Annotated in this window: 86 protein-coding genes and 2 pseudogenes (1 of these 88 running past the window's edge); 41 read left to right on the forward strand and 47 right to left on the reverse strand. The window is 74.5% G+C overall.

Features of this window, described 5'->3' with window-relative positions; all coding sequences use genetic code 11:
- Nucleotides 1–85: 85 nt before the first annotated feature.
- Nucleotides 86–871 carry a class I SAM-dependent methyltransferase gene (locus ACZ7KX_RS22285; RefSeq protein ID WP_470327962.1) on the reverse strand — a complete coding sequence of 262 codons (786 nt, stop codon included), beginning with the start codon at nt 869–871 and terminating at the stop codon, nt 86–88.
- A gap of 204 nt (nt 872–1,075) precedes the next feature.
- Between ACZ7KX_RS22285 and ACZ7KX_RS22290 the strand changes: the two genes are divergently transcribed.
- Nucleotides 1,076–2,860, forward strand: a complete 1,785-nt coding sequence (locus ACZ7KX_RS22290) for an RNA ligase family protein (protein WP_470327963.1) — start codon at nt 1,076–1,078, stop codon at nt 2,858–2,860.
- A gap of 6 nt (nt 2,861–2,866) precedes the next feature.
- A complete protein-coding gene (locus tag ACZ7KX_RS22295; RefSeq protein WP_470327964.1) occupies nt 2,867–5,815 on the forward strand; it encodes an RNA repair domain-containing protein in 2,949 nt (982 codons plus the stop codon).
- Nucleotides 5,816–5,878: 63 nt separating this feature from the next.
- Here ACZ7KX_RS22295 and ACZ7KX_RS22300 read toward each other — a convergent pair whose 3' ends face one another.
- Nucleotides 5,879–6,055 carry a hypothetical protein gene (locus ACZ7KX_RS22300; protein WP_470327965.1) on the reverse strand — a complete coding sequence of 59 codons (177 nt, stop codon included), beginning with the start codon at nt 6,053–6,055 and terminating at the stop codon, nt 5,879–5,881.
- On the opposite strand from ACZ7KX_RS22300, the gene ACZ7KX_RS22305 reads away from it, so the two are divergent.
- Together ACZ7KX_RS22305 and ACZ7KX_RS22310 are read left to right on the forward strand one after the other, a co-directional pair.
- Nucleotides 6,054–7,271 (forward strand): MFS transporter, encoded by a 1,218-nt coding sequence (locus ACZ7KX_RS22305; RefSeq protein ID WP_470327966.1) that lies wholly within the window; start codon nt 6,054–6,056, stop codon nt 7,269–7,271. The two genes, ACZ7KX_RS22300 and ACZ7KX_RS22305, sit on opposite strands and share 2 nt — an antisense overlap.
- A 285-nt stretch (nt 7,272–7,556) precedes the next feature.
- Nucleotides 7,557–9,623, forward strand: coding sequence for a hypothetical protein (locus tag ACZ7KX_RS22310; RefSeq protein ID WP_470327967.1), 2,067 nt, complete (start codon nt 7,557–7,559; stop codon nt 9,621–9,623).
- On the opposite strand, the gene ACZ7KX_RS22315 is transcribed toward ACZ7KX_RS22310, so the two are convergent.
- On the reverse strand, nt 9,571–9,729 hold the full coding sequence (locus ACZ7KX_RS22315; RefSeq protein WP_470327968.1) for a hypothetical protein: 159 nt from the start codon (nt 9,727–9,729) through the stop codon (nt 9,571–9,573). The genes ACZ7KX_RS22310 and ACZ7KX_RS22315 overlap by 53 nt on opposite strands.
- A gap of 464 nt (nt 9,730–10,193) precedes the next feature.
- On the opposite strand from ACZ7KX_RS22315, the gene ACZ7KX_RS22320 reads away from it, so the two are divergent.
- A complete protein-coding gene (locus ACZ7KX_RS22320; RefSeq protein WP_470327969.1) occupies nt 10,194–11,612 on the forward strand; it encodes a pyridoxal phosphate-dependent decarboxylase family protein in 1,419 nt (472 codons plus the stop codon).
- Nucleotides 11,613–11,670: 58 nt separating this feature from the next.
- Here ACZ7KX_RS22320 and ACZ7KX_RS22325 read toward each other — a convergent pair whose 3' ends face one another.
- Nucleotides 11,671–12,174 carry a DinB family protein gene (locus ACZ7KX_RS22325; RefSeq protein ID WP_470327970.1) on the reverse strand — a complete coding sequence of 168 codons (504 nt, stop codon included), beginning with the start codon at nt 12,172–12,174 and terminating at the stop codon, nt 11,671–11,673.
- 90 nt (nt 12,175–12,264) lie between these two features.
- The gene (locus ACZ7KX_RS22330; RefSeq protein ID WP_350522877.1) at nt 12,265–12,711 is read right to left on the reverse strand and encodes a hypothetical protein; all 447 of its coding nucleotides are present in this window, start codon (nt 12,709–12,711) and stop codon (nt 12,265–12,267) included.
- A gap of 229 nt (nt 12,712–12,940) precedes the next feature.
- Between ACZ7KX_RS22330 and ACZ7KX_RS22335 the strand changes: the two genes are divergently transcribed.
- Nucleotides 12,941–13,369, forward strand: coding sequence for a PPOX class F420-dependent oxidoreductase (locus ACZ7KX_RS22335; RefSeq protein WP_470327971.1), 429 nt, complete (start codon nt 12,941–12,943; stop codon nt 13,367–13,369).
- A 60-nt stretch (nt 13,370–13,429) separates the two neighbouring features.
- On the opposite strand, the gene ACZ7KX_RS22340 is transcribed toward ACZ7KX_RS22335, so the two are convergent.
- From ACZ7KX_RS22340 to ACZ7KX_RS22355, 4 genes are all read right to left on the reverse strand, one after another.
- On the reverse strand, nt 13,430–14,233 hold the full coding sequence (locus tag ACZ7KX_RS22340) for a putative protein N(5)-glutamine methyltransferase (RefSeq protein ID WP_470327972.1): 804 nt from the start codon (nt 14,231–14,233) through the stop codon (nt 13,430–13,432).
- Between the two features lie 452 nt (nt 14,234–14,685).
- On the reverse strand, nt 14,686–15,474 hold the full coding sequence (locus ACZ7KX_RS22345; RefSeq protein WP_470327973.1) for a TetR family transcriptional regulator: 789 nt from the start codon (nt 15,472–15,474) through the stop codon (nt 14,686–14,688).
- A gap of 89 nt (nt 15,475–15,563) precedes the next feature.
- Nucleotides 15,564–16,433 carry an AfsR/SARP family transcriptional regulator gene (locus tag ACZ7KX_RS22350; protein WP_470327974.1) on the reverse strand — a complete coding sequence of 290 codons (870 nt, stop codon included), beginning with the start codon at nt 16,431–16,433 and terminating at the stop codon, nt 15,564–15,566.
- A gap of 300 nt (nt 16,434–16,733) precedes the next feature.
- Nucleotides 16,734–17,459: a ScbR family autoregulator-binding transcription factor gene (locus ACZ7KX_RS22355; protein ID WP_470327975.1), complete on the reverse strand. Its 726-nt coding sequence runs from the start codon at nt 17,457–17,459 to the stop codon at nt 16,734–16,736.
- A gap of 329 nt (nt 17,460–17,788) precedes the next feature.
- On the opposite strand from ACZ7KX_RS22355, the pseudogene ACZ7KX_RS22360 reads away from it, so the two are divergent.
- Nucleotides 17,789–17,956, forward strand: a pseudogene (locus ACZ7KX_RS22360) (IS5/IS1182 family transposase); the annotation flags it as partial.
- A 59-nt stretch (nt 17,957–18,015) separates the two neighbouring features.
- Here the strand turns inward: ACZ7KX_RS22360 and ACZ7KX_RS22365 are convergent.
- The 3 genes from ACZ7KX_RS22365 to ACZ7KX_RS22375 form a co-directional block, all read right to left on the reverse strand.
- Nucleotides 18,016–18,327 carry a hypothetical protein gene (locus ACZ7KX_RS22365; protein ID WP_470327976.1) on the reverse strand — a complete coding sequence of 104 codons (312 nt, stop codon included), beginning with the start codon at nt 18,325–18,327 and terminating at the stop codon, nt 18,016–18,018.
- A 153-nt stretch (nt 18,328–18,480) separates the two neighbouring features.
- Nucleotides 18,481–19,947 (reverse strand): Fic family protein, encoded by a 1,467-nt coding sequence (locus ACZ7KX_RS22370; protein ID WP_470327977.1) that lies wholly within the window; start codon nt 19,945–19,947, stop codon nt 18,481–18,483.
- A 60-nt stretch (nt 19,948–20,007) separates the two neighbouring features.
- Entirely contained in the window at nt 20,008–20,820 is an 813-nt protein-coding gene (locus ACZ7KX_RS22375) for a hypothetical protein (protein WP_470327978.1), read from the reverse strand.
- 157 nt (nt 20,821–20,977) lie between these two features.
- On the opposite strand from ACZ7KX_RS22375, the gene ACZ7KX_RS22380 reads away from it, so the two are divergent.
- Nucleotides 20,978–21,460 (forward strand): ArsR/SmtB family transcription factor, encoded by a 483-nt coding sequence (locus tag ACZ7KX_RS22380; protein ID WP_470327979.1) that lies wholly within the window; start codon nt 20,978–20,980, stop codon nt 21,458–21,460.
- Nucleotides 21,457–21,957 carry an SRPBCC family protein gene (locus ACZ7KX_RS22385; protein WP_470327980.1) on the forward strand — a complete coding sequence of 167 codons (501 nt, stop codon included), beginning with the start codon at nt 21,457–21,459 and terminating at the stop codon, nt 21,955–21,957. Before ACZ7KX_RS22380 ends, ACZ7KX_RS22385 begins: the two co-directional genes overlap by 4 nt.
- A gap of 101 nt (nt 21,958–22,058) precedes the next feature.
- On the opposite strand, the gene ACZ7KX_RS22390 is transcribed toward ACZ7KX_RS22385, so the two are convergent.
- The gene (locus tag ACZ7KX_RS22390) at nt 22,059–22,463 is read right to left on the reverse strand and encodes a RidA family protein (protein ID WP_470327981.1); all 405 of its coding nucleotides are present in this window, start codon (nt 22,461–22,463) and stop codon (nt 22,059–22,061) included.
- A gap of 253 nt (nt 22,464–22,716) precedes the next feature.
- Here ACZ7KX_RS22390 and ACZ7KX_RS22395 point away from each other — a divergent pair, with 253 nt between their 5' ends.
- Nucleotides 22,717–23,385, forward strand: coding sequence for a C40 family peptidase (locus tag ACZ7KX_RS22395; RefSeq protein WP_470327982.1), 669 nt, complete (start codon nt 22,717–22,719; stop codon nt 23,383–23,385).
- A gap of 28 nt (nt 23,386–23,413) precedes the next feature.
- Here ACZ7KX_RS22395 and ACZ7KX_RS22400 read toward each other — a convergent pair whose 3' ends face one another.
- Nucleotides 23,414–23,935, reverse strand: a complete 522-nt coding sequence (locus ACZ7KX_RS22400; RefSeq protein WP_470327983.1) for a MarR family winged helix-turn-helix transcriptional regulator — start codon at nt 23,933–23,935, stop codon at nt 23,414–23,416.
- A 143-nt stretch (nt 23,936–24,078) separates the two neighbouring features.
- Here ACZ7KX_RS22400 and ACZ7KX_RS22405 point away from each other — a divergent pair, with 143 nt between their 5' ends.
- Nucleotides 24,079–24,495, forward strand: coding sequence for a VOC family protein (locus ACZ7KX_RS22405; protein ID WP_470327984.1), 417 nt, complete (start codon nt 24,079–24,081; stop codon nt 24,493–24,495).
- 199 nt (nt 24,496–24,694) lie between these two features.
- On the opposite strand, the gene ACZ7KX_RS22410 is transcribed toward ACZ7KX_RS22405, so the two are convergent.
- Together ACZ7KX_RS22410 and ACZ7KX_RS22415 are read right to left on the reverse strand one after the other, a co-directional pair.
- Nucleotides 24,695–25,366 (reverse strand): DUF1707 SHOCT-like domain-containing protein, encoded by a 672-nt coding sequence (locus tag ACZ7KX_RS22410; protein WP_470327985.1) that lies wholly within the window; start codon nt 25,364–25,366, stop codon nt 24,695–24,697.
- Between the two features lie 78 nt (nt 25,367–25,444).
- Nucleotides 25,445–25,627: a hypothetical protein gene (locus ACZ7KX_RS22415; RefSeq protein WP_470327986.1), complete on the reverse strand. Its 183-nt coding sequence runs from the start codon at nt 25,625–25,627 to the stop codon at nt 25,445–25,447.
- Nucleotides 25,628–25,664: 37 nt separating this feature from the next.
- Here ACZ7KX_RS22415 and ACZ7KX_RS22420 point away from each other — a divergent pair, with 37 nt between their 5' ends.
- Both ACZ7KX_RS22420 and dmpI read left to right on the forward strand, forming a co-directional pair.
- Entirely contained in the window at nt 25,665–26,564 is a 900-nt protein-coding gene (locus ACZ7KX_RS22420) for a LysR family transcriptional regulator (protein WP_470327987.1), read from the forward strand.
- A gap of 125 nt (nt 26,565–26,689) precedes the next feature.
- The gene (gene dmpI / locus ACZ7KX_RS22425) at nt 26,690–26,872 is read left to right on the forward strand and encodes a 4-oxalocrotonate tautomerase DmpI (protein ID WP_350522894.1); all 183 of its coding nucleotides are present in this window, start codon (nt 26,690–26,692) and stop codon (nt 26,870–26,872) included.
- A gap of 125 nt (nt 26,873–26,997) precedes the next feature.
- On the opposite strand, the gene ACZ7KX_RS22430 is transcribed toward dmpI, so the two are convergent.
- The 5 genes from ACZ7KX_RS22430 to ACZ7KX_RS22450 form a co-directional block, all read right to left on the reverse strand.
- The gene (locus ACZ7KX_RS22430) at nt 26,998–27,288 is read right to left on the reverse strand and encodes a hypothetical protein (protein WP_470327988.1); all 291 of its coding nucleotides are present in this window, start codon (nt 27,286–27,288) and stop codon (nt 26,998–27,000) included.
- A gap of 172 nt (nt 27,289–27,460) precedes the next feature.
- On the reverse strand, nt 27,461–28,792 hold the full coding sequence (gene thrS, locus ACZ7KX_RS22435) for a threonine--tRNA ligase (RefSeq protein ID WP_470327989.1): 1,332 nt from the start codon (nt 28,790–28,792) through the stop codon (nt 27,461–27,463).
- 216 nt (nt 28,793–29,008) lie between these two features.
- On the reverse strand, nt 29,009–29,794 hold the full coding sequence (locus tag ACZ7KX_RS22440; RefSeq protein WP_470327990.1) for a leucine-rich repeat domain-containing protein: 786 nt from the start codon (nt 29,792–29,794) through the stop codon (nt 29,009–29,011).
- Between the two features lie 43 nt (nt 29,795–29,837).
- Nucleotides 29,838–31,100, reverse strand: a complete 1,263-nt coding sequence (locus ACZ7KX_RS22445) for a serine hydrolase domain-containing protein (RefSeq protein ID WP_470327991.1) — start codon at nt 31,098–31,100, stop codon at nt 29,838–29,840.
- Nucleotides 31,101–31,260: 160 nt separating this feature from the next.
- On the reverse strand, nt 31,261–31,749 hold the full coding sequence (locus tag ACZ7KX_RS22450; protein WP_470327992.1) for a carboxymuconolactone decarboxylase family protein: 489 nt from the start codon (nt 31,747–31,749) through the stop codon (nt 31,261–31,263).
- 92 nt (nt 31,750–31,841) lie between these two features.
- Between ACZ7KX_RS22450 and ACZ7KX_RS22455 the strand changes: the two genes are divergently transcribed.
- On the forward strand, nt 31,842–32,801 hold the full coding sequence (locus ACZ7KX_RS22455; RefSeq protein WP_470327993.1) for a pirin family protein: 960 nt from the start codon (nt 31,842–31,844) through the stop codon (nt 32,799–32,801).
- Nucleotides 32,802–33,023: 222 nt separating this feature from the next.
- On the opposite strand, the gene ACZ7KX_RS22460 is transcribed toward ACZ7KX_RS22455, so the two are convergent.
- The 3 genes from ACZ7KX_RS22460 to ACZ7KX_RS22470 form a co-directional block, all read right to left on the reverse strand.
- Nucleotides 33,024–33,977 carry an LLM class F420-dependent oxidoreductase gene (locus ACZ7KX_RS22460; protein ID WP_470327994.1) on the reverse strand — a complete coding sequence of 318 codons (954 nt, stop codon included), beginning with the start codon at nt 33,975–33,977 and terminating at the stop codon, nt 33,024–33,026.
- Between the two features lie 181 nt (nt 33,978–34,158).
- A complete protein-coding gene (ku, locus tag ACZ7KX_RS22465) occupies nt 34,159–35,235 on the reverse strand; it encodes a non-homologous end joining protein Ku (RefSeq protein WP_470327995.1) in 1,077 nt (358 codons plus the stop codon).
- Nucleotides 35,236–35,796: 561 nt separating this feature from the next.
- A complete protein-coding gene (locus ACZ7KX_RS22470) occupies nt 35,797–36,165 on the reverse strand; it encodes an STAS domain-containing protein (RefSeq protein WP_470327996.1) in 369 nt (122 codons plus the stop codon).
- 228 nt (nt 36,166–36,393) lie between these two features.
- Here ACZ7KX_RS22470 and ACZ7KX_RS22475 point away from each other — a divergent pair, with 228 nt between their 5' ends.
- From ACZ7KX_RS22475 to ACZ7KX_RS22485, 3 genes are all read left to right on the forward strand, one after another.
- Nucleotides 36,394–36,789, forward strand: a complete 396-nt coding sequence (locus ACZ7KX_RS22475) for an ATP-binding protein (protein WP_470328193.1) — start codon at nt 36,394–36,396, stop codon at nt 36,787–36,789.
- A 175-nt stretch (nt 36,790–36,964) separates the two neighbouring features.
- Complete coding sequence (locus ACZ7KX_RS22480; RefSeq protein ID WP_470327997.1) at nt 36,965–37,570, forward strand: hypothetical protein; 606 nt, start codon at nt 36,965–36,967, stop codon at nt 37,568–37,570.
- A gap of 378 nt (nt 37,571–37,948) precedes the next feature.
- Nucleotides 37,949–38,119 carry a hypothetical protein gene (locus ACZ7KX_RS22485; protein WP_470327998.1) on the forward strand — a complete coding sequence of 57 codons (171 nt, stop codon included), beginning with the start codon at nt 37,949–37,951 and terminating at the stop codon, nt 38,117–38,119.
- Between the two features lie 363 nt (nt 38,120–38,482).
- Here the strand turns inward: ACZ7KX_RS22485 and ACZ7KX_RS22490 are convergent, their stop codons facing one another.
- The 3 genes from ACZ7KX_RS22490 to ACZ7KX_RS22500 all read right to left on the reverse strand — a co-directional run bounded on the left by ACZ7KX_RS22490 (nt 38,483) and on the right by ACZ7KX_RS22500 (nt 41,654).
- The gene (locus ACZ7KX_RS22490) at nt 38,483–39,106 is read right to left on the reverse strand and encodes a hypothetical protein (protein ID WP_470327999.1); all 624 of its coding nucleotides are present in this window, start codon (nt 39,104–39,106) and stop codon (nt 38,483–38,485) included.
- A 482-nt stretch (nt 39,107–39,588) separates the two neighbouring features.
- Nucleotides 39,589–40,449 (reverse strand): DUF3592 domain-containing protein, encoded by an 861-nt coding sequence (locus ACZ7KX_RS22495; RefSeq protein WP_470328000.1) that lies wholly within the window; start codon nt 40,447–40,449, stop codon nt 39,589–39,591.
- A gap of 77 nt (nt 40,450–40,526) precedes the next feature.
- Complete coding sequence (locus tag ACZ7KX_RS22500; protein ID WP_470328001.1) at nt 40,527–41,654, reverse strand: hypothetical protein; 1,128 nt, start codon at nt 41,652–41,654, stop codon at nt 40,527–40,529.
- Between the two features lie 418 nt (nt 41,655–42,072).
- On the opposite strand from ACZ7KX_RS22500, the gene ACZ7KX_RS22505 reads away from it, so the two are divergent.
- Both ACZ7KX_RS22505 and ACZ7KX_RS22510 read left to right on the forward strand, forming a co-directional pair.
- Nucleotides 42,073–42,912, forward strand: coding sequence for an SAM-dependent methyltransferase (locus ACZ7KX_RS22505; protein ID WP_470328002.1), 840 nt, complete (start codon nt 42,073–42,075; stop codon nt 42,910–42,912).
- A gap of 301 nt (nt 42,913–43,213) precedes the next feature.
- The gene (locus tag ACZ7KX_RS22510; RefSeq protein ID WP_470328194.1) at nt 43,214–46,051 is read left to right on the forward strand and encodes a SpoIIE family protein phosphatase; all 2,838 of its coding nucleotides are present in this window, start codon (nt 43,214–43,216) and stop codon (nt 46,049–46,051) included.
- A gap of 159 nt (nt 46,052–46,210) precedes the next feature.
- On the opposite strand, the gene ACZ7KX_RS22515 is transcribed toward ACZ7KX_RS22510, so the two are convergent.
- The 8 genes from ACZ7KX_RS22515 to ACZ7KX_RS22550 all read right to left on the reverse strand — a co-directional run bounded on the left by ACZ7KX_RS22515 (nt 46,211) and on the right by ACZ7KX_RS22550 (nt 77,766).
- Nucleotides 46,211–46,411, reverse strand: coding sequence for a hypothetical protein (locus ACZ7KX_RS22515; protein WP_470328003.1), 201 nt, complete (start codon nt 46,409–46,411; stop codon nt 46,211–46,213).
- Between the two features lie 8 nt (nt 46,412–46,419).
- Entirely contained in the window at nt 46,420–47,163 is a 744-nt protein-coding gene (locus ACZ7KX_RS22520; protein ID WP_470328004.1) for an SRPBCC family protein, read from the reverse strand.
- A 31-nt stretch (nt 47,164–47,194) separates the two neighbouring features.
- Complete coding sequence (locus ACZ7KX_RS22525) at nt 47,195–48,490, reverse strand: cytochrome P450 family protein (protein WP_470328005.1); 1,296 nt, start codon at nt 48,488–48,490, stop codon at nt 47,195–47,197.
- Nucleotides 48,491–48,495: 5 nt separating this feature from the next.
- Nucleotides 48,496–48,711, reverse strand: coding sequence for an MbtH family protein (locus ACZ7KX_RS22530; RefSeq protein WP_350525056.1), 216 nt, complete (start codon nt 48,709–48,711; stop codon nt 48,496–48,498).
- Nucleotides 48,712–48,714: 3 nt separating this feature from the next.
- Nucleotides 48,715–72,792: a non-ribosomal peptide synthase/polyketide synthase gene (locus ACZ7KX_RS22535; RefSeq protein ID WP_470328006.1), complete on the reverse strand. Its 24,078-nt coding sequence runs from the start codon at nt 72,790–72,792 to the stop codon at nt 48,715–48,717.
- Nucleotides 72,793–72,899: 107 nt separating this feature from the next.
- The gene (locus ACZ7KX_RS22540; RefSeq protein WP_470328007.1) at nt 72,900–75,158 is read right to left on the reverse strand and encodes an ABC transporter ATP-binding protein; all 2,259 of its coding nucleotides are present in this window, start codon (nt 75,156–75,158) and stop codon (nt 72,900–72,902) included.
- 229 nt (nt 75,159–75,387) lie between these two features.
- A complete protein-coding gene (locus ACZ7KX_RS22545; protein ID WP_470328008.1) occupies nt 75,388–75,759 on the reverse strand; it encodes a DUF5132 domain-containing protein in 372 nt (123 codons plus the stop codon).
- Nucleotides 75,760–76,056: 297 nt separating this feature from the next.
- Nucleotides 76,057–77,766 carry a DUF885 domain-containing protein gene (locus ACZ7KX_RS22550; RefSeq protein ID WP_470328009.1) on the reverse strand — a complete coding sequence of 570 codons (1,710 nt, stop codon included), beginning with the start codon at nt 77,764–77,766 and terminating at the stop codon, nt 76,057–76,059.
- 210 nt (nt 77,767–77,976) lie between these two features.
- On the opposite strand from ACZ7KX_RS22550, the gene ACZ7KX_RS22555 reads away from it, so the two are divergent.
- From ACZ7KX_RS22555 to ACZ7KX_RS22575, 5 genes are read left to right on the forward strand one after another with little or no spacing between them, the layout of a single operon-like run.
- Complete coding sequence (locus ACZ7KX_RS22555) at nt 77,977–79,560, forward strand: ABC transporter substrate-binding protein (protein ID WP_470328010.1); 1,584 nt, start codon at nt 77,977–77,979, stop codon at nt 79,558–79,560.
- Nucleotides 79,557–80,546, forward strand: a complete 990-nt coding sequence (locus tag ACZ7KX_RS22560) for an ABC transporter permease (protein WP_470328011.1) — start codon at nt 79,557–79,559, stop codon at nt 80,544–80,546. The genes ACZ7KX_RS22555 and ACZ7KX_RS22560 overlap by 4 nt, the downstream gene beginning before the upstream one ends.
- A gap of 1 nt (nt 80,547) precedes the next feature.
- Complete coding sequence (locus ACZ7KX_RS22565) at nt 80,548–82,398, forward strand: dipeptide/oligopeptide/nickel ABC transporter permease/ATP-binding protein (RefSeq protein ID WP_470328012.1); 1,851 nt, start codon at nt 80,548–80,550, stop codon at nt 82,396–82,398.
- The gene (locus ACZ7KX_RS22570; RefSeq protein ID WP_470328013.1) at nt 82,395–83,186 is read left to right on the forward strand and encodes an ABC transporter ATP-binding protein; all 792 of its coding nucleotides are present in this window, start codon (nt 82,395–82,397) and stop codon (nt 83,184–83,186) included. Before ACZ7KX_RS22565 ends, ACZ7KX_RS22570 begins: the two co-directional genes overlap by 4 nt.
- Entirely contained in the window at nt 83,183–84,481 is a 1,299-nt protein-coding gene (locus ACZ7KX_RS22575) for an NAD(P)/FAD-dependent oxidoreductase (RefSeq protein WP_470328014.1), read from the forward strand. Before ACZ7KX_RS22570 ends, ACZ7KX_RS22575 begins: the two co-directional genes overlap by 4 nt.
- On the opposite strand, the gene ACZ7KX_RS22580 is transcribed toward ACZ7KX_RS22575, so the two are convergent.
- The gene (locus tag ACZ7KX_RS22580) at nt 84,471–85,553 is read right to left on the reverse strand and encodes an alpha/beta fold hydrolase (RefSeq protein ID WP_470328015.1); all 1,083 of its coding nucleotides are present in this window, start codon (nt 85,551–85,553) and stop codon (nt 84,471–84,473) included. The genes ACZ7KX_RS22575 and ACZ7KX_RS22580 overlap by 11 nt on opposite strands.
- 310 nt (nt 85,554–85,863) lie before the next feature.
- On the opposite strand from ACZ7KX_RS22580, the gene ACZ7KX_RS22585 reads away from it, so the two are divergent.
- The 5 genes from ACZ7KX_RS22585 to ACZ7KX_RS22605 all read left to right on the forward strand — a co-directional run bounded on the left by ACZ7KX_RS22585 (nt 85,864) and on the right by ACZ7KX_RS22605 (nt 90,717).
- Nucleotides 85,864–87,147 carry a metal-dependent hydrolase family protein gene (locus ACZ7KX_RS22585; protein WP_470328016.1) on the forward strand — a complete coding sequence of 428 codons (1,284 nt, stop codon included), beginning with the start codon at nt 85,864–85,866 and terminating at the stop codon, nt 87,145–87,147.
- 236 nt (nt 87,148–87,383) lie between these two features.
- Nucleotides 87,384–88,613, forward strand: coding sequence for a hypothetical protein (locus ACZ7KX_RS22590; protein WP_470328017.1), 1,230 nt, complete (start codon nt 87,384–87,386; stop codon nt 88,611–88,613).
- On the forward strand, nt 88,597–89,397 hold the full coding sequence (locus ACZ7KX_RS22595) for a 2OG-Fe(II) oxygenase family protein (protein WP_470328018.1): 801 nt from the start codon (nt 88,597–88,599) through the stop codon (nt 89,395–89,397). The genes ACZ7KX_RS22590 and ACZ7KX_RS22595 overlap by 17 nt, the downstream gene beginning before the upstream one ends.
- A gap of 131 nt (nt 89,398–89,528) precedes the next feature.
- On the forward strand, nt 89,529–89,669 hold the full coding sequence (locus tag ACZ7KX_RS22600) for a hypothetical protein (RefSeq protein WP_470328019.1): 141 nt from the start codon (nt 89,529–89,531) through the stop codon (nt 89,667–89,669).
- Between the two features lie 145 nt (nt 89,670–89,814).
- Nucleotides 89,815–90,717 carry an oxidoreductase gene (locus ACZ7KX_RS22605; RefSeq protein ID WP_470328020.1) on the forward strand — a complete coding sequence of 301 codons (903 nt, stop codon included), beginning with the start codon at nt 89,815–89,817 and terminating at the stop codon, nt 90,715–90,717.
- A gap of 61 nt (nt 90,718–90,778) precedes the next feature.
- On the opposite strand, the gene ACZ7KX_RS22610 is transcribed toward ACZ7KX_RS22605, so the two are convergent.
- Nucleotides 90,779–91,336, reverse strand: coding sequence for a hypothetical protein (locus tag ACZ7KX_RS22610; protein WP_470328021.1), 558 nt, complete (start codon nt 91,334–91,336; stop codon nt 90,779–90,781).
- Between the two features lie 77 nt (nt 91,337–91,413).
- Complete coding sequence (locus tag ACZ7KX_RS22615; RefSeq protein WP_470328022.1) at nt 91,414–93,147, reverse strand: serine/threonine-protein kinase; 1,734 nt, start codon at nt 93,145–93,147, stop codon at nt 91,414–91,416.
- Nucleotides 93,148–93,210: 63 nt separating this feature from the next.
- On the opposite strand from ACZ7KX_RS22615, the gene dacB reads away from it, so the two are divergent.
- Complete coding sequence (gene dacB, locus ACZ7KX_RS22620) at nt 93,211–94,824, forward strand: D-alanyl-D-alanine carboxypeptidase/D-alanyl-D-alanine endopeptidase (protein ID WP_470328023.1); 1,614 nt, start codon at nt 93,211–93,213, stop codon at nt 94,822–94,824.
- A gap of 133 nt (nt 94,825–94,957) precedes the next feature.
- Here the strand turns inward: dacB and ACZ7KX_RS22625 are convergent, their stop codons facing one another.
- Nucleotides 94,958–95,599, reverse strand: coding sequence for a DUF4360 domain-containing protein (locus ACZ7KX_RS22625; protein WP_350524640.1), 642 nt, complete (start codon nt 95,597–95,599; stop codon nt 94,958–94,960).
- 330 nt (nt 95,600–95,929) lie between these two features.
- Here ACZ7KX_RS22625 and ACZ7KX_RS22630 point away from each other — a divergent pair, with 330 nt between their 5' ends.
- Together ACZ7KX_RS22630 and ACZ7KX_RS22635 are read left to right on the forward strand one after the other, a co-directional pair.
- Nucleotides 95,930–97,270, forward strand: a complete 1,341-nt coding sequence (locus tag ACZ7KX_RS22630) for an aldehyde dehydrogenase family protein (protein ID WP_470328024.1) — start codon at nt 95,930–95,932, stop codon at nt 97,268–97,270.
- Between the two features lie 223 nt (nt 97,271–97,493).
- Nucleotides 97,494–98,438, forward strand: coding sequence for a hypothetical protein (locus tag ACZ7KX_RS22635; RefSeq protein WP_470328025.1), 945 nt, complete (start codon nt 97,494–97,496; stop codon nt 98,436–98,438).
- A gap of 78 nt (nt 98,439–98,516) precedes the next feature.
- Here ACZ7KX_RS22635 and ACZ7KX_RS22640 read toward each other — a convergent pair whose 3' ends face one another.
- Together ACZ7KX_RS22640 and ACZ7KX_RS22645 are read right to left on the reverse strand one after the other, a co-directional pair.
- A complete protein-coding gene (locus ACZ7KX_RS22640) occupies nt 98,517–99,347 on the reverse strand; it encodes a COG4705 family protein (protein ID WP_470328026.1) in 831 nt (276 codons plus the stop codon).
- A 91-nt stretch (nt 99,348–99,438) separates the two neighbouring features.
- Complete coding sequence (locus ACZ7KX_RS22645; RefSeq protein WP_470328027.1) at nt 99,439–100,041, reverse strand: hypothetical protein; 603 nt, start codon at nt 100,039–100,041, stop codon at nt 99,439–99,441.
- Between the two features lie 137 nt (nt 100,042–100,178).
- Here ACZ7KX_RS22645 and ACZ7KX_RS22650 point away from each other — a divergent pair, with 137 nt between their 5' ends.
- Together ACZ7KX_RS22650 and ACZ7KX_RS22655 are read left to right on the forward strand one after the other, a co-directional pair.
- The gene (locus ACZ7KX_RS22650; RefSeq protein WP_350524645.1) at nt 100,179–100,856 is read left to right on the forward strand and encodes a response regulator transcription factor; all 678 of its coding nucleotides are present in this window, start codon (nt 100,179–100,181) and stop codon (nt 100,854–100,856) included.
- Nucleotides 100,849–102,366, forward strand: a complete 1,518-nt coding sequence (locus ACZ7KX_RS22655) for an ATP-binding protein (RefSeq protein WP_470328028.1) — start codon at nt 100,849–100,851, stop codon at nt 102,364–102,366. Before ACZ7KX_RS22650 ends, ACZ7KX_RS22655 begins: the two co-directional genes overlap by 8 nt.
- 23 nt (nt 102,367–102,389) lie before the next feature.
- Here the strand turns inward: ACZ7KX_RS22655 and deoC are convergent, their stop codons facing one another.
- Nucleotides 102,390–103,100, reverse strand: coding sequence for a deoxyribose-phosphate aldolase (gene deoC / locus ACZ7KX_RS22660; protein ID WP_470328029.1), 711 nt, complete (start codon nt 103,098–103,100; stop codon nt 102,390–102,392).
- A gap of 253 nt (nt 103,101–103,353) precedes the next feature.
- On the opposite strand from deoC, the pseudogene ACZ7KX_RS22665 reads away from it, so the two are divergent.
- The 6 genes and pseudogenes from ACZ7KX_RS22665 to ACZ7KX_RS22690 all read left to right on the forward strand — a co-directional run.
- A pseudogene (locus ACZ7KX_RS22665) lies at nt 103,354–103,548 on the forward strand (GntR family transcriptional regulator); the annotation flags it as partial.
- Nucleotides 103,549–103,614: 66 nt separating this feature from the next.
- Nucleotides 103,615–104,067 (forward strand): GntR family transcriptional regulator, encoded by a 453-nt coding sequence (locus ACZ7KX_RS22670; RefSeq protein ID WP_350524724.1) that lies wholly within the window; start codon nt 103,615–103,617, stop codon nt 104,065–104,067.
- 127 nt (nt 104,068–104,194) lie between these two features.
- Nucleotides 104,195–105,424 (forward strand): zinc-dependent alcohol dehydrogenase, encoded by a 1,230-nt coding sequence (locus tag ACZ7KX_RS22675; protein WP_470328030.1) that lies wholly within the window; start codon nt 104,195–104,197, stop codon nt 105,422–105,424.
- The gene (locus ACZ7KX_RS22680; protein ID WP_470328031.1) at nt 105,421–106,743 is read left to right on the forward strand and encodes an MFS transporter; all 1,323 of its coding nucleotides are present in this window, start codon (nt 105,421–105,423) and stop codon (nt 106,741–106,743) included. The genes ACZ7KX_RS22675 and ACZ7KX_RS22680 overlap by 4 nt, the downstream gene beginning before the upstream one ends.
- The gene (locus ACZ7KX_RS22685) at nt 106,730–108,049 is read left to right on the forward strand and encodes an amylo-alpha-1,6-glucosidase (RefSeq protein ID WP_470328032.1); all 1,320 of its coding nucleotides are present in this window, start codon (nt 106,730–106,732) and stop codon (nt 108,047–108,049) included. Before ACZ7KX_RS22680 ends, ACZ7KX_RS22685 begins: the two co-directional genes overlap by 14 nt.
- 2 nt (nt 108,050–108,051) lie before the next feature.
- Nucleotides 108,052–109,029: a Gfo/Idh/MocA family protein gene (locus ACZ7KX_RS22690; RefSeq protein ID WP_470328033.1), complete on the forward strand. Its 978-nt coding sequence runs from the start codon at nt 108,052–108,054 to the stop codon at nt 109,027–109,029.
- Nucleotides 109,030–109,127: 98 nt separating this feature from the next.
- On the opposite strand, the gene ACZ7KX_RS22695 is transcribed toward ACZ7KX_RS22690, so the two are convergent.
- On the reverse strand, nt 109,128–109,853 hold the full coding sequence (locus tag ACZ7KX_RS22695) for a GPR1/FUN34/YaaH family transporter (protein WP_402798854.1): 726 nt from the start codon (nt 109,851–109,853) through the stop codon (nt 109,128–109,130).
- 351 nt (nt 109,854–110,204) lie between these two features.
- Between ACZ7KX_RS22695 and ACZ7KX_RS22700 the strand changes: the two genes are divergently transcribed.
- Nucleotides 110,205–111,515 carry an MFS transporter gene (locus ACZ7KX_RS22700; RefSeq protein ID WP_470328034.1) on the forward strand — a complete coding sequence of 437 codons (1,311 nt, stop codon included), beginning with the start codon at nt 110,205–110,207 and terminating at the stop codon, nt 111,513–111,515.
- A gap of 13 nt (nt 111,516–111,528) precedes the next feature.
- Here the strand turns inward: ACZ7KX_RS22700 and ACZ7KX_RS22705 are convergent, their stop codons facing one another.
- The 4 genes from ACZ7KX_RS22705 to ACZ7KX_RS22720 all read right to left on the reverse strand — a co-directional run.
- Nucleotides 111,529–112,404, reverse strand: a complete 876-nt coding sequence (locus ACZ7KX_RS22705; RefSeq protein WP_470328035.1) for a helix-turn-helix transcriptional regulator — start codon at nt 112,402–112,404, stop codon at nt 111,529–111,531.
- Nucleotides 112,405–112,518: 114 nt separating this feature from the next.
- Nucleotides 112,519–113,361 (reverse strand): class I SAM-dependent methyltransferase, encoded by an 843-nt coding sequence (locus ACZ7KX_RS22710; protein ID WP_470328036.1) that lies wholly within the window; start codon nt 113,359–113,361, stop codon nt 112,519–112,521.
- A complete protein-coding gene (locus tag ACZ7KX_RS22715) occupies nt 113,358–114,857 on the reverse strand; it encodes a 4-hydroxyphenylacetate 3-hydroxylase family protein (RefSeq protein WP_470328037.1) in 1,500 nt (499 codons plus the stop codon). The genes ACZ7KX_RS22710 and ACZ7KX_RS22715 overlap by 4 nt, the downstream gene beginning before the upstream one ends.
- Nucleotides 114,854–115,343 carry the 3' portion of a flavin reductase family protein gene (locus ACZ7KX_RS22720; protein WP_470328038.1) on the reverse strand. The gene runs 50 nt beyond the window's last position, so only the last 490 of its 540 coding nucleotides appear in the window; its start codon lies beyond the right edge, outside the window — the gene reads right to left on this strand; it ends in the stop codon at nt 114,854–114,856. Before ACZ7KX_RS22720 ends, ACZ7KX_RS22715 begins: the two co-directional genes overlap by 4 nt.

The following is a 115,343-nucleotide window of genomic DNA, read 5'->3' on the forward strand; positions in this document are numbered from 1 at the left end:
CGTCAACGTCCTCTGGGCCCTGATCCGTGACAGACGGTGCTACCACGTCACACCGCCAGCGACCGAGACGGCTTGACAAACAACATTAGGAAGCGGGGGTGCGGCGGGCGATCAGCATGTCCTGGGTGTGGCCGATGGCGTACGTGCCGTCGGGGCGGGCGAAGTGGTCCCGGACGTAGGCGGTCAGGGCGGCCCGGGAGGGGCGGGGGTCGAGGGTGGCGAGGTCGGCGACGTTGACCATGAACTCGGCGACGTCCACGGCCTCGGCGAGGTGGGGCGTGCGGTAGTGGAGGTCGAGGGTCTCCAGGGTGACGTCGTCCGCCGGGTGCCGTTCGCGCAGGAGGTCGACGAGGGGGCCCAGGTCGTAGCGGACGCCGGTGAAGTGGGCGGCCATCCGCATGCACGGGCTCTCGGGGTTCTGCAGGACGACCAGCAGGGTACCGCCGGGGGCCGTCCAGTCGAAGGCGCGGGTGACGGTGGCGGGCCAGTCCGGCTCGGGCACGTAGTAGAGCACGTGCGAGAGGTGGACGAGGTCGGCGGGCTCGGGCGGCCGGACCCGGTCGAGCCGGTCCGGGAGGACGAGGGCGTCGGGGCAGGTGGTGCGGAGCTTCTCGCGCATCGCGGCGCTGGGCTCGACGGCCACCGTCCGGTCGAAGGACCGGGCCAGGTGGGCGGTGGTGCGGCCGTCGCCCGCCCCGAGGTCCAGCAGGACCCGGCGGTGCGGCAGGGCGGCGACGAGTTCGCTCAGCCGGGCGTGGGTGAGGGGCTTCTCGTCCGTCCCGGCGAGGAACAGCTCGAACACCCGGCGGTAGTCGGCGCTCGCCACGTCCAGTACGCGGACCGGATCCGCGTCCCTCGTCCTCGTCTCCACCGGGCGGCCTCCCTCTGACGACGTGTGGGGCGCGCCCATTGCACCCCGGCCGACGGCCGCGCACCTGCAGGGACGTTCCTGCCCGCGTGTCGCCGCGGCGGCGCACAGGCGACGGCGCCGGGCGGCCGCTAATTCGGTGGCCCGCGCGCGACGGCCGCTCCTACAGTGTCCGCCGGATCAACCACCCTCACAGGAGCCCCGGCCATGCGCGTGCACTACCCCCGGACTCCGCACCTTCCCTGGTCACCCGGGGCGGCGGCGGACGACGTACGGACCGGGGACCTCACCGCGCTGACCGGTGCCGAGGTCGTCGTCACCGAGAAGCTCGACGGCGAGAACACCACCCTCTACTCCGACGGCCTGCACGCCCGCTCGCTGGACTCGGCCCACCACCCCTCCCGCGCCTGGGTGAAGGGCCTGCAGGGCCGGATCGGCGGGCGGATCCCGGACGGCTGGCGGATCTGCGGCGAGAACCTGTTCGCCCGGCACTCGATCCCGTACACCGACCTGGAGAGCTGGTTCTACGGCTTCTCGGTGTGGACGGACCGCGACCACTGCCTGGACTGGGACGACTCCGTCCGCTTCCTGCGCCGCCTCGGCGTCCCGGCGCCGCGGGTGCTGTGGCGCGGCCGCTACGACGAACGCGCCCTGCGCGCCCTGAGGTTGGACCTGGACCGGCAGGAGGGCTACGTCGTCCGGACCGTCCGGGGCTTCGACCGGGCGGAGTTCGGCGAGCGGGTCGCCAAGTGGGTCCGCCCGCACCACGTGCGCACCGACACGCACTGGATGCACGCCGCCGTGGTGGAGAACGGGCTCGGACCGGCTGCCGCGCTGTGGTCCGTACGGTCCGGTGCGCTGCCCGAACTGTCTGCCCTGGCAGCCGCGTTGGGGCTCACCGAACTGTCCTGCCGGCCCGAGGAGACGGCGGAGGTGTCGGCCCGGCTGGACGAGCTCGGCCGCGGCGGGGACGCCCGCCTGGCCGGGGTGCTCGCCACCGTGCTGCGCGCCGGGCCCCGGCAGTACCCGGCGGCGCGGCTGGCCGGGCCGCTCGGTCTGCCGCTGGCGCGGAGGGTCGCCGACCTGGTCGCGCTGTACCCCGGCCTGCACTGGCCGTACCCGGACGAGGACCGCCGCGCCGGGCTGGTCCGGCTGTCCTGCGCCGCCGATCTCGGCGTGCTGCACGCCGTCGCCGCGACCGCCGCCCCGGGGGCGGCGGAGCGCGAGCAGGTCGCCTGGTCGGCCCTGCACGCCGAGGACGCCGGGCTGCTCGACGACGACGGCGGGCCGCTCGCCCGGCTGCGCGGCGGCCTGCGCGAGGCCCTGGCCGGCCTCGACCGGGACGCCGCCGACCGCTGCTGGGCGCAGGCCCGCGAGGCGTACGCGCGGGGCCGGATCTCCACCGCGGAGGAGGCCGTCGCGGCCACCTGGCGCCTGCGGGACGGCCGCTTCCCCCGGCTGCTGCACCTGTGCGGCCCGTCCGGCAGCGGCAAGAGCACCTTCGCCGCCGGGCTGACCGGTGTCGGCACCCGGATCAGCCTGGACGACCTGCGCGCCGCCCGGGGCTCGCGCGCCGACCAGCGCGACAACGCCGTGGTGCTGCGCGAGGGCCTGGCGCGCCTGGACGCCGCCCTCGCCGCCCCGAGCGCACCGGGTGCGCCCGGTGAGCCCGGTACCTCTGCTGCCTCCGGTTCCTCCGGTGCCACCGTCGTCTGGGACGCCACCTCACTCAACCGGCAGCAGCGCTCCCACGTCCACGCCGTCGCGGAGCGCCGCGACGCCCTGGTCACCCAGGTGGTGCTGGTGGTCGACGAGGACGAACTGCTGCGCCGCAACGCCGTCCGGCCGCACCCGGTGCCGGCCGACGTGCTGACCGCACAGCTGCACCGCTTCAGCCCGCCGCACGCCGGCCAGGCGCACCGCACCTGGTACGTCGGCGCCGGTGGCACCGTGGAAGACACGGCGGGCATGCTCGACGCCGAGGAGGACTGAAGGCCGATGCGTCCCATCGAACAGATCTGCCAGCGCATCCGCTGGGACGCCCGGTTCGACCCGGCCCGGTTCACCCTGGGCGTGCGCCAGCGCGACGACCGCACCGAGCGCATCCCGCTGGAGGCGTTCGCCGCCTCCGGGGACATCCCCTGGCACCGGGTGCAGCGGGTCGAGGCCGACGGCGTGGTGGTCTGGGACCGCCCGTCCGGCGTGGACGTGCTCGACACCACCGAGGCCGGACGCCGCACCGCTCCGCGCCGCCTGCGCCCGCCCTTCTTCGCGGCCACGACCCCGTACGCGTGGCGGCCGGACGACGGCTGGCTGGCCGCCCACGCGGAGGCCGCCCACACCCCCGCCCCGGGCGCCGACCGCACCGCGGCCCCGGCGGTCACCGGCCTGCGCGTGGTCACCTGGAACACCCTGTGGGACCGCTACGACGCCGTCCGGATCGCCACCGCCCGCCGCCGTCCGCTGCTGCTCGCCGCGCTCGAAGCCGCCGACGCCGACGTCATCGCCCTGCAGGAGGTCGAACCGGCCCTGGTCGCCCTGCTGCTGGCGGCGCCCTGGGTCCGCGCCGGGTACACCCTGAACACCGACCCGCTCGGGCGGGACGTCGACGAGCACGGCCTGCTGCTGCTCAGCCGGCTGCCCGTCCTGGAGGCCGGGCGGCACCCCCTGGGCCCGCACAAGGCCGTCACCGCGATCACCGTACGGACCGCCGGCGAACCGCTGACGATCGCCGCCGTCCACCTCAGCAGCGACCACTCGTCGGACGGCGCGACCCGCCGCGAGACCGAACTCGCCGAACTGGCCGAGGGCCTGGGCGGCGTCGAGGGCGAACTGCTGCTGCTCGGGGACTTCAACGACGCCCGCTCCGGCGCCCTCGGCCCGGCCGCCGCCCTGGGCCTGCGGGACGCCTGGACCCAGGTGCACGGGCCGTCCGACGACACCCCCACCTTCGACCCGACGGTCAACCCGCTCGCCGCCGTCTCCTCGCTGACCGGCCGCCCCGGCCGGATCGACCGCGTCCTGCACCGCTCCGACAGCACCCGCGTCACCGCCGCCGGGCTGCTCGGCGACCGCCCGAACGCCGACGGCCTGCACCCCTCCGACCACTACGGCGTCGCCGTGGACCTCACCCTCGGCGGCGCGGGCGGGGCCGACGCCGGTACGGGCGGGGCCGACGCCGGGGCGCAGGACTTCCTCGCCGCCGCACCCACCGCCCGCACCGCCGTCGCCTGGCTGCCGCCCGAGGAGCTGTGGCCGCCGATCCAGCGGCTGCGCACCGCGCACGACCCGCAGGTGCACCGCTGGCCGCCGCACGTCAACCTGCTGTTCGGCTTCGTCCCGGAGGCAGAGTTCGACCGCGCCCTGCCGCTGCTGGGCGCGGCCGCCGCCGAGGTGGACCCGTTCACGGCGCGGCTGGAGGGCGTGCACACCTTCGGTCACCGCGAGGACACCACCGTCTGGCTCGACCCGGCCGCCGCCTCCGCCGAGCCGTGGGCGGCGCTGCGGCACGCGCTGGAACGCCGCTTCCCCCGCTGCCGCGGCCGGGCGGAGGGGTTCACGCCACACCTGACCCTCGGGCGCAGCGCCGCCCCACAGCGGGTGGCCGCCGACTGCGCGGCCGGGCTCGACGCGGTCGCGGCCCGGGTCGGCGAGCTGGTGGTGCTCTCCCGCCGGGGCGCCGAGCCGATGCGGCCACGCGCGGTGATCGCGCTGGGGACGGGCGAGGTGCGTCCGGTGCGCGAGGAGGCGACCGTCTCGCCACGGCCCGAGCCACCCCGACGGACGGCCGCCGCACGGGAGTTGGCCCGGCGCATCGCGGCGGCGCTGCCCGACGGCGCGGTCCACGTCGTCGGCTCGCGGCGGCTGGGCTGCCAGCTGGACGGGGCCGACCTGGACCTGGTGGCGGCCCTGCCCGGCCCGGCCGACCTGTCCGGCGTCCGCGCCCGGATCGCGGCCGCGCTGCCGGACGCCCGGCAGCTGCGCGAGGTGCGCGGCGCCCGGGTGCCGGGGCTGCGGCTGGCCGCGGACGGGCTGTCCGTCGATCTCGTCGTCGTCTTCACCGGCTCGCTCGATCCGGCCCGAGCCGTCGACCGGCGGGCCGAGTTGGGCGAGGCGGAGGCCGTCGCGCTGAGCGCGGTCACCGACGCCGAGGCGATCCTGACGGCACTCGGCGAACGGCAGGACCGCTTCGTCCGGCTGGCCCGCCAGGTCAAGGCGTGGGCCCGGGCCCGCGGCCTGGACTCGGCACCGTTCGGCCAACTCCCTTCGCTCGCCTGGTCGGTGCTCGCCGCACGCACCGTCCTGGACGACGAAGGCACCGCGAGCGAGTCCACCGAGGACACGGACGGCCGGGACACGGACGGCGGCCTCTTCCGGCGGTTCACCGAGACCTGGGCGGGCTGGGACTGGCGCCAGCCCGTCTCCCTCGACTACCTCGACCCCCTCGACTCCCTCGACGGCGATCCGACCGACCGCCTGCAGGGACCGCTGACCGTCCTCACCCCCTCCTCCCCCGTCCGCAGCTGCACCACCCAGGTCGGCGCGGACACCCGCGACCTGCTCGCCGAGGAGCTGTACCGCGCCTGGGAGCTCGTCACGGAGAGCACCGACCCCTGGCCCGCCCTGCTCGCCCCGCCCCCGCTCCACCGCCGGCACGCCGCCTGGGCCGTGGTCACCGCCGCGGAGGAGTCCGTCGGGCTGGTCCGCGGCCGCCTCCGTACGCTCCTGGCCGCGCTGGAGGAGGCCGGCGGCACCCACCTGCACGCCTGGCCGCAGCCCTACCGGACGTCCGACGGCCGCACCCACTTCCCCATCGGCCTCGGCCCCACCGGCACTCCGCTCACCGCCGACCGACTCGCCCCGCTCGCCGCCGCCTGGTGCCGCCACCTCCCCGGCGTCCGCATCGAGCACGTCGACGGCGGCGCGGTCCCCACTCTCACCCGCTGAACGCCCCTTCCCGCCGGACGTCCTCCCCGCCGGACGCCGTCCCGGCGGGGACCCGAACCGTCGTCAGCCCGCCTCCAGGGCCTCGGCCCGCTCGACCGGGCCGTCCGCGAGGCCGTCCCGGTCCAGTCCGGAGGGTGTCCGCGGGGGCGCTGTTAGCCTGTTCTCCATGATCGGGAACGGCAGCAGGTCGCAGGTGCCCGGCTTATCGACGGCGCGCGGTCCGCAGCGCGCCCTCATCATGGCGAGCTTCGTCAGCCGGGTGGGCAACGGGCTGTTCAACACCGCGTCGGTGCTCTACTTCACGCTGGTGGTGCACCTGCCCGCCGCCCGGGTCGGGGTCGGCCTCACGATCGCCGGGCTGGTCGGGCTGCTGGCCGGGGTCCCGGCCGGGAACCTGGCCGACCGGTACGGGCCGCGCACGGTCTGGCTGACGGCCCTCACCATGCAGGCCGCGACGATGGCCGCCTTCGTCCTCATCCACGACTGGGCCACCTTCACGGTCGTCGCCACCCTGGACCGGCTCGCGGCGACGGCGGCCGGCGCCGCGGGCGGCGCGCTCATCGCCCGCGCCGGCGGTGAGCGCCCGGCCGCCTTCCGGGCGCGACTCCGCACCTTCGTCAACCTCGGCGTGGTCCTGGGAACCGTCGGCGCCGCCTTCGCCGTCTCGGTCGGCACCCGCACGGCGTACACCGCGCTCATCCTCGCCAATGCCGCCAGCTTCGCCTGCGCCGCCCTGATCGCCGTGCGCGGCCTCCCGGACTACCGGCCGCTGCCCCGGCCCGAGGAGCACCACCGCGCCGCCGTCCTGTCCGACCGGCCGTTCGTGTCCTTCGTCGCGCTCTACGGCGCGTTGGGCCTGCAGTACCAGACCGTCTCCCTGCTGCTGCCGATCTGGCTCGCCGCCCACACCGACGCGCCCCGCTGGACGGTGGCGGCGGTCTACGCGGTCAACAGCGCGGTGTGCGTGCTGCTCCAGAGCCGGATCGGCTCCCGGGTGGAGACTCCGCACCAGGGCGGTCGGGCGCTCCGCCTCGCCGGACTGTGCTTCCTGGTCAGCTGCCCCTTGATGGCCCTGACCGCGGACGTCCCGGCCTGGGTCGTGCCGGCGCTCGTCGTCCTCGCCGTCGGCGTGCACAGCCTCGGGGAGGTGTGGGAATCCTCGGGCGGCTACGCGCTCGGCTTCGGCCTCGCCCCCGACCACGCCCAGGGGCAGTACCAGGGTCTCCTCGGCGTCGGCTTCAACACCGGTCAGGCCCTGGCCCCGGCGGTCCTCACGACGGTCGTCCTCGGCTTCGGACATTCGGGCTGGCTGCTGCTCGGCGTGTTCTTCGCAGCCCTCGGCGCGGCCGGCCCGCCGCTGGCCGCCTGGGCGGAACGCACCCGCCGCCCGAACGACGACCCGGCCCCCACGGCACCCGTCCACCCCGACGAGGCCCCGCTCCCCGACACCGTCTGAGGCGTATCACCGTGACGGGCTGAGCAGTTGATCGGGTCTCCGCCCGGTTGGTGATCGGTGATGCGATGTGCGACCGGATCGGGCCTGGCCATGCGCAGCGACAAGCCGGCCATCGCACACCAGGCCGCACTCCGCCTCGCGGCCGTCCTGGTCCGGGTCCCCAGGCAAGCGACCCCCCGGCGGTCCGGTGTACCGGCGTACCGAGCTGCCCCGGCAGTCTGCTGTCCGAAGCCCGAAGTCCGAAGTCCGAAGTCCGACGATCGGACCGCGCGATAGGGTCCGCCCATGTGGGAGGGACTGGAGAGCATCGACTGGGCCGGGCTGCAGCACAACTACGGCTCCGCGGCGGACGTGCCCGGGTTGCTGCGGCGCTGCGCCGGCCCCGACCGGGAGGACGCCTGGGAGGCCGCGGGCGAGCTGGACAACCTCCTGTTCCACCAGGGTGGTTGGGTCTGCTCCGCCGCCGCGGCCGCGCTGCCGTACCTGGTCCGGCTGACCGCCCGGCCGGACGTCGTGGCCCGGCGTGAGCGGCTGGAGCTGCTGGACCTGCTGACGAGGCTGAGCGGTGAGGCCGCGCTCGTCGCCGAGACACAGGTCGATCCGGCGTGGGGGGCGGCCTGGGAGCGGGCGCTGCCCGAGGTGCTGGGTCAGCTGTCCGATCCCGACCCCGCGATCCGCCGGACCGTCGCCGATCTGCTGGGAGCCTGCGGCAGCTCCGGGGCGCGGACGCTGCCCGCCCTCCTGACGCGGTGGGAGGCGGAGCAGGATCCCGCCACCCGTCTCGACCTGGTGATCGCCCTCGGCCACGCCGCCCGCCGGGAGCCGACCGCAGGACTGTCCACCCGGACCACCGCCCTGCTGCGCGGGCTGCTGGACGCGCCCGAACCGCAACTGCGGCTGGCGGCCGTGCACGCGCTGGCCCCGGACGATCCGGGGCTCGCGGACCGGCACCTCGGCCTCGTCCTGGACGCGGTCCGCGACCCGGGGGTGGAGCTCTGGCGGCAGACCAGCACGGCGGACTGCGGTGTCCAGGGCGTCCAGAGCTGGACGGCCGGCCTGATCCCCGGCGCCTCGCCCGCGTACGTCCTCGGCCTGCTCGCCGAGCACCCCGACCCGGAACAGCGCACCGGTGCACTGGGCCAGGCGGGCGGGCTGCTCTCCCGGTGGCGCTCGGCGGTGCCCGCCGTGCTGCCCGCCGTCGCGGCGCGCCTGGACGATCCGGACACCGAGGTCCGCTACCGCTCGGTCGAGTTGCTCGCCTGCCTCGGCAGCGCCGCGGCCGACCACGCCGACGCGGTGGCCGCACTGCTCGACGACACCGCCACCCGGAGCACCCGGGCGGGCGAAGCCGTCCGCGAGGCGGCGGTGTGGGCCCTGGCGCGGATCGGCGACCCGCGCTGCGTCCCCGCCGTCGTCGACCTGGTCACCGCGGGCGGCCGCGCCACCGCCTTCGGCGCCGCCGAGGTGCACCACGCCCGGTTCGGCACCCACCACTACCCGCAACTCCCCGGCATCCATGAGCTGCTGGCCCCGCTCCGGGAACACGCGGACGCCCTCCTGCCGTCGATCCGCGCCCACCTGCGCGGCTCCGCCCCCACGCTGACCCGCCCGCTCTGCGAGGTGCTGGCCGGCTGGGGGCCGGCTGCCGCGCCCGCCGTGCCGGAGCTGCTCGGCCTGCTCGCGGACGACGCGACCTGGGCCCCGGCGGCGACCGCGCTGGCCGGGATCCGGCAGCCAGCCGGCGAGGAGGCCCTCGCCCTCCTGCGCGCCCGCACCACTGCCGCCGCGGGCTCCAACGCCGCGGGCGCCATCGCCACCGGAGCGGACGCGGAACTCGCCGCCTGGGCCTACTGGCGGCTCGGCGGCGAGCCCGGACCCGCACTCGCCGTGCTGGGCCCGGCCGCGACCGACGGCCGCTTCGTGGGCCCCGCGCTGCGCAAGCTCGCCGACCTCGGCCCGCACGCCGCCCCGTACCGGGACCGCCTCCGCGCGCTGGTCGCCGACCCGTACGACTGGGTCAGCGTCGAGGCCGCCCACGCCCTGTGGGCCGCCACCGGCGACACCGACACCGCCGTGCCGGCCCTGCTCGACGCCTGCCGGAGTCTCCCCGCCGGCACCTACTACCCGGCCATGCTGCAGGCCGTCCGCCACCTGACCCGCATCGGCCCGGCCGCCCGCCCCGCCGCCGTCCTCCTGGCCGAGGCCCTGACCCGCGACGAACGCCTCAGCACGTCCGGCGCCTGGCGCGCCTTCGTGGACGACGAGACGATCCGCGCCGCCGTCACGCAGCTGTGCCGGGTCACAGCCGCAACGCCCCCGCCGGCGGCCGCATCCGACGCCCGTACGGGGTGAGTGCCAGCACGCCGGTGCCGCGGACCGGCGTGCCCGGCCCGAGCGACAGCGGGCCGAGGCTCAGCGCGCCCGCCAGGCGGGGCGCCAGCCCCAGGAGTGCCCACATCCACTCGTCCTCCGCCTCGTCCTCCTCGTCCGCGCGCCGCCGGGACCGTCCCGGCGCACCCGCTGCAGCAGTGGCACGACGCCCTCGCCCCACGAGCAGAACAGCCACACCGCCGCCTGCCGCACCTCGGCGTCCGGATCCCCCAGCAGCGGCAGCACGCTCGCCGCCTGCGAGCTGTCGGCGTCCCCGCGCGCGTGCAGGGCCCGCTCCGCCGCGCGACGCACCGCCGCGCGACGCACTGCCGCGTCCGCGGAGGCGAGGTCCGTTACCGCCTGTCGAACGTCCATGGTCCGCCACGCCAGCCCGCCGCACTGACAACTCCCCGGCCGGACCGGGCCACCCGTACCGGATTGGCCCGGGACGGCGGCCCGGCCGGCCACTACCCTCGGCCGCACAGCCCATCAGCCACACAGCCGGTCAACCACGCAGTCGATCAACCGCAGAGCCGATCAACGGAGAACCCGATGCACCCCGAACTCGCCGCCGACCTCGCGCGGTTGCCCGAACTCCTGGAGGAGACCCGGCAGCACGCCCTCGCCTTCCTCGACGGCCTCGACGAGCGGTCCGTGATCCCACTGGCGGGCGGTGACGGGTTGCGCACGGCCGGCGGCAGCGGGCTTCCGACGGCCGGCGGTGGACTGCCCGCGGCGCTCGCGGAGTTCGCCGAGCGGTGGGAGCCTCGGCTGTCGGCGAGCGCCGGGCCGCGGTACTTCGGGTTCGTGACCGGTGGTGCGACCCCTGCGGCGCTGGCGGGCGACTGGCTGACCGCCACCGCCGACCAGAACTCCAACTCCTCGCTGGACCCTGCCGGTCAGCAGCTGGAGCGCGAGACGGTCGGCTGGCTGCGCGAGCTGTTCGGGCTGTCCGCGGCGCACCACGGCACCTTCGTGAGCGGCGCGACCATGTCGAACACGGTCGGACTGGCCATCGCCCGTGAGTGGCTGGGCGAGCGGCTCGGCGTGGACGTCGCCGAGGACGGGGTCGGCGCGCTGGGCCCGGTCCGGGTGCTGTCGGGCGGCGCGCACTCCTCCGTCCCCAAGGCGCTGTCGGTGCTGGGCCTGGGCCGGACGGCGCTGCACGGCGTGCCCCTGCTGCCCGGCCGGGAGGCGGTGGACGTGGCCGCGCTGGAGCGGGCGCTGGCCGAGGCCGACGGGCCGTGCGTCGTGGTGGCCAACGCGGGCACGGTCAACACCGTCGACTTCGACGACCTGCCGGCGATCGCGGCCCTCCGCGAGCGGTACGGGTTCTGGCTGCACGTGGACGCCGCGTTCGGCGCCTTCGCCGCGCTGTCGCCGCAGCACGCGCACCTGGTGGCCGGCCTGGACCTCGCCGACTCGGTCTGCGTCGACCTGCACAAGTGGCTCAACGTGCCGTACGACAGTGCCGTCCAGTTCACCCGGCGCCCCGACCTGCAGGCCCGGGTGTTCCGGAACGCCGCCGCCTACCTCGGCCCCCTCGGCGAGCACCCCGACCTGGTCCACCTCACTCCGGAGAACTCGCACCGGCTGCGCGCCCTGGCCGCCTGGTTCACGCTGCGGGCGTACGGACGCTCCGGCCACCGGGAGATCGTGGAGCGCAACGTCGCGGGCGCCCGCGCACTCGGCGAGGCGGTCGAGCGGATCGACGGCCTGCGCCTGCTCGCGCCGGTCCGGCTGAACGTCGTCTGCTTCACCCTGGCGACGGATCCCACGCCCGAGCGCCTCGCCGACCTCGCCGCGGAGGTGGCCGACGAGGCCTTCCTCACCCCGACCCGCTACGCCGACCGGCCCGCCCTGCGCGCGGCGTTCAGCAACTGGCGCACCACCGAGGCGGACGTCCGGCGGACGGCGGAGGCGCTGGCCCGGGCCGTCGGGAAGCCGGCCCCCGACCGGAACGGGGTCTGACCGGACGCGGGCCTGACCGAATGGACCACGACCGGAGCAGGGCCCGACCGGCCCCGGCTCAGCTCCGGTCGTGGTCCCCCGTCCCGCCGTCGATCAGCTCCCGCAGGATGTCCACGTGCCCGGCGTGCCGCGCGACCTCCGTCGTCATGTGGATCAGCACCCAGCGCAGCGAGACGGTGTTGCCGGACCACGACGTCCCGAGGTCGTCCAGCGCGAGCTCCCGGATGGTCTCGTCCGCACCGGCCCGCGCCCGCGCGTAGAACTCCAGGATGTCCGCCGTCGACTCGTGCGGTTCCACCCGCATGTCGGACATCTCGTCGGCGTCGAGGTCGAACGGCAACGGCCCCGTCTCCCGGCCGAACGTCTCCCGGAACCAACCGAGTTCGGCACCACCGAGGTGCTTCACCAGCCCCAGCAGGTTCGTCCCGGACGGCGTCATCGGCCGGCGCAACTGCTCGTCGTCCAAGCCCTCCAGTTTCCACAGCACCGCATCGCGGTGCCGGTCCAGCGCGACGTGAAGGCTTTCCTTCTCCTCACCCGTGAAGGGCACTCGCTTCTCCATGATCGGACCGTACCAGCTGGCACCGACAACCCGGCTCCCCGATCACCGCCCCGGACCGGCCCGCCCCCACCCGTCCCTGCCCGGCGGGGATCACGGGTGCGCCCCGTCCCCGTACACGCCGCCCGCCCGGTCGGTCAGGCCCGCCATGAACTCCGCGTGCGCGAGGTTCATGAACGGAAGCGGCCGCCACCGGCTGCGGTGATCGGGGTGGTCGCGGAACCGCTCCGCCGTCCGGCACAGCCGTGCCCACCACAGGACGCCGTCCTGGCGCATCCGCTGCGTCCACCCGGGCTCGTCCCCGCGGCCCTCCATCAGCACGTCCTCCCAGGCCCCCAGGACGTCCGACAGGAAGATGCAGTCGGACTTCGTGACGTCCGCCAGGCGCTCGGCGGCGAACCGGGCGTCGGTGCCCTCGGGTTGGGCTTCGACCACCTCGCGCAGCCGGGCGTCGAGGAAGGCGCGCAGCGGCGTGACGTCCTCGTAGTGGAGGTCGTCGGAGAACTCCAGCAGTTCCACGGGCCTGCGTTCGCGTGCCATCGTGCGGTGTCCCCTCGGTCTCGGGCGGCGCGGTCGTCGACGGCCCGTCACGGGAATCCGACGGAACGTCACGTTCTCGCCCCGACCATAGCCCCGCCCCGACGGACGTCGCACCGGATTGCCGAACCTCCCCACCCGGTCCGCGGCGCGTGCCATCATGGGCGCCGCCCGCGCAACACGCCCGGCCCGCCTTGACCTTCACACCGGTGTGAAGGCCGATGATGCTCCCATGACCGCCACACCGTTCGACCCGTACGCGCTCCTCGCGCAGAGCCGCCTCGGCATCCTCGCCACCATCAAGGCGGACGGCCGGCCCCAACTCTCCCCCGTCCTGCCGTTCTACGACCGGGAGGCGAACGCCATCCTGGTCTCCACCCGGGACGGGCTGGCCAAGACCGCCAACCTGCGCCGCGACCCCCGGGTCAGCCTGGAGGTGACCGGGCCGGACGGGCGCTCCTGGGCCACCGCCGAGGGCGTCGCCACCCTCACCGGCCCGGGCACCCACCCCGACGGGCCCGAGGTCGAGGCCCTGGTCGACTACTACCGCCGCGCCGCCGGCGAGCACCCCGACTGGAAGGAGTACCGCGAGGTGATGGTCGCCGACCGGCGGGTGCTGCTCACCATCCCGGTCGACCACGTGTACGGCACCCACCTCTGAGCGGGCCGGACCGGACCGGCCACCGGCCCGGGGCGACCACCGTGCGCCCCGGGCCACGGCTCACCCCAGCGTCGCGGTGACCACCGTGGCGTCCAGGTCCTCGTGCCGGCTCTCCGCCGCCGCCAGCCCGGCCTCCCGCGCCACCGCGAGGGCCGCCGCCACCTGACGCTCACTGGTCTCGAACAGCAGCGCGCCGTCCGCCGCCAGCCACCGCGGCGCCTGCGCGACCACCCTGCGCAGCACGTCCAGGCCGTCCGCTCCCCCGTCGAGCGCCGGCCGGGCCTCGTGCAGCCGCGCCTCGGGCGGCAGCAGTGCGAGGTCGCCCGTCGGGACGTACGGAACGTTGGCGATCAGCACGTCCACCCGGCCGTGCAGGTCCGGGGGCAGGGCGGCGAACAGGTCGCCCCGGTGGACCAGCCCGCCCGTCCCCGCCAGGTTGCGGCGGGCGCACCGGACGGCGTCCGGGTCGATGTCCGCCGCGTGCAGCTCGACCGGGTGCGCGGCCCCGGCCGCCACGGCGGCGCCCAGCGCGCCGCTGCCGCAGCACAGGTCGAGCACCACCGCGCCCGGGCCCCGGGGCGGGCCGGTCAGCGCGGTGGCGGCGGCGGCCAGGAACTCGCTGCGCCGGCGCGGGACGAAGACGCCCGGGTCGACGGCGATCCGCAGACCGGCGAACTCGGCCCAGCCGACGACGTGTTCGAGCGGACGGCCTTCGGCGCGGGAACGGACCATGGCGGCGAGGTCGGCGGGCGAGGCGGCGGAGGAGAGCAGGACGCGCGCCTCGTCCTCGGCGAACACGCAACCGGCTGCGCGCAGTCGGGAGACCACCGAGGAACGGAGAGCGGCGGAGGAGAAGACCGGCAAGAGAACCCCTTAGGGGAAGACGGGAGGAGGAGGAACGGAGGAGAAGGACTCCGTCAGGGCTCCCGCCGGGGCCGACACCGTCGGCACGCCGCCCACGCTACGCGCGCGCGGCGCCCGCACGGCCGCACTCAGGGAGCACCCGCTCGGACATTCCGGTAATGGGTCTCACCTCCCTGGGTCGCGGTCACACTCGGCGCCAACCACCTTACCGCACGGCCCGCCGAGGATGATCAACCGTGCTGCGGCCCCCGGCCCTTGCCGCTCGGTCGGGCGGGCACGCGCGCTCCGTCGGGCGCCCCCGGGCAGTCGACCCGGGGGCCGCCCCGGGGGCGCGGTGGAGGCCGCCCACTCCCCGCTTCCGCTTCGCCCGCCGGGCGGGACCGCACTCCGCTCGTCCGGATCCGCGCTCCGGTCCGACGGTTACGCCGCCGGCCGGACGCCTGCGCCGCCGGTCAGACGGGCTGCGGCGCCGGTGTGATCGACTGGGGCGCCGGCGGCCTGGTGCGGTATCCGTCGGCCCTGCCGGGAGGCACCAGGCAGGGCAGCAACCAGTCCCAGAGGGCGCCGACCCGACGCGCACGCTCCTCGGCGGGGCAGCCGTCGGCGAACACCACCTCCAGACCGCAGGCGGCGGTCACGACCAGTGTCTCCGGGCCGAAACCGTCCGAGCGGTCGCGCAGTTCGCCGGCACGGTCGGCTCCGGCCAGCAGGTCCCGGACGACGCCGGCCCAGACGCCGTGGAAGCCGCGCACACCCGCGAAGGCCCGCCGGGGATCCACCGCCCCGGCTGTGCCCGACCCGAACCCGCCCGACCCGAACCCTCCCGCAGAGGGCCCGCCCGCGGACGGTCCACCTGCGGAAGGGCCACCCGCCCTGGACCCACCCGCCGCGTGGTCCGTCTGCCAGCCGCCCGCGCGGCCGAGGCGGAACGCCGCCCGGACCACCGGGTCCGTCCCCAGGGCGTCGACCAGCCAGTACCCGGCATCGATCAGCGCCTGGAGCGGCGAGTCGACGGCACGGTGGTCGCCGCAGGCCGACCGCAGCGAGCGCTCGGCCTGCTCGAAGACCGCTCTGGCCAGCTCCTCCTTGGAGGCGAAGTGGAAGTAGAGCGCCCCCTTCGTCACCCCTGCGGCTGCGGCGATCTCGCCGAGGGTGGCACCGGCGTAGCCGCAGCGGTCGAACAGCCCCGCCCCCGCCTCCACCAGCCGCCCGCGCGTCCGTTCCGACCTCTCCTGGACCACTCGTCCCACAACCCCTCACGACGACAAGCACGTTCCGACCAGACCCCGGCGAACTCCCGGGCGGGCGCCGGGTCCTGCGACCGACCTGCTCAGCCGACCCGGCTGAGTCGGGCCGCCCCCTCCGACAACCCGGCTCCGGCGACGACGGGTTCGCGCCCGGGCCGCTCCGACGCGGCGGGCCGCTCCGGCGCGGCGAGCAGGATGGAGCGCTGCAGGCGGCGCAGTCCGGCCGAGGGTTCCATGCCCAACTCCCGTACCAGGGTGTTCCGCAGGCGCTGGTAGGCCTCCAGGGCCTCGCCGCGCCGCCCGGAGCGGTGCAGGGCGACCATGTACTGGCCGTGCAGGCTCTCGTGGGTGCGGTAGCGGTCGACCAGGACGGTGAGTTCGGCGAGCAGCACGCGGTGCCGCCCGAGCCGCAGGTCGGCGTCGATCCGCTGGTCCAGCGCGCAGAGCCGGGTCTCCTCCAACCGCTTGGCCTCGACGGCGAGTTGGCCGCCGACCGGGACGTCCGCGAAGGCCGGTCCGCGCCACAGTGCGAGCGCCTCGCCGAGCATCCGGGCGGCCAGCGGATGGTCCTCGCCGTCCATCGCCCGGTAGCCCGTGCCGGCCAGTCGCTCGAACTCGCGGACGTCCGTCAGCCCGCCGCCGCTGTTCAGCATGTAGCCGCCGGGCGAGGTGACCAGGACGTCCTTGGCGCAGGACGCCCCCGGACCGCCATCCCCCTGGGCGAGCGCTCGGTCGATGAGGTCGCGCAGTTGGAGGACGTACGTCTGCACGGTGGTGCGCGCACTGCGCGGCGGACGGCCGGACCACAGCTCGTCGGCCAGCACCCCCGCCGGAACCACCTGGTCGGCACGAAGTGCCAACAGCCCCAGCACCTGGCGCGGCTTCGGCGCCGACGGCACCACCGACACCCCGCACACCCGGACGTCCAACGCCCCGAGCACCCGAATTTCCACGATGACCACCCCAATCACACGGAACGCCGCAGGCTCTTCCGCCGCGGCCGGCACCCGGGTCGACAGCCCAGGGGGCAACTGTCACCAGTGAAAAACAGGACGCGCGGTTTGTCAATACAAAACCGAACGTGCTGTTTGTTTTGAGATGGGAGCCGTCCGCTCACCCTATGTATCCGCTCCGCCACCCTCCGTACCGGCCGCAGCGCAAAACAAAGGCGGCGCAGGACCCCCGCATCCCGCCACCGCCACCGCGCCTTCGCGCGCCCACCTCCCGCGGACGGGAGGCCGGTTGATCCGGCGTCAGCCCACGCCGACCCCTGCCTGCTCCTCGACCGGCACCGCACCGCCCTCGTCGCCGCCGCCGCCGTCCACGCCGTCGCCCGACGCACGGGCCGCGGCGATCTCGGCGACCACCTGGGCGCCCCGGTCCGGCCCCATCCGCAGCGAGCCGAGCACACCCGGCACGGCGATGCTCGGCATCAGGTGCTGGAACAGCCCGGACACCCGAAGCTCCAGGTCAGCGCGGCCGGAGAGCTTCTGGGACTGGATCTGGACCCCCGTCCACGCGGCGATGACCAGCCACGCGGTGTCCGCCGGAACGACGTGCGGCAGCAGCTCACCACGCTCGCCGGCCACGGTCAGCAGCGCCTCCATCCGGTCGATCCACCCGGGGATGGCTCCCCCGCCGAGGTCGTCGAACAGGTCCTGCCCGAGCGAGAGCCGGGCGCCCGCGCTCAGCAGCGGGTCACGCGGCATCAGATGCGCCACGACCATCCCGGTGTCCACGAGCTCCTGGAGCTTGCAGCTCCGTTCGGGAACCCCGTCCTGGGAGAACTGCTCCTCGACCACGCCCTGTGCGAGATCCCGCTTCGACGCGAAATGGAAATAGACCGCACCGCGCGTCACCCCGGCCCGGGTCACCACCTCCCCGATGGTCGCTCCCTCGTACCCGAACTCGTCGAAGACCGATGCCGCCGCCTCCAGGATCAGCCGACGCGTCCGGAGCGCCCGCTCCTGCCGTACCACCGCAACCACCCCGCCCTGAGATCCCGGAAAACAAAACCAAACACCCCGTATCTTAGCTACGCCCCACCCGCAACCGACAAGACGATGTCGGGCAATCCCCCAACCACTCGCCCTTCCCCGCAGTCCACCGAGCCCCGTCCGACGGTCCGTCACCACGCAACCCGCCAGCCACTGCCGTTCGACTTACCCGGAGAAATCCTTTCGCTCACAAAAACCGAACGATTGGTTTCCTTTCGTCGCGCAGTCGATCTCCCCGGCGCTGCCGCCACCGTTCCGCCGAGCGCGGTCAACCGGTCCCCTCCCTCGACCGGCCCGCCGGCGGGCCCTGGAGGGGAATCGAGTCCTCCACGCGCCGTGGACGGCACCGCCGGGTCATCGAGAGGACCGTGGCCCGGCTGGACGGCTTCCGCCCACTCCACCGTCGCTCCGAACGCGAGGCCGACCACTTCGCGGCGTTCGCCGGCATCGCGTCTGCCCTGATCTGCCACCGTCGACTCGCCACGTGCGCTGACTTCCACAGGTGTCAGCCCGTGGCTGGTTGCCGCTCAAAGGCCCTTCAGGATGCCTCTCCCCGAGCCGGGCACTGCCAGTCGGCCGCGTCGATCGCACGGCCGTCCAGGTCAGCAAGGTGGAAGCAATGGCCGTTGACCCACACCGTGACCGAATCCGGCCGATGCACGACCTGGAAGGGTTCGTCCCCACGCAACGTCCCGGACCAGGAACCGTCCGCCGCCGGTGAGTGGGTGACAACAACGCAGTTCTGCTGCCGCTGGATCCGGTAGGCGTCCGCCCAGGCCACCACAGTCAGCTCCAGCGGCGCTTCACCGTCGTTCGTGACCAGCAACCGCGCGGTTCCCCCGGCGAACACCCAGCACCTCTCCTCGCCCTGTCGGTGATCTTTCAGACGAGCGCCGTCCACAGGTGCACAGGTGCACAGGGCCCGATCTTCACACGCTAGGTCAGATCGGCCGGCACCGCCCGCTTCGTCTGCTCCCGCAGACCTTCCGAATGAGATGTCTTCTCAGCACTCCGCCGCGGCAAGGGCGTTGCGGCGGGTCTCGTCGAGGTGGACGCCGATGTAGCGGGCGAGGATCAGCGGGTCCTGCGGGTTGTCGGCCTGGAAGGTGATGCGGCGCAGCAGGGTGACGCCGTCGAGCCCGACGCCCTCGCGGGCGAGCACGAAGAGGAGGGTGAGGAAGGCCGCGCGGGCGTTGCCGTCGTCGAAGGGGTGGAAGAAGCAGACGTCGAGGTAGGCGCGTGCGGCGCGGACGGTGAGCGGGAGCGGCGGCCCGCCACCGTCGGTGTCACCGGCGGGACCGGCGCTCTCGGCGGGGCGAGCGCTCTCGGCGGGGCGAGCGCTGTCGGCGAGGCAGGCGTCGAAGCGGGCGCGGGTGTCGGGGGCGATGCCGTAGCGCTCCCTGCCGCCCTTGGCGAAGGCCGGCAGGGTGCGGAAGCGCGGCGGCTCCGGTGTGCCCAGCACGTGCTGCTGCCAGCCCCGGAGCAGTTCGAAGTCGAGGGCGGCGCCGCGTGCCGCGTCGGCGCGGAGTCGGTCGAGGGCGGCGAGCAGGCCGTCCGCCCGGGCGGGGTCGATGGAGCCGTCGAAGGCACGGATGTCCTCGGCGGCTCCGTCGCGGGTCGGGGTCACCGGCCCGGGCGTCGCCTCCGCCGAGGGTTCCGGCCAGGCCACGTCCGGTCGCACCGCGAGCCAGCGCTCCAGGTGGTCGGGTACGGCCGCGGCCGCGGCCGCGGCCCGCCGGTCGGCGGCCTCGACGGGCCGGTCGGCGTCCGCGGCCACCGGCGGCAGCGACTCCGCCAGCCGCTCGGCGACCTCGGTGACCAGAACGGTGTCGGGGCTGACCCAGCTCGTGAACCGCCCGCCGACCGCCTCCTCGACGAGTTCCCGGGCGGTGTCGGGCGCGACACCCCAACGGGCGAGGAACCAGGTGAGCACCTGCTCGCAGTGCCCGTACCAGCCGCTGTCGCCGCAGGTGCGGTCGGCCACGTGCAGGATGAGGCTGCGGGCGGCGCTCTGCCACAGGGCCCGCTGCTCCCCGACGGCGGCCGGGTCCAGCGGGTACGCCTCGAACCGTTCGGCGAGGTCCTCCAGCCAGCCGCGCCACTCGCGCACCGCCGCGACGACCCGCCCCAACGTCTCCTCCGGGGTGGTCACCGAGTGCGGCGGGCAGCACCAGCTGTCGATCGGCCCGCCGTCGTAGTCCCCCTCGCCGATGGCCCAGCGCCAGCCGACGATCCAACCGCCGTAGTGCTGCGCGAGGGCGTAGGACATGGCGCCGGCCCAGGGCGCGGCCACGTTCCGGCTCCACTCGCGCCGCTCGGCGTCGCCCGTGGGGGCGTCGGACGCGGAGGGCACGCGCAGCGCCGGTCCGAGCCCGCGGACCTCCTGCTCGACCGATGCGGCGTCGAAGGGGTGACGGGCCGGGTCCACGTCGTGCCAGCTCAGGCGGCCGGGGGCCAGGTTCGGAATCACTGCGTCAGCTCGGCACACCGGTGCGATGCCGGTTCACGTGGTGTTCGGCCCGGCCCGGTGTCAGGTCGCCCAGGGCAGCCGCAGTGCCTCCAACTCGGCGTCGCCCAGCAGGGCTTCGATGAGGGCCGGGGGTCCGGCGACCTTGGTGGCCCAGAGGTCGTAGTCGGTGCACAGCACCCAGGAGCGGTCGGCGGCCCAGAGGTTGGAGGGGCTGGAGTTCACGTCGTCGGTGTCGTAGAGGAGTTCGGCGTCGCCGAGGCGGCCCTCGCGCACGTGGTGCTTGTCGAAGTCGTCGGCCGCCATCATCAGCGGGTTGTAGTAGGCCAGGCAGCGGGTGTCCGGGCCGGCCGGGCTGTGCTCGGTGAGGACGGCGATCAGACGGTTCCAGGTCTCCCGGTCGAGGCTCCCCTCGGTGGGCGGGACGATCCCGAGCGGCCAGCTGCCGTCCTTCCTCCCGGACGGGAAGCAGTGGTGGCAGGGCAGCTGCCCCTCGGGCACGACGGGGTCGCCGGTCCGTTCGGCGAGTTCGGCCCAGCGCAGCCGCCGCCAGCCGGGTCCGGGGTGCTCGGCGCGGACGAGGTCACCGCCCGTGGCCACGCCCACGGCGTCGAGGTCCACGCCCACGAGGACGAGGGGCTGCGCGCTCCCGTCCGCCAGCCGGGCCTGGCGGTACTCGTGGTGCGTGAGTTCGCCCGGCCCCTGCTCGTGCTCGTACATGGCGTTGAGCACCCAGGCGGCATCGGGCATCGCCGGCGGCATGAACCCGAGCACGCCGTCGCCGCACAGCTCGGTCAGCCAGTCGGCCGAACTGGAGGGCGCGAGGGGCCACCGGCCCCGCAGCGGGTCGGTCGACGGTTCGGGGTCCCGAGGCATCCGATCATGATCCCACACCGGTGGCTCGGGGCCGCCGGGCGGGCGGCACGGCCTGCACGGCCTGCACGGCGAAGCTCTCGCAACCAAACGGTTGAACAAGCGCGTGAGGCGGCGTAGCGTTGTTCTCAACCAATCGGTTGAGGAAGAGCAGGAGTGCATGGTGGCTGTCGACCAGCTGTCCCGGGCCTTCGTGGCCCTGGCGGATCCGACGCGACGGGACATCGTGGCCCGGCTGTCACTGCGGGACGCGACCGTCGGCGAGCTGGCCGAGTCCTATGCGATGTCCATGCAGGCCGTCTCCAAGCACCTGAAGGTGCTGGAGGAGGCCGGACTGGTGAGTCGCAGCCGGGACGGGCAGCGACGGCCGTGCCACCTGGAGCCGCAGGTGTTCGACTTGATGACGAGCTGGATCGAGCGGTACCGGCGCCAGGCCGAGGAGCGCTTCGGCCGCCTGGACGCCCTCCTCGCGGAGCTGGCGGACGACGATGCCCACACCGGGCCCGCCGCCTCCACCACGCCCACCGACACCGACACCGACAGCGACAGCGACGGCGACAGCGACAGCGACAGCGACAGCAGCGACGACAACGACAGCCACGGCAAGGACCGACCCCAGCAGAGCGAAGGAGACCCGTCATGACCTCCACCACCGGCCCCGAGACCCACATCGAGGCGGACCCGCAGCTGCCCACCATCCGGATCGTCCGCGAGTTCGACGCCCCGCAGGAGCGGGTGTTCCGGGCCTGGATCGAGCCCGAGCTGGTCGCCCAGTGGCTCGGCCCGAAGGACCTGGAGATGAAGATCGACACCTGGGAGGCCCGGACGGGCGGGCACTACCGCTACACGATGCACCGCGACGGCCAGGAGATCGCCGCCTTCTTCGGCTCCTTCCACGAAGTCCGGCCGACCACCCGGCTCGTCCAGACCTTCACGTTCGAGGGTGTGCCGGACGGCGTCTCGCTGGACACCGCCACCTTCGAGCCCGCCGGGGAGGGCCGCACCCGGGTCACCGTGCTGTCGGTGGTCGACAGCCTGGCGGCCCGGGACGCCATCCTGGCCAGCGGCATGGAGCACGGCGTCGTCGAGGGCTACCGGCAGCTGGACGCCCTGCTCGCCACAGGCCTCGCCGCGGGCTGACCGAGCGACAGGCGGGCTCACGTGCCGCCGTGATCGCCCGGGCCCTCCGGCTCCCGGACTCCTGGGCCCGCGGGCTCCCGGATCCCCCGCTTCCCGGGCGATCAGGGCAGCACGGCCACCGCCTCCACCTCCACCAGCTGGTCGTCGTACCCGAGCACCGAGACGCCGAGGAGGGTGCTGGGCGCGTCGTGCTCCCCCATGTACGCGCGGTACACGTTCCACACCTTCACCAGGTCCGCCTGGTCACCGGAGGCCACGTACACGGTCGTCCGGGCGATGTCCGTCAGCCCGGCGCCGGCGTCCTCCAGCACCGTCACCAGGTTGCGCATCACCTGGTGGGCCTGCGCCTCGAAGTCGCCGACGGCGACCGTCCGGCCCTCCTCGTCGAGCGGGCAGGCTCCGGCCAGCCACAGCGTGCGCGCCGGGGCGTCGACCAGCGCGCCGTAGGCGTAGTCGACGGCCTGCGTCAGACGTGTGGTGCGGATCAACTTGACGGCGCTGCTCATGAGGTCCTCCGACGGCCCGACCGAACGTTCGCGCCCATCGTTGGCCCCATGTGAACGACCGTCAAACGATTTACCGACGGAATCCCTGCGGTCACAAGGCCGGTGCGCCCACGATTCACCGTTGCGGGTGATGGCGGGCGACCCCACCGGAACGCGATCCTGGTGCCCACGCACGCGCCTCCACACGCGTGTGTCCGCGCACGCACCTCCACACGCGTGTGTCCGCCCGCAACCGCCGCCCGGGAGCCGCCCCATGGAACGCCAACCGTCCGACCGCGACCAGGACGCCGGCGTCGGCGTCGGACGGCGCCGCGTGCTCGGCCTCGCCCTCGGGGCGGGCCTGGTCCCGGCGCTCGCCCCCTCGCTCACCCCGGCGGCGCAGGCAGCGCAGGCGGCACACGCCGCACACCCGACGCCCACCCCACCCCCCGCACGGGACACCGAGCCCGCCGGCGCGCCGGGCCTGCGGGTCGCCGCCGTGGCAGCCGCCCAGATCGGGGTGCCGTACGCCTGGGGCGGCGGCGACCGCCTCGGCGCGGGCCTCGGCTTCTGCGACGACCAGAACGGCTACCTCAACGGCGTGTGCATGGGCGAGACGACGGTGGGCTTCGACTGCAGCGGCCTCTCGCTCTACTGCTGGTACCGGGGCAGCGAGGGTGCCGTCGAGCTGGGGCACTACACCGTCGCCCAGTTCAACCGCAGCGCCCCGGTGGAGCGCGACGCGCTCGCCCCGGGCGACCTGCTGTTCTTCTCCCGCCCCGACGCGCCGCTGCACCACGTCGGCATCCACGTCGGCGACGGCGCGATGATCCACGCCGAGCGCACCGGGACGCTGGTCGCCCGCGTCGAGCACGTGCTCGACGTACCGCGCTGGGCGGGCGAGTTCGCCGGCGCCCGCCGCCCCGGCCCGCCCGCCGCTTGACCGGCCGCCACCCCGGCCCGGTCACCGGTCACGGACCGGTGCGCCGCTCCCCCGTTCCCCGGTGGACCCGGAGCAGCAGTGCCTGCAGCACCTGCCGCTCCCCCGCGTCCAGCGGCGCCAGCACCTCGTCCTGCACCGCCCGCGCCTGCCCGTCGAGTTCGGCGAGCAGCGCGCGCCCGGCGGTGGTGATCGAGACCGAGACCCGCCGCCGGTCGGCGCGGTCCCGGGCGCGCTCGACGTATCCGGCGCCGGCGAGTTGGTCGGCGACCTTGGCGAGGTCGCTCGGGTCGAGGCTCAGCCGCCGTACGAGGTCGCGCTGGGCCTGCGGACCGAAGTCGGCGAGCGAGGCGAGCACCGCCATGTCCCAGAGCCGCAGGCCGCGTTCGGCCAGCCGCTCGGCGAGCCGGACACGGGCCGTCCGGCCGACCCGGGAGAGCAGATACGTGCTCAGATCCAACAGGGACGGGGGAAGTTCGAGTCCGGGGAGGTCGGGCGCGGAGCCCTCGGGCTCGGGACGCTCGGACGCGGAGGGCGGGTTCTCGGAGGCCATGGCGCCATTCTAGGGTCCAGACCTATAGTGGGTGCCGACCCACTAATATTGGACCCGAGTCGCCCGTGGCCGACCCGAGCCACCCCGAACCGACCCGAGCCGACCTGACCCGATCCGAACCGACCGAACCCAGGAGTTCGCCCGTGGACGCCCTGTACCCCCGCCTGCTCGTCACCCGCTTCGCCGACTGCTTCGCCTTCTACGGCGCGATCCTGCCGCCGTTCACCGGCGCCGCCCTGGTCAAGGGCACACCCGAGGGCCCGTACGCCAACTGGGACGTCGCCGACCAGGCCGTCCTGGTGCTCTTCGACCGTTCCATGATGGCCGCCACCCTGGGCACCGCCGGGTCGCCCGCCCGCCCCGCCGCACCCACGCAGGACTCCGCGATGCTGGTCTTCCGGGTGGATGACGTGGACGCCGCGGTCGACCTCTGTCTGCGGCACGGCGGCACCCTGGCCGTCAAGGCGACCGACCGGCCGGAGTGGGGCCCGAACCTCCGCACCGCCCATCTGCGGGACCCGGACGGTCACCTGATCGAGCTTCAGTCGTACGGAGACTGAGACCCGTCCCCCTGACGCAGGTCAGGGGCTCCGGTCGGGGACACCGGTCAACGACGCCGGTCAACGACGCCGGTGAAGGACGGCGGTGAAGGACGGCGGCCCTCGCGGTGGTCGGGGGTTCGGCGCAGCACCGCGCGAGGACACCGAGGGCGTGGGCGGGCGCGTCCGGCACTGCCGCGCGATTCGCCGCCTGCGCGCGCTACCCCAGGGGCCGTCGGCCGCTCGGCCTGCGCGACCTCCGCGGCTGCCGCACGACGACTCGGCCGAAGGTCTTCTTGCCGACCAGCTCCACGCGCAGCCGGACCGGCACGTCGGGGTCCGGCGTCTGCCGGTCCCTGACCCTGCTGAACTCCAGGGCCAGGCCGTCGGCATCGACCACCACGCCCGGCGCGACGATCAGCGTCAGGGTCTTGCCCCGCATGTCCAGCACGATCTGCACGGTGTCCTGGGTGATCACCGCTTGCGTGAAGTCCAGTGTCACCTTGCAGAACTCCGCGGACAGCTCCAGCCGCCGCGGCACCACCCAGCGCCCCGAGCGCTCGACCGTACTGAACCGCTGGTCGATCCGGACCACGTCCTTGACCTCGGCCAGGGCCCCGGTCGCCGAGACCGGCCCGGTCGGAAGGTCCACGGTGAGCTCGGCGAGCTCGTCGACCGTACGCGCCGACAGGGCCGCGTCCACGCGCTCGTCCAGCTCGTCCGACGTCAGTCGGCCGTCGCCCGCCGCGACCCGGAGCAGCTCGACCACGCGGTCCCGGTCCGCGTGGGAGGCCCGCAGCGCGGGCTGCGAACCGTGCCCGGAGGACGTTCCGGCGGGCTTCCCGGCGGACCCTGCAGTGGGCTTCCCGATGGGCGAGATCTCTCCCGGCATGCATCCCGTCCTGAGCTCGACGAAGGGCTTTCACGCGATGGGGTCGGTGGTGCGGCCGACAGCGCGAACAGGAACACGCTATATCGCGATACGTTTGGCCGCCAGGGTCGACCACGGGCCGGCCACGGACGGGACGGCCACGGACGGGACGGCCACGGACGGGACGGCCACGGACGGGACGGCCACGGACGGGACGGCCACGGACGGGACGGCCACGGACGGGACGACCGCCGACAGGCCGACCGCGGACGGACCGACCACGGCGGGCCGACCATCGACAGTTCGAGCAGGGGATCGCATGGAGCTACGGCAGCTGCGCTGCTTCGTCGCCGTGGCCGAGGAGCTGCACTTCGGGCGGGCCGCCCAGAAGCTGCTGCTCGGCCAGCCCGCCGTGAGCCAGCAGGTCCGGCGCCTGGAACGGGAGTTGAAGGTCGAGCTGTTCGACCGCTCGCCCCGGCACGTCCGGCTGACCCAGGCCGGCGAGCGCTTCCTGCCCGCCGCCCGGGACGTCCTGGCCGCCGAGGACGCCGCCCGCGCCCTCGCCGCCGATCTGGCCGCGCCGGCCGTCCTCCGGCTCGGCACCGTCACCGGGCTCGGCGAGCGGCTCGACCTGGTCCTGGACACTTACCAGCGGCGGGCCCCCGAGGTGCGCGTCGAACTGCACTCCGCCCCGGTGCGGGAACGGCTCGCCCGGCTGGCGGACGGCCGTCTCGACGCCGCGTTCGTCCGCGGTGCCGTCGCCGAGGACAGCCCCGACCTCCGCTTCCTGCCCGTCTGGGAGGACGAGTTGGTGCTCGCGCTGCCCGCGCGGCACGCCCTCGCCGACCGGCCCGAGGTCGACCTCGCGGACCTCGCCGACCTGCCGCTACGACTCACCGAGCGCCGCAACAACCCGGCCCTGGTGGACCTGGTGACGGACGCCTGCGCCCGGGCCGGCTTCCGGCCGGTCCCCGGCCCGGCGCACGACGGCACCCTCCAGGACACCCTTGCCTCGATCGGCACCGGCACCCCGATGTGGACGGTGGTGTACGCCGCCAACGCCCGGATGACGAACGCCCACCGGATCGCCTTCCGCCCCTGCCGGACCCCGCTGGCCGTACCGACCTCGATCGCCGTACGGCGCACCGCCCCGCTCCCCCGGCTGCTCCTGGAAGCCTGCCGCCACACCGCTCCGACCGGGGACGATCAGGATTCGTGATCGCTGCCAGAGCGAATCGGGTCTGGGTGCCGACGGCCCGGTGGGGTGGACTGTTCCCAGCCGGAGAAACCGGCAGGAGAACCCGGCCGGAAGTCCCGGCGGGAACACCCGGTCAGGAGCCGAACATGCCCATCGTCACCATTCAGCAGGGCCCGCGCGGGGTCGAGCAGAAGCGCGAGCTGGTCGAGCGGATCACCGAGGCCTTCGTGGCGACCCTGGAGGTTCCCGCCGAGAGCGTGTCGGTGTGGATCCAGGAGTACCCGGCGGAGAACTGGGGCGCCGCGGGCCGGCTCACCGCGGACCGGTAGCCGCCGCGGGCCGACCGCCGCGGGCCGACCGCCGGGCGCCTCCCGGCGGTCGGCGGCCGAGGCCGGCCGAGGCGCTCAGGCAGCAAGCAGGCAAACGGTCGAGGCAGACCGGCGGGCCCGGCCCGCTACTCCTCCACCAGCAGCACCACGCGGTCGCCCGGTCGCTCCCCCGTGCGGGACGGGCCGTCCGCCCGGGCGAGCGCGTCGGCGAGGGTGTCCGGTGCGCAGGCCCGCCCGACGACCGGCGAGGCCGCGTCCGCGCCCGGAACGTGCCCGAGCACGGCGGCGCAGTAGCGGCCGTCGGGTACGGGCAGCGGGCGGAGTTGGGCCGAGCCGGCCGGGGTGGCGGCGACGGCCCCGGCGAGGGCGAGGGAGCCGGCGAGGGCGGGGGCGGCGAACCTGCGCGGGATGCGCACGGGATACCTCCGGTACGGGTGGGGACAGCGGCGGCCGTGGACTCGACCGCCGCGCCCATTCGACGGGCGGCCGCCGCCCACGGCCCGGCCGACACACCGCGAGCCGCACTAGTCGTACGTTCGCCACCGGCCCGACGGACGCCGCGCCCTCGACGGCCCGTTCACCGCCCGCTCACCGCCCGGGACCGTCCTCCCACAGCTCGGCACCGCAGGCGGCGACCAGCGCGCCGATCTTGGCCCACGCCTCCTCCGCCGGCAGCGGCTCCAGCCGCCGGCCGTCCCGAAGCCGCAGCGCGACCCGGTCGTCCACGGCCTCCTTCGCGCCGATCACCGCCTGGTACGGCACCAGCCTGGCCTCCCGGATCCGGGCACCGAGGCTTCCGTGCTCGGGCCCGGCGACCTCGGCCCGCAGCCCGAGGTCGAGGCAGCGCTGCCGGAGCCGTTCGGCCTGCGGCAGTTCGGCGTCGGAGATCGGCAGCAGCACGACCTGGGCGGGCGCCAGCCAGGCCGGGAACGCGCCGCCGTACAGCTCGATCAGGTGGGCGACCACCCGTTCGACGCTGCCGATCACGCTGCGGTGGACCATCACCGGGCGGTGCTTGGCGCCGTCCGGGCCGATGTAGTGCAGGTTGAACCGCTCGGGCTGGTGGAAGTCGATCTGGACGGTGGAGAGGGTGAACTCGCGCCCGGCGCCGTCGGCGATCTGCACGTCGATCTTGGGCCCGTAGAACGCGGCCTCGCCCTCCGCCGCCTCGAACGGCACTCCGGACCGCTCCAGCACGTCGGTGAGCAGCGCGGTGGCGCGCTCCCAGAGCGCCGGATCGGCAACGTACTTGCCCCCCGCGCCGGGCAGCGAGAGGCGGTGGCGGACCGGCACGATGCCGAGCGCCCGGTGCGACTCGCGGATCAACTCCAGTGCGGCGACGGCCTCGTCGGCGGCTTGCTCCGGGGTGCAGAACACATGGGCATCGTTCAGCTGGATCGCCCGGACCCTGGTCAGCCCGCCCAGCACCCCGGACAGCTCGGAGCGGTACATCCCGCCCAACTCGGCCATTCGCAGCGGTAGTTCGCGGTAGCTGTGGGAACGGGAGCGGTAGATCAGGGCATGGTGCGGGCAGAGGCTGGGCCGCAGCACCACCTCCTCCGAGCCCAGCTCCATGGGTGGGAACATGTCCTCGCGGTAGTGCGCCCAGTGCCCGGAGATCTCGTACAGTTCGCGCTTGCCGAGCACCGGGGAGTAGACGTGGCGGTAGCCGGCCCGGCGCTCGCGGCCGCGGATGAACTCCTCCAGGGCGTGCCGGATCGCGGCGCCGTCGGGCAGCCAGTACGGCAGGCCGGCGCCCATCAGCGGGTCGGTGTCGAACAGGTCGAGCTCACGGCCGAGCCTGCGGTGGTCGTGAGCGGGGTGGTCGTGTACGGCGCTGTCCTGCGCGGCGGCGGCGTGAACCGCGTTGTCGTACGCGGCGGCGTGTACGGCGGTGTCGTGCGCGGGCTGGGCGTTCATGGTTCTGGTCTCCACTCTGGGACTGCGGGCGAGTGGAGCCGGGAACGACGAAGCCCCGGGGCACTCGCCCCGGGGCTTCGGACTAGGTCAGCAGTCAGCGCGCCGGGACTCTCTCCGGCGTCGTCGTGGCGAGTGCAGCGCGCTTCATGTCATCCACCGTAGCAGGCCGGTGGCCGAGCGCGAGATCATTTCCGGCCGCCGCGACCGGCGGCCCGCTCAGTACAGGACGACGCACCCGCGCGCGGCGAGCGCGGCCAGCACCTGCGGCGACGGCCGCACCTCGTTCCACCGCAGGTCCAGCTTCTCCAACGCTGGAAACGCGGGCAGCACCGGAGACCCGGGCAGGCCCGGCCGCCCGGCCGACTCGCCCGGTTCGGTCAGCCAGCGCGGCAGTTCGGTGATCCGGTTGCCGCGCAGGTCGAGGCGGCGCAGCAGCGGCAGCCCGGCGAGCGCGGCCGGGATCTCGGCGAGGGCGTTCTCCCGGAGTTCCAGCTCGCGCAGCTCGGTGAGCCCGGCCACGGACTCCGGCAGCGCCGTCAACTCGTTCCCGCGGAGCCAGAGTTCGCGCAGCGCGCCGAGCCTGCCGATGGACTCGGGCAGCGTGCCGAGCCGGTTGTGCTGCGCACGGAGCTCGACCAGGGAGGCCATCTCGCCGATGGTGGCGGGGAGTTCGGTGAGCCGGTTCTCGCCGACGTTGAGGTAGCGCAGTGCGGTGAGCCGGCCGAGGGTGTCCGGCAGGACGGTCAGCGCGTTGTCGTGCACGTAGAGGAAGTCGCCGAGCCCGGTGAGGCTCCCCAGCTCCGCGGGCAGCGCGGCGAGTCGGTTGTGCCCGAGGTCGAGGGTGCGCAGCGCCGTCAACTTCCCGATCTCGGGCGGTAGTTCGGTGATCCCGGTGTCGGCGAGGATGAGCACCGTCAGGTCGGTGCGGCCCCACAGCCCGTCGGGCACCCGGCCGAGCTGCTGCTTCCAGAGGTTGAGTGTCGTGTCCGTCACGCCGGCCATTCTCCGCCACCGGGCCGCAGGCGGCTCCAGCGGTGTCACGGTGTCACCGGGTGCCGCAGAAGGCCTCCTCCAGGAAGCCGTACCCCGCGACCGCCTGCGCCTGGAGCTGGGTCTCGTCGCCGCGCGGGGTGACGGACATCGCGACCTGCCGGTCCCCCGAGTTCCACAGCTGCGAGCTGTAGCCGGCCACCCCGCCGTCGTGCCCGTAGGCGACCCCGCAGGACAGCTGCCACCGGGCCAGTCCCAGCCCGTAGCTCAGTCCCGTGGGCCGGCCGCCGACCTCGATCGGGACCGTCGTGGTCATCTCCTTCATGAGCGGCGGCGGGAGCAGCCGGCCGCCGGTCAGGGCCTGCTCGAAGCGGTTCAGGTCGCTCAGGGTGGAGACGAGTTCGCCCGCCGAGTTCGCCCAGGAGACGCTCTGCACGGTCACGTCCCGGTCGCTGCGGTCCGCCGGGCCGGGGCCCTCGACGAGCGTCAGGTAGCCGTGCGCGTGCGGGCCGCGGATGTCGGTGACCGTGCCCGGGAAGTACGTCCCGGTCAGGCCGAGCGGGCGCAGGAGGCGTGCGGTGATCTCCTGGGCGTAGCCGTGCCCGGTGACCCGCTCGATGATCATGCCGAGCAGGGTGTAGTTGACGTTGGAGTAGCCCCACGAGGTGCCCGGCGGGAAGGCGGGCGCGTGCGCCACCGAGGCCGCGACCACCTGCGCCGGGGTGATCGTCCGGGTCAGGCCGCCCTGGTCCAGCCAGTTCCGGACCACGGCCGGGTCGGTCGGGTCGGGGAAGAGCCCGCCCTTCTCGTTGGTCGGGTCCCAGAGGCCGGAGGTGTGGTTGAGCAGTTGGCGCACGGTGATGTGCGCGCCGTCGGGCACCGTGCCCGGCAGGTGGCGCTCGACCGGGTCGTCCAGGCCGATCCGGCCCTCCCCCGCCAGCTGGAGCACGGTGGTGGCGGTGAACACCTTGGTGATGCTGCCGGCCCGGAACCGACCGTCGGTGCGGACCGGCACGCCGGTGGCCAGGTCGGAGACGCCCGATCCGCCGCGCCAGACCCCGTTCCGGTCCCTGACCTCCGCGATCGCGGAGACCGCACCCGCGCCGGTCACCGCCCGCAGCGCCGCCGTCCGGCGGTCGGCGGCGGTCGGCTCGCCACCGTTCGACCCGCCGTCCTGCCCGGCGGCCGCCGCCGAGGCGACCGGCGCCGAGGCGACCGGCGCCGCCAGCGCCAGACAGACCGTCGCCGCCAGCGCCGAAACGGTGCGCCGCGCCCTGCGCGCCGCACCCGACGCCGCACGTCCCCCACCCTGCTTCATGCGCCCCCCAGTTGACCCCGCGGCGAGCACCCGCCCGCCCTCGACGCCCAGCCTTCTCCCCGAACTGACGATCGGTCATCCGCCGCCAGGAGGAACCGGTCGTACACCCGCCTAGGGACGACCTCCGCCGAAAGACGGAGCCCCCTCCCCCTCCGATCGGCTACCGCGCCGGGGCCGGGCGGACCGGGTGCTTGCTCATGATGGAGACCCGGTTGAACGAGTTGATGGTGATCGCCACCCACACCACCGCCGAGATCTCCGCCTCGCTGAACACCTCGCGCGCGACGCCGTACGCGGCCTCCTGCGCGACCGCGTCCGCCGGGCTGGTGGTCGCCTCGGCCAGTGCGAGCGCGGCACGCTCCCGCGCGTCGAACACCTCGGTGTCGCGCCACGCCGGGAGCACGCCCAGCCGCTGGGTGGTCTCGCCCTCGCGCAGCGCGGCCCTGGTGTGGACGTTCAGGCAGTAGGCACAGCCGTTGATCTGCGACACCCGCAGGTTGACGAGTTCCACCAGCCGACGGTCCAGCCCGGCCTCCGCCGCCACCTCGCGCGCCGCCTCGGCGGCCGCGACGAGCGCCTTGTACGCCTGGGGGCTCTGCTTGTCGATGAACACCCGCCGGTCCGCCGGGACCACCGTCACGTCACTCACCTGAACTCCTTGGCCGATCGTTGTCACCCGTCACTCTGCCATGGCATGATAGTTGAATCTAGAACTACTTGCACCTGGGAGGGACCCCGACCGTGAGCACCACCGAGACCGACCTCACCGACCCGCACGCCGCCGACCCGCGTGTCGCGGTCCTGCCCCCGAGGGACGTCCCGCTCGGCGGTCCGCGCGCGATGACGGTGCGTCGCACGCTGCCGCAGCGCTCCCGCACCCTGATCGGCGCCTGGTGCTTCGTCGACCACTACGGCCCCGACGACGTCGCCCACACCGGCGGCATGGACGTCGCCCCGCACCCGCACACCGGCCTGCAGACCGTCAGCTGGCTCTTCACCGGCGAGATCGAGCACCGGGACAGCCTCGGCATCCACGCCTACGTCCGGCCGGGCGAGGTGAACCTGATGACCTCCGGCCACGGCATCGCCCACTCCGAGGTCTCCACCCCGGCCACCACCACCCTGCACGGCGTACAGCTGTGGGTCGCCCTGCCCGAGGAGCACCGGCACACCGGCCGCGCCTTCCACCACCACGCGCCCGCCCCGGTCGCCCTGGACGGCGGCGAGGCCCGGGTCTTCCTCGGCACCCTCGCCGGGGACACCTCCCCCGTCCCCACCTTCACCCCCCTGCTCGGCGCCGAGATCACCCTGCGCCCGCGCGCCACCGTCACCCTCGACGTCGACCCCGCCTTCGAGCACGGCCTCCTGGTCGACACCGGCGAGGTCCGCTTCGCCGACACCCCGCTCCACCCCGCCGACCTCGGCTACCTCGCCCCCGGCGCCACCACCGTCACCCTCACCAACACCGGCGACACCGACGCCCGCACCGTCCTCCTCGGCGGCACGCCCTTCGAGGAGGAGATCGTCATGTGGTGGAACTTCATCGGCCGGTCCCACGAGGACATCGTCCGGGCCCGCGAGGACTGGATGAGCTCCGAGAACCCCGACCGCTACGGCACCGTCCAGGGCTACCCGGGCGACCGCCTGCCCGCCCCGGAGCTCCCCGGAATCCCCCTCAAGCCCCGCGGCCGCGTGCGCTGACCCGCCCTTTCGCCGGCCGGGGAGCGCAGCGGCCAAACCTGCCGCGCTCCCCGCGCCGGCCCCTCCTGCCCTCGGGACGCCCCGACGCGGAGAAGGCGTCCGGCTTCTGCCGGGAACCCGGACTCCCAGTCTTCCACCCATCCCCGAACGGGCGAGATCCTCTGCGGGGCGTGGTCACCGCGGACCCCCGCACCGGTGGTCCGCGCCGTCGGCGACGAGGGCTCAGAACGCCGTACGGAGTGCCGGCAGGAGGTTGTCCTCGGCCCAGGTGAGGAACCCGGGCTGGCTGTCGCCGCCGACCTGTACGAGGGCGATCTCCCCGAACCCGGCGTCGACGAACGGCCGTACCGCCTCGACGAAGTCCTCGGTCCGGTCGCCGCACGGAATGGCCCCGGCGACGTCGTCGGGGCGGACGAACCGGCTCGCGGCGGCGAAACCCGACGTCCCGGGCAGCTCGGCGTTGACCTTCCAGCCGCCACCGAACCACCGGAACTGCTCGTGGGCCCGCCGCACGGCGGCGTCCCGGTCGGTGTCCCAGCACACCGGCAGCTGGCCCACGGCCGGCTTCCCCGCTCCGCCGTTCTCCGCGAAGCCGGCGATCAACGACGGGTCCGGCTCCACCGCGATGACCAAGTCGGCCAGTCGCCCGGCCAGTTCGCAGGAGTCCGGACCCGAGACCGCGATCCCGATCGGGAGGTCCCACAGCCGCGCGCCCTCGATGTCGAAGTACCGGCCCCGACGGGTGACGTAGCCGCCGTCGAACAGGGCCCGGATGATCTGCACCGCCTCGTCGAGCATCGCCTGCCGCACCGGTACCGCGGGCCACCCACGGCCGACCACGTGCTCGTTGAGGTTCTCGCCGCTGCCCAGACCGAGCCGGAAGCGGCCCTCGGAGAGCAACTGCACGGTGGCGGCCTTCTGTGCCACCACCACCGGGTGGTACCGGAACGTCGGGCAGGTCACGTAGGTCATGAGCGGGATCCGCGAGGTGGCCTGCGCGGCCGCGCCGAGCACCGCCCACGCGTACGGGGCGTGACCCTGCTCCTCCAGCCAGGGGAATGAGTGGTCCGAGATCACCGAGAAGTCGAACCCGGCCTGCTCGGCGCGCACGGCGTCCGCGACGAGGTCACGGGGGCCGCGCTGCTCGGTCATCAGCGTGTATCCGATTCTCACCATGCCCCACGCCTGCCCCGATCGCGGCGTCCCTCACACCGGCACCGACACCGACCAGCGGATCCTCGGCTCCGCCCACTCACCCACACTCCGGCGCGGCAGCCGAGGAACTGCGAGGAACCGGGAACCGCGGGGCCCGGTCCGCCGACGGTGGTCCGGGCCCCGGACCGTGGCGGTGTGCTGTCTATGAGGCGGTGCGGCTCGGGCGCCCGGCTTGTTCGAGGGCGTGCTGGAGCTGGTCGCGGGTCATGGAGGAGCGGTGGGGGATGCCGAGTTCGGTGGCCCGCTGGTAGAGCTCAGCCTTGGTGAGCTGGGACAACTGCCGCTTGCCGGTCGGGTTGGTGCGCTTCGCCGTGGTCTTGGTGGCGGTGGGCTTGGCGGAGGTGCTCTTCTTGCCGCCGGTCCGTTTGGGAGCGCCCGCCGCACCGGAGGCACGGGTGCGGGCGGTGGACTTCTTCGGCTGCCCGGCGGGCTCGTCCTTGCGGGCGGAGTCGAGGCTGCGGCGCAGGGCGTCCATGAGGTCGATGACGTTGGTGGCCTCGGGGGCGGGGCCGCTGGAGACGGCGATCTCCCGGCCGGCGAGCTTGTCCTCGACGAGCTTCCTGACCTGTTCCTCGTAGGTGTCGTGCCACTCGTCGGGCTGCCAGTCGATGGCGAGCATGCCGATCAGCTGCTCGGCGGTCCTGACCTCCTGCGCGGTGAGCTTCGTCTTCTCCGGGAGGTTGTCGACCTCGCGGTGCGGGTCGCGGACCTCGTCGGCGAAGTGCATCGTGTGCAGCTCCAGCAGCCCGTGGTCCGAGCGCACCGCGGTGAGGTACTCCTTGCCGCGCATCGCGAACATCGCCAGCCCGGCCTTGCCGGCGTGCTCCAGGGCCTCGACCAGCAGCCCGTAGACCTTCTGGTACTCCATGCCGCGCGGGCCGAGGTAGTAGGTGCGGTCGAAGAAGATCGGGTCGACGTCGTCCAGGTCGACGAATCCGGAGATGTCGATGGTGCGGGAGCGGCCGGGGGAGATCTGCTCCAGCTCGTCGGGTTCGACGATCACGTACTCGCCGTCGGTGACCTCGTAGCCCTTCACGATGTCGGCGAACTCGACCTCCTTGCCGGTGCGCTCGTTGACCCGCTTGTTGCGCACCCGGTCGGACGTGCCGCGCTGCAGCTGATGGAAACGCACGTCGTGGGACCGGGTGGCGGAGTACAGGGCCACGGGCACGGTGACCAGGCCGAACGTGAGCACGCCGGTCCACATGGGTCGGGCCATCACGTCCTCCTTCGTTGCACCGGTCCCGCTGCCGGTCCCGCTCGCGCGACACGGTCACGGCCGGCGTCGGCGCCGGGCCGGCGGTCCGCAGGCGGTGCCGGGCCGACGGGCGTCGCCGCCCTGCTGAGCCCCTTTCGGAGGCGGTACGGCGACGCCCTACCGGGCGCATGGCCACCTGCGGCATCCTCAAACCCGTGGCCCGCAGGGTCGGGCTGATCACGTCGGCCGGTTCGGCCGCTGCGGAACGGCTGCACCGCGATGCCGGGCCGTCGCGCCGGGCTCATAGCGCCATTCCTGCTGCCGGGACCACTCCGACCTGCAACGACACGCGGCAGGCCGGGCTCGACCCACCCCTCGAAGCGCCGCCCGGCGGGCTTCGGCAGGGCACCGGAGGAAGGGGGAACCTCCCGGGCATCCCGGTGCCCGACGCACCGGGAACAGGTCACTGGCGGGCCCGGCCGCCGCGCCCGGTCCGTCCGGCGGTCGTCCTCACGGCCGGGGGCTCGGACGGGGTTCTGCGGAGAGCCGGCGCATCGTCGGCCGGTGGTCCCGTCCGTGGGGTCAGAACAGGGGGTCCAGGTCAGGAACGGCCGGGGTGGGTGCGGTCGGGATGATGTCGAAGACGGTGTCCGTTTCGGTGACCCGCAGCAGGCGGGTGACCTGGGGGCCGGGAGCGGCGAGGCGGAAGACGGTGCCGGTGGCGCCGGCGGCCCGGCGGGCTTTGAGGAGTTCGTTGAGGCCGGAGGAGGAGCAGAAGGTCAGGTCGCGGCAGTCGACGACGAGGGTGGCGGGGACGGGCGTCGCGGTGAGCGCGTCACGGAGGGCCCGGGCGAGGGCCGGGGCGGTGTCCAGGTCGGCGTGACCGGTCAGGGCGAGGACGCGCGTGCCCGGGGGTGCCGGGCGGCGTCTCGTGCCCAGGCCCGTTTCCATGATCGGCCCCTTTCCCCGCCGGATCGTGCTCCCGCGGTCGGCGCACCCTGCGTCTGCCCGCCCCCGCGGGAGCGAAGCACCCGCCCGCGGAGGCCCGAGGAACGAAGACAGGCCGCGATTAGGACGGGGTGACCGCGGAAACACGCCCGGTGTCCGGCACCGGCGCCGCCGCTGCTCCGCCCGGCCCGGGTGCCTGTTCAACTGCGGGAGGTGAAGGCCGTGGACGGCATGACGGAACACTGGTGCTTCCCGCTCGACTGCGACTCCGGCAGCGCGCTGGAACCGGCCATGACCCACCTGCGGGGAGTGCTGGGCGCCATCCCCCCGACCGGCGGGGCCACCGCGGAGCGCAGACGGGACGACGTGCTCCTGGTGGGCTGCGAACTGCTCACCAACGCCTGCCGGCACACCCCCGGTCCCACCCGCCTGGACGTCGACGTCCATGACGGCGTGCTGATCGTCGCGGTGACCGACACCGCCGCCGCCCCGCCGGTGGTGCGTCCTTGGCGGCCGGCGCAGCCGGGCGGCCACGGCCTGCACGTCGTGGACAGGCTCACGACGGACTGGGGTACCGCCCCGGCTTCGGGAGGCAAGACCGTGTGGGCCGCGCTGCCCGTTCCCTGACCCCGCGCGAGGCCGCCGGCCGGGGTCGCCCGGGTGGGGCACCCGTGTCGGGTGCCGGCGGGCGGACGGGCGGGGACGGCCGCAGGGTGGTGGGAATCGCCGGTGTCGCCGTGGGGACGTAGGCCCGGCCGAGCGGCTGATCGACGAAGATCGCGACGGGCCCTATCCTGGCGCGATGTCCGACAGCACTGCCCCGACCCTGCTCTTCGTCATCGGCCCGGCCGCGGTCGGGAAGATGACCGTAGGCGGCGCGATAGCCGACCGCACCGGGTTCAAGCTCTTCCACAACCACCTGACCATCGAACCGCTGCTGCGGCTGTTCCCTTACGAGTCGCCGCAGTTCCAGCGGCTCAACCACGGCTTCCGCGAACAGATCTTCGCCGAGGCCGCCGCCAGCGACCTGCCCGGCCTGGTGTTCACCCTCGTCTGGGACTTCGACGACCCCGCCGACGCCGCACTCGTCGAACGCTACGCGGCCCCCTTCCGCGACCGGGGCTCACGCGTGCTGTTCCTGGAGCTGTCCGCCGACCAGGGCGTCCGGCTCCAGCGCAACGCCGGCGAGTCCCGCCTGGCGGAGAAGGCCTCCAAGCGCGACCTGCAGTGGTCCAACGCCAACCTGACCGGCATGGACGCCCGGTACCGCCTCAACTCCGTCGACGACTTCGCCCACGCGCCCGACACACACCTGCTGATCGACAACACCCGTCTGGAACCCGATGAGGTCGCCGTGCGGGCCATCGAGTACTTCGGGCTGGGAGCTGTGTCCCCGGCATCCGGCTGAGCGGCATCGGGTGGGCTCACGGGCGGTGACCCCTCGCCGGTCACCGCGGTGACCGGCGAGGGGTCACCGGTGGCGGGGGCTGCCCGGCAGGGCGAGTGCGCCGTTCGTGAAGCCGAGCGGCAGAGCCGCCCCCGCATGCCGCCTGATGGGCTCCGGCCTGCGCCTCCGGGCCCGGCTCATCGGCGTTCCGGGCGTTCCAGGGCGCGAGTGAGCCGGGGCGGTTGTGCTGGTTTCGCCGCCGGGACAGGCGATCACACGCGAAGTACGGAACCCGGTGTCGGTCCGAGCCGCCGGCCAATGGCACCGCCGTGACCCTCGCCGACACCGCGCAGCCCGTCGGCGAACGAGAGCAAAGAACGAGAACGAAGGAGGGCCGCCATGGCCTGGATCCTCTTCCTCATTCTGGTCGCGATCATCCTCGGGATCATCGGCGTGGCCGCGCATGGCCTGCTCTACCTCCTCCTCATCGGCATCGTCGTCTTCCTCATCGCCCTCGCACTCGGCGGCGCGTTCCTGCGCAGGGGTCGGTCGGCTCGCCAGCCGAGGTGATGGCCACCCGTCCGCAGGCCGGGCCCCGGTACGGGGCCCGGCCTGGGGAAACAGGCGGCCGGACGGCCCTGCTCGCGAGAGGAGTTGACCCGCCGATCTCGCGGGACAGCGACCCGCCGATCAGCCGGCACTCACGGAAGCGGCACCGTCTCCGGACGCGGATGCTGCCCGGTGCCCGGTGCCCGGTGGGAGCCGACAGGACGGTCGCCACGCCGTCCGCGATCCGCGATCCGCGATCCGCGACGTCGGACTCCTCCGTGCAGTCCCGGCGGCCCGTAGGCGGCCCTCCGGCTCGTTGCCCTGCTGCCGGTGGACGAGAGCAACGAATCCGCACAACAAGGAACGCCCCTCCCCGTTCCTTGTTCACGGTGCGGGCGGCGATCTCCTCGGCCCGCTTCTCGCTCCCGATCGGTCGGGATGTGTGGGCGTGTACCCGGAACCCGGCTCCCGACTCGCCCGGCCACTCTTCCCGGTCACGAACGGGATCGGCCGGCCCGGTTCCGCAAGACCCGGCCGCAGGACCTGGGCGGTCTCGGCCTGCCGTGCGTCGAGGACGTCCGCCTGGCGCTCGGCGCGGTTCTCCAGCAGGCGCAGCTTGGAGCCGAGCGGACCGTCCGGTCCCGTCGCCGCGCGCAGGGCCCGCCAGAGCGCGAGTTTGCCCTGGACGCCCGCCCTCATGGCCTCCAGTTCCAGGTGGTCACTGAGCGGCGAACGGCGAGCCAGCCGCCCGTTGAGCTTCAGCCGGCCGGTCTTCTCGGCGGCGACGCCCAGCAGCATGCGGTGCCGGCGGGGCCGTACCCCGAGGGACCGCATCAGGCTGACGAGTTCGTCGCGGTCCTCGGCGATCTCCCGTGCGAGGCGCCACAGTTCGGGGGTGTCGGGATGCTCGCGGGCGATCCGGCGGGCGAGTGCCGCACCGCCGTAGGAGCCGGCGAGGTGGTCGTTCAGATAGAGCGCGAGCAGGCGCTCGCTGTCGCGGTCCGTCACGTCGTCACTCCTCGGGTGCCATGGCCGACGCCGGTCCGGCCCTCGAACGGTCCGGCGGGCTCCGGCGGGCTCCGGTCAGCCGGCACGATCGACACCGCGACGGCGAGCAGGACGACCAGGACGGCCGGCCCTGCTCCCCGGGCCGTACGGACCGTCTCGGGGCCTCGGATGGGAGATCCCCGGCCCGCCCTCGGCGGATGGGGTGTCCCGGCCGGATTCGTGACAGCGGCTTCCCGGCACCGCTGGACGGAAACCCCTGCCACGAGACTGCCGCCACGGGAGCCGCATCAGTGGATCTCACGACATGCCCGCGCCGACCACGAAGCGCAGTGTCGCCACACCCGGTCTTTCGGAGCCGTCGGCCGCTCTCGGCCTGCCGGCGACGGCGGGAGCTGACCGGACGGAGCCTTCGGGGTGCCATGCCGTAGCCGCCCCCTGGGGGCCCCGCCGCGGACGGCGGGGCCGGCGGGGCCCGCTCCGGGTCAGAGCAGGACGACGCCCACGACGGCCGCCGCCGCGACGAGGACCAGGAACACCACGTTGACCGCGATGTCCGAGCGCACCGAGCGCTGCCGGGCCGCGTGGTCCGGCACGAACCGGGCCGGATCGTCCTCCGGGTAGTGCACCGTCAGCTCCCGCCCGTACGACCCGGCCGGGTCCGGCACCCCCGAGTCGCAGTGGGCGGTGACGGCCGCGCCCTCGCGGGTGGTGAACGCCACCACCGGCGTGATCGTGGTGGAGGTGCTGCCCTCCGCGTCGGTGCTGACGTCCCTGAGCACCGCGACGATCCGGCCCGGGACGGCGACCATCGACGCCAGCTGCTCGCGGCGGTGCCGGGCGTCGCGCACGTTCCCCGGCAGGTAGCAGACACCGACCAGCGCCCACGGCCCGCAGACGCCGACCAGTGCCCACGGCCAGCCCCAGTCGACCGAGGCGACGACCACCAGGCCGACGTAGATCAGGAAGAGCGCCGCGTTCGGCCAGCCCAGCCCGCGACCGCCCGCCTCCGGATCGTCGCTGAACCGGTAGTCGTGCGGCCTCCCGCGCGGGTAGCGGACCCCGATCTCCCGGCCCGTCCACGCGGCGGTGATCATCTCGCCGCGCTCACCGTCGTTCGTCACGATGACCTCCGCACCGGAGGACGGCTCACGGTAGGAGACCACCACCGCGATCCCCCCTCGCCGGGAGCCGCCGTGCCGGGGCTCCCGCACCCGCTCGATCCGCCCCCGCACCCGCACCATCCGCTGCGCCCTGGTCACCCCGGCCAGCGACCGGCCGTACCCCACCAGCGCCACCGCGCCCAGCACCGCGCACCACAGCGCCAGGTACCCGTGCCACCCCATGCGCCCATCCCTCCTGTCGCTCCGACCCCGTTGCCCCACCGGGCCGCACCACGGTGGCCGACCCCTCCGGCACGCCCTCAGCGGGCCGGGCTGCGCCGCACCACCACGCCCCGACCGTCCGCCTCCAGGGAGGCCGAGCCGCCGGCCCCGGCCACACTGATCCTGATCGTGAGGGCACCGGTCAGACGTTCCGCGGAGAGCTGCCAGGTCTGCGGCGAGTCGACGCCGAGCGTGGTCCTGGCCTCCTCGACCAGCGCGGGCACCCGGTCGAAGGGCAGCGAGCGCGGGTCAAACGACGGGGCGTCCACCCCGGCGGGGGAGAACACGACCGTCAGCAGCTGCTCCTGCACGACGACGGTGAGCGCCGGCTTGCCGTCCCCGCCCCCGCCCCCGCCCCCGGTGAGCGACTCGACGGCCTCCCGCAGCGCGCCCCGGTCCAGCATCGACCGGCCCGGGCCGAAGGAGACCGTGCCGGAGGCCGAGGAGGTGACCGCACCCGTGACCGTGCCGGTGCTCGTGACCGTGCTCGTACTCGACGAGGTCACGGAGGCGGAGCGTCCGTCGGGCGTGTCGGTGTCCTTCCCGAACAGCTCGGCGCGTAGGAGCAGGACCACGGCGGCCGCGCCGAGCAGCACCCCGAGGAGGGTGACGAGGCTCCAGGCGCAGCCGTCCTGACGCTCGGCCGCCACGGCCGGCCCGGGCGCCGACTCCAGGACGGCGCCGGCCGCCCGCTCCTCCCACTCCGGGGTCGGCCGCTTCACGATCCGCACCAGCCACGGCCGGTCCGGCGGGTACCGGACCACCAGGACCGCGCCCGCCCGGTGGTCGCGCAGCTCGGAGACGTGCACGTCCTGGGTGATCCGGATGCGGAAGGCCGGCGCCCGGTCCGGGGCGACGGTGAGGTCGAACCGCACCGGGACGTCCGTCTCCTCGCCCTTCTGCACCTCCAGCCCGTCGACCAGCGCCAGCGCCGTGCGGGGTGCCAGGGCCGCCTCCCGGGCCCGGCGCGGCGCGCCGGCGAGGCGGAACAGCAGCCCGTACGCCGCGAGCAGGGCCGGACCGGCGACGATCAGCGGCACCTTCCCGAGGGTGCAGCCGACGACGAAGGCGGCCAGCGACACCCCGACCGCGCCACCCGTCAGGAACCCCCTGGCGAGGTCGACGGGAGTGGCACCGGTGGGCGGCGCGACCGTGGTGGTTGTCATACGGGTGATTCTGTCGGCCCCGGGTGGCTGCCGACAGGGGTCTGTGCGCGCTCGATGGATCCTCTCTCCGGCCCCCCTCCTCGTGGAGGGCGAACACCACGCGGTCGAGGGTCCAGTGGTCCGGTGCTCCCGCGGTGACCTGCCAGGGGATGTGCTCCGGCAGCAGGACCGACAGCGGCAGGTGGACGGTGCGGGATCCGTGACGTTCGAGGAGGTCGCCCGGCTTGGGCGAGCAGCCCAGGAACTCGTACGGAAACGGCGGGTCGCGAGCACCGCGCGAAGGCTGTCGTCGCAGGCCGGTGATCGGTGGCCACTGGCACCTTGCCCGCCTCACCTGTCACACTGCTGACCGTACGTCAAGTCATATCGTCCTTTCGGCCCTGGTGTGGTCGTGGGGAGAGAGCGGGGAGCGGCGGCGATGAACGTGGATGACCAGGGCCTGGAGAAGCCGCTCAGCACCGTCATACGGCAGGACATACCGCACAGCGCCCGCATGTACGACTGGTTCCTGGGCGGCAAGGACCACTACGAGGTGGACCGCGAGGCCGCCGAGCGCGTGCTCACGGTGTTCCCGACCATGCGGATCGCGGTCTGGGCGAACCGGGCGTTCATGCACCGGGCGACCCGGACGCTGGCGCAGCGGGGCCTGCGCCAGTGGTTGGACGTCGGCACGGGCATCCCCACCTCCCCGAACCTGCACGAGGTCGCGCAGTCGGTGGCTCCCGAGGCTCGGGTGGTCTACGCCGACAACGATCCGATCGTGCTGGCGCACTCGCGGGCGCTGATGACCAGCACACCGGAGGGGCGGACCGCGTACGTCCACGGCGACGTGCGGGATCCGGACACCATCCTGAACGCCCCCGAGGTGGCGCGGACGCTCGACCTGGGGCAGCCGGTCGTGCTCTCCATGGTGGCGTTGCTGCACTTCGTCCCGGACCTCGGCGAGGCACGCGCGATCGTGGAGCGGCTCCTGAAGCCGCTGCCGTCGGGCTCGGCGCTGGTGCTCTCGCACGCCACGGCGGAGCTGGACCCGGAGGGCGCGCCGATGGTGCAGGAGATCTACAACAAGGCGGGCACCACGCTGCGGCTGCGGCCCCGCGCCGAGTTCGAGACCCTCTTCGACGGGCTGGAGCTGCTGGAACCGGGAGTCGTGCCCGCACACCGCTGGCGCCCGGACGAGGACGCCCCCGGCCGACTGCCGGACGGGGTCACGGACGCCCAGGTGTCGTTCTACGCGGGTGTCGCCGTCAAGCACTAGTCGGCTCACGGACCGTGACCGCGCCACCCGCTGGTGACGCGGTCCGGGAGCACCCCGGCAACCGTCTCCCGGCGCCCGCGCTGCCCGGCCGCCCGCCGAAGCCGTGCGGCCGGGCTGCCGGGCGGCTACCCGGCCTCGTACGCTGACCTGCGGGTTCCGGGCAACGGAGGGCCCGCGGCGCGCCCCGCCGCGCTCTTCCCCACGGCTCCCGGGCGGTCCGCTGCCGACGGCCGGCGCCCCCGACACGACGTGCGGTCGCTGACTGGGCGGGTAGGAGTCGCGTATGCGCACATTCCGCTCCATGTGGCCGCCGGGCGGTCGGCCGCGGCGCGGGCACCGCCCTCCGCCGCCCCCGTCGGCCGAGAACCCGCAGCCGACCGGCCGACCGCCCGCGGGGAGGCGACCGACCTCGCACTTCGGCCCGCGGAGCGTGGCCGGTCAGACCTTCCTCTGGCAGCTGGCGGTCCTGCTGCTGCTCGCCGTGGTCGGCGGGACCGTCCTGGTGCTCAAGACCGTGAACGACGCCCAGACCGACGCCCGGCACAGGTCACTCGCCGTCGCGACGGGCTTCGCGCAGGCTCCGGGCCTGGTGCAGGCGCTGCAGTCGCCCGACCCCACCGCGGCGCTCGGGCCCCTCGCCCTGGCGGCCCAGCAGGGTTCCGGCGTCGACTTCGTCGACGTGCTGAGCACCGGCGGGATCCGCTACACCGACCCGGTGCCCGGCCTGATCGGCCAACGCGCACAGGGCGACATCGCCCGGGCGGCGGCCGGGCAGTCCTTCACCGAGGTCTTCACCGGCTCCCCGCAGTCCGCGGTCCGGGCGCTCGTCCCCGTCAAGGACGCGCACGGAACCGTGGTCGGCCTGGTCTCCACCGGCGTGCAGACCACGGACATCAGCGCCACCGTGAACCGCCAGCTGCCGGTGCTGCTCGGCGCCGCGGCCGGCGCGCTGGTCCTCGCCGCCGGCGGGGCGGTCCTGGTGAGCACCCGGTTGCGCCGCCAGACCCACGGCCTGGGCCCGATCGAGATGACCCGGATGTACGAGCACCACGACGCCGTACTGCACGCGGTCCGCGAAGGCGTCCTGATCCTGGACGCCGACCACCGGCTGGTGCTGGCCAACGACGAGGCGCAGCAGCTGCTCGCCCTGAGCCCGGACGCGCAGGGCCGACGGGTGGACGAGCTGGGGCTGGACCCGGGCATGGCCGAACTGCTGGCCTCAGAGCGGACCGTCACCGACGAGGTGCACCCGGCCGGGGACCGCCTGGTGGCCGTCAACCTCCGGCCGATGACCGTCCGTAGCGGACCCGCCGGTCTCGTGGCGACCCTGCGGGACACCACCGAGCTGCGCGCGGTGGCCGGCCTGGCCGAAGAGACCCGGGAGCGGCTGCGGCTGCTGTACGACGCGGGCGCCCGGATCGGCACCACCCTGGACGTCACCGGCACGGCACAGGAGCTGGCGGACGTGGCGGTGCCCCGGCTCGCCGACTTCGTCAGTGTCGACCTGCTGGACGGCGTCGCGGGCGGCCGGGAGCCCGCGCCCGGACCGGTCGCCGACGGCGTACTGCGCCGGGCGGCACACCAGTCCGTGCTGGCGGGCGTGCCGGAGGCCGTGGTCCGCGTGGGCGAGATCGACGTCCTCCCGCCGGACTCGCCCCCGCTCCGCAGCCTGGCGACCGGGTGTTCCGGGCTGCACCAGGCGCAGGACGCGGCCGTCACGGCGTGGCTGGCCGAGGATCCCCGGCGGGCCGCGAACAGCCGTGCGTACGGCTTCCACTCCTGGATCCAGGTTCCGGTGGTCGCCCGGGGCACCACCCTGGGCGTGGTGGAGTTCGTCCGCTTCCGGAACGGCGAGCCGTTCCGACCCGAAGACCTGGCGCTGGCCGAGGAACTGGTGTCCAGGGCCGCGGTCGCGGTGGACAACGCCCGGCGCTTCGCCCACGAGCGCGGCACGGCGCTCACCCTGCAGCGCAGCCTGCTCCCGCGACGGCTGCCGGTGCACTCCGCCGTGGAGGCCGCCTTCCGGTACCTGCCGGCCGACCCCCGACTCGGCGTGGGCGGCGACTGGTTCGACGTGATCCCGCTCTCCGGCGCACGGGTGGCGTTGGTGGTCGGTGACGTGGCCGGGCACGGCCTGCGGGCGTCCGCCACGATGGGCCAGCTGCGCTCGGCCGTACGGACCCTCGCCGACGTGGACCTCCCGCCGGACGAGCTGCTCACCCAGCTCGACGACCTGGTCATCCGGCTGACCTCCGAGACCGCGACGGACCCGCACGCGGGCACCGTGACGGACCCGCACGCGGGCACCGTGACGGACCCGGACGCGGACACCGTGACGGACCCGCACGCGGACACCGCCGGGGAGGTCATCGCCACCTGCCTCTACGCCGTGTACGACCCGGTGTCGGGCCGCTGCACGCTGGCCACCGCCGGCCATCCGGCCCCCGTGCTGGCCGGCACGGGCCGCGACCCGGTCGTCCTCCGGCTGCCCGCCGGTCCCCCGCTCGGGCTGGGCGGACTGCCCTTCGAAGCCGTCGAGACCGAACTGCCGGAGGAGAGCCTGCTCGCCCTGTACACCGACGGCCTGGTCGCGACCCGGCGCCGCTCGGTGGACACCGGCCTCGACGCCCTGCGGCAAGCCCTCCCTCCCGTGGACGATTCGCTGGAATCCCTGTGCGACCGGATCGTCGACGCCCTGCCGCCCGGCAACCCCGCCGACGACGCCACCCTGCTGCTGACCCGGGTCCGGCGCCTGGACCCCCACCGGGTCGCGACCTGGACGGTGCCCGCCGACTTCGCGCAGGTCGCCACCGTCCGCGTCGACGCCGTCCGCCGCCTGACGGCATGGGGTTTGGCGGACGCCGCATTCGTCACCGAGCTGGTCGTCAGCGAACTCGTCACCAACGCCATCCGCTACGGCAGCGAACCGATCCGCCTACGGCTCATCCACGACCGCTCACTCATCTGCGAGGTCTCCGACACCGGCAGCACCGCCCCCCACCTGCGCCGGGCCCGCACGTTCGACGAGGGCGGCCGCGGCCTGCTGCTGGTCGCCCAGCTCACCCAGCGCTGGGGCACCCGGCAGACGGGGACGGGCAAGACCATCTGGTGCGAACAGGACCTCGGCGAGGACACCTGACGCCCCTGACACCCCCACACCCCTGAAACCCCGACCGTTCAGACCGGACCCCCGCCGGAGCCGGGGCGGCATCCGGCCGGGGCGGTGTCCGGCCGGAACGGCGAGGCCGGTGCCGTGGGGGTGCGGACGCACCCGGACGGCACCGGCCTCCCGGGCGGTCTACCAACGGCTGCGCGACGCCGACGGGTTGAGCTTGGCGCTGAGTGCCGACAGGAAGACCGGGAGCCGGTCGACCATGCTCCTGGGGACCGGCGTGGTCTGGACGGTGCCCCGCCGCACGTCCTGGACGACGAGGGTGAAGGCGCCGTCCTCCTCGACGAGTTCGGCGGCGTAGAGCAGGGTTTCCGTGGAGGTTGGCATCGGGGTTCCTAGGCTTGGGTGTCGTTGAGCCAGGCGGTCCACGCCTCGGTGGCCCGCTGCTCGTCGGTGTCCTCGGTGAACAGGTGGTGGGCCAGCCAGATCGGCGTGTTCCAGGTGCTGCCGTTGAAGAAGCGGTAGAGCGCGTCCGGGCCGCGCAGGCCGACGAAGTCGGCGCTGAGCCAGTCCACGACCGCCTCCTCCGGGCCGCCGTCCCGGCCCGGGACGTGAAGTGCGAGCCGGTCGCCGACGGCCGCGTCCTCCGCGAGGCCGAGGCGTCGGCGCAGGGCGGCGAAGTCGGCCGGGTCGGCGGTGGGTTCGGTCCGCCGGGCGGTGACGTAGACGGCGGGTCGGCCGGCGAAGTGCCGCAGGTACTCGGCGAGGCCGTGCTGGTAGAAGTGGACGTGCTTCTCGGCCGCGTCCGCCTTCCGGTCCCAGACGTCGTCCCAGACGCCCTCGTGCACCCAGTGGATCCCCATCCGCAGGTGGCTCGTTCCGCCGTCCGCCGGCTCGATCCGGTAGCTGAGCGTGTTGGAGAACTCGTCGCCGAGCGTCGCGCGGACGGCGAAGTGGCTCGGCGGCTCCCACGCCACGACGGTGCTCTCGGCCCGGGTGACCTTTCCGCCGACGCGCGGCTCGACCTCCATCGGGTACAGCCAGCCGAGGTTGCCGGCGCCGGTGGCGACCGCCGCCCAGACCTGTTCGGGCGTGGCGGGCAGGTCCTGTTCCTTGCGGACCTCGAACTCTCGGGCCACGGTCGGTTCTCCTTCGTCGTCGTTCATCGGGTCAGTGGGTGACCGGGAGGGCGCACAGCCGCCGTTGCAGGGGGTTGGGCCGCCAGTCCAGCCGTGCCCCGTCGGCCAGCCGCAGTTCGGGCAGCCGACGCACCAGCGTGCCGACGGCCACCTCCGCCTGGAGCTTGGCCAGCGGGCCGCCGAGGCAGAAGTGCGGGCCGTTGCCGAAGCTGAGGTGCCGGTTGCCGGGGCGGGTGAGGTCCAGCCGGTCGGGGTCCTCGAAGCGTTCGGGATCGCGGTTGGTCGCGCCGAGGAACAGGTAGACCAGCTCGCCCTCGCGCAGCGTCCGTCCGCCGATCTCCAGGTCCTCGGCGACGACCCGGACGATCGCCTGGGTCACCGTGTCGTAGCGGGCCAGTTCCTCGACGGCGCCGCGGATCAGCCCCGGGTCCGCCCGCAGCCGGGCCAGCTGGTCGGGGTGGCGCAGCAGGGCCAGCACCCCGTTGCCGATCAGGTGGGTGGTGGTCTCGTCGCCGGCGGTGATCAGGACGAAACAGGTGGACAGCAGTTCGGAGTCGGTGAGCCGGTCGTCCTGCACCTGGGTGGCGACCAGGGCGCTGATCAGGTCGTCGCCCGGGTCGGCCCGGCGGTGCCGGATGAGGCGGGCGAGGTACTCCTCGTACTCGCCGATCGCCTCCTCGGTCTTGTCGAGGTCCTCGCTCAACCGGCCGAAGCGGCTGAACCAGGCCTTGACCTGCGGGCGGTCCACGGGCGGGATGCCGAAGAGCTCGCAGACGACGGACATCGGCAGCGGGGCGGCGACGGCTTCGATCAGGTCCGTGGTCGGCCCGGCCTGGACGGCCCGGTCGATCAGCTGGTCGACGATCCGCTGGATGCCGCCGCGCAGGGCTTCGACGCGGCGGGCGGTGAAGGCGCGGTTGGCGAGCTTGCGCAGCCGGGCGTGGTCCGGCGGGTCCGTGTTGGACATCACCCGGCCGAGCCGGTCGGTGAGCCGGCTGAGGGCCTTCAGGTCGCCGCCGAGCGCGACGTAGGCCCGGGTCATCCGGTCCCGGTCGTTGGACAGTCGCAGGTCACCCAGGGCGGTCTCGACGTCGGCGTACCGGGTGAGGTACCAGGTGCCGTCGGCGCTGCGGTGGACCGGGTTCTCGCGCCGCATGCGGGCGTAGAACGGGTACGGGTCCCGCCGGGCCTCGGAGGTGAGCAGGTCCGCGGCGAGGTCGCGGGGCCCGGCGAGGCCCGCGGCGCGGTCGGAGGGCCCGGCGGGGTCGGAGGGGCGGGCGGGGCCCGCGGTGCCGCGGGCCCCGTCCCTGGTGTCGGTGGTGGTCACGTCGGCTACCGCCGGCCGTCCATGGCGTCGGCGAGGCTCCTGGGCCGCATGTCGGTCCAGGCCTGCTCGACGTACTCCAGGCAGGCGGCGTGGGTGTCCGGGCCGTGCGTGACGGTCCAGCCCGCCGGGACGTCCGCGAACTGCGGCCACAGCGAGTGCTGGTTCTCGTCGTTGACGAGCACGAGGAAGGTGCCGTCCTGGTCGTCGAAGGGGTTGGTCATGGGTCAGTCCTCCTGGTGGTGGGAATCAGCGGTGTCACCGGCCGCCTCGGCGATCCTGGCGGCCAGGACCGGTCCGATCTGGGCCAGCGAGCCGGGTTGGGTCATCCGGTTGTGCCGGGTGGTGACCTCGTGCGAATCGATCCGGCCGGTGACGTAGGGCTGCCAGATCTCGGGCCCGGCGTTGTCCTCGGTCCGGTCGATCGTGGAGTTGAAGAGCAGCAGGTCCCCGTCGAACGTCGCGGGGACGAAGTCGACCGCCAGCTGCGCGTTGTTGATCATGATCTGGACGACCACCTCGATCTGCCGCTCGGTCAGGCCGGCCAGCGCGCTGCCGCGCCGGTTCAGCACCTCTGCGACCTCGGCATAGGTGACGTCCCGGTCGCCCAGCTCGTCCGGGTCGACGTCGAGCACCCCGACGAGCACGTCCCGCTCGGTGGGGACGGGCACCTCCTCGAAGGTCACGTCCTTCACCGGGTAGGCGTCGAGGATCGCCAGCAGCGCGGTCCGCTCGCCGCGCGACTGCAGCTCGCAGGCCAGCGCGTGGGCGATCAGCCCACCGGCGGACCAGCCGAGCAGCAGGTACGGGCCCTCCGGCTGGATCTTCCGGATGTGGTCGGCGTAGTCGGCCGCCATCTCCTCGTAGGACGTCGGCAGCGGTTCGGGCCGGCCGAGGCCGCGCGCCTGGATCGCGTAGACCGGGTGCTGCGGGCCGACGTGGTTCAGCAGCCCGCTGTACGACCAGCTGATGCCACCGCCGGGGTGGATGCAGAACAGCGGGGTGGCGGTGCCGGTCGTGCGCAGCGGCAGCACCACGTCCAGGGCGTCCTCCGGATCGTTCATGAGCAGCCGTTCGGTGAGCCCGGCCACGGTCGGCGCCTCGAACAGCATCCGCAGTCCCAGCTCCAGGCCGAGGGTCTCGCGGACCCGGGAGGCCAGCCGGGCGGCCAGCAGCGAGTGACCGCCCAGGTCGAAGAAGCCGTCGTCGATGCTCACCTGCTCCCGGCCGAGGACCTCGGCGAACAGACCGCACAGCAGCTGCTCCTGCGGCGTCCGGGGGCCGCGCCCGGCGTCCGAGGCGCCGTACTCGGGGGCGGGCAGGGCGGCCCGGTCGAGCTTGCCGTTCGCGGTCAACGGCAGCGCGTCCACGGTGACGAACGCCGCCGGCACCATGTAGTCGGGCAGGTCGCGGCGCAGTCGGCCGGACAGCTCGCCCGGCTCGGGCGCGCCCTCGGGGGCGGGCACCAGGTAGGCGACCAGCCGCTTGTCGCCCGGCCGGTCCTCGCGGGCCACGACGGCCGCCTGGGCGACTCCCGGGCAGCCCGCCAGGACGGCCTCGATCTCGCCCGGCTCGATCCGCAGGCCGCGCAGTTTGACCTGGTGGTCGGCGCGTCCGGCGAACTCCAGCGTGCCGTCGGCCCGCCACCACGCCAGGTCGCCGGTGCGGTACATCCGGCTTGCGGGCGGCCCGTACGGGTCGGCGGTGAAGCGCTCGGCCGTCAGGCCGGGCCGGCCGAGGTAGCCGCGGGCGACGCCCGTCCCCGCGAGGTACAGCTCGCCGACCATCCCCGTCGGCACCGGCCGCAGGTGGTCGTCGAGGACGTAGGCGCGCATGTTGGCCATCGGCGCGCCGATCGGCACGGAGGCGGCCTGCTCGGAGAGGGCGCGCACCGAGTGGCAGCTGGCCAGGGTGGTCGCCTCGGTGGGCCCGTAGCCGTTGACCACCTCGATGCCGGGGCACGCCGCGAGCACCCGGGCGGCGGCCGCCGGGGAGACCACGTCGCCGCCGGTCCACACCTCGCGCACCCCGGCGAGCAGGCCCGGGCGCTCCTCGGCGACCAGCCGGAACAGGCCGGCCGTCAGCCAGAGTCCGGTCACCCCGTGCGTGGTGACCGTGTGCTGCAGCAGGTCGATGTCGAGCTGCTCCGGCGGTGCGACCACGATCCGGCCGCCGTTGAGCAGCGGTACCCACAGCTCGTAGGTCGACAGGTCGAAGGCGGTCGGGGAGTGCATCAGCACCCGCTCGTGTCCGCCGCCGCGCCATTCGGGGCTGAGCGCGAGGCCCACCACGTCGCGGTGGGTGACGGCCACGCCCTTCGGCCGCCCGGTGGAGCCGGAGGTGTACAGGACGTACGCCACCTGCCGCGGGTCGCACGGGACGTCGACCCGCGATGGTCCGCCCCGGGACGGACCGTCCCCGGACGGACCGGGCTCGGCCTGCAGCAGGGCGGTCAGCACCTCCTCGGTGAGCACGAGCGCGGCGCCGGTCTCCCGCAGGATCAGCTCGATGCGGGAGGGCGGGAAGCGCGAGTCCAGCGGTACGTAGGCGCCGCCCGCCTTGACGATCGCGAGGATCGCCACGACCAGCTCCGCCGAGCGGTCCAGCATGACCGCGACCGGCGTCTCCGGCCGTACGCCCCGGCGGATCAGCGCCCGGGCGAGGCGGTCGGTCCGCAGGTCGAGCTCCCGGTAGGTCAGTTCGGTGCCGCCCGCCACGACGGCCACCGCGTCCGGGGTGGTCCGGGCCTGGCGGGCGAACAGCTCCGGCACCGCGGCCTCGGGCAGCTCGGCGGCGACGCCCATGAACCCGGACAGCAGCTGGTGGCGCTCCTCGTCGGAGATGACGTCGATCCGGCTGATCGGCCGGTCCGGGTCGGCGACCGCCGCGCGCAGCAGCCGGGCGAAGCGGTCGAACAGCAGCTCCACGGTGGAGGCGTCGAACAGGTCGGTGGCGTACTCCACCGCGCCGACCAGCCCGTCGGGGCTCGGGGCGCCTCCCGGGTCGCCGGGCCCGGAGGGGCCGTCCGCGCGGAACTGCTCGGCCAGGCTGAAGGTCAGGTCGACCCGGGAGGTCCCGGTCGGCGCCTCCAGGTGGCCGGTCTCCAGCCCCGGCAGCGCGAACTCGCCCAGCGGCGCGTTCTGCAGGGCCAGCATGACCTGGAACAGCGGGTGGCGGGCCAGCGAGCGCGCCGGGTTGACCGCCTCGACGAGGTACTCGAACGGCACGTCCTGGTGGTCGTACGCGGCGAGCGCCTTCTGCCGCACCCGGCCGAGCAGTTCGGCGAAGGCCGGGTCGCCGCTCGTGTCGGTTCGCAGCACCAGGGTGTTGACGAAGAAGCCGACGAGTTCGTCCAGCGCCTGGTCGGTGCGGCCGGCGATCGGGCTGCCGATCGGGACGTCGGTGCCGGCGCCGAGCCGGGTGAGCAGCGCGGCGAGGCCGGCCTGGAGCACCATGAACATGCTGGCACCGCGTTCGGTGGCCAGGTCCCGCAGCGCCCGGTGCAGTTCGGCGTCCAGCCGGACCACGACCCGGTCGCCCAGCTGGGAGGCCACCGGCGGCCGGGGCCGGTCCGCGGGCAGCTGGAGCTGTTCCGGCAGGCCGGCCAACTCGTCCTTCCAGTAATCCAGTTGCCGGGTGAACAGGCTGTCCTGGTCGGCGGCGTCGCCGAGCAGGTCGCGCTGCCAGCGGGTGTAGTCGGCGTACTGCACCGGCAGCGGGGACCACTGCGGCTCCTCGCCCCGGCAGCGTGCCGCGTAGGCCGCGGCCAGGTCGCCGGAGAGCGGGCCCATCGACCAGCCGTCGGCGGCGATGTGGTGCACCACGACCAGCAGCGCGTGCCGGTCGGGGGCGAGCGCGTACAGCTCCGCCCGGACCGGCGGTTCCGCCGCCAGGTCGAAGCCGCGCCGGGCCGCCCCCGCCAGTCGCCCGGGCAGTTCGCGCTCGTCGAGTTCGGCCACCGGCAGGGCCGGGTGGGCCTCGGCGGCGCTCAGCACCACCTGGTACGGCACGCCGTCCGTCTCGCGGAAGACGGTGCGCAGGCTCTCGTGCCGGGCGATCACGTCCGCCAGCGCGGCGTGCAGGGCCGAGCGGTCGAGTTCGCCGGTCAGGCTCAGCGCGAGCGGCATGTTGTAGGTGGCGCTGGGCCCGTCCATCCGGTGCAGGAACCACAGGCGGCGCTGGGCGAAGGACAGCGGGACGTGCTCCGGGCGGGGCCGTGCGGTCAGCGCGGGGCGTGCCGTTCCGGAGCCGTCCAGGCGGGCCGCCAGGGCGGCCACGGTCGGGGCCTCGAACAGCGTGCGGACCTCCAGTTCCGCGCCGAGGGTCGCCCGGACCCGGGAGGCCAGGCGGGTCGCCAGCAGGGAGTGGCCGCCGAGGTCGAAGAAGCCGTCGTCGACGCCGACCTGGGCCAGCCCGAGGACCTCGGCGAACAGCTCGGCGAGGAGCTGCTCCTGCGGGGTGCGCGGGGCCCGCCCGGCTGCGGCCGGGCCGAGGTCGGGGGCGGGCAGGGCACGGCGGTCGAGCTTGCCGCCGGCCGTCAGCGGCAGTGCGTCCAGCGCCACGAACGCCGACGGGACCAGGTAGTCGGGCAGCCGGCCGCGCAGCCAGTCGCGGAGCTCGCCGAGGAGGGCGCCGGTGCCCCGGGTGCCGGTCGGGCGGTTGGTCAGCGACGCCAGCGCCGTGCCGGCCGGCCGCACCGGACGGTGGGCCTCGACGGGTGCGGCCGCCGGTCCCTCGGTGACGGGCCCGGCGGTGGAGAGCACGTCGGTGACGAGCACGTCGAGGGCTTCCGGCGCCCCGGCCGACCAGGTGAGGTGCACCCGGCGGCCGAACTCCCCGCCGAGGGCGTGGAAGTCCTCCGGGTCGGGCAGGTCGCCGTCGTCCGGCCCGTGCAGCCGCTCCAGCAGTTCGGCGAGCGTGCCGTCCCCGTTGCGCACCGCCCGGTCCAGCTCGGCCTCGCGGGCGACGCGGCGGTTCGGGGTGCCGGTGAGGCGCACCGCGCCGGTGCCCGGCCGCCCGAGCAGTTCGCGCAGCTCCGCCAGGCCGGCGATGTCCCGGCCCCACGCCAGGTCCAGCGGTTCGACCGGTACGGCCTGCTGCTCGTACAGCGTCACGTCGTAGCGGTAGCGGGTCAGCTCGTTGTGGTGCCGGCCGCGCTTGACCTCCACGGCCACCGCGCCGATGTCCGTGCCGTGCTCCCGCAGGGCGGTGAAGAAGTCCGGGTCGACCAGGAGTTCCTTCTCGACCCGGACGGCCTGCTCGACCGCGCGGCGCACCGCCGAGAGGTCGCCGTCGTCGCCGGTCCGGTGCAGTCGGACGGCGGTGGCCAGCGGGCGCAGCAGCCGCAGGTTCCGGACGTCGCCGATGAAGAGGGCGCCGCCGGGGGCGAGCAGCCGCATCAGCTTCCCGATCACGTCGGCGAGGTAGTCGGCGGACGGGAAGTACTGCACCACCGAGTTGATCACGATGGTGTCGAACTCTCCGGCCGGCAGCCCGTCGGTGTCGTGGGCCGGGCGGGTCTGCAGCACGACGCGGCCGGCCAGGTCCTGCTGCCGGGCGACCTGGGCGGTGAGCGCGTCGATCGCGGTGGCGGAGAAGTCGGTCGCCCAGTAGGTCTCGCAGTGCGGCGCGACCTGCGAGAGCAGCAGGCCGGTGCCGACGCCGACCTCCAGCACCCGGCGGGGGCGCAGCGACAGGATGCGGTCCACGGTGGCGTCGCGCCACTCCCGCATCTGCTCGACCGGGATCGGGGCGGCGTCGTAACTGCTGTTCCAGCCGACGAAGTTCTGGCCGAAGGCGGCTTCCTCGGGGGCGATGGGCAGCGCGTCGTAGATGCCCCGCCACTCGTCCACGTGGTCCGCTTCGACGCCGCTGTCCCGGGACGCCTCCTGGCGCGGGACGACGTAGCCGATCAGCCGGTCGTCCTGGGCCACGACGGCGGCCTGGGCGACGGCGGGGTGCTCGGTCAGGGCCGTCTCGATCTCGCCGGGCTCGACGCGGAAGCCGCGCACCTTCAGCTGGTCGTCGGCGCGGCCGACGTACTCCAGCTGACCGTCCGTCCGGAAGCGCACCACGTCACCGGTGCGGTACATCCTGGCGCCCGAGGGGCCGAACGGGCAGGCGACGAAGCGTCCGGCGGTCAGGCCCGGCCGGTTCAGGTAGCCGCGGGCCAGGCCGGCGCCGGCGACGTAGAGGTCGCCGGGCACGCCGGGCGGCACCGGCCGCAGCCGCTCGTCCAGGACGTAGACCCGGGCGTTGGTGATCGGCCGGCCGATCGGCGGCACTCCGGAGCCGGGGGTGAGCGGGTCGCTCATGGTCGCGCAGACCGTGGTCTCGGTGGGACCGTAGGCGTTGATCATCCGTCGCCCGGGGGCCCAGCGGGCCACCAGCTCCGGCGGGCACGCCTCCCCGGCCACGACCAGCGTCGTCGCGGCCACCGAGCCCTCCGGCAGGGCGGCCAGGACGGACGGGGGCACGGTGACGTGGGTGACGGCGAGGCCCGGGTCGGTCAGTGCGGCGACCGGGTCCGCCGCGGGCGGCAGCACCAGGGCCGCGCCGCGCAGCAGGGCGGTGTAGATCTCCGACACCGACGCGTCGAAGCTGGGCGAGGCGAACTGCAGCACCCGGCTGTCCGGGTCGATCGCGAACCGCTCGATCTGGGCGGCGACCAGGCTCGCCACACCGCCGTGCGCGACCACGACGCCCTTGGGGCGGCCGGTCGAGCCCGAGGTGTGGATCACGTAGGCCGGCTGCCGCACGTCGAGGGCGACCTCCGGGTCGGTGTCGGGCCACGCCTGGACGTCCGTCACCATCGCCGGGTCGTCGACCAGCAGGGCCGGACGGGCGTCGTCGAGCATGAACGCGATCCGGGCGGCCGGGTACGCCGGATCCACCGGCAGGTACGCGGCCCCGGCCTTCAGCACGCCCAGAACGGCCACCACCGACTCCACCGACCGCGGCAGCGCCACCGCCACCAGCTGCTCCGGACCGACACCCCGCGCGATCAGCGCATGCGCGAACCGGTTCGAGCGCGCGTCCAGCTCCCGGTACGTCAACTCGATGTCGCGGTGGACGAGCGCGAGCGCGTCCGGCGTCGCCGCCACCTGCGCCGCGAAGGCCTTCGGCACCGGGACGGCGCCCACGTCGAGGGCGGTCGCGTTGCCCTGTTCCAGCAGCCGGTGCCGCTCGTCGGCGTCGAGCAGGTCGATCGCGCCGATGGGCTGCTCCGGGTCGGCGGTGACGGCCTCCAGCAGGAGCGTCCAGCGCCGGGTCAGGGCGGCGACCGTCGAGCGGTCGAACAGGTCGGTGGCGTACTCGACCGCGCCGACGATCCCGGCCGGGCTCCCGTCCTCGGCGAACTGCTCGACCAGGCTCACCCCGAGGTCGAACTTGGCGGTCCCGGTGGCCACCGCGTAGGTGGCGACCTCCAGTCCGGGCAGCGAGAAGCGGCCCATCGGCGCGTTCTGCACGGCCAGGATCGTCTGGAACAGCGGGTGGTGGGACAGCGAGCGGGACGGGTTCAGCACCTCCACCAGGTGCTCGAACGGCACGTCCTGGTGCGCGTACGCCGACAGCGCCGTCTCCCGCACCCGGCCCAGCAGCTCGGCGAAGCCCGGGTCACCGCTGGTGTCGGTGCGCAGCACCAGGGTGTTGACGAAGAAGCCGACCAGCTCGTCCAGGGCCTCGTCGGTGCGCCCGGCGATCGGGCTCCCGATCGGGATGTCCGTCCCCGCGCCGAGCCTGGTGTACAGCGCGGCGAGCGCCGCCTGCAGCACCATGAACAGGCTCGTCCCGGTGCTCCGGGCCAACTCCGTGAGGGCGGCGTGCAGTTCGGGGCTCAGCTCCAAGCCGAGGTGGTCCCCGTGCCAGCCGGCGACGGCCGGCCGCGGCCGGTCGGCGGGCAGCCGGAGCAGTTCCGGCAGCTCGGACAGCTGGCGCTTCCAGTAGTCGAGTTGCTCGCTGAACCGGCTCTGCGGGTCGGCGGTGTCGCCGAGCAGCTCGCGCTGCCACAGCGTGTAGTCGGCGTACTGGACCGGCAGGGCCGGCCGGCCGGGCGAGCGGCCCTCGCAGCGGGCGGCGTACGCCTCGGCCAGGTCACGGGCCAGCGGGCCGGTGGACCAGCCGTCACCGGCGATGTGGTGCATCACCAGCAGCAGCACGTGCTCGTCCGGCGCGAGCGCGAACAGCCCGGCCCGCAGCGGGGGTTCCACCGCCAGGTCGAAGGGCTGCCGGGCGAACTCGGCGAGCCGGTCGAAGAGTTCGGCCTCCGGCAGCTCGGTCAGCCGTGCCCGGGGCCGGGCCGCGGCCGGGTCCAGCACGCGCTGGCACGGGACGCCGTCGACCTCCGGGAACACCGTGCGCAGGCTCTCGTGCCGGGCCACCACGTCGGCCAGCGCCTGGTCCAGCGCCGCCCGGTCGAGCGTTCCGGTCAGCTGGAGTGCCAGCGGGATGTGGTAGGTCGCGGCGCCGCCGTCCATCCGGTGCAGGAACCAGAGCCGGCGCTGGGCGAAGGACAGCGGCACCCGGTCCGGGCGCTCGTGCACGGTCAGCGCCGGGCGGGCGTGGCCCGCCCCGGCCAGCGCCGCGGCGAGGCCCGCCACGGTGGGCGCCTGGAACAGCGCGCGCAGCCCGAGTTCCAGGCCGAGCACCGAGCGCACCCGCGCGGCCAGCCGGGTGGCGAGCAGGGAGTGCCCGCCCAGGTCGAAGAAGTCCTCGTCGACCCCGACCTGCGGCACGCCGAGCACCTCGGCGAACAGGCCGCACAGGATCTGCTCCTGCGGCGTGCGCGGCGCCCGGCGGGCCTCGGCCGGGCCGAGGTCGGCAGCGGGAGCGGGCAGCGCGGCGCGGTCCAGCTTGCCGTTGGGGGTCAGCGGCAGCCCGTCCAGCACCGTGAACACGGCCGGCACCAGGTAGTCGGGCAGCCGGTCGCGCAGGTGCGCGGCCAGCTCCGTCTGCCGCACCGACGTGCCGGGACGGGCAGCCACGTAGCCGATCAGCCGGTCGTCCCGGGCCACGACGGCGGCCTGCGCGACGGCGGGGTGCTCGGCCAGGGCGGCCTCGACCTCGCCGAGTTCGACGCGGAAGCCGCGCACCTTCACCTGGTCGTCGGCGCGGCCGACGTACTCCAGCTGACCGTCCACCCGGAGGCGCACCACGTCACCGGTGCGGTACATCCTGGCGCCCGAGGGGCCGAACGGGCTGGCGACGAAGCGTCCGGCCGTCAGGCCCGGCCGGTTCAGGTAGCCGCGCGCCAGACCGGGGCCGGCGACGTACAGCTCCCCCGCCACGCCGGGCGGCACCGGCCGCAACCGCTCGTCCAGCACGTACGTCCGGAAGCCCGCGACCGCCCGGCCGATCGGCGGCACGCCCGCGCCGGGCGACAGCGGGTCGCTCATCGTCGCGCAGACCGTCGTCTCGGTCGGGCCGTACGCGTTGATCATCCGTCGGCCCGGCGCCCAGCGGGCCACCAGCTCCGGCGGGCACGCCTCCCCGGCCACCACCAGCGTCGTCGCGGCCACCGAGCCCTCCGGCAGGGCGGCCAGGACCGAGGGCGGCAGGGTGACGTGGGTGACGTCCGGCCCGCGGCCCGTCAGGGCCTCCAGCGGGGCCTCGGCCGGGGCCAGGACGAGGGCCGCGCCGGTCAGCAGAGCACTGCACAGGTCCCAGAAGGACGCGTCGAAGCTGGGCGAGGCGAACTGCAGCACCCGGCTGCCCGGCGCCACGCCGAGCCGTTCGACCTGTGCCGCGACCAGGCCGGACACGCCGCCGTGGGTCACGGCCACGCCCTTGGGGCGGCCGGTCGAGCCCGAGGTGTAGATCACGTAGGCCGGGTGCCGGGTGTCCATCACGACGCCCGGACCGGCCTCCGGCCGGCCTTCCCCGACCACCGTCGCCGGGTCGTCGACCAGCAGGGCCGGACGGGCGTCGTCGAGCATGAACGCGATCCGGGCGGCCGGGTACGCCGGATCCACCGGCAGGTACGCGGCCCCGGCCTTCAGCACGCCCAGGACGGCCACCACCGACTCCACCGACCGCGGCAGCGCCACCGCCACCAGCTGTTCCGGACCGACACCCCGTGCGATCAGCGCATGCGCGAACCGGTTCGAGCGCGCGTCCAGCTCCCGGTACGTCAACTCGGCATCGCCGCACACCAGCGCGAGCGCGTCCGGCATCGCCGCCACCTGCGCCGCGAACAGCTCCGGCAGGCTCACCGCGGCCGCCGCGGCGTCGTTGGCGGGCAGCGGCAGCAGCTCGCGCCGTTCCTCGGCGGACAGCAGGTCGATCCCGCCGATCGGCGTGTCCGGGGCGGCGGCGACCGCCGCCAGCAGCCGCAGCCACCGGGCGACCAGGGCCTCGACCGTCGAGCGGTCGAAGAGGTCGGTGCTGTACTCGACGGCCCCGCTCAGCCCGGCCGGCTCGCCGGCCGGCCCGTGCTCCTCCGCGAACCCGAAGGTCAGGTCGAGCCGCGCCGTCCCGGTGAGCACGGTCACCCCGGAGACCAGCAGACCGGGCAGCTCGAAGTCACCGCCCGGTGCGTTCTGCACGACCAGTCCGGTCTGGAACAGCGGGTGGTGGGACAGCGAGCGGGACGGGTGCAGCGCCTCCACCAGGTGTTCGAACGGCACGTCCTGGTGCGCGTACGCCGACAGCGCCGTCTCCCGCACCCGGCCCAGCAGCTCGCTGAAGCTCGGGTCACCGCTGGTGTCGGTGCGCAGCACCAGCGTGTTGATGAAGAAGCCGACCAGCTCGTCCAGGGCCTCGTCGGTGCGCCCGGCGACCGGACTCCCGATCGCGATGTCCGTCCCCGCTCCCAGCCGCGTGTACAGCGCGGCCAGCGCCGCCTGCAGCACCATGAACAGGGTCGCACCGGACCGGCGCGCCAACCCCGCCAGCGCCGTGTGCAGTTCGGCGTCGATCCGGAGTTCCAGCAGGTCGCCGCCGTACGACATGGTGGCCGGACGCGGCCGGTCGGCCGGCAGCTGCAGTTGCTCGGGCAGCCCCGCCAGCGCCTCCGTCCAGTGGGCGACCTGCCGGGCGAACAGGCTGTCGCGGTCCTGCTCGTCGCCCAGGATCTCGTGCTGCCACAGGGTGTAGTCGCCGTACGTCACCGGCAGCGGCGGGAAGGCCGGCTCGCCGCCGCCGTGCCGGGCCGTGTAGGCGGTGGCCAGGTCACGGGCCAGCGGGCCCATGGACCAGCCGTCCCCGACGATGTGGTGCATCACCAGCAGCAGCACGTGCTCGTCCGGCGCCACCGCGAACAGCTCGGCCCGCAGCGGTACTTCCGCGGTCAGGTCGAAGCCGCGGACCGCCGCCGCGCGCAGCAGGGCGGGCAGCTCCGCCTCGCCGGCCGCGTGCACGGTCAGCGGGACGACGGCCTCCCCGGCGTCCAGCACCCGCTGGTACGGGATTCCGGCGAGGTGCGGGAAGACGGTGCGCAGGGTCTCGTGCCGGGCCGTGACGTCCGCGAGCGCGGCGCCCAGCGCGGCCCGGTCGAGGTCTCCGGACAGCCGCAGGGCCAGCGGCATGTGGTAGGTGGCGCTCGGCGCGCCGAACTGCTGGAGGAACCAGAGGCGGCGCTGGGCGAAGGACAGCGGCATCGGATCGCGGCGGGGCCGGGGTACCAGGGCCTGCCGCGCGGTGCCGGCGTCGTGCAGCCCGGCCGCCAGTCCGGCCGGTGTCGGGGTGCGGAACAGGCTGCGCAGCTCCAGTTCGACGCCGAGGGTCGCCCGGACCCGTGAGACCAGGCGGGTGGCGAGCAGGGAGTGCCCGCCCAGCCCGAAGAAGTCCTCGTCGACCCCGACCCCGGCGAGGCCCAGCACCTCGGCGAACAGCTCGCAGAGGATCTGCTCCTGCGGGGTGCGCGGCGCCCGGCGGGCCTCGGCCCGGCCGAGATCGGCAGCGGGAGCGGGCAGCGCCGCCCGGTCCAGCTTGCCGTTCGGTGTCAGCGGCAGCGCGTCGAGCAGCACGAACGCCGACGGCACCAGGTGGTCCGGCACCCGGTCGCGCAGGTGGGCCGCCAGCGCCGCGGCGGTCGTCCCTGCTGCGGCCCGCGGGACGACGTAGGCGACGAGCCGGGTCTCGCCCGGCCGGTCCTCGCGGGCGAGGACCGCGACCCGGGCGACGTCCGGGTGGGCGCTCAGTTCGGCCTCGATCTCGCCCGGCTCGATCCGGAAGCCGCGCACCTTCACCTGGTGGTCCACCCGGCCGGCGAACTCCAGCTCGCCTCCCCCCGCCTCCGGCCGGGGGGACCCCCATGCACGCCAGCGGACCAGGTCGCCGGTGCGGTACATCACCGAGCCCGCCGGACCGTACGGGTCGGCGACGAAGCGTCCCGCGGTGAGCCCGGGCCGGTTCAGGTAGCCGCGGGCGAGCCCCGTTCCGGCGAGGTACAGCTCGCCCGTCACTCCGGGGGCGACCGGCTGCAGGGCCTGATCCAGCACGTAGGCGCGGCAGTTGGCGATCGGCCGGCCGATCGGCACCGGGACCGGGCAGTCCGCCGGGTCGGCCGGCAGCTGGTAGGCGGTGATCACATGGGTCTCGGCGGGACCGTAGTGGTTGTGCAGCACCCGGCCCGGCCGGCGGGCCCGGAAGCGGCGTACGGCGCCGCCGAGGCGCATCGCCTCGCCGGCTTGCGCGACCAGCCGCAGGGCCGGCAGCTCCAGCCCGGCCTCCTCGGCGGCCTCGGCCAGCGCCTCGACCACCAGGTTGGGCGCGTACAGCTCGCCGACCTCGTGCCGGTCCAGCCAGTGCGCGAACAGTTCGGCGCTGCGGCGCTGCTCCTCGGTCGGCACCACCAGGGTCTTGCCGTACAGCAGGGCGGAGAGCACTTCCTGTACCGAGACGTCGAAGCTGATCGCGGTGAACTGCGCCACGCGCGTGCCGGGTTCGCCGCCGACGGCCCGGTGGTGCCAGGCCAGCAGGTTCAGCAGTCCGGCGGCGGGCATCACCACGGCCTTGGGCCGGCCGGTGGAGCCCGAGGTGTAGATGACGTAGGCCGGGTGGCGCGGGTCCACGGCGACGGCCGGGTCGTGCTCCGGCTGCTCCCCGGACGGTGTGACGGCGGCGAGGTCGTCGAGCACCACGGCCGGGCGGGCGTCCTCCAGCATGTACGCGATGCGGGCGGCCGGGTAGTCCGGGTCGACCGGCAGGTACGCCGCACCCGTCTTGAGCACCGCGAGGACGGCGACGACCAGCTCGGCGGAGCGGGGCAGCCGCAGGGCGACGACCTGCTCCGGCCCCACTCCGCGCGCGATCAGCGCGTGGGCCAGCCGGTTGGCCCGGCGGTTCAGTTCGCGGTAGGTCAGCGCGGTGTCGTCGAGGACCACCGCGGGGGCCTCCGGGGTCGCCCGGACCTGTGCCTCGAACAGGGCGGGCAGCGTGGCTGTGGGCGCCGGACGGGCGGTGTCGTTGCGCGCGACCAGCAGCTCGTGCCGCTCCTCGGCGGTGAGCACGTCGATCCGGCTGAGCGGCCGGTCGGGCTCGGCGACCACCGCCGCCAGCAGCCGCAGCCACCGGGCGACCAGGGTCTCCACCGTGGCGTGGTCGAACAGGTCGGTGCTGTACTCGACCCGCCCGACGATGCCCTCGGCCGGACCGCCACTGCCGCCGCGCTCCAGCAGGTGGAAGCCGAGGTCGAACATCGTCGTGGGCGTGCGCACCAGGACGATCTCGGCGGCCAGACCGCTCAGCGCGAAGTCCGTGCGAGGTGTGTTCTGGAGCGCGAGCAGCACCTGGAACAGCGGCTGCCGGTCCGGCGACCGGGCGGGGTTGAGGGCCTCGACGACGTGCTCGAACGGCAGGTCCTGGTGGGCGTACGCGCCGAGTGCGCCCTCCCGGACCCGGACCAGCAGCTCGGCGAAGGACGGGTCGCCGCCGGTGTCCGTCCGGAGCACCAGGGTGTTGACGAAGAACCCGACGAGGTCGTCCAGCGCCTGGTCGGTGCGGCCGGCGATCAGGCTGCCGACCGGGATGTCCGTGCCGGCGCCGAGCTTGTCCAGCAGCGAGGCCAGGGCGGCCTGCAGCACCATGTACGCGCTGGCGCCGTGCTCGCGGCCCAGGCGGACCAGTCCGGCGTGCAGGTCCGCGTCGAGTTCGATCGCGAGGTGGCCGCCGGAGTGCGTGGGGGTCGCGGGGCGGGGGCGGTCGGCGGGGAGCCGGATCTGCTCCGGCAGGCCCGCCAGCGTCTCCTTCCAGTAGGCCGTCTGACGGGCGAACAGGCTGTCCTCGTCGGTGGATCCGCCCAGCAGCTCGTGCTGCCACAGGCTGTAGTCGGCGTACTGCACCGGCAGCGGCGCCCACTGCGGCTCCTCGCCCCGGCGGCGGGCCGCGTACGCGTCGGCCAGGTCGGCGGCCATCGGGCCGAGCGACCAGCCGTCACCGGCGATGTGGTGGATCACCAGCAGCAGCACGTGCTCGTCCGGCGCCGTCTCGAACAGTCCGACGCGCAGCGGCGGTTCGGTCGCGAGGTCGAATCCCCGTGCCGCCTCCGCCGTCAGCAGCCCCGGCAGGTCCGCCTCGGCGGCCCGGGTGACGGGCAGCCGCGGCGCGGCGGTGCCGGCGTCCAGCACCACCTGGTGGGGCACTCCGTCGGTCTGGGGGTGGATCGTGCGCAGGCTCTCGTGCCGGGCGACGACGTCGCCGAGGGCCGCGTGCAGGGCCGCCCGGTCGAGCTCGCCCGACAGCCGCCAGGCCAGCGGCATGTTGTACACCGGGCCGGCGTCCTCCAGCTGGTGCAGGAACCACAGCCGCTGCTGCGCGAAGGACAGCGGGACCGGGTCGGGCCGCTCGGCGCGGCGCAGCGCGGGCCTCGCCCGGCCGGCCCCGCCGAGCCCGGCGGCCAGCCCGGCCACCGTCGGCGTCTCGAAGAGGGCGCGCAGTTCCAGTTCCACCCCGAGGGCGGCCCGCGCCCGGGCGACCAGCCGGGTGGCGAGCAGGGAGTGCCCGCCGAGGTCGAAGAAGTCGTCGTCGGCCCGGACCCCGGCCACGCCCAGCACCTCGGCGAACAGTTCCGCGAGGACCTGCTCCTGCGGGGTGCGCGGGGCCCGGCCGGTCCGCGGCGCGGTGTGGACGGGGGCGGGCAGCGCGCGCCGGTCCAGCTTGCCGGTGGCCGTCAGCGGCAGGGCGTCCAGGGGGACGAAGGCGGCCGGGACCATGTGGTCCGGGAGCCGCTCACGCAGGTGTGCCCGCAGTTCGTCCGGCCGGAGTTCGGCCCCGGCGACGGCCACCGGGTAGGCGACCAGCCGTGCGTCCCCGGCCCGGTCCTCCCGGACGGTCGCCGCGGCCTGGGCGACCAGCGGGTGGTCCGCCAACACCGCCTCGATCTCTCCGAGTTCGATCCGGAAGCCGCGCACCTTGACCTGGTCGTCGGTCCGGCCGAGGAACTCCAGGTTCCGGTCGGCGCGCCAGCGCACCAGGTCGCCGGTGCGGTACATCCGTGTGCCGCTCGGGCCGTACGGGTCCGCCACGAACCGCCCGGCGGTGAGCGCCGGCCGGTTCAGGTAGCCGCGGGCCAGGCCCGCTCCGGCGAGGTACAGCTCGCCCGCCACGCCCACGGGCACCGGCTTCAGCGCGCTGTCGAGGACGTGCAGCCGCAGGCCCCCGAGCGGCCGGCCGATCATCGGGCGCGGACTCGATGCCAGCGGTGCCACGACGGCGTCCACCGTGCATTCGGAGGGCCCGTAGTAGTTCAGGCAGGACACGCCCTCAACGGCCCGCAGCCGCTCCCACAACTGGTCGGGAACGGCCTCCCCGCCCATCGAGACCACCTCGGGACGACGCGCCGGGTCGTCCAGGAGCCCCCGTGCGACGAGCACCTGCAGGTAGGACGGGGTGGCGTTGATGTAGTCCAGCCCGGCGCGCACGACGTAGCCGACGAAGGCGTCCGGGTCGGACCAGGTCACCTCGTCCAGGACATGAAGCTCGTGGCCCGCGTACAGGGCGGACAGCTGGTCGCAGGAGGCGTCGAACGACACCGAGGTGGTCAGCCCGATCCGCAGCCGCTGCTTCGTCCGCCGGGGGAACAGCAGCGGACGCTGGCTGACGAACAGGTTGAGCAGGCCGCCATGGGTCGACACCACGCCCTTCGGCCGGCCGGTGGAGCCGGAGGTGTGGATGACGTACGCCGGGTGCCGCGGGTCGATGGCGACCAGCGGGTCCGCCGTCGGGCAGGCGGCCACCAGGGCGGCCGTGGCCGGGTCGTCGAGCACCAGCCACTCGGACGGGCCGGCCTCCGGCAGTCGGACCCGGGTCCGGGCGTCGGTCACCGCCAGGACCGGGCGGGCGTCGTCCAGCATGTGCCCGATCCGGGCGGCCGGGTACTCGGGGTCGACCGGGACGTACGCCGCCCCGGTCCGCAGCACCGCGAGGATCGCCACCACCAGCTCGGCCGACCGCGGCAGGGCGACGGCCACCAGCCGCTCCGGCCCCGCCCCGCGGGCGATCAGCGCGTGCGCCAGCCGGTTCGCCCGCCCGTCCAGCTCCGCGTACGTCAACGAGACGTCCCCGCACACCAGCGCCACCACGTCCGGCGTCGCCCGCACCTGCGCCCGGAACAGCTCCGGCACGCTCGCGGCCGGGAGTTCCACCTCCGGTCCGGTGCCCAGGGCCGTCAGCTCGCGGTGCTCGGCGGTGGACAGCACGCCGTACCGGCTGAGCCGCCGCTGTGGATCGGCGACCACGGCGCGGAGCAGCCGCTCCCAGCGCCCGAACACCTCCTCGACGGTGGCCGGGTCGTAGAGGTCGCCGGCGTACTCGACGAGCCCGTCGATCCCGTCCGGGAAGCCGTCCCGCGTCTGCCGCTCGGACACGGTGAAGATCAGGTCGAGCTTGGCGGTGGTCGACGCCGACGGCACGTCGTCGACGCGCAGTCCGGGCGGTGCGAACTCGGCCCGGGGGGCGTTCTGCAGCACCAGCATGACCTGGAACAGCGGGTGGTGCGCCAGCGACCGGGACGGGTTCAGGAGCTCGACCAGGTGCTCGAACGGGAGGTCCTGGTGGGCGTACCCGGCCAGCGCGGTGTCCCGGACCCTGCCCAGCAGTTCGGCGAAGGTCGGGTCGCCCGAGGTGTCGGTGCGGAACACCAGGGTGTTGACGAAGTAGCCGATCAGTTCGTCCTGCGCCTGGTCGGTCCGGCCCGCCACCGGGCTGCCGACCGGGATGTCCTCGCCCGCGCCGAGCTTGCTCAACAGCGCCGCCAGGCCTGCCTGGAGCACCATGAACAGACTGGTCCCGTGCCGCCGGGCGAGCTCGCGCAGCCCGCGGTGCAGTTCGGCGTCCAGCCCGGCGTGCACGGAACCGCCCCGGTGCGAGGCGACCGCGGGGCGGGGCCGGTCGGTGGGCAGCTGGATCCGCTCCGGCAGGTCCGCCAACTGCCGGGTCCAGTAGGCCGACTGGCGGGCGAACAGGCTGTCCTCGTCGGTGGATTCGCCCAGCAGCTCGTGCTGCCACAGGGTGTAGTCGGCGTACTGGACCGGCAGTTCCGCCCACCGGGGCTCCTCGCCCCGGCAGCGGGCCGCGTAGGCGGCGGTCAGTCCCTGCGCGAGCGGGCCCAGCGACCAGCCGTCGCCCGCGATGTGGTGGAGCACCAGCTGGAACACGTGGTCGTCCGGTGCCAGCTCGAACAGCCGGACCCGCAGCGGCACGTCGACCGCCAGGTCGAACGGACGGTCCTTCGCTTCCGCCAGGACGGCCGGCAGCCCGGCCTCGGTGGTCCGGCTCACCCGCAGCCGCGGGCGGGCCGCCACGACGTCCAGCACCCGCTGGTGCGGCACGCCGTCCACCGCCGGGAAGACGGTGCGCAGGCTCTCGTGCCGGGCCACCACGTCCGCCACGGCGGCCTCCAGGGCCCGCCGGTCCAGGCTCCCGGTCAGCCGCCAGGCCAGGGAGATGTGGTAGTTCGCGCCGGCGCCCTCCAGCTGGTGCAGGAACCACAGTCGCCGCTGGGCGAACGACAGCGGGACCACCTCGGGACGCTCGCGCCGTGCCAGGGCGGCCTGCGCCGGCCCGGCGGCCACCAGGGTGGCGGCCAGGCCCGCCGGGGTCGGCGCCTCGAACAGGGTGCGCAGCGGCATCTCCACGCCGAGCGTCGCCCGGATCCGGGCGGCCAGGCGGGTGGCCAGCAGCGAGTGCCCGCCCAGGTCGAAGAAGCCGTCGTCGACGCCTGCCGACGCCACGCCCAGGACCTCGGCGAACAGCTCGCAGAGGACCTGCTCCTGCGCGGTGCGCGGCGCGCGGCCGCCGACCGCGGGGGCGAGGTCGGGGGCGGGCAGGGCGCGGTGGTCGAGCTTGCCGTTGGCGGTCAGCGGCAGTGCGTCCAGCAGGACGAACGCGGACGGCACCAGGTGCTCCGGCAGCCGCTCGGCCAGGTACCCGCGCAGCTCGGCCGGGCTCGGCGCGGCTCCGGCGGCCGGTACCGCGTAGGCGACCAGCCGGGTGTCGTCGGCGCGGTCCTGCCGGGCCAGTACGGCGACCAGGGCGACGCCCGGGTGAGTGGCGAGCGCCGCCTCGATCTCGCCGAGTTCGATCCGGAAGCCGCGCACCTTCACCTGCTGGTCGGCCCGGCCGACGTAGCGCAGGCCGCCGTCCGCCGCGCGACGCACGACGTCGCCGCTGCGGTACATCCGGGAGCCGGCCCGCCCGAAGGGGTCGGCGACGAAGCGGCCGGCGGTCAGGCCGGGCCGGCCGAGGTAGCCGCGGGCCAGGCCGGGGCCCGCCACGTACAGCTCGCCGGCGACGCCCGGCGCCACCGGGCGCAGGCCGGCGTCGAGCACGTACGTCCGCAGGTCCGGCAGCGCCGTGCCGATCTGCCCGGCGGCGGTGCCGGCGCGGTCGAGCGCGGCGTGGGTGACGTGCACGGTGGTCTCGGTGATGCCGTACATGTTGACCAGCCGCGGCGTGTCCTCCGGGTGCCGCTCGTACCAGCTCGCCAGCCGGGCGTGCTCCAGCGCCTCGCCGCCGAACACCACGGTGCGGAGGGCGAGTTCGAGCCGCGCCTCCTGGTCCGCCTGCATCAGCTGGTAGAAGGCCGAGGGCGTCTGGTTGAGCACCGTCACCCGCTCGCGGGCGAGGAGTTCCAGGAAGCGGCCGGGCGAGCGGCTGGTCTCGTGGTCGACGACCACCAGCCGGCCGCCGTGCAGCAGCGCGCCCCACAGCTCCCAGACCGAGAAGTCGAAGGCGTAGGAGTGGAAGAGCGTCCAGACGTCCTCGGCGGTGAAGCCGAACAGCTCGCGGGTGGTGTCGAACAGCCGCACCACGTTCCGGTGCGGGACGACGACGCCCTTGGGGTTGCCGGTGGAGCCGGAGGTGTGGATGACGTAGGCCGCCCGGGCGGGGTCGATCGCGACCCGGGGGTCGGTGTCCGGCTGTCCGGCGAGGTCGGCGGTGTCCAGCAGCAGCCGGTCCACGCCGTCCGCTCCGGGCAGCTCACCGGCCGCGCCGGTGGTCACCAGCAGTGCGGGCCGGCCGTCCTGGAGCAGGTAGGCGATCCGGGCGGCCGGGTACCGCGGGTCCACCGGGAGGTACGCGCCGCCTGCCTTCAGCACGGCGAGCACCGCCACGACCAGCTCGGCCGAGCGCGGCAGGGCCAGCGCGACCAGCTGCTCCGGGCCCACGCCCCGGTCGATCAGGGCGTGCGCGAGCCGGTTCGCGCGGGCGTTCAACTCGCCGTAGGTCAGGGTGACTTCGCCGTCCCTGAGGGCGACGGCGGCCGGGGTCGCCCGCACCTGCCGCTCGAACAGCGCGGTCAGGCCGTCGTCCGGCAGCGCCTCGCCCTGGCCGGTACCGGCCGGGCGCAGCGCGCCGAGTTCCTCGGCGGACAGCACGTCGACCCGGCCGATCCGCCGGCCGGGGTCGGTGACCACGGCGCGCAGCAGCCGCAGCCACCGCTCGACGATCCCGGCCGCGGTGGCCGCGTCGAACAGGTCCGTGCTGTACTCCAGGACGCCCGACAGGCCGTCCTCGCCGGGCCGTTCGGCCAGGACGAAGGTGAGGTCGCACTTGGCCGTCCCGGTGGGGACGAGGTCGGTCGCCACCCGCAGCCCCGGCAGGTCGAAGGTGCCGAGCGGCGCGTTCTGCAGGGCGAGCATGGTCTGGAACAGCGGGTGGTGCGCCAGCGTCCGGGTCGGGTTGAGCGCCTCCACCAGGTGCTCGAACGGCACGTCCTGGTGCGCGTACGCGGCCAGCGCGTCGGCGCGCACCCGGCCGAGGAGTTCGGTGAACGACGGGTCGCCGGAGAGGTCGGTGCGCAGCACCAGGGTGTTGACGAAGAAGCCGACCAGCTCGTCGACGGCCTCGTCGGTGCGCCCGGCGATCGGGGTGCCGATCGGGACGTCGGTGCCGGCGCCGAGCTTGCCGAGCAGGGCGGCGAGTCCGGCCTGGAGCACCATGAAGAGACTGGCCCCGCCGTCGCGGGCGAGTTCCCGCAGGCCCTGGTGCAGTTCGGCGTCGATCCGCACCGGCAGCTGGGCGCCCCGGTAGGACGTCGCGGCCGGCCGGGGGCGGTCGAACGGCAGCTCGACCTGCTCGGGCAGGCCCGCCAACTGCTTTCGCCAGTAGGCGAGTTGGCAGGCCAGCAGGCTGTCCGGGTCCGAGCCGTCACCCAGCAGCTCCCGCTGCCAGAGGGCGTAGTCGGCGTACTGGACGGGCAGCGGCGACCATTCCGGCTTCGCACCCTCGGCCCGGGCCGCGTAGGCGTTCGTCAGGTCCCGCGAGAGCGGCCCCATCGACCAGCCGTCACCGGCGATGTGGTGCACCACCAGGAGCAGCACGTGGTCCTCGGGCGCCAGGCGGAAGAGTTCGGCGTGCAGCGGCGGTTCCGCGGCGAGGTCGAACCCGTGCCGGGCCGCCTGCGCCAGCCGCTCCGGCAGGTCGCGTTCGGCGAGCTCGGTGACCCGCAGCCGTGGCCGGGCCTCGTCGGGGTCCAGCAGCCGTTGGCACGGCACGCCGTCGACCGTCGGGACGACGGTGCGCAGGCTCTCGTGCCGCTCGACCAGGTCCGCCAGGGCGGTCTCCAGCGCCCGGTGGTCCAGGCTGCCGGACAGCCGCAGGGTCAGCGGGATGTTGTAGGTGGCGCTGGGGCCCTCCATGCGGTGCAGGAACCACAGCCGTCGCTGCGCGAAGGACAGCGGAACGGTCTCCGGCCGCTCGCGGCGCGCCAGCGCCGGGCGCGCCCGGCCCGCGACGTCCACGGCTGCCGCCAGTTCCGCCACCGTCGGCGCCTCGAACAGGTCGCCGAGCCGCAGCTCCACGCCCAGGACCGAGCGGACCCGGGCGACCAGCCGGGTGGCCAGCAGGGAGTGCCCGCCGAGGTCGAAGAAGCTGTCGTCCGGCCCGGGTTCGGAGACCCCGAGCACCTCGGCGAACAGCCCCACGAGCACGTGCTCGGTCGCGGTGCGCGGCGCACGGCCCGGCGCGGCGGACTGCCGCCCGGGCGCCGGCAGGGCCCGCCGGTCGAGCTTGCCGTTCGGGGTCAGCGGCAGCGCGTCCAGCAGCACGAAGTCCGACGGCACCGAGTGCCGGGGCAGCCGCTCGCGCAGGTGGTCGCGCAGCACGGCTTCGGTCACGGTGGTGCCGGGCTCGGCGACGGCGTAGGCCACCAGCCGGGGCTCGTCCTCGGTCCGCACCACGGCGGCGGCCCGGGCGACCAGCGGGTGCTCGGCGAGGACGGCCTCGATCTCGCCGAGCTCGACCCGGAAGCCGCGGATCTTCACCTGGTCGTCGAGACGGCCGAGGAACTCCAGGTTGCCGTCGGCGCCCCACCGCACCAGGTCCCCGGTGCGGTACATCCGGGATCCGCTCGGCCCGAACGGGTCCGCGACGAACCGCCCGGCGGTCAGCGCGGGCCGGTTCAGGTAGCCGCGCGCGAGGCACGCGCCCGCGATGTACAGCTCACCCGCCACGCCGGCCGGCAGCGGCCGCAGGGCGCCGTCGAGCACGTGCAGCCTGGTGTTGCCGGCCGGTCGGCCGATCACCGGGCGCGGGCTCGAACCCAGGGACGCGATCACCGGGTTGACGGTGCACTCGGACGGTCCGTAGAGGTTGAGGCAGGTCACCCCCTCGGCCGCGCGCAGCTGCTCCCACAGCTGCTCCGGGACGGCCTCGCCGCCCGCCGCGACCAGCGCCGGGCGCCAGGCCGGGTCGCCCAGCAGCCCGTGGGCGACGAGGACGTGCAGGTAGGAGGGGGTGGCTTCGATGTAGTCCAGTCCGCAGCGCGCGGCGTAGCGGACGAAGGCGTCCGGGTCGGTCCAGGTCGCGTGCTCCAGGACGTGCAGCTCGTGGCCCGCGAACAGGGCGAGCAGCTGGTTCCACGACGCGTCGAAGGACACCGAGGTGGTCAGGGCCACCCGCAGCCGCTGCCGCTCCCCGAGCACCGACGCGAAGTGCACCTGCCGTAGCTCGGTGAGCAGGTTGAGCAGGCCGCCGTGGGTGGGTGTCACGCCCTTGGGCCGTCCGGTGGAGCCGGAGGTGTGGATGACGTACGCCGGGTGCCGCGGATCGACGGCGACCATCGGGTCCGCCGCCGGACGGCCCGCCGGCTGGGCGGCCGTCTCGGCGGCGTCGAGCACCAGCCGGTCGACGGGACCGCCGCCGGGCAGGCGGTCCCCGCTGCGGGAGTCGGTGACCACCAGGGCCGGCCGGGCGTCGTCGAGCAGGTACGCGATGCGGGCGGCCGGGTACTCGGGGTCGACCGGGAGGAACGCCGCGCCGGTCTTCAGCACCGCGAGGATCGCCACCACCAGCTCGGCCGAGCGCGGCAGCGCCACCGCCACCAGCCGCTCCGGCCCGGCGCCCCGCGCGATCAGCTCGTGCGCCAGGCGGTTGGCCCGCGCGTCCAGCTCCGCGTACGTCAGCGAGACGTCGCCGCACACCAGCGCGACGGCGTCCGGGGTCGCCCGCACGTGCTCGCGGAACAGCTCCGGCAGGCTCGCGGCCGGGGGCTGCGCCACCGGTCCGGTGCCGAGGGCCGTCAGCGCGCCGTGTTCCTCCGCGGTGAGCAGCCCGATCCGGCCCACCGGGGCGTCCGGGTCGCAGTCCGCGACGGTGTCGAACAGTGCGAGCAGGCGCTGCCGGTGGGCCGCGAGGTCGTCGTCGCCGTACGCCTCCGGCGAGCCGTGCAGCCGGAGCAGCGGCGGGTTGCCGTCCCGGTAGTCGAAGACCCAGACAGCGAGGTCGGTGGTCGACCCGGACACGAAGTGGTGCACGTCGGCGGGGTGCCCGGCGAAGCTCGGCCTGGAGTTGAAGGCCATGATGTTGACGATCAGCGGGAACGCCGTCGCGATGCCGCCCGGGGCGCCGAGGTCGCGCAGCAGGTCCTCGCTGCGGTAGCGCTCGTGGGCGACGGCCGTCTCGACCTCCCGCGCCGCCTGGGCGACGAGTTCGCCCCAGGGCATGTCCGGTCGCACCGTCAGCCGCAGCGGCACCACGTTGGACACGGTGCCCGGTACGGCCCTGAGGTCCCGGTCGGCGCCGCGGCGGGCGGTGACGGGCATGGCGAGCACCACGTCCCGGTTGCCGGTCATCCGGTGGGCGTAGAGCGCCGTCGCCGCGATCACCAGCCGGGACCACCGGACGCCGGAACGGCCGGCCGCCGCCCGCAGGGCGTCCGGGCGGCGCAGTTCGCGCTCCTCGGCCAGGCGCAGCGCGCGGTGCGGGTCCGTCGCGGAGGTGTCGGTGAGCCGGGTCGGGGCGGGCAGGTCGGCGAAGCGCCCGGTCCAGTGGGCGCGGTCGGCGGCGAAGTCGGCGGACGCGCGGTAGGCGGCGTCGCTGTCGACGAGGTCCCGCAGCGAGCCGAACGGGCACGGCGGCACGGCGCCGCCCTCGGCGAGGGCCGAGTACACCTCGCCGACCCGCTGCCGGAGCATGGAGCTGCTGATCGCGTCCAGCACCACGTGGTGGTAGTTCAGGTACCAGAGGAACTCGGCCGGCGCGGCCTTGATCAGCGCGTGGCCGAACAGTGGGTCACGGGCGAGGTCCAGCGGGCGCTGCAGGTCCCGTTCCATCCACGCGACGGCCGCCGCGCGGGGGTCGGGCTCCCCGCTGAGGTCGAGGTGCGCGGGCGCCCAGTCCCAGCTCTCCCGGAGGACCTGGCGCGGGCCCTCGCCGTCGTCGACGAAGGTCACGTGCAGGGCGTCGACCTCGTCGACGACCCGGCGCAGCGCGGTCTCGAACAGCTCCCGGTCGACCGGCCCGTGGATCTCCAGGCACTCGCCGACGCGGTAGCCCGGGATCGGTGTCCGGGAGCTCTGCTCGGCGAGCCAGATCTCGCGCTGGGCGGCTGTCAGGGGCAGGACGTCACCGTCGCGACGGGACATGGGGGTACCTCCGGGGGTGTGGGCAGGCGTGGTGGCGGGGCACGCCGGACCGCGCCGACCGCGGTGTCGTCACGCGGTCGGCCGGCGGGCGGTCGCGGCGGCTGCGGTCAGGCGGCGAGTTCGCCGGCCTGGAGCTGCCAGAGGGATGCGTAGAGTCCGTGCCGGTCGAGCAGTTCGTCGTGGGTGCCCTGTTCGGCGACGACGCCGCCCTTGTCCATGACGTAGATCCGGTCGGCGTGGCGGACGGTGGAGAGCCGGTGGGCGATGACGACCATCGTCCGGCCGGCCGCGAAGCTGCGCAGCGTGCGCTGGATGGCGGCCTCGGTCTCGTTGTCCACGGCGGAGGTGGCCTCGTCGAGGACGACGACCGGCGGGTCCTTGAGGATCGCGCGGGCCAGGGCGATCCGCTGCCGCTGGCCGCCGGAGAGCGCGGCGCCGCGTTCGCCGATCAGGGTGTCGTAGCCGTCCGGCAGCGTCGCGATGAAGGTGTGCGCCTCGGCCATGGCGGCCGCCCGGAGCACGGCCTCGTCGGAGGCCCCGAAGCTGCCGTAGCGGATGTTGTCGGCGATGCTGCCGTCGAAGAGGAACGGGTCCTGGGCGACGAAGCCGATGGCGTGGCGCAGGTCGTGCCGCCGCAGGTCCCGGACGTCCTGTCCGTCGAGCCGTACGCTGCCGGACTCCGCGTCCTGGAAGCGCATCAGCAGTTTGGCGATCGTCGTCTTGCCGGAGCCGGTGGCGCCCACCAGGGCGGTCACCTGCCCGGCCGGGATGGTGAGCGAGAGGTCCTCCAGCGCCGCCGGCCGGCCGGGGTAGGCGAAGGTGACCGCGTCGAGGACGAGCTCGCCCCGCACCTCGGCGGGGTCGAGCGTCCCGCTGCTGCCGTCTGCCTCGACGGGCAGGGCGCCCAGCCGCCGGACCCGGTCGTAGGAGGCGAGGGTGCGCTGGTACTGGTCGACGATGCCGCCGAGCCGGCTCATCCGCATCAGCAGCATCTGGGGCAGCCCGATCAGCGGGCTGAACACCTCGAAGCGCAGGGTGCCGTCGAGCACCGAACGGCCGCCGATCAGCAGGGTGCCGGCCATCGACGCGGTGGTGCAGGCCCGGATGGTCTCGGCGTGGCGGAGCGTGCCCCGGTCGGTCCGGGTCCTGCTCTCCCGGGCCGCCGCGCTCAACTCGTCGACGCGTCCGGCCTCGTAGTCCTCGGTGCAGAAGCTCTTGACGGTGGCGCCGGCTTCCAGCGAGTTGATCACCTGGCTGCCCAGCCTGGCGCGGTGCTCGCCGGTGTCGGCGTAGTCGGCCGCGGCCTTGTCCTGGTGGTGCAGCGACAGCCAGGCGATGACCGGGATCGGCAGGAACGCGATCCAGGCGATCTGCGGCGCCAGCAGGAGGAACGCCGGTACCAGGAGGGCCAGACTGGTGCCGAGTTGCAGCACGTCGTTGGCCGGGCCGGCGAAGAAGGCGCCGAGCTGGCCGACGTCGTCGGTGAGCGCCCCGGCGACCCGGGTGGTCCGCTCGCCCTCCAGGTGTCCCAGTTCGAGGTGCTGGACGTGCCGGTAGGTGCGGCTGCGCCAGTCGTGCTCGATGTCCTGGCCGAGTCGGCGCCACTGGAGGTTCGAGGCGTACGAGAGGCCCGCCACGGCGGCGCAGGCGGCGGCCACCAGCCCGGCCAGGCCCCAGAGTTGGGCGGACGCGGTGGTCAGGCCGAGGCTGACCAGAGGCGCCGCCTCGCCCTTGATGAGGACCAGTCCGGTCCAGCCGAGGAAGGTGCCGAGCGCCATCTCCGAGACCTGGCAGGAGACCGAGAGCGCGGCGGCCCGGTGGAGGCGGGTGCGGTGCGGGCCGACGATCTCCAGCAGGGGGTGGCGCAGGGCACCGGCGCCGACCGCCTCCCGGGACGCGTCGAGCGTTCTGCGCCAGGTGTTCCGGAGGACGGCCGCGGTCGCGGCGGCCACCCCGCCCACCGCCACCAGCTGCCTGCTCAGTGCCGAGCCCTTGATGAGGGCGACCCCGGCCGCGACGCCGCCGCCGACGGCGAGCACCGGTCGCACGACCAGGCCGCGGTCCGCCCGCGGGGCCGGTGCGGCGGCGGGCCGGGCCGGTGCCGGGCGCCCCGCGCCGGTCGGGTCCGCCGCGACCAGGCTGACGGCTCTGCGGACGATCCGGCCGACGTCCGCGCCGCGCACCCGCGCATCGTGCCGGACGAGCAGCCCGCCGGTGACCGGGTTGGCCCGGGCCTCGGTGATCCCGGGAATGCGGCGCAGCACGGCGGCGAGGACCTCGGCCGTCCGGGGCCGTCCGAGCACCAGCTTGACGTCCCAGCGCTGGCGGCCCGGAATGACCGAGCGCGGGCTCGCGTCCAATTCCACGGAGCGGAATCCGGCTGCGGCACCCAGTAGCGATGGCATGTGTACGATCACCTGTTTGCGGAGGTCGCGGAAAATCGTCTCGGACACGACGGATCACACGACGGAGTGGGAATGTCGGGAAGCGTATGCGCTGCGGCCGGCGGGCCTGCAGTCGCCCGCCGCCGGGGCGCATTCCTCCGAAACCGATCGGAATGCGCGTCCGGCGGCGGGCCTGGTTGCGGACGGGCCGTCAGTGCGCCTTGCCGGCGCCCGCGGTCGCGCGGATCTTGGGGGCCCTGGGGTCCTCCTCGGCGGCCCGGCGGGCCCGCTCGGTGGCCTCGTCCCTCGCACTGCTCGGGGCGGCGCCCTCGGCGGTGGTGCGCTGGCCGTCGGCCGGCCGGGGTCCGGCCTCACCGGCGGCGATCTGGGCCGCCATCATGTCGGCGGCCACCTCGGCCGCGAGGTCGTGGATGTTCTCCCCGGCCTCGTGCGCGGCCTTCTTCACCTCCATCGCGATGCCGACGGACGTCTTGACGACTCCTCGCACCAGCGGCTTGAGCAGACGCTTGGCCAGGGGCGCGACCACGAGGCCGATCAGGAAGGGCGGTACTACGGGCGGCATGATGCTCCATCCTCTCCACACACAGGTATGACAGGGACCCGGGCACTGCGGACACGGAGCAGCGCACAGCCGGGTGGACGGAAGCATTCCACCTCGGAATCCGGGATTCACCTACCGAATCGGTATTCCGGAAACCGGCATGCACCGCCCGATCTCGTGGCCACCGTAGTCGAACCATGTCCGCCGGAGCCAAGCGGGCTCCGGCGGTTCACTCTTGTGAGTGTTCACGGCTTGCACCCGCACCCTGAATGGCGGCGCGCCCTGCAGGACATAAATACAATGACCCGCTTTTCATATTCATTCGAAGTCACGTGGAAGGCCCAGTTCACGCGCCACCCTCCGCCGCAGTCCCGGGAACGGCAACGCCCCGCCTCCCAGCACCGCCTCGTGGAAGGCCCGCACGTCGAACCCGGCCCCCAGCTCCGCCTCGGCCCGCGCCCGGAGCCCGCCGAACTCCAGGAAGCCCGCCCGGTAGGAGAGCGCCTGACCGGGCAGGTCGGTCGAGTAGCGCAGCAGGTCGGAGGTGATCTGGCCGTCCGCCTCGGTGCAGTTGGCGCGCATGAACTCCCGCGCCTGCTCCAGGCCCATCGTCCCGAGGTTGAGCCCGGTGTCCACGACGAGGCGCTGGGCGGTGAACCGCTCCTGCGCCAGGCGCCCGTAGGCGTCCCACGGATCCGCGTAGAGACCCGCCTCCCAGCCGAGACCCGCCGCGTACTCGGCCCAGCCCTCGTTGAAGGCACCGAACTCCGCCGCCTCGCGCCGCAGTTTCGGCAGCGAGCGGTCCTCGGCCTGCCGGGCGAGGTGGAAGTGGTGACCCGGAGCCAGCTCGTGGAGGATCAGCGAGGCCGAGCCCAGCAGGGACCTGTGCTCCAGGTCGGAGCCGTTGTAGCGGTAGCGCCCGACCGGCTCGGCCGCCGTCGGAGCCTCGTAGTAGCCGAAGGTCATCCCCGGCTCCAGCGCCGGATCCAGCCGGGCCAGCCCGTACGGCGCCCGCGGCAGGGTGGCGAACAGGCGCGGCAGCACCGGGGCCAGCCGGTCGAGGTGGCCCCGGTATCGCGCCTCGACCTCCTCCGGCGTCCGGGCGTACAGCCGGGGCTCGGTCCGCAGCCGCTCGTGGAACTCGGCCTCCGAGCCGTGGAAGCCCAGCGTCGAGCGGACCTCCCGCATCCGCTCGGCGAGCTCCCGGCACTGCTCGCGGCCGAGTTCGTGCAGCCGCTCGGGCGCGGTGTCGCCCCCGCTGTGGATCCGGGCGAAGTCCCGGTACGCCGCCTCGCCGTCCCGGTAGTGCGCCCAGCCGACGGCCCGCGGCGCCGCGCCCGGGTGGGCCGGGTCGTCGAGGAGGGCGAGCAGCCGGTCGAAGCCCGGCGTCAACTCGTCCTCGACCAGCCGCCGTACGCCGTCCCGGAGGCGCCCGCGCCCGGCCGGCCCCAGCCCGTCGAGGCGGTCCTCGGCCACCTCCACCCGGCCCGCCACCGACGTCCGCAGCCCGGCGAGGGTGGCGCGCGCTCCGGCCAGCGCCGGGGCGGGCACCCGGAAGCCGCGCGCCGCCTGACCCGCCACCTTGTCGCCGATCGAGCCGACCACCCCGGCCAGCTCCCGCACCAGCCCCACGTACCGCTCGACGTCCGACGGCTGGGCGAACGACAGCGGGCGCAGCACCGCGTCGACGTACAGTGACAGCGGGAACAGCCGGTAGGGCGTGGCCGCGGACGTCAGCCAGTAGCTGCGGTGGGTGCGCAGCTCCTGATCGGCCAGCCCCGCCAGGAACGCGGCGGTGTCGGCGTCGGCACCGGACAGCCCCGCTCCGTCGAGCGCCCGCACCCGGCCCAGCACCTCCTCGGCGAACCGCGCCCGCTCCTCCGCCTCGGCGGGGGAGGCCCTGGGCAGCGTCTCGACCGGGAGCCCCTGGCGGACCCTCAGCAGCGGATCGCGCTCCGACAGGAACGCCCAGTAGCGGTCCGTCAGCCGGTGGACCTCCCGGCCCGGTTCGTTCGCACTCGTGCTCATGCGGCCATCCTGGCGACGGCCGGCCGCCGAGCGGCCCCGGTCCGGGACGCACGGACGTGACACCCCTCGAAAGGGTGAATCACGATCCCCTCCCCGGCCGCCGCCCACGGCTCCCGGCCGGGCCGACAAGCGGCTCCGGGCGTTCGAACATGCCTGCGGCGCCGGTCAGTTGGACCGTCACGGCGAGGACCCGGTGGCACCATGGCCGCCATGCCCCGACGCACTCCGCCGGTCGCGCCGGCGGCCGCCCTCACCGCCGCGGCCGTCGCGCTGGCCGGCTGCGGAGGCGCCGCCCGGTCCTCGACGAGCACCCCGCTCGTCGACCACGGGACCGTCCGGATCGCCGAGTCCAGCGAAACGCCGAGCTTCGACCCGTACTCCACCTTCGGCGCCGGTCAGGCCCGCTACGCCTACGACTCGCTGGTCGACGTCTCCCCCGACGGCAGCGTCGTCTCCGGACTCGCCTCCTCCTGGCAGGCCACCACCACCGCGGCCACCTTCACCCTCCGCCCGGGCGTCACCTGCTCCGACGGCACCCCGCTCACCGCCTCCGCCGTGGTCCGGGCGCTGACGTACGCGGGCGACCCGGCCCACCAGCTGGCCGGCGCCCGGACCGTCCTGCCGAACGTCCCGTTCACCGCGGACGCCGACGACCGGGCCGGCACGGTGTCGGTCACCACCGCCGCGCCCTTCCCCTTCCTGACCCGCACCCTCGGGCTGCTGCCGATCGTCTGCCCGGCCGGCCTCGACCGGCCCGAGACGCTGGAGCGCACCACCCGGGGCACCGGCCCGTACGTGCTCACCCGCTACTCCCCCGGCGGGCCCTACGAGTTCACCGTCCGCGAGGGCTACACCTGGGGCCCGGGCGGGGCGACCACCGCCGCACCCGGCCTGCCGGCCCGGATCGTCCTGTCCGTGGTGCCCCAGGCCTCCACCACCGCGAACCTGCTGCTCACCGGAGGCGTCGACATCGCCAACGTCACCGGGCCCGACCGCGCCCGGCTCACCGGGCACGGCCTGACCGCCGAGGACGTGGCGACGGTGGTCGGGCTGACCTTCTTCAACCAGCGCCCCGGCCGGCCCCTCGCCGACCCGGCGCTGCGCCGAGCCCTGGTGTCCGCCCTCGACCGCCAGGGGCTCGCCAACGTCGCCGTCGGCGGCACCGGCCACCCGGCCGGCGACTTCGGCGCCGAGGGCGCCGTCTGCCACGCCGACCTCGCCACCGCCGACCTGCCCGCGCAGGACGCCCCCGGGGCCCTGCGCGCCGCCGGCTGGACCCGCACCGGCGACGGCCCGCTCGGCAAGGACGGCCGGCCGCTGAGACTGCGCCTGATCACCAGCCCGGACCTCGGCCCGACCCTGCCGCCCGCCGCCGAACTGATGGCCCGGACCTGGACGGCGCTCGGCGCGCACGTCGAACTGGTCACCGAGAGCCTGCCCGCCCTCGTCAACGCCATGTACCGGACCGGCGACTTCGACGTCGTGGTCGGCAGCACCCCGGGCTTCGCCCTGCCGGTCGGCTTCGTCCCGTTCTTCTCCGGCCCCACCCCCGCCCAGGGCCTCAACTTCGCCGGGGTCGCCGACCCCGAGTACGACGCCCTGGTCTCCCAGGCCCTCCGGGAACCGGACACCGAGGGCTGCGGCACCTGGAACCGGGCCGCCGCCGCGCTCTTCCGCTCGGCCGCCGCCCTGCCGATCGCGGACGGCCGGAGCACCGTGTACGGCTACCGCACCACCTTCGCCACCACCTTCGGCGGCCGACTCGTTCCCACCAGCATCCGCCTCCACCGATGACCCGGGGGCCCACCGTGTTGTCCCTGCCCGACCTGCTGCGACACCCCTGGACGGCCTTCCTCGGCCGCCGCGCCGCCCGGCTGCTGCTCTCCCTAGCCGTCGTGCTCACCGCGTCCTTCGCGATGGTCCGCCTCGTGCCGGGCGACCCGGTCCGCGCCGCCCTCGGCGTCGACGCCGCCCCCGACCTGGTCGCCGCCCGCCGGCACGAACTGGGCCTCGACGTGCCCTTCCTCGACCAGTACCGGCACTACCTCGACGGCCTGCTGCGCGGGGACCTCGGGACCTCCCTGGTCACCGGTACCCCGGTCGCGGAGCTGGTCCGCACCCGGCTGCCGGCCACCCTGGAGATCGCCGCCCTGGCCTTCCTGGTCACCCTCGCCGTCGCCCTGCCCGGCGGACTGCTCGCCGCCGTCCGCACCAGGGACGGCCGCCACCCGCGCAGCGAGCTGGCGTTCACCGTGGTCACCGCCGGCCTGGCCGGAGTGCCCGACTTCGTGCTGGCCGCCGGACTCACCGCGCTGCTGGCCGTCGGCCTGCGACTGCTGCCGGTGGCCGGCACCGCGGGAGCCGAGTCCCTCGTCCTGCCGGTCCTGGCGCTCTCCCTCGCGCCGACGGCCGTCCTACTGCGCATCGTCCGGGTCGAGGCGCTGAAGGTGCTGGGCGAGGACTACCTGCGCACCGCCCGGAGCAAGCGGCTGTCCCCCGCCCGCCGCTACCTGCGGCACGCCGCGCCCAACACGGCCACCGCCGCGCTCACCGTCGCCGGGAGCCTGCTGCCCGGCATGATCGCCGGCACCGTCCTGGTCGAGAAGGTGTTCGCCTGGCCGGGCATCGGATCGGCGATGGCCCAGTCCGTGGTGGCCCAGGACTACCCGGTGATCCAGGCGATGGTGCTGGTCCTGGGCACCGCCGTGCTGCTCTCCGGCCTCCTGGTCGACGTGCTGCTGGCCGTGCTGGACCCTCGTTCGACGATCCGGGAGAGCTGAGATGCCCCGTCCCACCACGCACCCCCGCTCGCCGATGGCCTGGATCTCGGCGGTCATGCCGGCCTCGCTGCTCGTCCTCGCCCTGGCCGCACCGCTCGTGTGGGGCCCCGCGGCCGACCGCCCCGACCCCTTCGCGGTGCTCCAGGGCCCGTCCGCGGCCCACCCGTTCGGCACCGACAACCTCGGCCGGGACGTGCTCGCCCGGGTCCTGACCGCCACCCGGCCCTCCCTGCTGCCGGCCCTGGCCGCCACGGTGCTCGGCGCCACGGGCGGCGTCCTGCTCGGCGCGGCCACCGCCGTGGTCGGCCCGCGCGCCCGCCGGCTGCTCGCCGGCCTCATCACCCTGCTGCTCGCCTTCCCCGCGCTGCTGGTCGCGATGTTCCTCGCGGTCGTGTTCGGCGCGGGCGCCGGCGGGGCCGTGCTCGCGCTCGCCGTCGCCGGCGTCCCCGGTTTCGCCCGGCTCGCCCAGACCCTCGCCGCCGCCGTGGCCGGCACCGACCACCTGGCCGCGGCCCGGGTCCTCGGCCTGCGCCGACACCGGCTGCTGTGGCGGCACGTCCTGCCCAACATCGCCGAGCCGCTGCTGCTGGCCGCCACCACGGCCGCGGGCACGGCCCTGGTCGCGCTCTCCGGGCTGAGCTTCCTCGGGCTGGGCGTCCAGCCGCCCGACTACGACTGGGGGCAACTGCTCAACCAGGGTCTCGACCGCATCTACGCCGACCCGCTGCCCGCGCTCGCCCCCGGCCTGGCCGTCCTCTACGCGGCCCTGACCTTCCAGCTGCTCGGCGAGGTCCTGGCCCGCCGCGTCGCCCGGCGCGATCCGGCACCCCGGCCCCCCGCGCCGCCGCCCGCCCCGGGCGGGCCGGCCGAGGAGGGCCTGGTGCTCCAGGTCGAGGACCTCAGCGTCGAACTCCCCACCCCGGACGGCACGATCCGGCCGGTGCGCGGTGTGAGCCTCGCCCTGCGACCGGGCGAGATCGTCGGGCTCGTCGGCGAGTCGGGCTCCGGCAAGTCGCTGACCGCACTCGCCGTCGCCGACCTGCTCCCCGAACGGGCCCGGGTCACCCGGCGGACCCTGCGCCTGCTCGGCGCCGACCTCGCCACCATGACCCCGAAACAGCGCGACCGGCACCTCGCGACCGCCCTGGCGACGGTCTTCCAGAACCCGGCCTCCGCGCTCAACCCGTCCCTGCGGATCTCCACCCAGCTCACCGAAGCCGTCCGGGCCCACCGCGGTGCGAGCCGCGCCCGGGCCGAGGCCGAGGCCGCCGAGGCGCTGCGCCGGGTGGCCCTTCCCCCCGCACTGCTGCGCTCACGCCCGCACCAGCTCTCCGGCGGCCAGCGCCAGCGCGTGATGATCGCCGCCGGGCTGATGGTGCGGCCGGCCCTCGTCATCGCCGACGAGCCGACCACCGCGCTCGACGTCACCGTGCAGCGGCAGATCACCCGCCTGCTCGGCGACCTCCGGCGGGACACCGCCACCGCGATCCTGTTCATCAGCCATGACATCGCGCTGGTCGGCGACTTCTGCGACCGCGTCCTGGTGATGTACGCGGGCACCGTCGTCGAGTCCCTGCCCGCCGACCGCCTCGCCGACGGCACCCGGCACCCCTACACCCGCGCACTGGTCGCCTCGGTGCCGGACCTCACCGCGGACCGCGACCGTCCGCTGCCGACGGTGGAGGGCGCGCCACCCGACCCGCTCGCCACCGCGCCGGGCTGCGCGTTCGAGCCCCGCTGCCCGCGCCGCCGGGACCACTGCGCCGAGCAGGCCCCGCCGCTGGGGGACCTTGACGCGGTCCACCGGGTGGCCTGCTGGTACCCGGTGGCGGCGGAGGTGGTGGTGTCATGACCGAACTCCGGATCCGCGACCTCACCGTCCGCCACCGCGGCCCGCGCGGCCCGGTCGCCGCCGTCGACGGGGTCTCGCTGGAGATCCCGCCGGGCACCTCGCTCGGGCTGGTGGGCGAGTCCGGCTCGGGAAAGTCGAGCCTGGCCCGCGCGATCGTCGGGCTGACCCCCGTGCACGGGGGCCGGGTCCTGCTGGACGGCCGGGAGGTCCGGGTCCGTACGATCGGCGACCGGCGCCGCCTCGGCCGGCTGGTCCAGATCGTCCTCCAGGACCCGGACACCGCACTGGACCCCCGGATGACCGTCCGCCGGACCCTGCTCGAAGCGGCCACCGCGTTCCGGCGGCTCGACCGGCGGGCCCGTGCCGAGCGCGTCCCCGCCCTGCTCGAACTCGTCGGCCTGGACACCCGGTTCGCGGACCGCCTGCCCCGGCAGCTGTCCGGCGGCCAACGCCAGCGGGTCGCCGTCGCCCGCGCCCTGGCCGTGGAACCCGGCCTGCTGATCGCCGACGAGATCACCTCCGCGCTCGACGTCTCGGTGCAGGCCGCCGTGCTCAACACCATCCGCGACCTCCAGCGGCGGCTCGGCCTGTCCATGCTGTTCATCGGCCACAACCTGCCGGCGGTCTGCCACGTCTCCGACGCGGTGGCCGTCATGCGGCACGGCCGGATCGTGGAGACCGCCCCCACCGCGGCCGTCCTGCGCGCCCCGCAGCACCCGTACACCCGGGAACTGCTCGCCGCGGTACCGAGCCTGCGCACGCCCCCACCCGAGGAGAGGCTCCCATGACCCCCGGGCACCCGGACGCGGTGGTCGTCGGAGCCGGCGTGATCGGCGCGGCCGTCGCCCTCGAACTCGCCCGCGCCGGACGCCGGGTGGTCGTCGTGGACAAGGCGGGCGCCGCCGGGCACGGCTCCACCAGCGCCTCCAGTGCGATCATCCGGTTCAACTACTCCACCTTCGACGGCGTCGCCACGGCCTGGGAGGCCCAGCACCTCTGGACGTCCTGGCCCGGCCACCTCCGGCTCACCCGCCGCCACCCGCTCGCCGCCTTCCACCGCACCGGCGCCGTCGTGCTCGACTCCCCCGCCGCCGCGCCGTCCGAGGTGGCCGCCCTGTTCGACCGCGCCGGCGTCCCCTACGAACGGTGGGACACCCCGACCCTGCGCGAACGCCTCCCGGGGATCGACCCCGGCCGGTACTGGCCGCCGAAGCCGGTGGAGGACGACGCCTTCTTCGACGGACCGGCCGGCGCACTCGGCGCCCTGTTCACCCCGGACGCCGGGTTCGTCGACGACCCGCAGCTCGCCGCCCGGAACCTCGCCGACGCGGCAGCCGAACGGGGCGCGCGCTTCCTGTTCCACCACACCGTGACGGCCGTCGACCGGCACGCGGACCGGGTGGCGGGCGTCCGGCTCGCCGACGGCACGCACATCGCCGCGCCGGTCGTGGTCAACGCCGCCGGCCCCTGGTCGGGCGGGCTCAACCGGCTGGCCGACGTCGGCCACGACTTCACGATCCGCGTACGCCCCCTGCGCGAGGAGGTCCACCAGGTCCCCCTGCCCACCGGCCACCCCACCGTGCCGGTCGTCGCCGACCTCGACCTCGGCACCTACCTGCGGTCGGCCCCGGGCGGACACCTCCTGGTCGGCGGGACGGAACCGGACTGCGACCCGCACGAGTGGATCGACGACCCGGACACGGCCGACCCCCGCGCCACCGCCCGCCGCTTCCGTGCCCAGGTGACCCGGGCCGCCCGGCGCCTCCCCGCGATCGGCGTCCCCAACCGGCCGCTCGGGGTCGCGGGGGTGTACGACGTCGCCGACGACTGGACCCCGATCTACGACCGCACCGCCCTCGACGGCTACTACGTCGCCATGGGCACCAGCGGCAACCAGTTCAAGAACGCCCCGCTGGTGGGCCGTTTCCTGGCGGCCCTGATCGACTCGGTCGAAGCCGGCCACGACCACGACGGCGACCCGCTCCGGTACCGCTGCGAGCACACCGGCAGCGTCGTGGACCTGGGCGCCTTCTCCCGCCGGCGCCCGGTCGAGCCGGACCCGGCGCGGACCGTCATGGGCTGACCACCCGCAGCTCGTGCACCACGCCCGCGACCACGTCGACCACGAACCCGGGCGCCTCGTGCGGGAAGTCGTGTCCCGTCCCCGCCGGGGTGTGCACAAGCCGTGACGCCGTCGACGCCGCCAGGTACCGCGTCCGGCTCCGGAGGTAGAAGCGGCGGATCCGCTCGGCCTCGACCGCGTCCCGGGCCCCGGCCAGCACCGCCTCGCCGCCGATGAGGTCCCGGGGTATCACCAGCACCAGCGGCAGGTCCCCGAGGTCCCCGTCGTACACCACGGTGTCCCAGCCCACCCGCGCCAGCCCGGACGCCGACAGCTCGGCGAAGACCGACGCGGCGGCGCAGCCCTGCCCGGCCCGGCCCTCGGGGCCGCGGTGGGCGCCGAACAGCTGCCGCACGGCCGCCCGCACGAAGCCGCGACGCATCCCGGCGAGCTGCCGGCTGGGCGGCGCGAAGGCGATGACCTCCAGGGGCGTCGGATCCAGCAGGACGAGCCCGGCCACCAGCTCCGGCCGGCGCCTGGCCGCGTTCGCGACCAGCAAGCCGCCGAAGGAATGGCCGACGAACACGAACGGCGGCCGCTCCCCCGCCCGCTGCAGCGCCGCCACCAGCTCCTCCGCCTCGCCCGCCGTCGTCCGCGGGAACGGCCCGACATCGCTCCAGCCCGTCCCCAGGCGGTCGACCAGCACCGACCGGGCCCGGGCCGACAGCATCGTGTGCAGCTCCCGGAAGTCCGCGCCGGGGGCGTGCCCGCCGGGCACCCAGACCACCGTCGGCCCGCCCGCGGCCTCCCCCTCGGCGAGGAGGTGCATCCGGTGACCGCCCACGTCGACCAGCCGCCCCGGCGGCGGATTCGTCCGCGCCTCCCGGGCCACCAGTACCAGGTGTCGTACGGCTCCCGCCGCCAGCAGCACACCGACGGCCGTCACCAGGACGCCGAGCACCACGGCCCACGCCGACCCCACGCCGAGCAGAACGCCGCCCACCGCCGCCACCAGCACCGCGACCGGCACCCCCAGCCAGTCCCGGCTCAGTAACGCGAGCAAGGAGTCCGTGACCCGTCCGTCCCGGCGCATCGGTCCTCCGCAAGGGCTTCGAAAACCGATCTCTGCCAGAGTCATTCCCCGGTCCACCGGGCCCGACGCCGGACCGTCCCCCGGAATCGTCGGAAGCGTCCCTGCCGACCGCTCGCCCACCGGCCGCCGCGAGCGCCCGCACGGCCCGCATGACCCCTGACGGCCGAAGCTCAGCTAGCTGCCGGCGGAGCCGACGGCGTGGTGGGGCGCACGCGCGGGACGGTCGGTCGGCTGACGGACGGCCCCGGTCGGACCGGGGAGCCGGTCCGGCCCACTGGTCCCGGACCCGTCTCCGGCCGACGATGGCCGTATGGGTGTCGACGACCCGGGTTCCGGGCTGCTGGTGACGAACGTGCGCGTCTTCGACGGGATCGGAGCGGAAGCGGTGCCGGGGCACGTCCGGGTCGAACGGGACAGGATCGCGGAGGTGGTGCCGGGCCGCGCCTTCCCGCGCGGCGTCCCCGGGGGCACGAGGGTGCTCGACGGGGGCGGCGGCACGCTCATCCCGGGGCTCACCGACGCCCACGTCCACCTGTTCGCGATCGGCGGCACCATGGCGGAGCTGCAACTCGCACCGACCGGCACGGTCTACTACCAGGCCCTGGCCTCGGCCCGCGACATGCTGATGCGCGGCTTCACCACCGTCCGGGACATGGCGGGTGACACCGAGCCGCTGCGTCGGGTCCTCGACCGAGGGCTGTTCCCCGGCCCGCGGATCTACCCGAGCCAGGCCGCCGTCTCGCAGACCTCCGGGCACGGCGACTTCGGGGCCGTCCACGACACCCCGACCGCGTTCGGCGGTCCGCAGGCCCGCACCGAACAGCTCGGGTTCACCCGGGTGGCCGACGGCCCGGCACGGGTGCTCACGGCGGTGCGCGAGCAGCTGCGCAAGGGCGCCGCACAGATCAAGCTGATGGCCGGCGGAGGCGTCGCCTCCGACTTCGACCCGCTGGACGTGCTGCAGTTCACCACCGCGGAACTGGAGGCCGCGGTGGCGGCGGCCACCGACTGGGGCACGTACGTGACCGCGCACGTCTACACCTCCGACGCCGTGCGCCGCGCGGTGGACGCCGGGGTGCGCTGCATCGAGCACGGTCACCTCGTCGACGAGTCCACCATCCGCCACCTCGCTGAGAAGGGCGTGTGGCTGAGCACCCAACCGTTCGAGGTCGACGACCACCACTACGCGTCCCCGGACAGCGCCCGCAAGAACCGCGAGGTGTGCGAGGGCGTCGCCCGCACCTTCGGCTGGGCGCTGCGGCACGGCGTACGACTCGCCTTCGGCACCGACCTGGTGTTCGACCCGGCGAAGGCCGACCGGCAGATCGACATGCTCGTCCGGCTCGGCCACCACCTGAGCCCGGTCGAGGCCCTCAAACTGGCCACCTCCGGCAACGCGGAGCTCTTCCGCATGTCCGGCCGCCGCGACCCCTACCGCGCGGCGCCGCTCGGCGTCGTCGCACCGGGAGCCTGGGCCGACTTCCTGGTCGTCGACGGCGACCCGACCACCGACCTGTCCGTCCTCGCCGACCCCGGGCGCAACCTGCGCCTCATCGTCAAGGGCGGCGTCGTCCACAAGGACGAGCTCGACTGACCGGCTGGTCGGCCCGGTCGGTCGGGACCTCATCGGGCCGCAGTGCCATTCCGGGTCGGACCGACGTCCCAGAACTTCGTTGCCCGCCGTCAAGGCCCCGTGAGAGCATCGGGATTCGGCGGTCCGGCTCCTTCCGTTCACGTTGCACGACGCGAACGGGCGAAGGAGTGCGGGCCGTTGCCGCGTCCACGGTTTCGAGGAGTCCCGCCGATGCCCGCGAATGGCAGGTGCCGTTGATGTCCGTACCAGAGCCGGCCGAAGCCTGCATCGAGGATGCGGGCAACATCCTGGTTGCGCCTCCGGCGTTGCAGGACGACGACGTGGTCAGGGACTTCTTCGGGTCCACCGTCACCCCGGAGGAGTTCGCCTCCGGTTCGGCGGACCTCGCGCAGCGGACCGTCTACCTGTGCGGCGACGTGTCCGGGATCGACGCCCGGCGACTGCGAGCGGCTGCCCGGGTGTTCGTCGTCCGGGAGCTGTCCCACGGCTACCGGGAGGGCGGCGGCGCACCGTGGACCGTCGTCGGCCTCGGCCGGGTCCCGGTCCGCGTGCACGGTGTCGGCGTGTACTACCACCGCTTCTTCGAACCCGGCGCCGATCACTTCGGACGGATCCGCGCGGAGCACGCGTTCCAGTCCCTGACGGAGTCCACCAAGCCCGGAACGGCCCACCGCACCGGCATCTACCTCACGCCCGTCACGCGCGACGGTGACGACCTGCACTTCCGTCTGCTCCGGTGCTCCACGAACCTCTCGGGGCCGACCGAGGGCTTCCGCCCGACCGACACCGACATCGTCGAGGCGCTGAACCGTGAGGCCGCCGCCGTCTTCCGGAACCCGGCGCCGCTGAACCACGTCCTCGCGCAGATCTACCACAACACCCTGGCGACGGCCGAACGCAAGCAGTCCAAGGCCAGGATCTCGGCCCACGCCGACAAGACCAAGGACATGCCCGTCAACGGCATCATGGCCTTCTGCACCTTCTACGACGGGCTCGACAGGCTGCAGCCCCTGGCCGGGGACGCCTTCGACCACGGTGTGAAGGGCGCCAGCGGGCTGACCAGCCTCCGCTTCCGCCGCAAGGAGCCGGTCGAAGGACGTGACGGCGCCGCGCTCCCGGCGCAGTTCACCGTGACCCTCCATCCCGGGTCGGTGTTCTTCGTGCCGCTGTCCACCAACCGCCTCTACACGCACGAGATCCGGCCCTCGGCCCTGGACGCCGAGCTGCTCCCGACCCGCCTGGGATACGTGGTGCGCTGTTCGAACGCCGAGGCCGTCCACACGAACGGCCAGACCTTCCTCAAAGTGGGCGACGAGCGGGTGGAGCTGGGGCCGCCCACGCCGGACGGCATGGACGAGCTGCGCAGGCTCTACGCCGAGGAGAACAGGACCTCGTCCTTCGTCGACTACGGCGGGGAACTCCTCTTCAGCATGAACACGGGAGACTACGTTGCCCCCCGGATCTAGGGCTTCGGACGACGTCCGCTCGGAGGACGTCCGCTCGTACGACGTCCGCTCGTTCGTCGTGCCGACCGAGGACGACGCCTTCGCGGAGCTGTCCGCGTCGGTGCGCTGGGAGGACGTGGGGAAGGGCCGGAGAGGCGCCGTGCTCGCCAAGGCCGACGAGGCGGGCGGAGTGCCGCTCGTCCGCACCACCACGCGGTACGGCAGCCCGGCGCAGCTGTTCCGGCCCGTGCACGATCGGCTGGCGCAGCGGATCCGGGAACACGCGGGGCTCCCGGTCGGCTTCGACAACGCCCTCGTCGAGAGCTACACGAACGCCTACCGGACCATGGGCGGCCATTCCGACCAGGCCCTGGATCTGGCCGACGATTCGTTCATCGCGGTCTTCTCCTGCTACCGCCATCCCGAAGCGGGCCCGCAGCGGAAGCTGATCTTCGAATCGAAGGATCCCGGTGACGAGACCTTCGAGATCCCCCTCGTCCACCACGGTGTCGTCGTCTTCTCCGTCGACGCGAACCGGCGGCTCCGGCACAGGATCGTCCTGGACGCCCCCGGCCCGACGGCGGACAACCAGTGGCTGGGCGTGACGTTCCGCACGTCCAAGACCCTCGTGCGGTTCCGCGACGGACAGGCGTACCTCCCCCAGGGTGCGCGCCTCACGGCGGCCGACGACGAGCAGAAGGACGAGTTCTACCGACTGCGGCGCCGTGAGAACAGGGAACCGGACTTCGTCTACCCCCCGCTGACGTACACCGTCAGCGCGAGCGATCTGATGCCGCCCGTCTGACGCGGCGGACCGTCGAGCAGCCCACGTGGACCGGACGTGCACCCCGCCCACCGTCCTGCGGTGGGGCGCCGGGGTGCGGACCCCGGGGACGGGCCAGGGGCGGTCCAGGGTCGTCGTCAGGGTGATCACCGATGGCAACGGCGGCGGTGCGCGGCGGGGTCTTCGCCACCCGCGACCTCCGGCACCGCGTGGTGTACTCGCTGAACCCGACGGGAGCCGGCAACGACCTCCCGTACATCAGGGCGATCGTCGACGCCGCACTCACCGGCTGACCGCCGAACCGTACAACGGTCGGCCACCGACGGTTCGTTCCCGCTGGTGGTGTGACGTTCCGCGCTGCTTCCCGGCCTGTCGCCGGGCCCCGCTGCTACTCCATACTCCAGGACCGGCCTGATGACCCGACAGCGGAGGAGTGCGATGAGTTCGGCAGCGGACGCAGGAACGTGGAAGCTCGGAGACCTGGAGGTGAACCGGATCGGCTACGGCACGATGCGGTTGACCGGCAACGGCATGCTGGGCAACTCCGACGGCCCGCCGATCGACCGCCGTGCCGCGGTCGGCCTGCTGCACCGCGCGTTCGAGCAGGGCGTGAACCACGTGGACACGGCCGCCTTCTACTTCTCGCCGCTGCGCTCCGCGAACGAGCTCGTCGGCCGGGCCCTGAGCACCTGGCACGGCGACGTGGTCGTGGCGACCAAGGTCGGCCCGTGGCGGGACCCGTCCGGCGCGTGGCACACGGCCCGCCCCGATGAGCTGCGCGGCCACGTGGAGGAGAACCTGCGTCAGCTCGGCCTGGACTGCCTGGACGTGGTGAACCTGCGCCACAACGGCCCCGGAACGGCCTCGATCGCGGAGCACTTCGGCGCCCTCGCCGAGCTGCGCGAGGCGGGGCTCGTCCGGCACCTCGGGCTCTCCAACGTGCGGCCGGCCCACGTGGCCGAGGCACGGGCGATCGCACCCGTGGTCTGTGTGCAGAACTCCTACGGGCTGGACTCGCGCCGCGCCGACGAGAACGGGCTGGTGGACCTCTGCGGGGAGCAGGGCATCGCCTTCGTCCCGTTCTTCGCCGTCTCCGGCCTGCGGCGGGAGGCCGGCGCGGGCCTGGAGCAGGACGCGCGGGTCCGCTCGATCGCCCGCGCCCACGGCGCGACACCTGCCCAGGTGCGGCTGGCCTGGACCCTCCACCGCGGCCCGCACGTGCTGGCCATCCCCGGCACCGCGAACCCCGCGCACCTCGCCGAGAACATCGCCGCCGGCGCGTTGCGCCTGACCGCGGAGGAGCTGGCCCTGCTCGACGACCGCCGCGAGGACGCCGCGTGAATCCCGGGCGGCGCGCGACGCCCCCGCCCGGCATCGGTGAGCCGGGCGGGGGCGGCCCCCGTCAGTCCCGGGTGACGCCGGGCGCTCCGGCCGGGGCGTCCAGGCCGTAGCGGGCGACGTGCTCCGGGTTGGCCGGGTCGATCGTCCGGACGCCCTCGGCGGCCAGCCGCTCGTTGATCTCCGCGAGGTGTTCCCGGACGAGCTGCTTCTCGGCGTCGGTGGTGCGGCCCTTGTGCGGCCGGCCGGCGTGGGCCAGCGTCGCGTAGTTGACCCGCTCCTTGGCGGCGCGCGACGCGACGGCCTGACCCGGGATCGACCGCGCGACCGGCTTGGCGCCCTGCAGCACCTCGGCCATCGGCGCCGCCGTGGCCAGCCGGTCGAACGCCTCGGCCTCCAGCACGACCGTCCGCGGCTCGTCCGAGCCCGGGTGGTGCAGCTCGATCGTCACCAGGTCGAGCGCCAGCTCCTCCACGTCGGCCACCTCACCGGCGAGCGCCTCGATCTCCACCGGCCCGTCCGCCAGGTCGGGGTGCCGGTGGACGACGATGCGCACCAGGTCGTCGTCGTCCTCCACGTGCTTGCCGGTCAGGTCCGAGAACCGGATGATCTTCTGGCCCATGTCTGCCTCGCCTCTCCTGCCTTGTCGTCCGCGAAGAGCCTACGCCCGGATGATCTTCGTCCGGCCCGCCGTCCGTCTCATGCGGGGCGGCGGCCGCCGGGGGCCCTCCACCACAGGAGCCAGACACCGGTGGAGACGATCAGCGAGTTCACCCCGATCGGGCCGGGCCAGGGGCTGAAGCCGTCCCGGCCGAGCCACCAGAAGATGTGCCAGTTGTGCGTCAGGACGTAGAGCACGACGACGTCGAAGACGAAGAAGAGCGCCCAGGCCGGTGCCGGGTGGAGGCGCCACCGGGGCGCGGCGTGCACGGAGGAGATCACGGCCGTGGTGGCGACCACGGCCGGGTAGTAGGAGGGCGGCAGGTCCCGCAGGTAGTTCCACGGCAGCACCAGGCCGACGGCCCACAACAGCACCATGCTGCCGATGAAGCGCACCAGGCGGGCCACGGCCGGGCTGCTCCCGGAGGCCGCGGGGGCCTCGCCGACGGTCGGCGCCACGGTCGGTGCTCCGACCGGCGCCGCGGTATGCGCTCCGACCGGCGCCCCGGTCGGTGCTCCGGTCGGCGGGTAGGGCGCGGTCGGCGGGTAGGGCGCAGCCTGCTGCTGCCCGGGCACCCAGCCGCCGCCCGGCGTCGACACCTGCGGCGGGAGCGGGCCGAGCACCGACCGCAGCGGTTTGGCCGGCGACTCCGGCAGCCGGTAGACCGGGGGCGGCCCGAACCCGGCGGGCCCCGACCCGTCGGCCTGCGTCGGCGGCGGGACGAACGCCGGGGCCTCGCCGCCCCGCGCCACCGACTCCAGCGCCGCGAGCGCCTGTTCCGCCGTCAGCCGCTGCGCCGGGTCCTTGGTGAGCAGCCCGGCGAGCACCGGCGCGAGCGCGTCGGCCCGTTCGGTCGGGCGCGGCGGCCGGGTGACGACGGCGATGCACAGTGCGCTGAACGTCTCCGCGTGGAACGGCGCCTGACCCTCCACCGCCGCGTACAGCGTCGCGCCGAGCGACCACAGGTCGTTGGCGGCCGTCGGCGGCTTGCCCTCCAACTGCTCCGGGGCCATGTACGCGGGGGTGCCGATGACGGCGCCGGTGCGGGTGAGCGCGGTGGTCGCGTCGGCCATGTGGGCGATGCCGAAGTCGGTGATGACGACCCGCTCGTCCATCAACAGGACGTTGTCCGGCTTGAGATCGCGGTGGACGATCCCCGCCGCGTGTGCCTGCTGCAAGGCCTTGAGCATCGCGATGCCGATCTCGGCCACCCGCCGGACCGGGAGAACGCCCTCCCGGGCGAGCACCGCGGCGAGCGAGGCGCCGGTCACGTACTCCATGACGATCACCGGCGCGCCCTCGTGCTCGACCACGTCGTGCACGGTGACGATGCCCGGGTGGTTGAGCCGCGCCGCGGCGAGGGCCTCGCGCAGCGTGCGCTGGAGGAGGTGCTCGCGCTCGTCGTCGCCGACGCCCGCCGGCAGGAGCACCTCCTTCACCGCGACGTCCCGCCCTAGGGTCTCGTCCCACCCCCGCCACACGCGGCCCATGCCGCCCTGCCCGATGAGGTCGTGAAGGCGGTAACGGCCCCCGACCACTGCCCCGTTCGTTGCTGTCACGGGCCCATACCTTAGTGCCGCGGCCCGGCCCCGGGACATGCCACGGGCGGGCCGGTCGAGAACCGGCCGCGCGTCGCGACGGGAGTCCTCCCACCGGTGGCGTCCGCACCGCCGCCGGCGATCGGCTGACCGGTGGACTTTCCGGCCACACACCGTCAGTGCGCCCATGCTTACCGGGAAGTAGGCCGTCCGGGTTCCTACGATCCGCCCCATGAGCAGCCGGTCCGTGCCGGTTCGCGCCGGGCCTGCCGACCCCTGAGACGACGGGACGCACAGATGAGACGAACGATCCGCGGCCGCCTTCCGGCCTGGGCCGCCGCCGGCGCCACGCTGGCCGCCCTGGCGGGCACGATCGCCGCGCCCCCGGCGGCGGCGCACGACGACGACCTCGGGCCCGCCATCGAGGCGATCATGCACAAGCCCGGCTACGAGCACGCGCAGTGGGGCGTGCTGGAGACGGATCCCGAGACCGGCCAGGTGTTCCACTCGCGGTTCGCGAACCAGTTCTTCGTCCCCGGCTCGACGGCCAAGCTCGTCACCATCTCCGGCGCCTGGCACACGCTCGGCCCCGACCACCGCTTCACCACCCCCGTCATGGCCACCGGCACCCGCACCGGCCCGACCCTCGACGGCGACCTCGCACTGGTCGCCCAGGGCGACCTCACGATGGGCGGCCGGACCAGGCCCGACGGGACGGTCGACTACACCCCCATCGACCACACCAGCGCCAACGACCTGCCCGGCGCCACCCTCACCCCCGAGAACCCGCTCGCCGGCCTGGACATGATCGCCCACCAGGTCCGGGACGCGGGCCTCACCCGGGTCAACGGGGACGTCGTCGTCGACCCGCGGCTGTTCGCCCCGCCGGACCTGGACCCGCAGCCGACCCCGCTGATCATCAACGACAACGTCATCGACCTGCTCACCACCCCCACCGCCCCCGGCCGGACCGCTCAGCTCATGTGGCGTCCCCAGGTCGCCCCGTACCAGGTCACCTCCACGGTGCAGACGGTGGGGGCCGGCGGCCCGACGGACGTCCAGGTCTCGGCCTCCCCCGACGGCACGCAGATCAGCCTGTCCGGCACCATCGCGGCCGATGCGCAGCCCGTCCTGCGCATCTCGAACGTCAAGGACCCGAACGCCTTCGGCCGCACCGCCCTGATCGAGGCGCTCGCCCGGGCCGGGGTCTCCGTGAGCGCCGACCCGACCGGTCCGAACCCGGACGGCAAGCTGCCGGCCTCCTACGCCGGCGACCCGCAGGTCGCGGCGTACGTCTCCCCGCCGTACAGCCAGTACGCCAAGCTGATCCTCAAGGTCAGCCACAACCTGGGCGCCAACCTGGCCCTGTGCAACATGGCCGTGACGCGCGGGAGCAAGGACTGCTTCGACGGCTTCGGTGTCGAGCACGACTTCCTCGTCGACGTGGCGCACGTCGACCCGACGCAGTTCCAGCTGGCCGACGGGCGCGGCGGCGTCTTCCAGGACCGCGCCACGCCCATCGGCCTGGACCAGCTGCTCGGCTACTGGCTGCACACCCCCGACGCGGACGCCTTCCGCCACGCCCTGCCGATCCTCGGCGTCGACGGCTCGCTGGCGATCTCGTGCACCACCGACTGTCCGGCCAAGGGCAAGGTGTTCGCCAAGCCCGGCACCATCGTCGGCGCGGACGACCTGAACCAGCGGATCGCCTACAACGCCGAGAACCTGGCGGGCTACCTGGAGACGGACGACGGCTGCCTGCACCTCTTCTTCGTCGGCGTGAACGGCGCTTCGGCCACCGACATCAACGACGTCATCCGCATCTTCGACGACGTCAACCAGATCGCCGCCCTGCTCCAGGAGCAGGCTTCGGGCGGGCACCGCGCCCCGGCGGGCGGGAACGCCTCCTGATCCTGCCGGGTTCCGGCGCCCGGGGAGGCGCGCGGCCGCAACGGACCGCGCGCCTCCCCGTCGTTCCCGGCCGGGCGTCGTCCCGGGCCGGCCGGCGCCGGTCAGGGGTTCAACCGGTCAGGGGTTCAACCGGTCAGGGGCAGTGCTTCCAGGCGAGGTGGTAGACGGTGTTGATGTTCCCGTCCGTCGAGTCCATCGTCATGAAGCTGGTGGTCCGGGTCGGGTCCGAGCTGCCGGCCGAGACCCGCAGTTCGGTGTTGATGTTGAAGTTGCGCTCCTCACCGCAGGGGGCCCAGACCAGGGCGGCGACGTCGACGGTGTCGGTCCCCTGCCAGCTGTCGTCGTGCGGGCCGTCGAACCGGTGGGACTGGTAGGCGGTCTGGGCCTGGCCCTGGAAGTAGTAGTTGGCCCGCTCGGTGCCGCTCGCGCCCTTCTCCAGGTGGGCGAAGCCGCGGTAGTCGGCGGAGGCGATGGCGTAGGTGAAGCCCTGGGGCACGTGGACGCGCAGGTCGAGCTGGCAGTTCTTCCGGAAGTCGGTCGGCTTCGACCCCACGCCGACCTGGGCGAGGTACGCGCTGTAGGTGACGGTGAAGGCGGTGTTGTCCGGGGAGACGGCCACGGCGGCCGTTCCGGCCGGGCAGCCGGAGCCGTTGACCGTCGCGACGTCGATGACGATGCGGTCGGGCGGGGTCGGGAGCGAGTCGAGGCCGAAGGCGGACGGGCCGGACAGTGACGCGGCGACGGCGGTCGCAGCGGCCAGCACACGGAGCAGCATGGGCTTCCCCTTCGATCGGGCACGGAGTCGGAGCCGGAGGCAGGGGCGGGGTCGGCACGGTACGGTCCGGGCGCCGGACGCCTCGCGACTTGGCATGCATATGTCAGCACATCCAAAGGGCGCTGCCCAGAGGCTCGACAGCGGAGAACACATCGACCCGACCCCATTCGCCCCGCGGGCGAACTCCGACCCCAGAGGGTCGAGTTGATCACCGCAGGAGCGAGGGAGCGGCCGCTCACGACCGGGAACACGGAGCGCCCAATGCTTGACAAACTCAACCTTTCATCCCTAGGGTCGCAATTGTTCATGTAGTGAAAGTTCCATGTGCCAATGCACCCCGAGCCCCAGGACCGCGAGATCCCCATGCACGAGAACGTTCCTTCAGTGGTCGCCCGCCTGCGGGCCGAGTTCACCACCGGCCGGACCAGGCCGCTCGCCTGGCGCCTGGACAAGCTGGCCGCCCTGCGCAGCCTGCTCACCGAGCAGACCGAGGTGCTGCAGCAGGCCCTGCACGCCGACCTCGGCAAGGGCGCCACCGAGGCGTACCGCACCGAGATCGGCTTCACGATCAACGAACTCGACCACACCGTGGCGCACTTGGCGCAGTGGCTGGAGCCGAGGCCGGCCGCGGTGCCGGAGTTCTTCCGCCCCGCCGAGGCCCGGGTGGTGCGCGACCCGCTGGGCGTGGTGCTGATCATCGCGCCCTGGAACTACCCGCTCCAGCTCGCCCTGGCACCGCTGGTCGGCGCGCTGGCCGCCGGGAACACCGCCCTCGTCAAGCCCAGCGAGCTCGCCCCGGCGACCTCCGCGGCCATCGCCGAGCTGCTGCCGCGCTACCTCGGCGAGGAGGCGGTCGCGGTCGTCGAAGGGGCCGTGCCGGAGACCACCGCCCTGTTGGAGGAGCGCTTCGACCACATCTTCTACACCGGCAACGGCGCGGTCGGCCGGATCGTCATGGCCGCCGCCGCCAAGCACCTGACCCCGGTCACCCTGGAGCTCGGCGGCAAGAGCCCGGTCGTGGTCGAACCCGGCGCCGACCTCGCCGTCACCGCCCGGCGGATCGCCCGCGGCAAGTTCCTCAACGCCGGACAGACCTGCGTCGCCCCCGACTACGTCCTCGCCATCGGCGACACCGCGGCCGGCCTGGAGGCGGAACTGGCGGCTGCCGTACGGGAGTTGTTCGGCGACGACCCGGCCGGGAGCACGGACTACGGGCGGATCGTCAACGAGCGCCACTTCGACCGGCTCACCGCACTGCTCGACGACGGACGGACCGTCATCGGCGGCGACCACGACCGCACCGCGCGCTACCTCGCCCCGACCGTCCTCGCCGACGTCCCGGCGACCGCCCCGGTGATGCAGGCCGAGATCTTCGGCCCGGTCCTGCCCGTCCTGACCGTCCCCGACCTCGACGCGGCGATCGCGTTCATCAACGAGCGCGACAAGCCGCTCGCCGTGTACGCCTTCACGGAGTCCGCGGACACCAAGCGGCGGCTGACCGAGGAGACCTCCTCCGGCGCACTCAGCTTCGGACTGCCGGTCTCCCACCTGGCGATGCCCGAGCTGCCGTTCGGCGGCGTCGGCGAGAGCGGCATGGGCCGCTACCACGGCGAGTACTCGATCGACACGTTCAGCCACACCAAGGCCGTCGTCGACAAGCCGCTCGCCTGAGACCGGGGACGCCGCCGGCGCCGCGTCCGAGCGAGGGGGGGCGGAAATCACGGAGCCCTCGGAGCCGGCGGCATTCCCACGGGCGACATACCCGGATCGGCATTCCGACCGTTACCGCAGGCCGATCGCCGTACGGAGCGGTACGGTCACCGCCTTCACCGGAATCGGAAAATTTCATTCCGGGGTCTGTCCGAAAATCGCCCATGGGCCTAGGCTGCGGCGCGTGTCGCTCTTCCGAAGAAACCGCGCCTCCGGCCCTGGCCTGCGCCCCGAGCTCGGCGACGCCGAGCTCGGCCGCGTACGGCGGCAGCTCAAGTCCCCTGGCCTGCCCGGCCAGAACGCCATCCAGGTCGACCAGGTCGAACGGCTGCTACGGGAGACCGGCCCCGACTGGGACCGGCGCGGGCACCGGTTCGCCGTGCTCGCCGAAACCGCCGCCCCTTCCTCCCTGGCGCGAAACTGGCGGTTGCGTCGTGCCCAGAATGCGGACGCGCTGATATTCGAGGCGTGGGTCGAACTCGTCCGCGGCCGGTTCGCGGGCCGCATGGACGATGCCCGCGCGGCCGCGGACAACTGTTACGCCGCGGCCGACCTCGCCCCCGAGGACCCGACGCCGTGGGTGGTGCTGCTCGGCATCCTGCGCGTGATGCGCGCCGACTCGCGCGAGCTGATCGCCGTCTGGCACGAGGTCGCCGAGCGCGACCAGTGGAACCGAGAGGCCCACCTGCAGATGCTGCGGTACCTCTCGCCGGAGGAGTGCGGGTCGCGCAGCGCCCAGCTCAACTTCGTCGACACGGTCCGGAGTTCGGCACCGCCGACCGCGCCGACCGCCGGGGTGGAACTGACCGCACTGGTGGACGAGCACGCCCGCACGACCGCCGGCGGCGGCGTCGAGGCGCTGCTGGTCCGCCGCCAGTGGACGCACAACCGGGCGGTCAACGCGCTCGACACCGCCCTGCACGGGTGGTCCCGCCTCGGCGGCCTGCAGCACGCGGCGGCCGCCGCCGACCTCAACCTGCTGGCCTTCGCCCTGATCCAGTCGGGCCGCGTGGGCGAGAGCGGCGGCACGTTCCGGCTGATCGACAACGCGGTCACCGCCTGGCCCTGGTCGCTCATCGGCGATCCGCTCCAGGAGTTCACGTACTGGCAGTCACGCGCGACGGCCTGACCCCGGGCGTGCCACCGGGCCGTGACGATCCCGCCGTCACGGCCCGGTGGCATGCCCGGCGGACCGCCGGGCGGGAGGTCAGGCCGACCCTCGGGGCGCCCGCCGCCCGGCGACGCCCAGCCACCCCACGGCCGCCAGGATGACCACCGCGAGGACGAGGCTGACCGGACCGGTGCCCAGATCCAGCCCGCCCCGTGCGCGGCTGACGCCGGCCCAGTCGGCGAAGCAGGCGCCGAGCGGCCGGGTCAGGACGTACGCCCACCAGAAGGTCAGGACCGGCGACAGGCCCGAGAACCGGTGAGCGAGCGCGGGCACGGCGATCAGGGCGGCGAACAGCAGCCCCGAGGGGAGGTAGCCCCAGCCCAAGGTGGCCGCGGTCAGATCACCGACGGCCGTGCCGAGGGCGAAGGTGGCCATCACCGCGCACCAGTAGAAGACCTCGCGGCGCCCGCCCGCGACCGCCTCCACCGCGAGCGTGCCCTCCGTCCGCCGCCACACCGCGAACACCACGGCGAGCAGCCCGGCGAACGCGAGCGCGGAGGCGGCGTACGGCACCCCGAGGGCGACGTGCGCGACGTCGGCCGCCATGGTGCCGAACACGCTCACCATGATCACCGCCGTCCAGTACACCGCCGGGACGTAGCGACGGGAACGGGCCTGGACGACCAGCGCGGCGACGAGCAGCAGCCCGGCCGAGCCGACCGCCGGGACCGGCCCCAGCACCGTGGCGAGGTAGTCGGAGGTGGTCTCGCCCATCCCGGTGGTGAGGATCTTGACGACCCAGAACACCGCCGTGACCTGCGGGACCTTGCTCAGGACGGACCCCACGGGGGCGGCCGGGCGTCGGTGGCCCGGCCCGGGGGTTTCCGCGGCAGGGCTTGTCGTGGCGGGGGTTGTCGTGGCGCCCATGACGGACGGCGCTCCCTTCTCTACGTCTCTACGTCAGTGCGTCTTTGCGTCTCTGCGGCGGGCACGGCGGGGGCCGCGCCCGGTCGGTGCGTCAGCCGCCCAGCACGGTGTTGCCGGTGACCGCGGCGGTGGCACCGTCCACGGTGACGGCGTGCCGCACGCCGTCCGGGCCGACGACCACGGCCCGCCAGGCACGGCCACCGCCCTGTTCGGCCACCGTGGACAGGGACTCGACCCTGCCGCCCGCGACGGCAGCGGCGGCCTTCGCCAGCGCGTCGGCGGCGTCGGTCGACGGCAGCGGCGCCGGCGCAGCGGACCCGGCCGGGCCGTCCCCGTTCTCGTTCCCGTGTCCGTGTCCGGGAGCCGTGCGGCCCTGGTGGCCCCGGTGGCCCCCGGCGTCCCGGCCGTCACCCCGACCGTCGCCCTGCGCCCAGCCGTGGCCCTCGCCCGAGCCGTCGTGGTGCTCCTGCTCACCCGCCGCCCACCGGCCGTCGCCGTGGCCCTCGTGCTCGTGGTGGAGCGCTGCCGCGGCCGCGCCGCCGCCGATCACCACCACGGCCGCGCCGGCCGCGACCCAGCGCACCGACCGGCCGCGCACCCAGCGCCGGGCCCGCCCGAGGCCGACCCGCGCCCTGTTCGGGCGGCTCGCCGCGTGGTCCTGCTGGGGCTGCACGCCTTCTCCGGGCTCGCTCACGTTCCGCACCACTCCTCGTCACGGCCCGGGCCTTCCCCGGGCGACCGCGCCAGGATGGCCGGGCCTTGCTGAAGATCGGCTGAAGACCGGGGGGCACCGTCAGCCGGCCCCGCCGACGACCTGCGACCCTGGTGGGCATGCGCGTACTGGTGGTGGAGGACGAACGTCGGCTGGCCCTGGCCCTGCAGCACGGGCTGACGGCCGAGGGGTTCACCGTGGACACGGCCCACGACGGCCCGTCCGGCCTCGCCAGGGCCATGGACCACGCCTACGACGTGATCGTCCTCGACATCATGCTGCCCGGCCTCAACGGCTACCGGGTGTGCTCGCGGCTGCGGGCCTCCGGCAGCGACGTCGGCATCCTCATGCTCACCGCCAAGGACGGCGAGTGGGACGAGGCCGAAGCCCTGGACACCGGCGCCGACGACTACCTGTCCAAGCCGTTCTCGTTCGTCGTGCTGGTGGCCCGGCTCAGGGCGCTGGCCCGGCGGATCGGCAGCCGTGCGCCCCGGCGCACCGTCCTGGGCGACCTGGTGGTCGACTCCGCGGCCCGCACCTGCACGCGGGCGGACACCGCGGTCGCCCTCACCCCCCGCGAGTTCGCCATCCTCGACCACCTCGCCCGCCGGGCCGGCGAGGCGGTCTCCAAGCGGGAGATCCTCGACGCGGTCTGGGACGGCGGCCCCGACAGCGATCCGAACACCGTCGAGGTCCACGTCAGCGCGCTCCGACGCAAGATCGACTCCCCGTTCGGACGGGCCGCGGTGCAGACCGTCCGCGGCACCGGCTACCGTCTGGCAGCCGACGGTGGCTGACCCGACCGCCGCCCGCCGGATCCGCGCGGCACTGCACCGGCGCCTTGCCCGTCACCCTGGGGTCGCGGCCCTCGTCGACCGGCTGACGCCGCGCTCGGTCCGGGCCCGCACCACCCTCGCCGCCTGCGTCAGCGTCGCCGTCGTCCTCGTCACCGCCTCGGCCGCCGTCGCGGTGCTGCTGCACGCCAACCTGGAACGCACCGTCGAAGCCGGCGCCCGCGAGCAGGCCCAGGCCGTCGCCCGCCTCGCCGAGGACGGGCGTCTGCCCGGCCTGCTCCCCCTCGACCACGGCACCGACTTCATCCAGGTCGTCGACGCGCAGGGCACGGTGGTCGCCGCCAGCCAGAACCTGACCGGCCACCCCTCGATCGCGCCGACCGGTCACCGGGACGGCCACACCACCTTCGACGTCCGCACCCTCGGCGACCAGCACCACCAGCGCGTCACCACGATCACCACCGCCACCCCGGCCGGGCCCGTCACCGTCCACGTCGGTGCGTCGCTGCGCACCGTCGACGCGGCCGAGGACCTCACCACCGCCGCGTTCGCCGCGCTGAGCACCGTCCTGCTGATCACGGTCGGGGTCCTCACCTGGCGTGCGACCGGCCGGGCCCTGCGGCCCGTCGAGGCCATCCGTGCCGAGGTCGCCGCCATCGGCGACCGCGACCTGGACCGCCGTGTCCCCGAGCCCCGCAGCGACGACGAGATCGCCCGGCTCGCCGGCACCATGAACGCCATGCTCGGACGCCTCGAAGCCGCGGGCACCCGCCAGCGCCGCTTCATCGCCGACGCCTCCCACGAGCTGCGCAGCCCCCTCACCGTCCTGCGCACCCAGCTCGAAGTGGCCCTCGCCCACCCCGACCACGCCGTGCGCGCCGACCTGGTGGCCGGCGCGCTGGAGGACACCGAGCGCCTCCAGGCCCTCGCCGCCGACCTCCTGCTGCTCGCCCGCCTCGACGCCGCCGGGCGCGACCGGCCCGGTGAGGCCGTCGACCTCGCCGAGCTGGTGCACACCACGGTCGCGACCCGCGGCGCCGGGGCCCACCCCGTCATCGTGCGCACGGACTCCGCCGTCACGGTGGTCGGCAACCGCCTGTGGCTGGGCCGGCTCCTCACCAACCTGCTCGACAACGCCCACCGGCACGCCCGGCAGCACGTCACCGTCCGCCTCGACAGCGACCGGGCCACCGGCCACGCGGTCCTCGACGTGGCCAACGACGGGCCGCCGATCGAACCCGCCGACCGCGAACGGATCTTCGAGCGCTTCACCCGGCTGGACGACGCCCGCAGCCGCGACGACGGCGGCGCCGGGCTGGGCCTGCCGATCGCCCGCGACATCGCCGCGATCCACGGCGGCAGCCTCACCGTCCTCGCCGCGCCCGGCCCGACCACCTTCCGCACCCGGCTGCCGGCCGACCCGGACCACGCCGCCGGCTCTGACCGCCCTGACCGACCGGACCGGACCGCCGCCCCGAACCGACCGGACCGCCCTGCCGCCCCGGCCTCCTGAAGTCCGGTCCGGAGGGCGGGAGTTCAGCCGGCGGCCCGGCGGACGGCCAGGTCGTCCAGGATGGTGGCGGTGGCGGTCGCCCCGAAGCGTTCGGCGCCGGCGGCCACGAACTCCAGCATCCGGTCGAGGGTGCGCACCCCGCCCGCCGCCTTGACCCTCATGTGCGCGGGGACGTTCGCACGCATCAGCCGGACGTCCGCCAGGGTCGCGCCCCCGGGCGCGAAGCCGGTCGAGGTCTTCACGAAGTCCGCGCCCGCCAGGGTGCTGAGGCGACAGGCGCGCAGCTTCTCCCGGTCGTCGAGGTAGGCGTTCTCGAAGATCACCTTGGTGAGGGCGGTGCCCCTCGCGACATCGGCCACCGCGGCGATGTCCGCCCGCACCGCGTCGTCCTCCCCGCTGCGCAGCAGGCCGATGTTGAGCACCATGTCGAGTTCGGTCGCACCCGCCGCCAGGGCGTCCACGGCTTCGCCCGCCTTGACCGCGGTGGTGGCGCCGCCGTGCGGGAAACCGATGACGGTGCCGACCGCGACCGCGGTGCCGGCGAGGGCCTTGACCGCGAGGGCGGTGTCGGCGGGGCGCACGCAGACGGAGGCCACGTCGTAGGCCGCAGCGAGCTCGCAGCCGCGCAGGACCTCGGTGGTGGTCAGTTCGGGCCGCAGGAGCGAGTGGTCGATCATCTTGGCGAGCTCCCGGACGGCGATGTCGGTGGGGTCGTCGATGCCGGTGTGGTCCATGAGCCTGTCCTAGGGGTGAGGCGTTCCGCGTCCCGCCGACCGGAGGAGACGCGCGGACAGTCCGACGATAACTTCGGGCCGTCTAGCCGTCTATACAGCTGCCCCGCCCGTCGACCGGGCCAGGTGTGACAGGGATCACGATGCACGCCTCTTGCCCTTGGCGCATTTCACCGGGAAATGTCCCGCTCTGTACTGGTCTACGCTGGTTGACTAGACAGCCGGACGGCGTAGTCTCAATTTCGGAGGCCCCCTTTTGGAAACGGATTTCGCGCCCAGGTACCACCGGATCGAACAGGCCCTGAGAAACCGGATCGCCAAGCACCGGCCGCATGACCCCCTCCCCTCGGAGGCGGATTTGTGCGAGGAATTCGGGGTGAGCCGGATGACCGCCCGGGCGGCCGTTCAACGACTCGTCACGGAAGGTCTGGTGTACCGGGTGTCCGGGCGCGGGACATTCGTCGCGGAACCGCCGACCCACCGTCGCGCGGAGAACCTTGTCCGATTCAGCGAGGAAATGCGCAGACAGGGCCGGAAGCCCTCGTCACAACTGATTTCGGCGAGCCTCCGGGCCGCCCTGCCGGAGGAGGTCCACCGGCTGCGGCTGCGGAGGTCCGCCCGGGTCGTGGAGGTCGCCCGGGTGCGGCTGGCCGACGGGATCCCCACCGCGCTGGAACGGGCGGTGTTCCCCGAGGGCCTGGCCGCGCTGCTGGAGGTCGACTTCCGCACGGCGTCGATGCACGAGACGCTCGTCGGGCTCGGCCGGACACCGACCCGCGGACACTCGTCCATCAGGGCCGCCACGGCCGGCGAGCGGGAGGCGGAGCTGCTGGCGGTGGCTCCGGGAACCGCGCTGCTCGTCGAGGAGCGCCTCATCACGGACCAGGACGAGCTCCCCCTGGAGCTCACCGAGACCCGGTACGTGGGCGACAGGTACGCGCTGGACGTCGCCTTCGAGGTCGATTCCTGAGCGCGGAGGCGCGTCCCGGGAGCGAACGGCGCCGACCGAACCACGCAGGATGAATTTCCGGCGGGGGAACTGCACGATCGGCGGGCGGTCCCGCCCGCCGATTCCGGTGGTGGAATGACACACAGGCGTGGAGGGAACAACCTTGTACGCGTACCTGATGACCTCGCCCGGGGAACTGGAACGCACCCGGGTGCCCGATCCGGAATGCCGCGAGGACGAAATCCTGCTGCAGACCGAAGCGGTTTCCATCTGCTCGACCGACGTCTCCTACTTCCGCGGCCACCTCTTTCCGGAGGACTGGCCGATCATTCCCGGGCACGAATACGTGGGAAGGGTCGTCGAAGTCGGGAAGCGGCTCCGGGACGACGTCCGGCCGGGCGACCGGGTGACCTACTGGGGGCAGACCGACTTCGGCGGAATGGCCGAGTACCGGGCGCTCCGACCGCTCTTCCCCGGCCGGCTCGGCGTCGAGACGTCCTGGTACACCGGCCGCAACTTCTACGACGCCGACCAGGCCGCGGCCGTCGTCCTGCCGCCGCACGTGCCCTCCGACCTGGCCTCCGTCATCGAACCGCTGACCTCGGTCCTGCGGTCGTTACTGCTCAACCCCCCGAAACCGGGCGACACCTGCGTCGTCCTGGGCTGCGGCCCCAGCGCCCAACTGGCCGTCCAGGTGCTGCACCGCCACCTCGGCGCCGGCCCGATCACCGTACTGGACCGCAACAGCGACCGGATGGCCGCCGCACTGCGCCACGGCGCCTCCCGCGCCTTCAACACCGACACCCAGGCCGCGGAGCTCGAAGCGTACGTGCGTGAACACCACGACCAGTACGCGGACTACGTGTTCGACGCGCTGCCGCACATCGCGGCACCGCGGCGCGCCGCCGGGCAGGCCGACGGCCCGGGCAAGGACATCCGGGAGATCGCGATGGGCCTGCTGCGCCCCGGCGGCTCGTACGTCATCTACGGCGCGACGGCCGTCCCGCAGCGGCTCAACACCTGGATGATCCTGGCCAAGGGGCTGAAGCTGCTCTCCACGCCCTTCGACGTCCGCTCGTTCCCGATGGCCCGCTCCGCACACGTCACCGCCGTCGCCCTGCGGCTGGTCGAGTCCGGCCTGGTCGACCCCGCCCCGCTGATCACCACCCGGGCCTGCCTCGACGACGAGGACGCCGTCCGCGAGGCGTTCACCGGCTACGGACGGGGCGCCTCGATGAAGACCTCGCTGCTCGCCCCGTCCGTCCTGCTCGACCACGTTCGCCGCTCGGCCGCGGCGGCCACCGGGGCCCCCGCGACGACTACTGCCCCTGCCCCCGCCGACGGAGCCTTCGCCGAGCAGGCCGGGATACCGGGGTGACCGGCACGTCGGTGCCGGTCGGTGCGGATCACCGCACACCCGTCTTCGTCCGGGACCGGCTGACCACCACCGCCTACGCCGGCCTGGCCGTCTACGCCTACCTGTTGTACGCACTCGGCCCGCTGCTGCCGCTCCTGCGCCAGGACCTGCACCTGTCCTACGCCCTGATGAGCCTGCACTCCACGGCCTTCGCGGCCGGCGCGATGCTCACCAACCTGCTGTTCCGCCGCCTGCGCGCCCGGCTGGGCCACCGGCTGCTCTTCTGGTCCGCGCTGGCCGCCCTGGCCCTGGGCTCGCTCCTGCTGGCGACCGCCCTGTCGGCCGCCGTCACGCTCGGCGCGGCGGTGCTCGGGGGCGTCGGCGGGGCGCTGCTGCAGACGACGGCGCTGGCGGTGCTGGCCGAACACCACGGCGCGCAGGAGTCCCTCCGGGCGCGCGCCCTGGTCGAGGCCAACGCGGCCGCGAGCGTCAGCGCCCTCGCCGCGCCCCTGGTCGTCAGCGGCCTGGAGGGCGCGGGGGTGTCCTGGAACTGGTCCCTGGTGCTGCCCGCCCTCGCGCTCGCGGCGATGTACCCGGCACTCCGCCACGAACCGCTGCGCCCACGCCCCGCCGCCTCCTCCGCCGCCACCTCCTCCGCCGCGACCGCAGCCGCCGCGACCGCGACGGACGCACCCGCCTCCGCCGCGCCCGCCCGGGGCGTGGCGAACGCCCGGCGGCCGGCCGGCGCGTTCCCGCAGCGGGCCGCCCTGTGCGGCCTCGTCGTGGGCTTCGAGTTCTGCCTCGCCTACTACGCCGCCCCCCTGCTCACCAGCGCCTTCCATCTGACGGACAGTCAGGCATCAGTGGCACTGGCACTGTTCTACGGGGGTGAGCTGATCGGCCGCCTGGCGGGGAGCCGGCTCACGGCCGGCACCCGCCCCACCCGATCGGCCGCGCTGGTGGTCGGCGCCCTGACCGTCGCCGCCGTCGGCTTCCTCGCCCTGTGGCTCGCCTCCACCACCTGGCTCGCCCTGGTGGGCCTGACCCTCGGTGGCCTCGGCGTCGCCAACCTCTTCCCCCTGACCCTCTCGCTCGCGGTGAGCACGGCGCCCGGCCGCACCGACCAGGCCACGGCCCGCGTCCAACTCGCGGTCAGCACCTGCATCATGCTCGCGCCCCTGCTGCTGGGCACCCTGTCCGACCATCTCGGCGTCCGTTCGGCCTTCGGCCTCGCCGGCTGCCTGCTGCCCCTCGCCGCGCTGCTGCTCGCCGCCGGGCGAAGCCGCCCGGCCGCCGCCGACGCGTCCCCCTCGGGAGTCACCCCGCATGTCCGTCACTGAGAGCTCCGCCAAGGCCCGCGACACGCTGGCCCGCAACCGCCGCACCGGCTTCTCCCGGGCGGCCCAGCGCAGTTACGACTTCACCTGCCCCTCCCCCGACAGCTATCCCTTCCAGTGGGCCTGGGACAGCAGCTTCCACGCCGTCGCCCTCACCCACGTCGACACCCGGCGGGCCCGGGACGAACTGCGGTCCCTGCTCAGCGCGGTGACACCCACCGGCTTCCTGCCGCACATGGTCCTCTGGCAGGACGACCTCCGACCGCGCGCCACGGCGGACTTCAGGATCGACCTCTGGGAGGGGTGGCGGTCCGTCACCATCGCGCCGCCCGTGGTGGCCCGATCCGTCGAGCGGGTGTACCGGGCGACCGGCGACGACCTCTGGCTGCGCCGCGTCCTGCCGCCGGCGCTCGCCTTCTTCCGCTGGCTCAGGGACCACCGGACCAGCCCCGGCACCGGGCTGCTGGAGATCTACCAGCCCGACGAGTCCGGACTCGACAGCAGCCCCAAGTACGATGCCGCGCTCGGCATCCAGGCCGTCCCCGCGGGTGCCGTGCACACCGCCTGGCACCGCGCCATGCGGTCGCTGATCACGGCCTACGCCTCCCCCGCCCGCACGCCCGAGGCCCCGCTCCGCGACCGGAGGCTGTTCGTCTGGAACGACGTGCTGGTCAACACCGTGTACGCCGACGGGCTGGCCTGCCTGGCACGCCTCGCCCGGACCGCCGGACCGAACGGCCGCACGGCGGACCGGCTGGCCGAGGAGTCCCGCGCTGTCGGCGCCGCGCTGATGCGGCACTGCTGGGACGAGGCCGACGGCGCCTTCCACGACCTCGACCTCGTCGCCGGGCGGCGCAGCGACGTCCTCACGGCGAGTGCGCTCCTGCCCGTCCTCCTTGACTCCGTGCCGGACACCGCCGCGCACCGGGTCATCGAACAACACCTTCTGAACGAGCGGGAGTTCTGGCTCCCCCACCCCGTCCCCAGCGTCGCCGCCACCGAGCCGTCCTACGACCCCTCGTTCCGCACCGGGGCCATCTTCCGCGGCTCCAGCTGGGTCAACCTCAACTGGTACCTGTACTGGGGCCTGCGCCGGCGCGGCTACCGCGCGGAGGCCGACACGCTCGCTACGCGCACCTGCGCCCTCGTCGCGGCCTCGGGCACCCGGGAGTGCTACGGCCCGGAGGACGCCGCCGGGCACGGCGCACGGTCCTTCGGCTGGAGCTCACTCGTCCTGGACCTGGCCGCCGCGACGGCCACCGGGCCGACGACGGCCACCGGGCCGACCGCCACGCCGGAGGAGGACTGACCATGGCCAACTGGGGTTTCCTGGGCGCCGGTTCGATCGCCGCCTCCAGCCTCGCACCCGCCGTCCACGCGGCCGACGGCCCGCGCCTGCACGCCGTCGCCGCGACCGACGCCCGGCGCGCCCGCGCCCTCGACCCGGCCCGGGTGTACACCCGCTACCAGGACCTCCTGGACGACCCCGACGTCGACGTCGTCTACGTCGCGCTCCACAACAGCGCCCACCGCCCCTGGGTGGAGCGCGCCCTGCGGGCAGGCAAGCACGTGCTGTGCGAGAAGCCGCTCGGGCTCACCGCCGCCGAGGTCGGTGCCATGACCGCCGCCGCCCGCGCCACCGGGCGCCTGCTCGTCGAGGCGGCCTGGAACCGCTGGCATCCGCGCACCCGGGACCTCGAATCCATGATCACCCGCAGCGCGATCGGCACCGTCCACACCGTCACCGCCCGGTTCGACGGCCTCGCCCCCGCCGCCGGCAACTACCGCCTCGACCCGGCCCTCGGGGGCGGCGCCCTCTACGACGTCGGCTACTACGCCGTCGCCGCCGCGCTCGCCGCCTTCGGGTGGCGGAGCCCGAGGGTCCTCCGGGCCGAACAGGACCACTGGCACCCCGGCTCCGCCGACTCCGCCACCCGCTTCCTGCTCGACTTCCCCGACCGGGGCACGGCCGAGATCGGCTGCTCGCTCGTCGGCGGCATGTCCGAGACCTTCACCACCACCGGTACGGACGGCTCCATCACCCTCACCCCGCCGGCCTTCTGCGCCGGCTCGGCCCCCAGCACGCTCACCACCAGCGGCACGCCCGCCGCCGCCGAGGGCCACCACCGCCACTACCCGCCGCAGGACCCCTACCGCCTCATGGTCGAGTCGATGGACGCCGCGGCCCACGGCGACAGCGGTGCCCACCTCGTCCCGCTCGCGCAGTCGCTCCTCATCGCCACTGCCCTGGACTCCGTCCGCAGCCGCCTCGCCCGGCAATCGGCCTGACCCTCGACCGCTGACCCTCGACCGCCCTCCCGGGCCCCGCAGCCGGTGCGCCCCGCGGCCGCCCGGGCAGGCGGTGCGGGGCACCGGGCGTCGGGCGTTCAGAGCGTGCGGCGCACGCCCGCCTGGCGTTCCAGGTTGCGGAGCTGGACGGCCAGATCGCCGTGGACGGCGGCGCGGGCGGGGCCGCTGCGGCCGATCGGCAGCACCTCCTCGGCCCTCATGTCCTCCAGCATCAGGGCGAACGCCGCGTACGTCGCGACGAGCGCCACCAGGAGACCGAGCGCTCCGGACGTGCGCGTCAGCCACTCGGCGCCCGTGAGGCCGGAGAGCCCGGTGGCCGCCCAGCGGGGCAGCGAGGCCGCCAGCACGAACCAGAGCGCCCGCTTGGGCCGGGTCACGGCGGTCATCAGCGCTCCGAAGCAGAGGAACGCCAGGTTGAACACGCCCAGCACGCGCAGGCCGTCGGCCGCACCGGTGAACATGACGAGCGCGTAGGCCAGCCAGCTGCCCGCGAACACCCCCATGAGCGTCGCCGCGATCACGTCGCGGGCGCCGAACGCCAGGACGCTGACCAGGAGTTGCAGGGCGAAGGCGGGCAGCACGCACAGCGCGACGGCCCCGCGCGCCTGCGGCCCGAGGATCCCCAGCTGGAGGCAGCCGGTCATCACGGAGGCGATCGCGACCGTGAAGAAGCCCAGCGGCATGGGGGAGGCGATCGGGCGCAGGTTGATCCGGGTCATCGACCGGAGGTCCGGTTCGAAGCGGCGTTCCCGGGGAGCGCCCGCCCGGTCGTCCGGTGCGTCGTCGGGGGAGGCTGTGGTCATCGTACGGATCCTCGTTCGGTGGTCGTCGCGGGGCCGAGGAAGCCGCCGCCCCGGCGGCTCGGCACGCCCCGACGCTACGACCGGCCGGCCGGCCCCGCTGTGCGCCCCGCGCCCGGAGGCTGGCACGACAGCGCACGACAACCCACGACCGCCCACGAGCGGAGGCGCCCCGCTCCGAAGGCCACCGCGGCCCAGCCTGTGAGCCGGAGTCACAGGATCACCGCCTGTCTGGCTGGCCGCCCGAGCGGTCCGCAGGATGGCCGCATCGGACGTCCTGTCAGCCGTCGCGCGGCCGCTACCGCCCGCCGTCCGAGGGCCGGCCGCGCCCGTACGAGAAGGTGGTACTTCACCGTGAGCAGCATCTCCGACCCGCCCCTGCCCGACCGGGCCGAGGACGTCCCGCCGGTGGACACGTCGGCGCGGGGCTTCGACCGGTGGCGCTACGCCGGGGTGTTCCTCCTGCTGTTCCTGTTCGGCACGGAGACCTTCCTGGTCTCGCCGCTGCTGCCGACCATCGCGGACTCCGTCCACACCGGCGAGGCGGCCGCCGCCTCCAGCGTCACGGCGTACGTGCTGGTGTACGCCGTCGCCGCGCCCTTCCTCGGACTGCTGAGCGACCGCTTCGGCCGCCGCCGAACCCTCGTCGCGGGCAGCCTGCTGTTCGTCCTGTCCAACGCCGCGGCGGCGCTGTCGACCGGGCTGACCCTGCTGGTGGTCTCCCGCGCGGTGGCCGGGCTGGCGGCGGCCGCGGCCGGGCCGGCGATCTGGGCGCACATCGCCGAGACCGCGCCGGAGGCGGTGCGCGGGCGGGCGCTGGGCCTCGGGATGGCGCTGTTCTCCTGCGGCCAGGTGATCGGCGTGCCGCTCGGCGGCTTCCTGGCCGGGCTGGCCGGCTGGCGCTCGGCGTTCTGGGCGCTGGCCGTCGGCACCGCCGCGGCCGTGCCGCTGCTGCTGCGCCAGGTCCGGGGCCGTGCACCACAGGCGCAGGCCGGGGCCCGGGCGCCGCGGGTGGGCGCCGTCCGGGCGATCCTGGCCGGCTGGGCCGACCCGACCCTGCGCCGCGCCCTGCTGGTCAACACCGTGTTCAACACGGCCAACCTGGGCGCCTACACCTTCCTCGGCGCGGTGCTGGTGCAGCGCTTCGACCTGTCGGTGGAGGCGCTCGGCCTGGTGGGCGTGCTGGTCGGCGCCGGCAGCATGGCCGGCTCGCTGCTGGGCGGCCGGCTCGGCGACCGGGCCAGGACCGCCGGGCGCTCCGACCTGCCGCTGCTGCCGCTGTGGGGCGTCCTGCTCGCGGTGGGGATCACGGTCGCGGCCAAGGGTCCGGGCCTGGTGCTCGCCCTGGCCGGGGTGACGGTGTGGTTCCTGGCCTCGGGCGGCTTCGTGACGGACCAGCAGACGCTGGCGGGCACCGTCGCCCCAGAGCTGCGCGCGACCTCCAGCGCGTGGCTGACCTCGACCATGTACGCGGGCACCGGGGTCGGCGCCTGGGCGGTGGGCGCGTTCGGCGACGTCGCGGACGGCACGCTGCTGGTCGGCGGCGGTCTGGCCCTGCTGGCCGCGCTCGGCGCGGCGGCGGTGAGCCTGGGGCTGCGCCGGGCGAGCGCGGCCGCGACCACGACCTCGGCCACGGCCACGGCCACGGCCACGGAGAAGGTCTGAGGCCCCGACGGGCTCAGCCCACCCGGCGCTCCTGCTCCGCACCGCCGACCGCGCGCAACGGATGCTCGACCAGTTCGGTCATCCGCGCCCGGTCGGCGTCGCCGCGCGGCGTGAACAGCAGCACCGTCGCCGAGGGGTCGTCCACCGGGTGGAAGGAGGACAGGGTCAGCCGGACCGGTCCGAGGCCGGCCGGCTCGACGGTGACGGTGCGGACGGTCAGCTCCGCCACCGAGTGGCACCCCCACCAGTGGCGGAGTTCCGGCGCGTCCTCGTCCAGGTGCCGGTAGACCTCCCGGGTACGGGGGTCGGCGAGGGCGGGGCCGGCCTGGGCGCGGAAGTGCTGGAAGACGTTCATGGCGAGCGGTTCCCAGTCGCACAGCACCGCACGCACCTGCCGGTGGGCGGCCATCACCCACATCAGGTTGCGCCGGTCCGGGGGCACGCACTCGGGCGAGCCCCAGAGCGCCGCCCACGCGGCGTTCCAGCCGCGCAGGTCGAAGTGCCGGTCGAGCAGCACGGCCGGGCTGGCGGTCCAGGAGTCGAGGACGGGCTGGATGGCCTCGGCGATCCGGCCGCTGCCCTCCGGGCCGGCGGCCCGCGCGGGCTCGTGGTACCCGGCCAGGCGAAGGGCGTGCCGCAGACCGGCGTCGTCCAGCCTGAGCACGCGGGCGATGGCCTCCAGCACCTGCCGGGAGGCGGCGACCCGGCCCTGCTCGACCCAGGTGTACCAGGCCAGGCCCACCCCGGAGAGGGAGGCGACCTCCTCGCGGCGCAGGCCCGGGGTGCGCCGGCGGGTGGTGGCGGTGAGTCCGACGTCGGCGGGCTTGAGGAGTTCGCGGTGGGCGCGCAGGAACGCGCCGAGTTCCCGTCCGGCGGGGGGAGTTGACACGGGGGCTCCTCGGCCATGCAGGTCGGTCCGGTGGTGACAAGCCTCAGCGTAGGCGCAGCCCGCCGCTCCTCCCAGGGGTGAGCGGCGGGCTACACGTGCTGTTAACGATCCGGGCTAACGGGGGGTCAGCGTCCAGAGCCGGACGGCCATGTGGCTGACGTGTCCGCGCTCCTGCTGCCGGCGCCACGCGCTCTCGCCGACGGCGCGGAAGAACGCGGCGCGCTGCTCCTCCGGCACCAGCCGGCTGTAGTAGTCACCGAAGGTGGCGGCGTGGAAGTGCTCGTACTGCGCGGCGCTGTCGACGGTGACGACGGCGTCGCGCTCCCGGTGCGCGGCGACGGCGAGGTGCGGGGCGATCACCGCCGTGAGGCCGTCGACGGTCCTGGTGCGGGTCGCGATCGGCAGCACCCCGCCGCGGGCGAAGGCTGCGGGCACCTCGTCCTCGGGGGTGCCGAGGGCGACCAGGGCGTCACGGACGAGCTCGTCCTCGCCGCCGAGGCCGTGCTCGTCCCGGGCGGGGTGGTAGGTGGTGAGCAGGAACGTGCCGCCGGGGGCGAGGTGGGCGGCGGCCCAGGCGAAGATCCGTTCCTCGTCGGGGTGGAGCCAGTGCAGCACCGAGGTCTGGGTGATCACGTCGGCGCGGAAGGGCAGCGGTTCGGGCGCGGTGAGGTCGGCCCGGTACAGGGCGGCCCGCTCGCCGTACGGCCGGAGCCGGGCGGCGGCCTCGTCGATGCGGTGCTCGGAGCGTTCCAGGCCGACGGCGCGCCGCAGGGTGGGGAAGCGTTCCAGGGCGGCCTGGAGCAGCTGGCCGATCCCGCTGCCGAGGTCGATCAGGGTCCCGGGGGCGCCGGTGACCTGGTCGAGCACCCAGTCGCGGTCCTGGACCTGGCGCAGCCGGCTGGCGTCGGCGTACCCGGCGAGGGTGCGGGCCTGGATCTCGACGGCGGACGTGCTCACTTCTCGTTCTCCTCGGTGCCGGTGGGCCGGTCGACCAGGTCCAGCAGGCGCGCGCGGGCCCCGCTCTGGTCGTACCGCTTGAAGATGTTGATCCGGTTGCGCGTGAGGTCGCCGCGGTGCACGTGCTCGTAGAGGTCCTGGCGCTGGCCGAAGCCGTCGCCGGTGAGCTCCCAGGCGATCCGGAACAGCCGGGCCTTGCGTTCGGCGTCGATGCCGCGGCCGCGCATGTAGCGGTCCAGGTGCGGGCGCAGCCGGGGGTGGGCGAGGTCGGCGGCGGTGGGCTGGATGAGCAGGCCCGAGGCGCCTATCCGGCGGACGATCTCGACGGCGCTGCCGGCCACCTCGGCCGACCAGACCCGGGAGGCGGCGGTGTCGCCGGGGGCGAACAGGCCGCCGTCGGTGAGGCCGCCGCGGGCCTCGGCGGCGTCCAGGAAGTACTCGGTGAGTTCGGCGTAGCCGGCGAGGCGGCCGAGGTCCTCCTGGATGTTGCGGAAGCCGTCCACGCCGATCGACTCGGCGACGAGGGTGGCGGTGGCGAGCAGGGTGCGCAGGCGCTCGCGGTAGCGGACGTGGCCGATGTAGGCGCTCCAGGCGTTGATCCGGCCGAGGCCGAGCCGGGCGAGGGCGGCGTCGCGCAGCAGGAAGACGCGGTCCCAGGGCACCAGGACGTCGTCGAAGAAGAGCATCGCGTCCTGCTCGTCGTACCGCGCGCCGAGCGGGTGGGCGTGGCCCCAGGGGGCGCTGCCGAGGGGTTCGCGGGCGAGGGTGACCAGCCCGAGGGTGTTGAGCGGCAGGGCGAACCAGCTGACGAACTGCTCGCCGCGGCCCTCGGTGAAGGAGGCGGAGAGGTAGACCAGGACCTCGTGGGCGAGCGGGGCGAGGGTGGTGAGCTGCTTGGCACCGCGCACCACGATGCCCCGGTCGTTCTCCTCGATGACGCGCAAGGCGAGGTCCGGGTCGTCGAGCGGGTCGGCGGAGCGGTCGATCTGGGGGTCGCCGAGGGCGTGCGAGAGGACGAGGTCGTTGGTGGCGCAGTACCGGTACCAGGCTTCGGCGTTGGCGCCGAAGCGCGGGTCGGCTTCGGCGAGCCGGTGCCGGAAGTCGTGGACGCCGACGGCGATGGAGGCCATGAAGGCGGGTGAGCGGCCCTGCTGCCCGAGGGCTTCGGCGTGCCAGAACTCGGCGCTGCGGCGCTGGAGCCGGAGGTCGTCGAGGGTGCGCGGGGGCTGGTAGGCGCGGGCGAGGCGCAGCCCGCTGTCCGGGTCCTGCCAGGTGAGCAGTTCGCGGTGGTCGGGGTCGTGCTGGAGGTCGAGCAGGCGGGCCAGTTCGTCGGCGGCCGGTCGGAAGGCCGGGTGCCGGGCGGGGTCGGAGATCCGCCGGCCGTCGAGGTAGAGCTCGCGTCCGTCGTCGAGTTCGGCGCGGTAGCGGTCGCCGGTGAGCAGGCCCCGGGCGGTGGCGGGCGCGTCGCGGCCGGTGGTGGTTTCCAGCAGTGTCATGCGCGGACTCCGGTGGTGAGGGGGGTCGGGGCCAGGAGGCGGTACTGGCCGTCGTGGTAGAGGAGGGGTTCGCCGTCGGCGCGGTCCGCGGCGGCGACCCGGCCGATCAGGATGGTGTGGTCGCCGCCGGGGAGGGCCGCGTGCAGCCGGCAGTCGAACCAGGCCAGGGCGGACTCGACGAGCGGCGCGCCGGTGGCGGCCGTCCGCATCGGCACGGTGGTGAAGGCTCCGCTCGCGCGTCCGGCCCCGGGAGTGGCGAACCGCCGGGCCACGTCGGCCTGGTGGGCCGTCAGGACGGACAGGCCGAAACGTCCGGAGGCCTCGGCGGCGGCCACCAGCGGGCTGTGCCGGCCGACCGCGACGGTGACCAGCAGCGGGTCGAGGGAGAGGGTGCTGAACGAGGAGACCGTCTTGGCGAAGACCTCCTCGTCGGCGGCGGTGGTGACGACGGCGACCCCGGTGGTCCAGCCGCGGGAGGCGGCCCGG

Source organism: Kitasatospora sp. NPDC038210, assembly GCF_055600605.1.

Excerpts from the sequence above, each read along its gene's own strand:
- ACZ7KX_RS22390 (WP_470327981.1), bottom strand. The coding sequence starts at position 22,463 with ATGAGCAGCGCCGTCAAGTTGATCCGCACCACACGTCTGACGCAGGCC.
- ACZ7KX_RS22325 (WP_470327970.1), bottom strand. The coding sequence starts at position 12,174 with ATGGAGAAGCGAGTGCCCTTCACGGGTGAGGAGAAGGAAAGCCTTCAC.
- ACZ7KX_RS22475 (WP_470328193.1), top strand. The coding sequence starts at position 36,394 with ATGACGGAACACTGGTGCTTCCCGCTCGACTGCGACTCCGGCAGCGCG.
- ACZ7KX_RS22690 (WP_470328033.1), top strand. The coding sequence starts at position 108,052 with ATGGCCAACTGGGGTTTCCTGGGCGCCGGTTCGATCGCCGCCTCCAGC.
- ACZ7KX_RS22380 (WP_470327979.1), top strand. The coding sequence starts at position 20,978 with ATGGTGGCTGTCGACCAGCTGTCCCGGGCCTTCGTGGCCCTGGCGGAT.
- ACZ7KX_RS22670 (WP_350524724.1), top strand. The coding sequence starts at position 103,615 with ATGCGCAGACAGGGCCGGAAGCCCTCGTCACAACTGATTTCGGCGAGC.
- deoC (WP_470328029.1), bottom strand. The coding sequence starts at position 103,100 with ATGGACCACACCGGCATCGACGACCCCACCGACATCGCCGTCCGGGAG.
- ACZ7KX_RS22565 (WP_470328012.1), top strand. The coding sequence starts at position 80,548 with ATGCCCCGTCCCACCACGCACCCCCGCTCGCCGATGGCCTGGATCTCG.
- ACZ7KX_RS22530 (WP_350525056.1), bottom strand. The coding sequence starts at position 48,711 with ATGACCAACCCCTTCGACGACCAGGACGGCACCTTCCTCGTGCTCGTC.
- ACZ7KX_RS22560 (WP_470328011.1), top strand. The coding sequence starts at position 79,557 with ATGACCCGGGGGCCCACCGTGTTGTCCCTGCCCGACCTGCTGCGACAC.
- ACZ7KX_RS22295 (WP_470327964.1), top strand. The coding sequence starts at position 2,867 with ATGCGTCCCATCGAACAGATCTGCCAGCGCATCCGCTGGGACGCCCGG.
- ACZ7KX_RS22385 (WP_470327980.1), top strand. The coding sequence starts at position 21,457 with ATGACCTCCACCACCGGCCCCGAGACCCACATCGAGGCGGACCCGCAG.
- ku (WP_470327995.1), bottom strand. The coding sequence starts at position 35,235 with ATGGCCCGACCCATGTGGACCGGCGTGCTCACGTTCGGCCTGGTCACC.
- ACZ7KX_RS22555 (WP_470328010.1), top strand. The coding sequence starts at position 77,977 with ATGCCCCGACGCACTCCGCCGGTCGCGCCGGCGGCCGCCCTCACCGCC.
- ACZ7KX_RS22610 (WP_470328021.1), bottom strand. The coding sequence starts at position 91,336 with ATGGGCCAGAAGATCATCCGGTTCTCGGACCTGACCGGCAAGCACGTG.
- ACZ7KX_RS22570 (WP_470328013.1), top strand. The coding sequence starts at position 82,395 with ATGACCGAACTCCGGATCCGCGACCTCACCGTCCGCCACCGCGGCCCG.
- ACZ7KX_RS22550 (WP_470328009.1), bottom strand. The coding sequence starts at position 77,766 with ATGAGCACGAGTGCGAACGAACCGGGCCGGGAGGTCCACCGGCTGACG.
- ACZ7KX_RS22715 (WP_470328037.1), bottom strand. The coding sequence starts at position 114,857 with ATGACACTGCTGGAAACCACCACCGGCCGCGACGCGCCCGCCACCGCC.
- ACZ7KX_RS22290 (WP_470327963.1), top strand. The coding sequence starts at position 1,076 with ATGCGCGTGCACTACCCCCGGACTCCGCACCTTCCCTGGTCACCCGGG.
- ACZ7KX_RS22495 (WP_470328000.1), bottom strand. The coding sequence starts at position 40,449 with ATGGGGTGGCACGGGTACCTGGCGCTGTGGTGCGCGGTGCTGGGCGCG.
- ACZ7KX_RS22695 (WP_402798854.1), bottom strand. The coding sequence starts at position 109,853 with ATGACCACAGCCTCCCCCGACGACGCACCGGACGACCGGGCGGGCGCT.
- ACZ7KX_RS22410 (WP_470327985.1), bottom strand. The coding sequence starts at position 25,366 with ATGCCGGGAGAGATCTCGCCCATCGGGAAGCCCACTGCAGGGTCCGCC.
- ACZ7KX_RS22505 (WP_470328002.1), top strand. The coding sequence starts at position 42,073 with ATGAACGTGGATGACCAGGGCCTGGAGAAGCCGCTCAGCACCGTCATA.
- dmpI (WP_350522894.1), top strand. The coding sequence starts at position 26,690 with ATGCCCATCGTCACCATTCAGCAGGGCCCGCGCGGGGTCGAGCAGAAG.
- ACZ7KX_RS22320 (WP_470327969.1), top strand. The coding sequence starts at position 10,194 with ATGCACCCCGAACTCGCCGCCGACCTCGCGCGGTTGCCCGAACTCCTG.
- ACZ7KX_RS22600 (WP_470328019.1), top strand. The coding sequence starts at position 89,529 with ATGGCAACGGCGGCGGTGCGCGGCGGGGTCTTCGCCACCCGCGACCTC.
- ACZ7KX_RS22605 (WP_470328020.1), top strand. The coding sequence starts at position 89,815 with ATGAGTTCGGCAGCGGACGCAGGAACGTGGAAGCTCGGAGACCTGGAG.
- ACZ7KX_RS22330 (WP_350522877.1), bottom strand. The coding sequence starts at position 12,711 with ATGGCACGCGAACGCAGGCCCGTGGAACTGCTGGAGTTCTCCGACGAC.
- dacB (WP_470328023.1), top strand. The coding sequence starts at position 93,211 with ATGAGACGAACGATCCGCGGCCGCCTTCCGGCCTGGGCCGCCGCCGGC.
- ACZ7KX_RS22305 (WP_470327966.1), top strand. The coding sequence starts at position 6,054 with ATGGCGAGCTTCGTCAGCCGGGTGGGCAACGGGCTGTTCAACACCGCG.
- ACZ7KX_RS22315 (WP_470327968.1), bottom strand. The coding sequence starts at position 9,729 with ATGTGGGCACTCCTGGGGCTGGCGCCCCGCCTGGCGGGCGCGCTGAGC.
- ACZ7KX_RS22630 (WP_470328024.1), top strand. The coding sequence starts at position 95,930 with ATGCACCCCGAGCCCCAGGACCGCGAGATCCCCATGCACGAGAACGTT.
- ACZ7KX_RS22590 (WP_470328017.1), top strand. The coding sequence starts at position 87,384 with ATGTCCGTACCAGAGCCGGCCGAAGCCTGCATCGAGGATGCGGGCAAC.
- ACZ7KX_RS22625 (WP_350524640.1), bottom strand. The coding sequence starts at position 95,599 with ATGCTGCTCCGTGTGCTGGCCGCTGCGACCGCCGTCGCCGCGTCACTG.
- ACZ7KX_RS22615 (WP_470328022.1), bottom strand. The coding sequence starts at position 93,147 with ATGGGGCGGATCGTAGGAACCCGGACGGCCTACTTCCCGGTAAGCATG.
- ACZ7KX_RS22400 (WP_470327983.1), bottom strand. The coding sequence starts at position 23,935 with ATGGCCTCCGAGAACCCGCCCTCCGCGTCCGAGCGTCCCGAGCCCGAG.
- ACZ7KX_RS22640 (WP_470328026.1), bottom strand. The coding sequence starts at position 99,347 with ATGGGCGCCACGACAACCCCCGCCACGACAAGCCCTGCCGCGGAAACC.
- thrS (WP_470327989.1), bottom strand. The coding sequence starts at position 28,792 with ATGAACGCCCAGCCCGCGCACGACACCGCCGTACACGCCGCCGCGTAC.
- ACZ7KX_RS22460 (WP_470327994.1), bottom strand. The coding sequence starts at position 33,977 with ATGGTGAGAATCGGATACACGCTGATGACCGAGCAGCGCGGCCCCCGT.
- ACZ7KX_RS22335 (WP_470327971.1), top strand. The coding sequence starts at position 12,941 with ATGACCGCCACACCGTTCGACCCGTACGCGCTCCTCGCGCAGAGCCGC.
- ACZ7KX_RS22395 (WP_470327982.1), top strand. The coding sequence starts at position 22,717 with ATGGAACGCCAACCGTCCGACCGCGACCAGGACGCCGGCGTCGGCGTC.
- ACZ7KX_RS22515 (WP_470328003.1), bottom strand. The coding sequence starts at position 46,411 with ATGCCAACCTCCACGGAAACCCTGCTCTACGCCGCCGAACTCGTCGAG.
- ACZ7KX_RS22445 (WP_470327991.1), bottom strand. The coding sequence starts at position 31,100 with ATGAAGCAGGGTGGGGGACGTGCGGCGTCGGGTGCGGCGCGCAGGGCG.
- ACZ7KX_RS22585 (WP_470328016.1), top strand. The coding sequence starts at position 85,864 with ATGGGTGTCGACGACCCGGGTTCCGGGCTGCTGGTGACGAACGTGCGC.
- ACZ7KX_RS22310 (WP_470327967.1), top strand. The coding sequence starts at position 7,557 with ATGTGGGAGGGACTGGAGAGCATCGACTGGGCCGGGCTGCAGCACAAC.
- ACZ7KX_RS22510 (WP_470328194.1), top strand. The coding sequence starts at position 43,214 with ATGTGGCCGCCGGGCGGTCGGCCGCGGCGCGGGCACCGCCCTCCGCCG.
- ACZ7KX_RS22685 (WP_470328032.1), top strand. The coding sequence starts at position 106,730 with ATGTCCGTCACTGAGAGCTCCGCCAAGGCCCGCGACACGCTGGCCCGC.
- ACZ7KX_RS22535 (WP_470328006.1), bottom strand. The coding sequence starts at position 72,792 with ATGTCCCGTCGCGACGGTGACGTCCTGCCCCTGACAGCCGCCCAGCGC.
- ACZ7KX_RS22500 (WP_470328001.1), bottom strand. The coding sequence starts at position 41,654 with ATGACAACCACCACGGTCGCGCCGCCCACCGGTGCCACTCCCGTCGAC.
- ACZ7KX_RS22300 (WP_470327965.1), bottom strand. The coding sequence starts at position 6,055 with ATGATGAGGGCGCGCTGCGGACCGCGCGCCGTCGATAAGCCGGGCACC.
- ACZ7KX_RS22650 (WP_350524645.1), top strand. The coding sequence starts at position 100,179 with ATGCGCGTACTGGTGGTGGAGGACGAACGTCGGCTGGCCCTGGCCCTG.
- ACZ7KX_RS22485 (WP_470327998.1), top strand. The coding sequence starts at position 37,949 with ATGGCCTGGATCCTCTTCCTCATTCTGGTCGCGATCATCCTCGGGATC.
- ACZ7KX_RS22575 (WP_470328014.1), top strand. The coding sequence starts at position 83,183 with ATGACCCCCGGGCACCCGGACGCGGTGGTCGTCGGAGCCGGCGTGATC.
- ACZ7KX_RS22470 (WP_470327996.1), bottom strand. The coding sequence starts at position 36,165 with ATGGAAACGGGCCTGGGCACGAGACGCCGCCCGGCACCCCCGGGCACG.
- ACZ7KX_RS22480 (WP_470327997.1), top strand. The coding sequence starts at position 36,965 with ATGTCCGACAGCACTGCCCCGACCCTGCTCTTCGTCATCGGCCCGGCC.
- ACZ7KX_RS22580 (WP_470328015.1), bottom strand. The coding sequence starts at position 85,553 with ATGCGCCGGGACGGACGGGTCACGGACTCCTTGCTCGCGTTACTGAGC.
- ACZ7KX_RS22375 (WP_470327978.1), bottom strand. The coding sequence starts at position 20,820 with ATGCCTCGGGACCCCGAACCGTCGACCGACCCGCTGCGGGGCCGGTGG.
- ACZ7KX_RS22420 (WP_470327987.1), top strand. The coding sequence starts at position 25,665 with ATGGAGCTACGGCAGCTGCGCTGCTTCGTCGCCGTGGCCGAGGAGCTG.
- ACZ7KX_RS22545 (WP_470328008.1), bottom strand. The coding sequence starts at position 75,759 with ATGCCGCCCGTAGTACCGCCCTTCCTGATCGGCCTCGTGGTCGCGCCC.
- ACZ7KX_RS22440 (WP_470327990.1), bottom strand. The coding sequence starts at position 29,794 with ATGGCCGGCGTGACGGACACGACACTCAACCTCTGGAAGCAGCAGCTC.